Annotated in this window: 103 protein-coding genes and 1 other annotated feature (2 of these 104 running past the window's edge); of the genes, 56 read left to right on the top strand and 47 right to left on the bottom strand. The window is 71.8% G+C overall.

Annotated elements, in window-relative coordinates; translation table 11 throughout:
* A protein-coding gene (locus EU555_RS06325) for a D-2-hydroxyacid dehydrogenase family protein (protein ID WP_135413814.1) crosses the window boundary here: on the top strand, positions 1-933 show its 3' portion. Its footprint begins 36 nt before the window's first position; the window shows 933 of its 969 coding nt (coding positions 37-969); the start codon falls outside the window, past its left edge; the stop codon is at positions 931-933.
* Between the two features lie 52 nt (positions 934-985).
* Here the strand turns inward: EU555_RS06325 and EU555_RS06320 are convergent, their stop codons facing one another.
* Entirely contained in the window at positions 986-2155 is a 1170-nt protein-coding gene (locus EU555_RS06320; RefSeq protein WP_135413813.1) for a polysaccharide biosynthesis/export family protein, read from the bottom strand.
* 231 nt (positions 2156-2386) lie between these two features.
* Here EU555_RS06320 and EU555_RS06315 point away from each other — a divergent pair, with 231 nt between their 5' ends.
* Together EU555_RS06315 and EU555_RS06310 are read left to right on the top strand one after the other, a co-directional pair.
* Positions 2387-3649 (top strand): alpha/beta fold hydrolase, encoded by a 1263-nt coding sequence (locus EU555_RS06315; RefSeq protein WP_135413812.1) that lies wholly within the window; start codon positions 2387-2389, stop codon positions 3647-3649.
* A 12-nt stretch (positions 3650-3661) separates the two neighbouring features.
* On the top strand, positions 3662-4468 hold the full coding sequence (locus EU555_RS06310; protein ID WP_135413811.1) for a Cof-type HAD-IIB family hydrolase: 807 nt from the start codon (positions 3662-3664) through the stop codon (positions 4466-4468).
* 120 nt (positions 4469-4588) lie between these two features.
* Here the strand turns inward: EU555_RS06310 and EU555_RS06305 are convergent, their stop codons facing one another.
* The 5 genes from EU555_RS06305 to EU555_RS06285 all read right to left on the bottom strand — a co-directional run bounded on the left by EU555_RS06305 (position 4589) and on the right by EU555_RS06285 (position 8849).
* Positions 4589-5428 (bottom strand): ABC transporter substrate-binding protein, encoded by an 840-nt coding sequence (locus EU555_RS06305; protein ID WP_167858455.1) that lies wholly within the window; start codon positions 5426-5428, stop codon positions 4589-4591.
* A 75-nt stretch (positions 5429-5503) separates the two neighbouring features.
* Complete coding sequence (locus EU555_RS06300; RefSeq protein WP_135413810.1) at positions 5504-5767, bottom strand: hypothetical protein; 264 nt, start codon at positions 5765-5767, stop codon at positions 5504-5506.
* Positions 5757-6554, bottom strand: a complete 798-nt coding sequence (locus tag EU555_RS06295; RefSeq protein ID WP_135413809.1) for a Crp/Fnr family transcriptional regulator — start codon at positions 6552-6554, stop codon at positions 5757-5759. Before EU555_RS06295 ends, EU555_RS06300 begins: the two co-directional genes overlap by 11 nt.
* A 124-nt stretch (positions 6555-6678) precedes the next feature.
* Positions 6679-7395, bottom strand: coding sequence for a tRNA (guanosine(37)-N1)-methyltransferase TrmD (gene trmD / locus EU555_RS06290; RefSeq protein ID WP_205820811.1), 717 nt, complete (start codon positions 7393-7395; stop codon positions 6679-6681).
* A 65-nt stretch (positions 7396-7460) separates the two neighbouring features.
* A complete protein-coding gene (locus EU555_RS06285; protein WP_135413807.1) occupies positions 7461-8849 on the bottom strand; it encodes a deoxyribodipyrimidine photo-lyase in 1389 nt (462 codons plus the stop codon).
* Positions 8850-9228: 379 nt separating this feature from the next.
* On the opposite strand from EU555_RS06285, the gene EU555_RS06280 reads away from it, so the two are divergent.
* A complete protein-coding gene (locus EU555_RS06280) occupies positions 9229-9420 on the top strand; it encodes a hypothetical protein (protein ID WP_135413806.1) in 192 nt (63 codons plus the stop codon).
* 42 nt (positions 9421-9462) lie between these two features.
* Here EU555_RS06280 and EU555_RS06275 read toward each other — a convergent pair whose 3' ends face one another.
* Positions 9463-10560: a TRAP transporter substrate-binding protein gene (locus EU555_RS06275; protein ID WP_135413805.1), complete on the bottom strand. Its 1098-nt coding sequence runs from the start codon at positions 10558-10560 to the stop codon at positions 9463-9465.
* Positions 10561-10758: 198 nt separating this feature from the next.
* Here EU555_RS06275 and EU555_RS06270 point away from each other — a divergent pair, with 198 nt between their 5' ends.
* Positions 10759-11340 carry a tyrosine phosphatase family protein gene (locus EU555_RS06270; protein ID WP_135413804.1) on the top strand — a complete coding sequence of 194 codons (582 nt, stop codon included), beginning with the start codon at positions 10759-10761 and terminating at the stop codon, positions 11338-11340.
* A gap of 42 nt (positions 11341-11382) precedes the next feature.
* Here EU555_RS06270 and EU555_RS06265 read toward each other — a convergent pair whose 3' ends face one another.
* Entirely contained in the window at positions 11383-12087 is a 705-nt protein-coding gene (locus EU555_RS06265; RefSeq protein WP_135413803.1) for an ABC transporter permease, read from the bottom strand.
* Positions 12088-12262: 175 nt separating this feature from the next.
* Here EU555_RS06265 and EU555_RS06260 point away from each other — a divergent pair, with 175 nt between their 5' ends.
* The 3 genes from EU555_RS06260 to serA all read left to right on the top strand — a co-directional run bounded on the left by EU555_RS06260 (position 12263) and on the right by serA (position 15741).
* Positions 12263-12487, top strand: a complete 225-nt coding sequence (locus EU555_RS06260; protein ID WP_135413802.1) for a hypothetical protein — start codon at positions 12263-12265, stop codon at positions 12485-12487.
* Between the two features lie 83 nt (positions 12488-12570).
* Complete coding sequence (locus tag EU555_RS06255) at positions 12571-13740, top strand: phosphoserine transaminase (RefSeq protein WP_135413801.1); 1170 nt, start codon at positions 12571-12573, stop codon at positions 13738-13740.
* 396 nt (positions 13741-14136) lie between these two features.
* Positions 14137-15741, top strand: a complete 1605-nt coding sequence (serA, locus tag EU555_RS06245; RefSeq protein WP_135413800.1) for a phosphoglycerate dehydrogenase — start codon at positions 14137-14139, stop codon at positions 15739-15741.
* 249 nt (positions 15742-15990) lie between these two features.
* Here serA and EU555_RS06240 read toward each other — a convergent pair whose 3' ends face one another.
* The 3 genes from EU555_RS06240 to EU555_RS06230 are packed head-to-tail and all read right to left on the bottom strand — an operon-like array spanning position 15991 to position 19263.
* Positions 15991-16992, bottom strand: coding sequence for a hypothetical protein (locus tag EU555_RS06240; RefSeq protein ID WP_135413799.1), 1002 nt, complete (start codon positions 16990-16992; stop codon positions 15991-15993).
* Entirely contained in the window at positions 16989-18929 is a 1941-nt protein-coding gene (locus tag EU555_RS06235) for an AAA family ATPase (protein WP_135413798.1), read from the bottom strand. The genes EU555_RS06240 and EU555_RS06235 overlap by 4 nt, the downstream gene beginning before the upstream one ends.
* A 7-nt stretch (positions 18930-18936) precedes the next feature.
* Entirely contained in the window at positions 18937-19263 is a 327-nt protein-coding gene (locus tag EU555_RS06230) for a hypothetical protein (RefSeq protein WP_135413797.1), read from the bottom strand.
* Positions 19264-19484: 221 nt separating this feature from the next.
* Between EU555_RS06230 and EU555_RS06225 the strand changes: the two genes are divergently transcribed.
* From EU555_RS06225 to EU555_RS06210, 4 genes are all read left to right on the top strand, one after another.
* Positions 19485-19901 carry a hypothetical protein gene (locus tag EU555_RS06225; protein WP_135413796.1) on the top strand — a complete coding sequence of 139 codons (417 nt, stop codon included), beginning with the start codon at positions 19485-19487 and terminating at the stop codon, positions 19899-19901.
* Between the two features lie 72 nt (positions 19902-19973).
* On the top strand, positions 19974-20261 hold the full coding sequence (locus EU555_RS06220; RefSeq protein ID WP_135413795.1) for an acylphosphatase: 288 nt from the start codon (positions 19974-19976) through the stop codon (positions 20259-20261).
* 12 nt (positions 20262-20273) lie between these two features.
* On the top strand, positions 20274-20981 hold the full coding sequence (locus EU555_RS06215; protein WP_135413794.1) for a DUF599 domain-containing protein: 708 nt from the start codon (positions 20274-20276) through the stop codon (positions 20979-20981).
* Entirely contained in the window at positions 20971-21234 is a 264-nt protein-coding gene (locus EU555_RS06210) for a DUF3253 domain-containing protein (RefSeq protein WP_135413793.1), read from the top strand. The genes EU555_RS06215 and EU555_RS06210 overlap by 11 nt, the downstream gene beginning before the upstream one ends.
* A 1-nt stretch (position 21235) precedes the next feature.
* Here EU555_RS06210 and EU555_RS06205 read toward each other — a convergent pair whose 3' ends face one another.
* From EU555_RS06205 to epmA, 7 genes are all read right to left on the bottom strand, one after another.
* Positions 21236-21739 carry a GNAT family N-acetyltransferase gene (locus tag EU555_RS06205; protein WP_135413792.1) on the bottom strand — a complete coding sequence of 168 codons (504 nt, stop codon included), beginning with the start codon at positions 21737-21739 and terminating at the stop codon, positions 21236-21238.
* Entirely contained in the window at positions 21736-22032 is a 297-nt protein-coding gene (locus EU555_RS06200) for a type II toxin-antitoxin system TacA family antitoxin (protein WP_135413791.1), read from the bottom strand. The genes EU555_RS06205 and EU555_RS06200 overlap by 4 nt, the downstream gene beginning before the upstream one ends.
* Positions 22033-22095: 63 nt before the next feature.
* Positions 22096-22884, bottom strand: coding sequence for a YdcF family protein (locus tag EU555_RS06195; protein ID WP_135413790.1), 789 nt, complete (start codon positions 22882-22884; stop codon positions 22096-22098).
* Positions 22885-22911: 27 nt separating this feature from the next.
* The gene (locus tag EU555_RS06190; RefSeq protein WP_135413789.1) at positions 22912-23616 is read right to left on the bottom strand and encodes a ribonuclease activity regulator RraA; all 705 of its coding nucleotides are present in this window, start codon (positions 23614-23616) and stop codon (positions 22912-22914) included.
* Positions 23617-23724: 108 nt separating this feature from the next.
* Complete coding sequence (locus tag EU555_RS06185) at positions 23725-24342, bottom strand: glutathione S-transferase family protein (protein WP_135413788.1); 618 nt, start codon at positions 24340-24342, stop codon at positions 23725-23727.
* A 4-nt stretch (positions 24343-24346) separates the two neighbouring features.
* Entirely contained in the window at positions 24347-25390 is a 1044-nt protein-coding gene (locus EU555_RS06180; RefSeq protein WP_135413787.1) for a lysine-2,3-aminomutase-like protein, read from the bottom strand.
* Positions 25387-26439, bottom strand: coding sequence for an EF-P lysine aminoacylase EpmA (gene epmA, locus EU555_RS06175; RefSeq protein ID WP_135413786.1), 1053 nt, complete (start codon positions 26437-26439; stop codon positions 25387-25389). Before epmA ends, EU555_RS06180 begins: the two co-directional genes overlap by 4 nt.
* Before the next feature lie 166 nt (positions 26440-26605).
* Between epmA and efp the strand changes: the two genes are divergently transcribed.
* Together efp and EU555_RS06165 are read left to right on the top strand one after the other, a co-directional pair.
* Positions 26606-27175 carry an elongation factor P gene (gene efp / locus EU555_RS06170; RefSeq protein WP_135413785.1) on the top strand — a complete coding sequence of 190 codons (570 nt, stop codon included), beginning with the start codon at positions 26606-26608 and terminating at the stop codon, positions 27173-27175.
* Positions 27176-27805: 630 nt separating this feature from the next.
* Complete coding sequence (locus EU555_RS06165) at positions 27806-29059, top strand: DUF1615 family protein (RefSeq protein ID WP_135413784.1); 1254 nt, start codon at positions 27806-27808, stop codon at positions 29057-29059.
* Positions 29060-29092: 33 nt separating this feature from the next.
* Here EU555_RS06165 and EU555_RS06160 read toward each other — a convergent pair whose 3' ends face one another.
* Positions 29093-30109, bottom strand: coding sequence for an acetyltransferase domain-containing protein (locus tag EU555_RS06160; protein WP_135413783.1), 1017 nt, complete (start codon positions 30107-30109; stop codon positions 29093-29095).
* A 289-nt stretch (positions 30110-30398) separates the two neighbouring features.
* Here EU555_RS06160 and EU555_RS06155 point away from each other — a divergent pair, with 289 nt between their 5' ends.
* Entirely contained in the window at positions 30399-30992 is a 594-nt protein-coding gene (locus tag EU555_RS06155; RefSeq protein WP_425375089.1) for a cold-shock protein, read from the top strand.
* 94 nt (positions 30993-31086) lie between these two features.
* Positions 31087-31578, top strand: coding sequence for a DUF192 domain-containing protein (locus tag EU555_RS06150; RefSeq protein WP_135413781.1), 492 nt, complete (start codon positions 31087-31089; stop codon positions 31576-31578).
* A gap of 39 nt (positions 31579-31617) precedes the next feature.
* On the opposite strand, the gene EU555_RS06145 is transcribed toward EU555_RS06150, so the two are convergent.
* Positions 31618-31833, bottom strand: coding sequence for a hypothetical protein (locus EU555_RS06145; protein WP_135413780.1), 216 nt, complete (start codon positions 31831-31833; stop codon positions 31618-31620).
* A gap of 189 nt (positions 31834-32022) precedes the next feature.
* Here EU555_RS06145 and EU555_RS06140 point away from each other — a divergent pair, with 189 nt between their 5' ends.
* Both EU555_RS06140 and EU555_RS06135 read left to right on the top strand, forming a co-directional pair.
* On the top strand, positions 32023-32271 hold the full coding sequence (locus EU555_RS06140; protein WP_135413779.1) for a hypothetical protein: 249 nt from the start codon (positions 32023-32025) through the stop codon (positions 32269-32271).
* 9 nt (positions 32272-32280) lie between these two features.
* Positions 32281-32754 (top strand): AAC(3)-I family aminoglycoside N-acetyltransferase, encoded by a 474-nt coding sequence (locus EU555_RS06135; protein ID WP_135413778.1) that lies wholly within the window; start codon positions 32281-32283, stop codon positions 32752-32754.
* A gap of 15 nt (positions 32755-32769) precedes the next feature.
* On the opposite strand, the gene trhA is transcribed toward EU555_RS06135, so the two are convergent.
* The 3 genes from trhA to EU555_RS06120 form a co-directional block, all read right to left on the bottom strand.
* Positions 32770-33495, bottom strand: coding sequence for a PAQR family membrane homeostasis protein TrhA (gene trhA / locus EU555_RS06130; RefSeq protein WP_135413777.1), 726 nt, complete (start codon positions 33493-33495; stop codon positions 32770-32772).
* Positions 33496-33639: 144 nt separating this feature from the next.
* The gene (locus tag EU555_RS06125) at positions 33640-34713 is read right to left on the bottom strand and encodes a COX15/CtaA family protein (protein WP_135413776.1); all 1074 of its coding nucleotides are present in this window, start codon (positions 34711-34713) and stop codon (positions 33640-33642) included.
* A 59-nt stretch (positions 34714-34772) separates the two neighbouring features.
* Complete coding sequence (locus EU555_RS06120; protein ID WP_205820808.1) at positions 34773-35912, bottom strand: anhydro-N-acetylmuramic acid kinase; 1140 nt, start codon at positions 35910-35912, stop codon at positions 34773-34775.
* Positions 35913-36041: 129 nt separating this feature from the next.
* On the opposite strand from EU555_RS06120, the gene tyrS reads away from it, so the two are divergent.
* Positions 36042-37316, top strand: coding sequence for a tyrosine--tRNA ligase (tyrS, locus tag EU555_RS06115; protein ID WP_135413775.1), 1275 nt, complete (start codon positions 36042-36044; stop codon positions 37314-37316).
* 125 nt (positions 37317-37441) lie between these two features.
* Here the strand turns inward: tyrS and EU555_RS06110 are convergent, their stop codons facing one another.
* Positions 37442-38860, bottom strand: coding sequence for an amidase (locus EU555_RS06110; RefSeq protein ID WP_135413774.1), 1419 nt, complete (start codon positions 38858-38860; stop codon positions 37442-37444).
* A gap of 248 nt (positions 38861-39108) precedes the next feature.
* Between EU555_RS06110 and EU555_RS06105 the strand changes: the two genes are divergently transcribed.
* The gene (locus EU555_RS06105) at positions 39109-40026 is read left to right on the top strand and encodes a helix-turn-helix domain-containing protein (protein WP_167858453.1); all 918 of its coding nucleotides are present in this window, start codon (positions 39109-39111) and stop codon (positions 40024-40026) included.
* A gap of 7 nt (positions 40027-40033) precedes the next feature.
* On the opposite strand, the gene EU555_RS06100 is transcribed toward EU555_RS06105, so the two are convergent.
* Complete coding sequence (locus EU555_RS06100; RefSeq protein ID WP_135413772.1) at positions 40034-40357, bottom strand: YnfA family protein; 324 nt, start codon at positions 40355-40357, stop codon at positions 40034-40036.
* A 40-nt stretch (positions 40358-40397) separates the two neighbouring features.
* On the bottom strand, positions 40398-41396 hold the full coding sequence (locus EU555_RS06095) for an SDR family oxidoreductase (RefSeq protein WP_135413771.1): 999 nt from the start codon (positions 41394-41396) through the stop codon (positions 40398-40400).
* Positions 41397-41667: 271 nt separating this feature from the next.
* Between EU555_RS06095 and EU555_RS06090 the strand changes: the two genes are divergently transcribed.
* The 6 genes from EU555_RS06090 to EU555_RS06065 are packed head-to-tail and all read left to right on the top strand — an operon-like array spanning position 41668 to position 47086.
* Complete coding sequence (locus tag EU555_RS06090; protein WP_135413770.1) at positions 41668-43011, top strand: ABC transporter substrate-binding protein; 1344 nt, start codon at positions 41668-41670, stop codon at positions 43009-43011.
* A complete protein-coding gene (locus tag EU555_RS06085) occupies positions 43011-43943 on the top strand; it encodes a branched-chain amino acid ABC transporter permease (RefSeq protein ID WP_099905989.1) in 933 nt (310 codons plus the stop codon). Before EU555_RS06090 ends, EU555_RS06085 begins: the two co-directional genes overlap by 1 nt.
* A gap of 31 nt (positions 43944-43974) precedes the next feature.
* Positions 43975-44907: a branched-chain amino acid ABC transporter permease gene (locus EU555_RS06080; RefSeq protein ID WP_135413769.1), complete on the top strand. Its 933-nt coding sequence runs from the start codon at positions 43975-43977 to the stop codon at positions 44905-44907.
* A complete protein-coding gene (locus EU555_RS06075; RefSeq protein WP_135413768.1) occupies positions 44904-45674 on the top strand; it encodes an ABC transporter ATP-binding protein in 771 nt (256 codons plus the stop codon). The genes EU555_RS06080 and EU555_RS06075 overlap by 4 nt, the downstream gene beginning before the upstream one ends.
* Positions 45661-46317, top strand: coding sequence for an ABC transporter ATP-binding protein (locus EU555_RS06070; RefSeq protein ID WP_135413767.1), 657 nt, complete (start codon positions 45661-45663; stop codon positions 46315-46317). The genes EU555_RS06075 and EU555_RS06070 overlap by 14 nt, the downstream gene beginning before the upstream one ends.
* Before the next feature lie 19 nt (positions 46318-46336).
* On the top strand, positions 46337-47086 hold the full coding sequence (locus EU555_RS06065) for an SDR family oxidoreductase (protein ID WP_135413766.1): 750 nt from the start codon (positions 46337-46339) through the stop codon (positions 47084-47086).
* 51 nt (positions 47087-47137) lie between these two features.
* Here the strand turns inward: EU555_RS06065 and EU555_RS06060 are convergent, their stop codons facing one another.
* Entirely contained in the window at positions 47138-47734 is a 597-nt protein-coding gene (locus EU555_RS06060; protein ID WP_135413765.1) for a phasin family protein, read from the bottom strand.
* A 248-nt stretch (positions 47735-47982) separates the two neighbouring features.
* Positions 47983-48873 carry a bifunctional DNA-formamidopyrimidine glycosylase/DNA-(apurinic or apyrimidinic site) lyase gene (gene mutM / locus EU555_RS06055; protein ID WP_135413764.1) on the bottom strand — a complete coding sequence of 297 codons (891 nt, stop codon included), beginning with the start codon at positions 48871-48873 and terminating at the stop codon, positions 47983-47985.
* Between the two features lie 131 nt (positions 48874-49004).
* Between mutM and ubiE the strand changes: the two genes are divergently transcribed.
* The 3 genes from ubiE to EU555_RS06040 all read left to right on the top strand — a co-directional run bounded on the left by ubiE (position 49005) and on the right by EU555_RS06040 (position 52685).
* Positions 49005-49763 carry a bifunctional demethylmenaquinone methyltransferase/2-methoxy-6-polyprenyl-1,4-benzoquinol methylase UbiE gene (gene ubiE, locus EU555_RS06050; RefSeq protein WP_135413763.1) on the top strand — a complete coding sequence of 253 codons (759 nt, stop codon included), beginning with the start codon at positions 49005-49007 and terminating at the stop codon, positions 49761-49763.
* 61 nt (positions 49764-49824) lie between these two features.
* Complete coding sequence (gene ubiB, locus EU555_RS06045; protein ID WP_425375088.1) at positions 49825-51324, top strand: 2-polyprenylphenol 6-hydroxylase; 1500 nt, start codon at positions 49825-49827, stop codon at positions 51322-51324.
* A 113-nt stretch (positions 51325-51437) separates the two neighbouring features.
* Entirely contained in the window at positions 51438-52685 is a 1248-nt protein-coding gene (locus EU555_RS06040; RefSeq protein WP_135413761.1) for an ABC transporter substrate-binding protein, read from the top strand.
* A gap of 136 nt (positions 52686-52821) precedes the next feature.
* Here EU555_RS06040 and EU555_RS06035 read toward each other — a convergent pair whose 3' ends face one another.
* The gene (locus tag EU555_RS06035; RefSeq protein ID WP_205820805.1) at positions 52822-54588 is read right to left on the bottom strand and encodes a methyl-accepting chemotaxis protein; all 1767 of its coding nucleotides are present in this window, start codon (positions 54586-54588) and stop codon (positions 52822-52824) included.
* Positions 54589-55587: 999 nt separating this feature from the next.
* Here EU555_RS06035 and EU555_RS06030 point away from each other — a divergent pair.
* Positions 55588-57027: a methyl-accepting chemotaxis protein gene (locus EU555_RS06030; RefSeq protein ID WP_135413760.1), complete on the top strand. Its 1440-nt coding sequence runs from the start codon at positions 55588-55590 to the stop codon at positions 57025-57027.
* Positions 57028-57569: 542 nt separating this feature from the next.
* Here the strand turns inward: EU555_RS06030 and EU555_RS06025 are convergent.
* Entirely contained in the window at positions 57570-59774 is a 2205-nt protein-coding gene (locus EU555_RS06025; RefSeq protein ID WP_205820803.1) for a sensor domain-containing phosphodiesterase, read from the bottom strand.
* Between the two features lie 402 nt (positions 59775-60176).
* Here EU555_RS06025 and EU555_RS06020 point away from each other — a divergent pair, with 402 nt between their 5' ends.
* The 15 genes from EU555_RS06020 (at position 60177) to EU555_RS05955 (ending at position 80464) form a co-directional block, all read left to right on the top strand.
* Complete coding sequence (locus EU555_RS06020) at positions 60177-62114, top strand: sigma-54-dependent Fis family transcriptional regulator (RefSeq protein WP_135413758.1); 1938 nt, start codon at positions 60177-60179, stop codon at positions 62112-62114.
* A 407-nt stretch (positions 62115-62521) separates the two neighbouring features.
* Positions 62522-64330 (top strand): flavin-containing monooxygenase, encoded by a 1809-nt coding sequence (locus tag EU555_RS06015; RefSeq protein WP_135413956.1) that lies wholly within the window; start codon positions 62522-62524, stop codon positions 64328-64330.
* Between the two features lie 360 nt (positions 64331-64690).
* A complete protein-coding gene (locus EU555_RS06010) occupies positions 64691-65200 on the top strand; it encodes a sigma-70 family RNA polymerase sigma factor (protein WP_135413757.1) in 510 nt (169 codons plus the stop codon).
* Between the two features lie 96 nt (positions 65201-65296).
* On the top strand, positions 65297-66265 hold the full coding sequence (locus EU555_RS06005) for a FecR family protein (RefSeq protein WP_135413756.1): 969 nt from the start codon (positions 65297-65299) through the stop codon (positions 66263-66265).
* A 125-nt stretch (positions 66266-66390) separates the two neighbouring features.
* Complete coding sequence (locus EU555_RS06000; protein ID WP_205820801.1) at positions 66391-68934, top strand: TonB-dependent receptor; 2544 nt, start codon at positions 66391-66393, stop codon at positions 68932-68934.
* A gap of 513 nt (positions 68935-69447) precedes the next feature.
* Positions 69448-71223 carry an IucA/IucC family protein gene (locus tag EU555_RS05995; protein ID WP_135413954.1) on the top strand — a complete coding sequence of 592 codons (1776 nt, stop codon included), beginning with the start codon at positions 69448-69450 and terminating at the stop codon, positions 71221-71223.
* Entirely contained in the window at positions 71207-72982 is a 1776-nt protein-coding gene (locus EU555_RS36875) for an IucA/IucC family protein (protein ID WP_281041271.1), read from the top strand. Before EU555_RS05995 ends, EU555_RS36875 begins: the two co-directional genes overlap by 17 nt.
* Complete coding sequence (locus EU555_RS36870; protein ID WP_167858452.1) at positions 72979-74244, top strand: AMP-binding protein; 1266 nt, start codon at positions 72979-72981, stop codon at positions 74242-74244. The genes EU555_RS36875 and EU555_RS36870 overlap by 4 nt, the downstream gene beginning before the upstream one ends.
* A gap of 59 nt (positions 74245-74303) precedes the next feature.
* A complete protein-coding gene (locus tag EU555_RS05985; RefSeq protein WP_425375087.1) occupies positions 74304-75566 on the top strand; it encodes a DUF6005 family protein in 1263 nt (420 codons plus the stop codon).
* The gene (locus EU555_RS05980) at positions 75563-75841 is read left to right on the top strand and encodes a DUF2218 domain-containing protein (RefSeq protein WP_135413755.1); all 279 of its coding nucleotides are present in this window, start codon (positions 75563-75565) and stop codon (positions 75839-75841) included. Before EU555_RS05985 ends, EU555_RS05980 begins: the two co-directional genes overlap by 4 nt.
* Before the next feature lie 37 nt (positions 75842-75878).
* Complete coding sequence (locus EU555_RS05975; protein WP_135413754.1) at positions 75879-76379, top strand: GNAT family N-acetyltransferase; 501 nt, start codon at positions 75879-75881, stop codon at positions 76377-76379.
* Positions 76380-76841: 462 nt separating this feature from the next.
* Entirely contained in the window at positions 76842-77786 is a 945-nt protein-coding gene (locus tag EU555_RS05970) for a siderophore ABC transporter substrate-binding protein (protein WP_135413952.1), read from the top strand.
* 2 nt (positions 77787-77788) lie between these two features.
* Positions 77789-78739 (top strand): ABC transporter permease, encoded by a 951-nt coding sequence (locus tag EU555_RS05965; protein ID WP_135413753.1) that lies wholly within the window; start codon positions 77789-77791, stop codon positions 78737-78739.
* Positions 78732-79709 carry an iron chelate uptake ABC transporter family permease subunit gene (locus tag EU555_RS05960; RefSeq protein ID WP_425375086.1) on the top strand — a complete coding sequence of 326 codons (978 nt, stop codon included), beginning with the start codon at positions 78732-78734 and terminating at the stop codon, positions 79707-79709. Before EU555_RS05965 ends, EU555_RS05960 begins: the two co-directional genes overlap by 8 nt.
* The gene (locus tag EU555_RS05955; RefSeq protein ID WP_135413751.1) at positions 79706-80464 is read left to right on the top strand and encodes an iron ABC transporter ATP-binding protein; all 759 of its coding nucleotides are present in this window, start codon (positions 79706-79708) and stop codon (positions 80462-80464) included. Before EU555_RS05960 ends, EU555_RS05955 begins: the two co-directional genes overlap by 4 nt.
* Before the next feature lie 733 nt (positions 80465-81197).
* Here EU555_RS05955 and repB read toward each other — a convergent pair.
* From repB to EU555_RS05930, 5 genes are all read right to left on the bottom strand, one after another.
* Positions 81198-82211 carry a plasmid partitioning protein RepB gene (gene repB, locus EU555_RS05950; protein WP_135413750.1) on the bottom strand — a complete coding sequence of 338 codons (1014 nt, stop codon included), beginning with the start codon at positions 82209-82211 and terminating at the stop codon, positions 81198-81200.
* Entirely contained in the window at positions 82208-83431 is a 1224-nt protein-coding gene (gene repA / locus EU555_RS05945) for a plasmid partitioning protein RepA (protein WP_135413749.1), read from the bottom strand. Before repA ends, repB begins: the two co-directional genes overlap by 4 nt.
* Before the next feature lie 291 nt (positions 83432-83722).
* Entirely contained in the window at positions 83723-84145 is a 423-nt protein-coding gene (locus EU555_RS05940; RefSeq protein WP_135413748.1) for a hypothetical protein, read from the bottom strand.
* A 1-nt stretch (position 84146) separates the two neighbouring features.
* Complete coding sequence (locus EU555_RS05935; RefSeq protein ID WP_135413747.1) at positions 84147-84404, bottom strand: type II toxin-antitoxin system prevent-host-death family antitoxin; 258 nt, start codon at positions 84402-84404, stop codon at positions 84147-84149.
* A 400-nt stretch (positions 84405-84804) separates the two neighbouring features.
* Entirely contained in the window at positions 84805-85776 is a 972-nt protein-coding gene (locus EU555_RS05930; protein WP_135413746.1) for a LysR family transcriptional regulator, read from the bottom strand.
* 281 nt (positions 85777-86057) lie between these two features.
* On the opposite strand from EU555_RS05930, the gene EU555_RS05925 reads away from it, so the two are divergent.
* The 7 genes from EU555_RS05925 (at position 86058) to EU555_RS05895 (ending at position 93674) form a co-directional block, all read left to right on the top strand.
* Positions 86058-87689, top strand: a complete 1632-nt coding sequence (locus EU555_RS05925) for a flavin-containing monooxygenase (protein WP_135413745.1) — start codon at positions 86058-86060, stop codon at positions 87687-87689.
* 165 nt (positions 87690-87854) lie between these two features.
* On the top strand, positions 87855-89123 hold the full coding sequence (locus EU555_RS05920) for an ABC transporter substrate-binding protein (RefSeq protein ID WP_135413744.1): 1269 nt from the start codon (positions 87855-87857) through the stop codon (positions 89121-89123).
* Positions 89124-89167: 44 nt separating this feature from the next.
* On the top strand, positions 89168-90070 hold the full coding sequence (locus tag EU555_RS05915; protein ID WP_135413743.1) for a branched-chain amino acid ABC transporter permease: 903 nt from the start codon (positions 89168-89170) through the stop codon (positions 90068-90070).
* Position 90071: 1 nt separating this feature from the next.
* Positions 90072-91130 carry a branched-chain amino acid ABC transporter permease gene (locus tag EU555_RS05910; RefSeq protein WP_135413742.1) on the top strand — a complete coding sequence of 353 codons (1059 nt, stop codon included), beginning with the start codon at positions 90072-90074 and terminating at the stop codon, positions 91128-91130.
* Complete coding sequence (locus EU555_RS05905) at positions 91130-91897, top strand: ABC transporter ATP-binding protein (protein ID WP_135413741.1); 768 nt, start codon at positions 91130-91132, stop codon at positions 91895-91897. The genes EU555_RS05910 and EU555_RS05905 overlap by 1 nt, the downstream gene beginning before the upstream one ends.
* A 3-nt stretch (positions 91898-91900) precedes the next feature.
* Positions 91901-92614, top strand: coding sequence for an ABC transporter ATP-binding protein (locus EU555_RS05900; protein ID WP_135413740.1), 714 nt, complete (start codon positions 91901-91903; stop codon positions 92612-92614).
* 274 nt (positions 92615-92888) lie between these two features.
* A complete protein-coding gene (locus EU555_RS05895; protein ID WP_135413739.1) occupies positions 92889-93674 on the top strand; it encodes an SDR family NAD(P)-dependent oxidoreductase in 786 nt (261 codons plus the stop codon).
* A 127-nt stretch (positions 93675-93801) separates the two neighbouring features.
* On the opposite strand, the gene EU555_RS05890 is transcribed toward EU555_RS05895, so the two are convergent.
* The 3 genes from EU555_RS05890 to EU555_RS05880 all read right to left on the bottom strand — a co-directional run bounded on the left by EU555_RS05890 (position 93802) and on the right by EU555_RS05880 (position 97244).
* Entirely contained in the window at positions 93802-94890 is a 1089-nt protein-coding gene (locus EU555_RS05890) for a glycerol dehydrogenase (protein WP_135413738.1), read from the bottom strand.
* Between the two features lie 132 nt (positions 94891-95022).
* A complete protein-coding gene (locus EU555_RS05885; protein WP_135413737.1) occupies positions 95023-96276 on the bottom strand; it encodes an ABC transporter substrate-binding protein in 1254 nt (417 codons plus the stop codon).
* 68 nt (positions 96277-96344) lie between these two features.
* A complete protein-coding gene (locus tag EU555_RS05880) occupies positions 96345-97244 on the bottom strand; it encodes an NAD(P)-dependent oxidoreductase (protein WP_135413736.1) in 900 nt (299 codons plus the stop codon).
* A 263-nt stretch (positions 97245-97507) separates the two neighbouring features.
* Between EU555_RS05880 and EU555_RS05875 the strand changes: the two genes are divergently transcribed.
* Positions 97508-98062, top strand: coding sequence for a thiamine pyrophosphate-binding protein (locus EU555_RS05875; protein ID WP_135413735.1), 555 nt, complete (start codon positions 97508-97510; stop codon positions 98060-98062).
* Positions 98063-98079: 17 nt separating this feature from the next.
* On the top strand, positions 98080-98673 hold the full coding sequence (locus EU555_RS05870) for a thiamine pyrophosphate-dependent enzyme (protein ID WP_135413734.1): 594 nt from the start codon (positions 98080-98082) through the stop codon (positions 98671-98673).
* Between the two features lie 304 nt (positions 98674-98977).
* On the opposite strand, the gene EU555_RS05865 is transcribed toward EU555_RS05870, so the two are convergent.
* The 7 genes from EU555_RS05865 to EU555_RS05835 all read right to left on the bottom strand — a co-directional run bounded on the left by EU555_RS05865 (position 98978) and on the right by EU555_RS05835 (position 110337).
* The gene (locus EU555_RS05865) at positions 98978-99919 is read right to left on the bottom strand and encodes a LysR family transcriptional regulator (protein WP_135413733.1); all 942 of its coding nucleotides are present in this window, start codon (positions 99917-99919) and stop codon (positions 98978-98980) included.
* 91 nt (positions 99920-100010) lie between these two features.
* Positions 100011-101609: a gamma-glutamyltransferase gene (locus EU555_RS05860; protein ID WP_205820799.1), complete on the bottom strand. Its 1599-nt coding sequence runs from the start codon at positions 101607-101609 to the stop codon at positions 100011-100013.
* Positions 101610-101901: 292 nt separating this feature from the next.
* Positions 101902-103386: a SulP family inorganic anion transporter gene (locus EU555_RS05855; RefSeq protein ID WP_135413731.1), complete on the bottom strand. Its 1485-nt coding sequence runs from the start codon at positions 103384-103386 to the stop codon at positions 101902-101904.
* Between the two features lie 66 nt (positions 103387-103452).
* Positions 103453-103508, bottom strand: a sequence feature (sul1 is cis-regulatory element that is thought to sense ions involved in sulfur or methionine metabolism; They are found in Alphaproteobacteria).
* 207 nt (positions 103509-103715) lie between these two features.
* Positions 103716-106883: an efflux RND transporter permease subunit gene (locus tag EU555_RS05850; RefSeq protein ID WP_135413951.1), complete on the bottom strand. Its 3168-nt coding sequence runs from the start codon at positions 106881-106883 to the stop codon at positions 103716-103718.
* A gap of 15 nt (positions 106884-106898) precedes the next feature.
* Entirely contained in the window at positions 106899-107906 is a 1008-nt protein-coding gene (locus EU555_RS05845; RefSeq protein ID WP_135413730.1) for an efflux RND transporter periplasmic adaptor subunit, read from the bottom strand.
* A gap of 241 nt (positions 107907-108147) precedes the next feature.
* Positions 108148-109512, bottom strand: coding sequence for an LLM class flavin-dependent oxidoreductase (locus EU555_RS05840; protein WP_135413729.1), 1365 nt, complete (start codon positions 109510-109512; stop codon positions 108148-108150).
* A gap of 36 nt (positions 109513-109548) precedes the next feature.
* The gene (locus EU555_RS05835; RefSeq protein WP_135413728.1) at positions 109549-110337 is read right to left on the bottom strand and encodes a MetQ/NlpA family ABC transporter substrate-binding protein; all 789 of its coding nucleotides are present in this window, start codon (positions 110335-110337) and stop codon (positions 109549-109551) included.
* On the opposite strand from EU555_RS05835, the gene EU555_RS05830 reads away from it, so the two are divergent.
* Together EU555_RS05830 and EU555_RS05825 are read left to right on the top strand one after the other, a co-directional pair.
* Positions 110336-110527: a hypothetical protein gene (locus tag EU555_RS05830; protein ID WP_135413727.1), complete on the top strand. Its 192-nt coding sequence runs from the start codon at positions 110336-110338 to the stop codon at positions 110525-110527. The two genes, EU555_RS05835 and EU555_RS05830, sit on opposite strands and share 2 nt — an antisense overlap.
* 196 nt (positions 110528-110723) lie before the next feature.
* Positions 110724-111674: an aliphatic sulfonate ABC transporter substrate-binding protein gene (locus EU555_RS05825; protein WP_135413726.1), complete on the top strand. Its 951-nt coding sequence runs from the start codon at positions 110724-110726 to the stop codon at positions 111672-111674.
* 16 nt (positions 111675-111690) lie between these two features.
* Here the strand turns inward: EU555_RS05825 and EU555_RS05820 are convergent, their stop codons facing one another.
* Entirely contained in the window at positions 111691-112506 is an 816-nt protein-coding gene (locus EU555_RS05820) for an ABC transporter ATP-binding protein (RefSeq protein ID WP_135413725.1), read from the bottom strand.
* On the bottom strand, positions 112500-112992 hold the 3' portion of the coding sequence (locus EU555_RS05815) for an ABC transporter permease (RefSeq protein WP_135413724.1). It continues 503 nt past the right edge of the window; 493 of the gene's 996 nt are visible here — the last part of the coding sequence; its start codon lies off the right edge, out of view; its stop codon occupies positions 112500-112502. The genes EU555_RS05820 and EU555_RS05815 overlap by 7 nt, the downstream gene beginning before the upstream one ends.

The raw sequence follows: 112992 nt of genomic DNA, 5'->3' as shown, positions 1-112992 counted from the left end.
GACGATTACCAGGGCGTGGCCGCGGAGCTGGCCGACTGGGGCAGCCTCGGTGCGGGGGTCGCGGTGGACTTCTTCCGCGAGCCGGTGCCGCGGGCGCAGGCCGCGGCGCGGCTCGCGCCCTATTCCGTGCTCTGCCTGATGCGCGAGCGCATGCCCCTCGATGCCGCGCTGATCGCGGACCTGCCGGCCCTGCGCCTCGTCGTGTTCACCGGCGGGCGCAACCCCTCCGTCGACGTGGCGGCGCTGACGGCCCGCGGCATCACGGTGTGCAACACCCGCAACGGCGAGGGCGGCATCGCCACCGCCGAGCTGACGATCGCGCTGATGCTGGCCTGCGCCCGCAACCTGCCGCGGGAATTCGCCAACATGGCGGGCGGGCGCTGGCAGGAGAGCGTGGGCGAGGGCCTGGAAGGCCGCACCCTCGGGCTCCTCGGCCTCGGGCGCATCGGCGCCCGGGTGGCGGCGGTCGGCCGGGCGCTCGGGATGAGGCCGGTGGCCTGGAGCCCGAACCTCACGGCGGAGCGGGCCGAGGCCGGCGGCGCGGCGCTGGTGACCCGCGAGGCCTTGTTCTCGGAGAGCGACGTCGTCAGCCTGCACATGGTGCTGGCGCCCTCGACCCGCGGGATCGTGGGTGTGGCCGAGATCGCCCGGATGCGGCCGGGCGCGATCCTGATCAACACCTCCCGCGGGCCCCTCGTCGACGAGGCGGCCCTGGTCGCGGCCTTGAGCCAAGGCCGCATCCGGGCGGGTCTCGACGTGTTCGACCGGGAGCCCCTGCCCGCCGACCATCCCCTGCGCGGCCTACCCAACGCCGTGCTGACGCCGCATCTCGGCTACGTCACGCAAAGCACCTTCCGGATGTTCTACGAGGATACCGTCGAGGCGATCGCGGCCTGGCGCCGGGGGGCGCCGGTGCGGGTGGTGACGCCTTGAGGCGACGGGCGGGCGCCGCGGCGCCCGCCTGGGCGCCCTGCGCTGCCGAAGGTCAGCGCACGCCCGAATAGACCGAGGCGCCGGCCGAGACCGGCGCGGTGATGGTCGAGAACACGCCGAGCACCTTCTGGACCTCGGTGAACGGCGCGTTCGAGACGTAGACGAGGTCGCGGTTGCGCATCCGGAACGCCTGGGAGACGAACAGGCTGTTGGGATCGCGCATGTTGATGCGGTAGACCACCGGCACGAAGGTCGAGGAGAGGAGCGGGCTCGTCGGCCGCAGGCGGCGCACCACCGAGGCGGGCTCGAACCGGAACAGGAACACGCCGGCCGGGTCGGCCTGGAAGTCGGACAGGCCCCGGGCCTTGGCGAGCGCCTGGGCGAGCGTGATGCCCTCGGCCGAGAACGGGATCTCGGACTGCACGCCCAGCGCCCCGACGGCCAGGAAGGTCTGGGGGTCGCGCACCAGGGTGAGGGTGTCGCCCGGGCGCAGGAAGATGTTCTCGCGCGGGTTCGAGACGATTGCGGTGAGCGGCACCGTCGCGGTGGTCGAGCCGCGGGAGAGCCGCACGAAGGTCTCGGATACCGGTGCGCGCACGCCGCCGGCGGACGCGACCACGTCGAGCAGCCGGTCGCCCTTGGTGGAGAGCGGCAGGCGGGCGCCCGCCGTCACCTCGCCGGTCACCGTCACGGCTGTGCTGGTCGGCTGCACCACGGTGACGATCACCTGCGGCTCGATCGCCTTGCCGGCGAGTTCCTGCTCGATCTGCGCCTGCACGTCCTGGACGCGCTTGCCCGCCACCTGGATCCGGCCCGCATACGGCACCGTAATGGCGCCGTCGCGGGTGACGATCTGGGGCGGGATGGTGGCCGATTTCGAGCCGGAGGAGAACCGGTCGATCGACAGGGAGCCGGAGAACAGGCCGCCGGTGCTGGCCTCGTAGATGGTCACCGCCACGGTATCGCCGACGCCGATCACCGGCTCGACGGAGGGGCGGCGGTCGCCGAACGAGGCGAGCAGGCTGTCGAGGGGACGGCCGCGCAGGGCCTCCACCACGGCCGCATCCACGTCGACGATCTCGTAGCGGGCGAGCAGGCCCTGGTCGGTCGCCACGTCGGCGCCCTTCTCCACCGCGCTCGCCGTCGGACCGGCGGCAGGCAGGAAGCTGGAGCAGCCCGAGACCGCGAGCGCGGTGCAGAGGGCGATCGGGAGTGCGCGCATCAGGGAGATTGCTCGTCCTTCGCTTGAGAGTGGTCCGTAGCCGAGTCGGGGGCCCCTGTCCGTGGCCCTCGGGTCACAGTGGCTTCAGGAGCCCTCCCCCGGCGGCGCCTTCCCCGTTAGACACAGGGTCGGGCCTTCCTCGTGGTGCCGGCCAGAGGCACGACAAAGGTTACGAAATCGCGGCCTCAGGATGGCATGGCATGGTGGTGCGACGCGGATGACAGGGTGGAGATGACCAGACAGATCGGCTTCAACCCGCCCGACGGCGCGCCTCAGCCCCCCGGGCCGGTGCGGCGTCGCCACGTCGTCTACCTGCCGGGCTACGATCCGGAGGCCGGCAAGCGCTACCGGGCGCTCTTTTCCCGCGAGTTCACCCGCTATGCCAAGCGCTTCGATCTCGCCAAGCGGGCGATCACCCGGGCCGAGACCCGGCCCGACGGCCTGGTGCAGACCTGGACCGTCGAGACCGGCCGCGCCGGCACCGAGACCCACACCACCTACGAGGTGCTGCTCTGGGACGACCTGGTGCGGGCGGATTTCCGCCGGCCGCTGATCGCCTCGATGGCGCTCCTGACCGCCGGCATCCTGCACAGCGTCGCGACCGCCAAGATCTTCCGGCTCTACGGCCTCAACTGGAAGTACGGCAACGTCATCCTGTACCCGTTCGGCATGACGGTGATCCTGGGCGCGCTCGCGGCGCTGCTCGGAACCGGGGTCGCCCGGCTGCTGGCCGGATGGCTGCCGGGCCTCGCCGCCGGCGGCCTCGGGGCGCTCGCCGGGATCGGCCTGGTTCTGGCCGCCACCCCGCTCCTCGACCGCATCTTCCTGCGCCAGCTCATCAACGACTGGGTGTTCAACTGGCAGCACAGCAACGGCTGGCGCCCGGACTACGAGGCCCGCCTGGCGCTGTTCGCCGACCACGTCGCCGACCGGCTCGAGGCCGGCGGCGTCGACGAGGTGCTGATCGTCGGCCATTCCTCGGGCGGGCTCACCGCCGCCGAGGTCGCCGCGCGCGTGCTGGCCAAGGATCTGCCGGAGACGCCGTCGCTCTCGCTCCTGACCCTCGGGGCCGGGCTGCCGCTGGTCACCATCAACCCGCGGGCGCGCCGGGTGCGGGCGGACGTGATGCGCCTCGTCGCCAGCGACCGGCTGGTCTGGGCCGACTACCAGGCGCCCCAGGACTGGATGAACTTCCCGGGCTTCAACCCCGCCCTCGACCTCGGCGAAGCGCCGGCCGGCCCGGTGCGCAACCCGCTCATCCGCTCGACGCGGTTTCGCGAGATCATCGACCCGGACGTGTATCGCCGGATCTCGTTCCGGCCGTTCCGGATGCACTTCCAGTTCCTGATGGCCAACGACCTGCCTGGCGAGTACGACTTCTTCGCCCTGACGCTGGGGCCTCAACCCCTGCGCGAGCGGGTGCTCGCCCCCGCGATCGTCCCGCTGCGGCCGGAAACGCCGCCCGAGCCGGTGCCGGTGCACCGCGAGATCTGAGGAGCCCGCCCCTTGCCCATCGCCCTCGTGGTCACCGACGTCGACGGCACCCTGGTCACCGGCGACAAGCAGCTGACGAAGCGGGCGATCGGGGCCGTGGCGGGCTTGCGCGCCCGCGGCATCGCCTTCACGGTGGCCTCAAGCCGCCCGCCGATCGGGTTGCGGCCCCTGATCGAGCCCCTCGGTCTCACCCTGCCGATGGGCGCCTTCAACGGCTCGACCGTCGTCGCGCCAGACCTCTCGGTGATCGACGAGACCCTGATCCCCGAGGCGGCGGCCCGCATGGCCGCCGCGCGGTTCGCGCGAGCCGGCATCGACCTCTGGGTCTTCGCCGACGGCGCCTGGCTCCTCACCGACCCGGACGGCCCCTACACCGACCTCGAGCGCCGCACCCTCCAGGCCGACGCCCGGGTGGTGCCGGACCTCGCGCCTTATCTCGCCCGCGCCGCCAAGCTCGTCGGCGTCTCCCGCGACCATGCCCGGCTGGCCGATCTGGAGCCGCGCCTGGCCGAGGAGATCGGCGAGGGCGCCGCGGTCCACCGCTCCCAGGCCTACTACCTCGACGTCACCCCGCCCCACGTCGACAAGGGCCACTTCGTCGCCCGCATCGCCGGCGAGCGCGGCATCCCGCTCGGCGAGGTCGCGGTGCTCGGCGACATGGCCAACGACACCGCGATGTTCGCCCGCGCCGGCCTGTCGATCGCGATGGGCAATGCGGGCGACGCGGTGAAGCGGGCCGCCAGCGTCGTGACGGGGACCAACGAGGCGGACGGGTTCGCGGAGGCGATCGAGCGGTACGTGCTGGCTTCGGCGGTGTGAGGGGGCGTTGCGTCGACGCGCCGGTCCCTCCACCGGATCGGGACACCGGCCTGGAGGATGCCGCCGCCGCAAGGTCCCACCCTGTGACGACCGTCGCTCGATCGGCCGGACGAGATGCCGCTACTGGCTCGGCATCGTCCCGGTCGGGAAGAAGAGCTGCTCGCCGGCGACCTTGAACGAGGCGATCGCCGCCCGGCCGCGCTCGGAGGTCAGCCATTCGTGCCAGATCCTGGCGTCGGCGGCCCGGATCTGCGGGGTCTTGGCCGGGTTCACCAGGATCGAGCCGTAGGGGTTGAACAAAGCCGGATCGCCCTGGACCAGGATCGCGAGGGTCTGCCGGTTCTTGAAGCTCGCCCAGGTCGCCCGGTCGGTCAGCGTGTAGGCGTCCATCGCGGCCGCCGCGTTCAGCGTCGGGCCCATCCCCTGGCCGAGCTCGCGATAGCTCGCGCCGATGCCGCGGGCTTCGAGGCCGGCCTTCGTCCACAGCCGCAGCTCGGTGCGGTGGGTGCCGCTGTCGTCGCCGCGGCTGGCGAAGGGGGCCTGGGCGCGGGCGATGCGGGCGAACGCCGCGGCGGCGTCGCGCCCGCCCGCGATGCCGGCCGGGTCGGCGGCGGGGCCGACGATCACGAAGTCGTTCGCCATCACGTCGCGCCGGTCGAGGCCGTGGCCCTCGGCCACGAACCTGTCCTCGCCGGGCCGGTCGTGGACCAGGAGCGCGTCGGCATCGCCCTTGGCGCCGATGGCGAGCGCCTGGCCGGTGCCGACCGCGACGACCCGCACCGCGATGCCGGTCTCGCGCCGGAAGATCGGCAGCAGGTGGCCGAACAGGCCCGATTGCTCGGTCGAGGTGGTGGAGGCGAGCGTGATCGCCCGCTCCTGCGCGGCCGCCGGCCGGGAGAGGGCCGGCGCGAGGGCGAGCAGCGCCAGCAGGGCGAGGCGGCGCGGGAGCGGGAGGGGCACGGGCGAGGCTCCGGAAGAGGTCCGGGCGAGCGTTACCCCACCGCCCGGCCCCGGCGCCAGAGGGCGCCGGCCGCGTCACCCCCTCGCGGCGGGACCGGTCGCCGCGAGGCTGTTGGCGATGGTGGTCAGGAGGGCGACGGCCTCGCGGGCGATCTCGGGCTCGCGCCCGCCGGACGCCAGCTGGCGCTTGGTCTCGATCACGGCCTCGACGGCCTCGACCAGCTCGCCCGAGTCGATCACCCGGCGCTCGACGAGGCTCAGCATCAGGCTCTCGACCAGCATCAGGGCCGCCTGGCCGGCAGCGGCGTGGTACCGGTCCGGGCTGCCGTCAGAGGACATCGTCGTCGCTTCCTCGCGGGTTGCCGTTCTGAAGCCCGGCCTCCTTCGGCCCGACGAATTCCGACCGTCCGCGCTCCGCGCTGTCGAGGAGCGGCGTGGCGAGGCGCACCAGGGCGTCGAGGTCGCCGATCGTCACCCGCCGGCCGCGCATCGTCACGATGCCCTCCTCCCGCAGGGTCCGGAGCACCCGGTTGACGTGCACGTTCGAGATGCCGAGATGGTCGCCGATCTGCTCCTGGGTCATCGGCAGCTCGTACGCGAGGGCGTCGGGCGGGAGCGTGCCGGACAGGATCAGGCGGCCGCGGAAGTCGATCAGCAGCATCGCCAGGCGCTCGTCGGCGCTGCCGCGGCCGAGCCCGACCACCCAGTTGTGCAGGCGCCGCTCCTCCTCGATCACCTGCCACATGCAGCGGGTCGCGAGGTCCGCGTCCTGCTCGTAGGCTTCGCGCAGGGTGCGGTGGTCGACCTGCTCGACCAGGACCTCGGACAGGGCCTGCACGGCGTCCGGGCTGTGGGTGACGAACAGGCTCTTCACCGCGAAGAGGTCGCCCGGCAGGAAGATCAGGATGAACTGGCTGCGCCCGTCCTCCAGGGTGCGCAGGCGGCCGACCCAGCCCTTGCGCAGGCGGAAGATCTGGGTGTTGGGGCTGTCCGCCTCCACCAGCAGGCGGCCGGCCGGGTAGAGGCGGCCCGACCCGCCCATCACCCGGTCGAGGGCGGCCTCGCCCCGGCGCAGCGACTCCAGGATCTCGGGCCGGTGCAGCAGGTAGCGGGCGGAATCGGGCATGGCGGCGGGGATCGTCCGGAGGAGACGTCGGGAAGGACGGCACGAGGGCCCTAGGCTGGGCCGTTCCTCGCGGCATTCACCTGTGATGACTTCGCTGCATACTGCACCGGGGTTTCTCCGCCAATCACGGAATCCGGCCCGGCCCGGCCAGGTCCGGACGGCGCTCGCGGGTGATGCGGTCGGATTCCGCCGCGCGCCAGCGGGCGATCGCGGCGTGGTTGCCGCCGGTGAGTACCTCCGGGATCTCCCGCCCCTCCCAGGCCCGCGGCCGCGTGTAGTGCGGGTATTCGAGGGTGCCGCCCTCGAAGCTCTCCTCGACCCCGGAGGCGTGCTTGCCCATCGTGCCGGGCAGGAGGCGCACGCAGGCATCGAGCACCACCAGGGCGGCGGGCTCGCCGCCCGACAGCACGTAGTCGCCGATCGAGACCTCCTCGAGACCGCGGCCGGCGATCACCCGCTCGTCGACGCCCTCGAACCGGCCGCAGACCACGATCACGCCGGGGCCTTCGGCGAGGGCGCGGACGCGCCCCTGCGTCAGCGGCCGGCCCCGCGGGCTCATCAGCAGGCGAGGGCGCGGATCGCCGGGGAGCGCGGCGGCGTCGATCGCCGCGGCGAGCACGTCGCAGCGCAGCACCATCCCGGCGCCCCCGCCGGCCGGCGTGTCGTCCACCGCCCGGTGCCGGCCGATCCCGTGGTCGCGGATGTTGCGCGCCTCCAGGCTCCAGGCCCCGCGGGCGAGCGCATCGCCCGCGAGCGAGAGCCCGAGATGGCCGGGGAACATCTCGGGATAGAGCGTCAGGACCGTGGCGCGCCAGGGGGCGGGAGAGGCAGGGGAGGTCATGCGCGGGGTGATGGCGCCGGAGAGCCGCGGCGGTCAACCGCGGGGAACCCTCGCTGGCCGGTCCCTCACCCCTCCTCCGCGCGGCACAGGTCGTCGACCGCCTTCAGGTAGGCCTTGGCGTCGAACTTCCTGAGGGTGTTCTGCCCGAGGTAGCGCACGGTGCCAAAGACCTTGCGCCGCCCCCAGGGGCGGTCGTGCAGGCCGAACAGCCAGGCGACGTTGGTGAAGGAGTTCGGGTCGCGCCCGTCGAGGAAGTAGCGGTTGTTGAGACGGAGCGTCACCGCGAAGGCCTCTTGCGGCGAGGGCGACCATTCGAGGATCTTCTTGCCCCAGTACATGCGCAGGTGATTGTGCATGTAGCCGGTCTCGCGCATCTCCCGCATCGCGGCATTCCAGTACGCGTCGTGGGTGCGCCCTTGCGCCAGCGCGTCCTCGTCGTAGAGATGCGGACGCGGATCGTCCGCATGCTCGGCGAGCGCCTTGCGGGCCCAGTCCGGGATCGCCTGCTCGTAGGCGGCGTAGCCCGGATTGGTGTGGACGTGGTTCATCGCCAGCTCGCGCCGGACGATCAGCTCCTCCAGGAACGCCGCCCGGTCCTCGGGGCCGCCGGTCTTCGCGGCCTGCACCTCGAGGGCGGCCGCCACCGGCGAGATCTGGCCGAAATGCAGGTAGGGGCTGAGGTGCGAGGCCGCCCCCGCCTCCGGCCGGTTGCGCACCGTGCCGTAATCGGTGAAGGGGCCGGCAAGGTAGGCGTCGAGCCGGCGCCAGGCCTCGGTCTCGCCGCCGCGGAAGCGCCGCACCGGCGCGATCGCGCGGTCGAGGGTCATCGCCGCGAGCGCCGCGTCGGGGTCGGAGACGTCGAGGTCGCTGTCGAGGCCGAGATCCCCGGCCGGGTGCTCGACGCGCCGCGCGCGCAACGGCGCGAGGTAGGGCTCCCACGTCTTGTGCAGCTTCGGCCGGAGCGTGCGGGCGGCGAATTCGTGCTTGTTCGAGGCAACCTCGACCGGCACCACCACGTCGCCCTCGACCTGGACCAGCCGGCCGTCGAAGCCTGCCTCGATCTCGGCATACCAGGCCTTCTGGATCGTCAGGTAGCCGCGGTCGAGGACCATGAGCGCGGCGCGCTTGCCCAGGGACAGGGCGGCCTGCGCCGGGGTCGCCCGGCGCAGCACGAAGGCGATGCCGCGGCGCTCCAGTCCCGCCTTGGCGTCGGCGAGGCCCTGGAGCAGGAAGGCGTAGTGCCGTGCATTGGCCTCGGGAAAGTGCGCGCCCCCGTCGAGGAGGCCGAAGCCTGCCACCACCGGAAGCCCGAGGCGGTTGCCCTCCTCCACCGCGACCTCGAGGGCCGGGTTGTCGCGGCTGCGCATGCCCTGCTGCATCAGGTAGAGCACGTAGGCGCCCTCCCGCGGCGCCACGTCCTTCAGAACCCGGATCCGCCCCGCCTGAATCGCCATCCCGCCGCCCCCGTCAGGCCGGGGAAACTAGGCCGTGGTGAAGCCAGGACCAGCGCGGCGCGCCGACGCTGCATCCAAAAGCGGCAGCGCTGCCAACAATCGCGCCTTGCCTTCCGGCAGCGCACACCTATGTTATTGCAGTGCGGCAACGCGATGGCGTCGCGCTGCTGCTGCCCTCCTTGGGCGTTTCCTCCCTAGACTTCGGGCCGCTCGCGAGAGCGGCCTTTTTTCTTTGGCTCATCCAGCCTTGCCGCATGGCCTCCCCGCCTCTCCTCTCTGCGGGGGAGCGAATGGCCGCGCTCCGCGTTGCCCCACCGGTGCTGGCCCGCCTCGTGCATCGCGGGGTGATCGGAGCCGAGCGTGAAGGAGCGGTCGAGCGATGCGGCAATTCACCCTGCGGGTCGAGGAGAGCGGAGAAGGCCTCGTCTGCATCACCAGCCCGGAGCTCAAGAGCCTGTTCGTGGCCGACGAGACCCTGGCGGGCGCGCTGGAGGCGGTGCCCAGCCTGGTGCGCGCGCTGATGCGCGAGGAGGGCCGCGGCGCCCTGCCGGGCGAGGAGGCCGCCGAGTAGGCGGGCCTCCGGCGCCGCGGGCCGGCGCGCCCGCCCGTCTTGTCAGCCCCTCGCCCGGGCCCGGATCATGAAGTTGTCGTAGGTATACTCGGCGACCTGGAACCAGAGGTATTCCTCGTTGCGAAACGTTTTCAGCGCGTCGTAGACGCGCTTGAAGTCCGGGTTCCTGGCGCCGAGATCGGCGTAGATCTCGTTCGCCGCCTTGAGGGCGGCCTCCATCACCTCCTGCGGGAACGGGCGCAGCTGTGCGCCACCGCCGACGAGGCGGCGCAGGGCGGCGGGGTTGCGGGCGTCGTACTTCGCCTGCAGGTCGCCGTTGACGCTCGCCGCGGCGGCTTGCGCGATCGCCCGGTAGGCCTTCGGCAGCTCGGCCCACTTCTGGGCGTTGAACCAGAAGTGCAGCATCGAGCCGCCCTCCCAGAAGCCCGGATAGTAGTAGAACGGCGCCACCTTGTTGAGGCCGAGCTTCTCGTCGTCGTAGGGGCCGATCCACTCGGCGGCGTCGAGGGTCTTGCCCTCCAGCGCCGCGTAGAGGTCGGCGCCCGGCAGGGTCTGGGTCGCCACGCCGAGCTTGGCCAGCACCTGGGCGCCGAGGCCGGCGATGCGGAAGCGCAGGCCCTGGAGGTCGGCGACCGTCTTCACCTCGCGCCGGAACCAGCCGCCCATCTGGGTGCCGGTGTTGCCGCCCGGCAGGGCGTAGAGCTTGTTCCTGGCGAAGATCTCGTTGAACAGGTCGAGGGCCCCGCCCTGCAGCATCCAGGCATTCTGCTGGCGGGCGTTGAGGCCGAAGGGGACCGCGGTGGCGAGGGCGTAGGTCGGGTCGCGGCCGACCTCGTAATAGGCGGCCGAATAGGCCATCTCGACGCTGCCTGTCCCGACCGCATCGAGGAGCGCACCGGAATCGCCCGCCGGCGCGGCCGCGACCTCGATCTGGAACCGGTTGTCGGTCGCCTCGGCGACGAGGCGGGAGAACAGCTCGGCGGCGCCGTAGAGCGCATCGAGGGTGCGCGGGAACGCCGAATGCAGGCGCCAGCGCAGCTCGGGCGCGCCGCTGGTCGTCGTCTGGGCCACGGCGGGGGCCGCCAGGGCGGCGCTGCCGGCGAGGCCGAGGCCGGCCGTCAGGATGTCGCGACGCTTCATGCTCTCCCCATGTGAAGATCGGTCCGAAGATCGGCCCCGACTGAGGATCGGTCTTGAACCGGACAGACAGGTAGCGCGCTTTGCGGCAAAGCGCACCGGGGCCGCACGGCCGGCAGGGCTACCCGGGGGCAAGGCCCTCGTGCGCCATCGGGCCCTGTGCTAAGCGACGCCGGACAATCCCCGGAGACCGCCCCGCCCGTGAAGCCCGAACCGATCTCCCTGCACACGGTCTGCGGCCTCGAGGAGCTGGGCCATCACTCGACCCGCGGCGTCACGCACGTGCTGTCGATCCTCGACCCGGCCTGGCCCGAGCCCGAGGCCTTCGGCACCTACGATTCCCACCACCGCACCACGCTGCGCTTCCACGACATCATCGATCCGACCGAGGGCCAGGTGCTGCCCGAGCGCCGGGACGTCGACGCGATCCTGCGCTTCGGCGAGGACCTGGCGGCCGAGACCGCGCGGCGCAAGACGCATCTCCTGATCCACTGCCACGCCGGCATCTCGCGCTCGACGGCGGCGATGACGATGCTGCTCGGCCAGGCCCACCCGGACCTGGACGCGGAGTCGGTGGTCGCCAAGGTCCACGCCCTGCGCGAGAAGGCCTGGCCCAACGCCCGGATGATCGGCTTCGCGGACGAGGCGCTCGGCTATGACGGCAGCCTGAACGAGGCGGTGCGCCGCCTGCACGCCGAACAGCTGCGGGTGCGGCCCCACCTCGCCGAGCTGATGCGGGGCCTGGGCCGCGGGCGCGAGGTGGACGCGGCCCTGGCGGGCTAGGGCATTCCGGCCAGTCCGGAGCCGGCCGGCCACACCTCGGTGCTACGCCCTGGGCAGGGCCGCCACCCGGTTGAGCCCGAAGGCGGCGGCGCTCACCAGCAGCGTCAGGCTGACGAGGACGAGGCCGAGGCCGAGCGCGAGCGCCAGGTCGCCGCGGCTGGTCTCCAGCGCGATGCTGGTCGTCATGGTGCGGGTGTAGCCCCGGATGTTGCCGCCCACCATCAGGATGGCGCCGACCTCGGCGATCGCCCGCCCGAACGCCGCCAGGAAGGCGGTGACGAGGGGCGCGGGCGCCATCGCGAGCAGGATCAGGATCGCGCGGCCCGTCCCCACCCCGTCGACCCGCAGGGCGTCGCCGTACTCCGCCCACAGCGCCTCGCCGGTGCGGTGGGAGAGCGCCGCCACGATCGGCAGGGCGAGCGCGCCCTGCGCGATCACCATCGCGCCGGGCGTGAACAGCAGGCCCAGGGATCCGAGCGGGCCGGAGCGGGAGACCAGCAGGTAGAGCACGAGCCCCACCACCACCGGCGGCAGGCCGAGGAGCGCGTTGACGAGGACCAGCAGCGCGCCGCGGCCGGGAAACCGCGTCGCGGCGAGCAGCGCCCCGAGCGGCGCCCCGAGGACGAAGCCGAGGGCGGCGGCGGTCAGGCTGACGCGCAGCGACAGGCCCACGATGGCGACGAGGTCGGCATCCGCCCGCAGGATCATCGCGACCGCCAGCCCCAGCGCGCGCCCGAACTCGTCCATGTCACCTCCGCGTCGCCGAGAGCCCTCGCGCTCGTCCTATCTGGGCCGACCCGGCCGTGCCATAGTGTCCCGCATCGCACCGATTCCGGCGCGGGTTCCGCCGGCCCCCGGCCGTGTCCCGGCCGCGGCCGGCGCAGGCCCGGCGCCGCAGGGCTCGGCTCAGGAGGGCTCCGCCATGGTTCCGGCCGGGTCGCACCGCGAGACAGACCTCGAGATGGCCCTGCGCCACGTTGTCGAGGCGGAGCGCCGCATCCTGCGTCAGCACGCCCTGATCGCGCGCCTCGGCCCCGGCGGCGGGCAGACGAAGGAGCTGGCCGAGCGGCTGCTCGTCGACTTCCAGACGACGCTCGCGGCGCACCGCGCCCACCTCGCGCGGCTGATGCCGCGGCGACAGGCTTGACGCCGGGTCCGGGCTGGCGCATGCCCGCCGGCGGGACACCTCTCCCCACCGAGAGGCGCCCATCTGGAAGGATGGACACCAGCATGACGACCCGCCCCGCGGCGCGCCCGCGCGCGCCCTTCTTCTCGTCCGGACCTTGCGCCAAGCGCCCCGGATGGACGCCCGAGGCCCTCTCCGACGCGGCGCTCGGCCGCTCGCACCGGGCGAAGCTCGGCAAGGCCAAGCTCAAGGAAGCCATCGACCTCACCCGCACGGTGCTGCAGGTGCCGGCCGATTACCGCATCGGCATCGTGCCGGCGTCGGATACCGGCGCCGTCGAGATGGCGATGTGGTCGCTGCTCGGCCCGCGCCCGGTCGACATGCTGGCCTGGGAATCCTTCGGCGAGACCTGGGTGACCGACGCCGTCAAGCAGCTCAAGCTCGACGCCCGCGTGATCAAGGCGCCCTATGGCCGCCTGCCCGACCTCTCGACCGTCGACACCCGCACCCGCGACGTGGTGTTCACCTGGAACGGCACCACCTCCGGCGTGCGCGTGCCGGACGCCGGCTGGATCGCCGCCGACCGCGAGGGGCTGACGATCTGCGACGCCACCTCGGCGGCCTTCGCGCAGGACCTCGACTGGGGCAAGCTCGATGTCGTGACCTTCTCCTGGCAGAAGGTGCTCGGCGGCGAGGCGGCCCACGGCATGCTGGTGCTCTCGCCCCGCGCCGTCGCCCGGCTCGAGAGCCACGTGCCGGCCTGGCCGATGCCGAAGATCTTCCGCATGACCAAGGGCGGAAAGCTGATCGAGGGCATCTTCCAGGGCGAGACCATCAACACGCCCTCGATGCTGGCGGTCGAGGACTACATCGATGCGCTTCGGTGGGCGGAGTCGCTGGGCGGCCTGCCGGCCCTGCGGGCCCGCGCCGACCGCAATGCCGGCGTGATCGCCGCCTGGGCCGCCCGCACGCCCTGGATCGCCAACCTCGCCGAAGATCCGAAGACGGCCTCGAACACCAGCGTCTGCCTGGTGGTGAGCGATCCCGACGTGGTCGGGCGGGGCCCAGAGGCGGTGGCGGCGGTCGCCAAGGGCATCGCCACCACGCTGGAGCGCGAGGGCGTCGCCCACGACATCGGCGCCTACCGCGACGCCCCTCCCGGCCTGCGGATCTGGTGCGGCGCCACCGTCGAGGCCTCCGATCTCGAGGCCCTGACGCCGTGGCTCGACTGGGCCTTCGCCCAGGAGAAGGCCCGCCTGACCCAGGCGGCCTGAGACCCAACCATCGCTGCATCAAGCGCCGGAGCCCCGCGGGAGCGGGAGCCGGTGTCGGCCGCGAATGGCCCCGCGAAGCGCACACATCGCCGAACGAGGCGCGGGATCTCTCCTCTCCCCGCGGGCGGGGAGAGGGTCACAGCCCCCTTGTCGGGGCTGTGACGAGCGCAGGCGAAAGCCGGAGCGAGGGTGAGGGGGTCTCGACGAGAGAGACTCATCCGGAGACACCCCCTCACCCTCGGCTGCCGCCTCGCTGTGTTCCCTAGACGGGAACACAGCCCTCTCCCCGCCCGCGGGGAGAGGAGACATGCGCTGGACCCACTGCGACTTCGCGGGTCCCGGCCGACCCGCTCTCTCCCCGCGAGGCGATGGCGCACCCCCCGTTTCGAGGCCGCCATGCCCACCAGCACCACCCCGAAAAAAGTCCTGATCTCCGACACCCTCTCCCCGGCCGCCGTCGCGATCTTCCGCGAGCGCGGGATCCAGGCCGATCTCCGCCCGGAGCTCGGCAAGGACAAGGAGGCGCTCGCCGCCGCGATCGGCGACTATGACGGCCTCGCCGTCCGCTCGACCACCCGGGTCACCGCCGCCCTGCTGGAGCGCGCCCGCAACCTCACGGTGATCGGCCGGGCCGGCATCGGCGTCGACACGATCGACGTGCCGGCGGCGACCGGCCGCGGCGTGATCGTGATGAACACGCCGCACGGCAACGCCGTGACGACCGCCGAGCACGCCATCGCGCTGATGCTGTCGCTCGCCCGCCAGATCCCCCAGGCCGATGCCTCGACGCAGGCCGGCCGGTGGGAGAAGAACCGCTTCCTCGGCATCGAGCTGACGGGCAAGACCCTCGGGGTGATCGGCTGCGGCAATATTGGCGCCATCGTGGCCGATCGCGGCATCGGCCTGCGGATGCGGGTCATCGCCTACGATCCGTTCCTGACGCCCGAGCGCGCCGTGGCGCTCGGGGTCGAGAAGGTCGAGCTCGACGACTTGCTGCGCCGGGCCGACGTCATCACCCTGCACGTGCCGCTCACCGAGAAGACCCGCAACATCCTCTCGGCCGAGGCGCTGGCGCGCACCAAGCGCGGCGTGCGGATCGTCAACTGCGCCCGCGGCGGCCTCGTCGACGAGGTGGGTTTACGCGCCGCGCTCGATTCCGGCCACGCCGCGGGCGCCGCCTTCGACGTGTTCACGGAGGAGCCGGCGACGCAGAACGTGCTGTTCGGCCATCCCAACATGGTCTGCACGCCGCATCTCGGCGCCTCGACCTCCGAGGCGCAGGAGAACGTGGCGCTCCAGGTGGCCGAGCAGATGGCCGACTACCTGCTGCACGGGGCGATCCGCAACGCGGTCAACTTCCCGTCGATCTCCGCCGAGGAGGCGCCGCGCCTGCGGCCCTACGTGACGCTCGCCGAGCAGCTAGGCTCGTTCCTCGGCCAGCTCACCGAGGCGCCGATCCGCGGCATCCGGATCGTCTACGAGGGCGAGGCGGCGGGCCTGAACACCCGGGCGCTCACGGCGGCGGCGGTAACCGGGGCGCTGCGGCCGTTCCTCGAGGGCGTCAACATGGTCTCGGCGATCGAGGTGGCGCGCTCCCGCGGCATCCAGGTCGAGACCGCCACCCGCACCGCCGTGGAAGGGCCCTACGCCTCGCGCCTCCACCTGACGATCGAGGCCGAGGACATGCCGCGCGACGCCGCCGGCACGGTGTTCGGCGACGGCCGCCCGCGCTTCGTCGAGATCCGCGGCATCGCGCTGGAAGCCGCGGTGGCGCCGCACATGCTCTATATCCGCAACGCCGACCAGCCGGGCTTCATCGGCCGCTTCGGCATGCTGACCGGGGAGGCCGGCGTCAACGTCGCGACCTTCCATCTCGGCCGCGACCGCCCCGGCGGCGACGCGATCTGCTTTGCCGCCGTCGACGAGCCGGTCTCGCCCGACCTCCTGCGGGCGATCGAGGCGATCCCGCAGGTGAAGCGCGCCCGGGCGGTCCGGTTCTGACCGGGGCGGGGCGGCTGACGCTGCCCCTTACCGAGCCGGAGGAAGCAAATAATGAATTCCATCCCATCCTCGACCTCATCCTGAGGTGCCCACGTCAGTGGGCCTCGAAGGAGGGCTCCAGAAGTCTTCGCGATTCCTGGAGCCCTCCTTCGAGGCCCAGCGATCTTCGATCGCCGGGCACCTCAGGATGAGGTCGAGAATGGGAGAAATGACCTTCTGCCGCTTTGTATTTGGGAGGCAGGCAGTCTCTCACCCACCCCGCCGCGCCACTGCGGCCTCGACCAGGGAGCGGATCGCCGCCCGCACGGGCTCGGGCGTCTCGTCGCGCAGGAACTTCGCCTCGATCTCCTCGCGGATCAGGGCGCCGTCGTCGCTGCGGGCGAGATCGGTGGTGGTCTCGGCGCGCAGCAGCGACACGAAGGCGCTCTCGACCCGGCCCTCCGTCTCCGGCGCGGGATCGGCGGCGACCTGGCGGCCGGTGAGATCGAACACGTCGGGGGCGAAGGGCAGGCGCTCCTCGCTCAAGGCAAGGTCGCCCGCGAGCACGAAGACGGCCGGCACGTGGGCGATCAGGTCGACCGAGGCGCGGGTGATGTTGCCGGGGTTGAACCACAGCGTGTCGCCGACCCGCAACGGCGCGTGGCGCTTGTGGACGTGGCCGTTCACCGCGAGCGCGCAGCCGCGGATCGCCTCCGGCGGCACCGCGCCCGGATAGCCGGCCCCGAAGGCGAGGTCGTGATGGGTGAGCCAGACCGCGTGGTCGGCCCCCGGAAACAGCCCGCTCGCATTGGTCGGGATCGCCTGTCCGAAGGGCGTCGCGCCGAGGCCGAGGAGGCGTCCGTCCGCCCGGTAATGCGCCGCCGGTCCGGATTCCGGCACGACGTCGAGGACGTCGCTCACCGCCAGCATCGCCAGGCTGTCGCCGTCCGACAGGCGGGTGTGGCGGATGTCGTGGTTGCCGACATTGGCGAGCGGCCGGTGCCGGAAGCCCTTGAGGATCCGGATCAGGCGCGACTTCAGGCTCTCGTCGGGCTCGACCGGCCGCTCGAACAGGTCGCCGAGGAGGACCGGCGCGAGGTCGCGGTCGTTCGCCAGCGCGACGCAATGCTCGAGCTTGGCCAGGACCGGCGCCGGCCAGTCGGGATCCTTGCGCCGGCCGGGCCGGCGCGACGAGACGTGGGGGTCGCCGATGATCAGGAGGCCGGCGCAGGCGACCGGCGCGGCGTCGAGCCGCTCGCGTCCGAGGATCAAGCCGCCTCTCCCGCGCCATGGCGGTGACCGGCGAGCAGGGCGGCGGGCGCCGTCGGCGTGCCGCAGGCCGGGCAGCGCCCGCCGGTCCGCGCCAGCACCTCCGCCATCTCGGCCTCGGTCCGGGCCAGGCCGTCGCGGGCCGCCGCCTCCCGGGCCCGCGCCTCGGCGAGGCGGCGGCCGATCTGGCTCAAGCGCTGCGCCATGTCGGTGGCATCCGGCCGGAGCACCGGCTGCGGCGCCGTGTCCGGCAGGTCGCGCAAAGCCGCCACCCGTCCCGCTGCTGCGGCCAAGCCGGCGCGAAGGCGGCGCAGCCGGGCGGCGTGGGACGCGGCCTGCGCGGTGTCCCGCGGCAGCGGCGCTTCCGGCGGCAGGCCGGAAAGGGCCGCTGCCCTCGCCTGGGCGCCCGCGAGGGTGTCGGCGGCGGCGAGCACGCGGCGGCCGATGACGGCGCGGTGGCGCGCCTCGGCGAGGCGGCGCCCGAGATCGGCCCCGACCTCCGGGCCCGGCAGGTCCGCGAGCACCCGGGCCCGGTCGGTGGCCCCGGTCGCGAGGCGGCCGGCCCGGGCGAGGCGGTCGGCCAGGGCTTCAAGCCCGCGCAGGCGCGCCGCGGCCTCGGCGAGGTCGCCCGCCTGCCCCTCGAGCCCCCGCAGCGCCTCCGCCAGGGCGTCGAGCCCGTCGAGACCGCCAAGACTCTCGCGCAGGCGGGTGATCTCGCGCTCGCCCTCGCGCACGGTACGCTGGTCCTCGGTGACGCGGTCGCGCTGGAGCGCCTGCATGTCGCGGATCAGGCCGGCCTCGCGGCCGATCGACAGCACCGCCGAGCGGCGGGCCGGCTTCTCGCCGAGGAGGAAGACCGGGAACTTCTGGTGCGCCACGTGCACGTCGAGATCCTCGACCCGGGTGATGCCGAACAGCCGCTCGACCCAAGGAGGCACGTCGCGGCCCCCGGTCTCGAGCACCGTGCCGTTCTCCTGCACCAGGGCGCCGTCGGCCTCGTGCAGCGACCACAGGTTGACGGGCGTGCGCTTCGGCTGGCGGACGTAGCGGAGCACGCGCCCGTCCGCGACGCCGATCTCGACCCGCGCGGCGCTGGCGCCCGCCCGCACCAGGCTGTCGCGCACCTCGCCGTAGAACACCGCCCGCAGGGCGCGGATTACCGTCGACTTGCCGTGGTTGTTCGGCCCCACGAGGGCGTTGACGCCGGGGCCGAGCGGCAGGGTCGCGTCGGCGAATCCCTGCACGTCGATCAGGCGCACGAAGCGGAAGCCCGGCGTCTCGGGTTCCCAGGCGGCGGCGCAGGCCGCCGACGGCCCGTCGATCGCCACCCCGGTCTCGGGCCGGCCGGCGATGCGGCTGACCGTCAGGCCGGCGTCGAAGCCCGCAACGTCGTGATGGGAGATCGCCAGGCACTGCACGCCGAGCCGGGCGGCACCGTCGTCGAGCACCCGGTAGAAGGCCGGCACCCGCTCGGGCGCGATCCAGCAATCGGCCTCGTCGAGGGCGAGGAAGCGGCCGACCCCGGCCTTGACCACCGCGATCAGGCGCAAAGCCATGCCGACCACGTTGGTCATGGCGCCGCCATTGTCCTCCAGCACGTCCTCGCGGCCGCCATCCGGGCGCTCGACCCCGATGTCGAGGGCCGGCAGGCCGCGCTCGGTGGTCAAATCCAGGCGCACCGGCTTCTCGCCGGGCAGGACCTCCTGGACGAGCGCGGTGAGCAGCGTCTCGAAGGTCGCGACGCTGCGCCGGTTGGCGTCCTGCTGCAACTCGCGCAGGTAGGTGTCGATCGCGTCGCGCTGGGCAAGCCGGCCCTTGGCGGCGGCCACCGCGCGAGTGCGCTCCGCGAGGGCGTCGCGGTCGCGGTCGCGGGTCGCCTCCAGGCGGGCGAGCAGGCGGCCGGCGCGGGCGAGCGCGTCCTGGATGTCGCTCTGGGTCACGGCTCTCTCAGCGCGCGCCGTCGAGGGCATCGAGGCGGTCCTGCACCGCCCGCAGGGCCTGCGCGAAGGCCTCGACCCGGAGGGCATTGTCCGCCCGGGCCTCCTCGATCATCCGGCGGATCTCGGCCTCGTCGTCGGTGCCGAGTTCCTCCCGGGCCTGGGCCCGGGCGGCGGCGAGTTCCGCGGTCAGTCGCTCGACATCGCTCTCGGCCCGGATCCGGTCGGCGCGCAGGCGCTCGTAGGCCGGCTGCAACGCCTCCAGGCGGCGCAGGGCCTCGACGTCCGGGCCCTGCTCCCGCGGCCCCGTCTCCTGCCCCTTGCGGCTGCGCTCCATCTCGTTCCTCGTCCTCACCCGCCCGGTCGGCCCCGCGCCGGATTCCCTCACCGTGAGGTGGCGTCCGGCCGGGGCTTTGGCAACGCCGCGGGCGTTCGAGAAATGTTCGTCCGGCCCTGTTGACGGCTTGTGCAAATCAGCCCAGTGTTCCGGTAATGTTCCACGCGATGAGCCGGTCCGGGAGGCGGCGCGGCGTCGCGGCTGACACCCGGGAGACCCGCATGGAGACCATCCGCCTGGACGACGCGGCCGCGGCGGCCCCGCTGTTCGAGAACCGGGACTGGTGCCTCCACGCGGACGGCCTGGAGCACCGGGAGACCGGCTACTTCATCGAGCGCGACGCCCTCGGCGCCCGGCGGCCGGACGGCTACTGGGAATGGCCGCTCCACCTCTCGGAGAAGAGCTGGTGCGGCGTGCGCAGCTTCCGCGAGGCGTTCTCCGCGGCGCTCGGCGCCTTCGGCATCGTGCCCGACCGCAAGCTCACCCTCTCCTTCGCCCTCGGCTTCGGCACCCGGGTCGGCGGCGCCGCGCCGGATGCCTTCGTGCCGCTCGCCGACCTGGTGCGCCCGCGGGCGCCCCGCGCCGACACGGCGTTCCGCCCCCTCGTGGCGCCCACCGTCCTGGCGGCGAGCGCCTGACGCCCTCCCCTCGCGCACGGAAATGCTCTAGAGCCCGCCCGAGCATCGGGCCGAGCGGGGAGCGGGTGAATCGTGAGCGGGCACCGCAGCGTGGAGATCATCGTCCGGGGCCGGGTCCAGGGCGTCGGCTACCGGGCCTGGACCAAGGGCGTCGCGGAGGCGCGGGGCCTGTCGGGCAGCGTGCGCAACCGGCGCGACGGCAGCGTCGAGGCCCGCCTCGCCGGACCGGCGGAGGCCGTCGCGGCGATGATCGAGGCCTGCCGCCAGGGCCCGCCCGGCGCGCGGGTCGAGGATGTCGCAGTCGCCGAGCGCCCGGACGATTCCGGCGCGCCCGGCGTGCAGATCCTGCCGACCGCCTGACGGGGCGCCGGCATGCCCCCGGATCTCGGCCTGAGCAGCTTCTCGCTCGTCGATGGCGTCGCCCTCGCCTGCTTCCTTGCGGCCTGGTTCGGCTATTCCTACGCGGTCGAGCACCTCTCCGGGGGCAAGCGCAGCCTCAACGGCATGATGAACCGCTACCGTCACGCCTGGGCCGACCAGCAGATCGTGCGCGAGAACCGGGTGGTCGACACCACCATCAACGCCTCGCTGCAGAACGGCACCGCCTTCTTCGCCTCGACCTCGCTGATCGCCTTAGGCAGCGCGCTGACCCTGTCGCGCTCCGCCGACGACGCGCTCACGCTGTTCTCGACCCTGCCGTTCGGGGCGCCGATGACCCGGGCGGTGTGGGAGATCAAGGTGGCGGGCCTCGCCCTGATCTTCGTCTACGCCTTCTTCAAGTTCGCCTGGGCCTACCGGCTGTTCAACTACGGCGCCATCCTGATCGGCGCGGTGCCGCCCCGCGGCGGCGACCCGGTGGCGATCGAGCGGGCGGCGCGCCGCGCCGCCGCCATGAACGTGGTGGCGGGCGGCCACTTCAACCGTGGCCAGCGCGCCTTCTTCTTCGCTCTGGCCTATCTCGGCTGGTTCGTCAGTGCTTACGTGCTGCTCGTCGCCACCGCGATGGTGCTCACCGTGATGTGGCAGCGCCAGTTCGCCTCCGACGCCCGCCGCGCCCTGCAGGACCACGATGATCCCTGACGATTACGAACTCGAACTCACGATGCTGCGCCTCGTCGCCGATCGCGGGGCCGACAAGACCGTCTGCCCCTCCGAGGTCGCCCGGGCGCTCGGCGGTCCCCATCCGGACGGCTGGGGCCCGCTGATGCAGCCGATCCGCCGCCAGGCGGTGCGGCTGATGAAGGAGGGCCGCATCGCGATCCTGCGCAAGGGCAAGGTCGTGCCCGACCCGGACGATTTTCGCGGGGTCTACCGGCTGTCGCTGCCGCGGTAGGTCAGGCTTTGCTGCGTGCAGTCCTGATGTCTTTGACGAGCAGGAAGAGGTGGTGCGGATCGGTCGGAGATGGGATGAAGCCGAAATGTCGGTAGAACGACGCAGCCGTTTCGTCCTTCGCGTAGACCGCGAGCGCCCGTGCGCCGATCAGGTCGGTCACCTGCAGCGTGCGGTGGAGAGCATCGCGCAGTAGACCTGCGCCGAGGCCGCGGCCCTGCATGCGGATATGGACCGCGAGCCGGGCCAGGATCAGCAACGGGATCGGGTGGCGTGGCATTCCCTTGATGACCCGTTCCGGCGCCTGCGCGTGCTGTACCTCGCCGGCAACCAGGGTGTGAAAGCCGACCACTTCCGCCCCGTCCAGGGCGACGTAGGTACGCGCCGAATTCGCGGATTGAGCCTGAAGGGCGTGTCGGGCCAGGAATCGGTCGAGAGCCGGATGGCCACAGGTGAAGCCCTCGACGGCGTGGGTACGCCGAAGTGGCTCGATCTGAAGGCTCGTCACGGCTCGTCGTCGGTGCTGCGATCGAAGATGTCGGGCTCGCGAAACAGCCGTTCCAGCCTCTCAAGGGCGCGCGGTGGTGCGTCGAGAGCGGCGACGAAGCGGTCCCAGTCGGCATCATCGAGGGTGAAGACGCGGCGACAGGCCAGCCGCTCCTCCGCCTCTCGCAACGCCGAATCCAGCACGAACTCGCTGACGCTCTTGTGCGTCGCCTCAGCCGCGGCCTGCAGCGTCTGCTTCGCCGAAGGTGTCAGACGAAGATCGAGCTTCTCGCTGCGGGTGGCTCTCTGCGGCATCGCGGACTCCTCAGGGAGGATTATGCTGCAATGCCCGACATTGTCACGACATTTTGCGCCGGCTCACGGCCCCGGGAACACCGTCTCGGTGTAGCCCGACGCCCGGTAGGCCACGAGGCCGAGCCATTCGCGCGAGGCGATGTCGAAGTCGAACAGGCCGTCCCCCACCGTCGCATGGAAGGCGAGGAGGCGGGGCGCGGTGCGGTAATCGACCGGGTAGGCCGTGACCGTGAAGCCCGCCTGCCGGAAGCAGCCGATCGCCCGCGGCATGTGCCAGGCCGAGGTGACGAGGAGCCAGCGCTCGCCGGGCTTGGGCTTCACCAGCGCGGCGCTGAAGGCGGCGTTCTCCCGGGTGTTGCGGGACCTGTCCTCGTAGGTGATCCGCTCCGGCGCGACGCCGAGTGAGGCGGCGTGGCGGCGCAGGACGGCCGCCTCCGAGACGGCGCCGTCGCCGGTGAGCCGGCCCGAGCCGCCGGCGAACACCAGAGTGGCCTGCGGATAGCGGCGCGCGAGGTCGCCGAGCGCCACCATCCGCTCGCCGGCATCGTTGAGGACGAGCTGGCCGCGGGCGGCCGACAGCCCGGTCTCGACGCCGCCGCCCAGCACCACGATGCCGGCGACCGGGGTGCCGTCGTCGCGGAAGCGCGGGAAGCGGTTCTCGAGCGGCGCGAACAGGAGGCCGGCGAGCGGCGAGATCCCGCCGACGAGGAGGACGAAGGCGCCGGCGGCGCAGAGCCCGAGGCCGAGGCGCTGCCAGCGAAGGCCGAGCCCCGCCCCGGCGAGGACCAGGAGCAGGAGCAGGTTCGAGGGTGCGGTGAGGAACCACAGCACCTTCGAGAGCACGAAGAACACCGGGCCCGGCCCCCGGTCAGGCGCTGGTCAGGCCTTGCCGGTCTCCGCCTCGTAGCGGGCCTTGGTCTCGGCGTTCGGCGGGTAGAGGCCCGGCAGGGGCAGCCCCTTGTCGACCTCGCGCATGATCCAGAGCTCGAGGCGCTCCTGCTCGACGGCGGCGAGCGCCACCTCCTCGGCGAGGGCCGCCGGGATCAGCACCGCGCCGTCGCCGTCCGCCACCACGATGTCGTCGGGATAGACCGCGACGCCGCCGCAGCCGATCGGCTCGCCCCAGCCGACGAAGGTCAGCCCCGCCACCGAGGCCGGGGCCGCGACGCCGGAGCACCAGACCGGCAGGCCGGTGCCCTCGACGCCCTCGCCGTCGCGCACGACGCCGTCGGTGATCAGCGCCGCGACGCCGCGCTTCTTCATCCGGGCGCACAGGATGTCGCCGAAGATGCCGGCCTCCGGCACCCCCATCGCGTCGACGACCGCGATGCAGCCCTCGGGCATCGCCTCGATCGCCGCGCGGGTCGAGGTCGGGCTCGACCAGGATTCCGGCGTCGCCAGGTCCTCGCGAGCCGGCACGAAGCGCAAGGTGAAGGCCGGGCCGACGACCCGCTGCCCGGCGGCGAAGCGCGGCATCGGCCCGCGCATCCAGCAGCGGCGGATGCCCTTCTTCAGGAGCACGGTGGTGAGGGTCGCGGTGGTGACGGCCTGCAGGGCGTCGAGGAGCGTCTTGTCGAGCGGCATCGGGCCTTCGGGGGCGTTGAGGATCAGGGGAGGCCAGACCTAGCCGATCCCGCGGCGGACGGCCACGCCGTCAGCGCATGGCCCGGCGCGGCGGGACGAGCCGGCAGCTCAGCTCAGCGGCGGCAGGGCGACGGATGACGCGGGCCGCGCCGCGAGGCGCTCGTACCAGGATCGCAGGGTCGGCCGCTCGATGCGGGGCACGTCGAGGTGGAGCCAGCGATGGGCGGCGGCCCCCACCGCGATGTCGGCGGCGGTGAAGCGCTCGCCGACGAGGTAGGCGCGCCCCATCAGGTGCGCGTCGAGGAGCGCCGCGCACTCCTCCGAGGCGGCGACCGAGCGGTCGATCACCGCCTGGTCGCGGTTCTCCGGTGGGGTGCGGACGGTCTGCCAGAACGCGTCCCGGGTCGAGGGCGTGAAGCGGGTCGCCTGCCAGTCGAGCCACTGGTCGACGAGCGCCGCCTCCCGGGGATTTTCTGGCCACAACAGGCCGTCGCCGTGGCCGCGGGCGAGGTAGCGCAGGATCGCGTTCGATTCCCAGAGGACGAAATCGTCCTCCTCCATCACCGGCACCAGGCTGTTGGGGTTGAGCGCGACGTAGTCGGGGTCGCGCACCCGCCCGAAGGCGCCGCCGGCCTCGACCCGCTCGTAAGGCAGCCCCAGCTCCTCCAGGCCCCAAACCGCCTTCTGCACGTTGACGGAGCTCAGCCGTCCCCAGAGCCTGCGCATGCCCTCACTCCTCCCGGTTCGGCGGGTAGGCGTGCGTCCCGCCCTTCGGATCGGTGACGCGCCAGCCCGCGGGGCTCGCCGCCAGGTAGCCCGGCCCCACCGGAACCTTGCCGTATCCGCCCGGGATGTCGAGGACGTAGGTCGGCTGCGCCAGGCCCGAGACCCGGCCGCGTAGAGCGCGCATCAAGGCCTGGCCGTGGTCGAGCGTGGTGCGCAGGTGGCCGGTGCCGGGTGCGAGGTCGCCGTGATGCAGGTAGTAGGGCTTGATCCGGTTCTCGACGAAGACGCGCATGAGGGCCGCGAGCGTGTCGGGATCGTCGTTGACCCCGCGGAGCAGCACCGACTGGCTCACCATCGGGATCCCGGCCTCGACGAGGCGGGCGATGGCCGCGCGCGCCGCGTCCGTGAATTCCCGCGGATGGTTGGCGTGGAGCGCCACGAACACCGCGCCGCCGAAGCCTCTGAGCGCCGCGATCAGGTCCTGGTCGATCCGGGCCGGATCGACCACCGGCACGCGGGTGTGGAGGCGCAGCACCCGCACGTGCGGAATGTCCTTGAGAGCCGCGGCGATGCGGCCGAGGCGCCGGGGCGAGAGCACCAGGGGGTCGCCGCCGGTGACCACCACCTCCCAGATCTCCGGATGCGCGGCGATGTAGGCGAGCGCGGCGTCGAGCTCGGCCTCGGTCAGGCTCCCCTGCCCCTCCGGCCCCACCACCTCGCGGCGGAAGCAGAAGCGGCAATAGACCGGGCAGACATGGAGCGGCTTGAGGAGCACCCGGTCGGGATAGCGGTGGACGATGCCGGGCAGAGGCGCATGGACGTCGTCGCCGATCGGATCGGCCCGCTCCTCGGGCGCGGTGACCAGCTCCTCGGCCCGCGGCACGAACTGACGGCCGATCGCATCGTCCGGATCGGCGATCAGCTCGGCCATCGCGGGGGTGATCGACACGGCGTAGCGCGCCGCCACCCGCTCCAGGGCCGGCAGGCGCTCGGCCGGCACGAGGCCGCCCGCCGCCAGCGATGCCGCGCTGCGCAACGGCGCGCTCACCGCGGGGCCTCGGCGACGGGGGTCCAGATCACGTCCTCGATCCGGCGCGCCCCGGTCGCCAGCATCACCAGCCGGTCGAAGCCGAGCGCGAGGCCGCTCGCCTCCGGCATCTGCGCGAGGGCGCTCAGGAAATCCTCGTCGATCGGATAGCGCTCGCCGTAGATCCGCGCCCTCTCGTCCATCTCGGCGGCGAATCGCCGGCGCTGCTCGGCCGGGTCGGTCAATTCCCCGAAGGCGTTGGCGAGCTCGACGCCGCAGCAATAGAGCTCGAAGCGCTCCGCCACCCGCGGGTCGGCCGGGCTCGGCCGGGCGAGCGCCGCTTCGGGAATCGGGTACTCGCACAGGATCGTCGCCCGGCCCCGGCCGAGCCGGGGCTCGACCCGCTCGACCATCACCCGGCTGACGCAGTCGGCCCAGGTGTCGTCCGGGGCGGTACGGATGCCGGCGCGTGCGAGCGCCGCGGCGAGCGCCGGCCCGTCCGTGCTGCCGTCAGGCCCGACCGTCGCCAGGAGGTCGATGCCGGCGTAGGCCGCGAAGGCCTCCGCGACGGTGAGCCGTTCCGGCTCGGCGAAGGGATCGGCCTCGACCCCCCGCCACGCGAAGGTCGTCGCGCCGGCGGTCTCGGCGGCCAAGCCCAGGAGGTCGGCGCAGTCGCGCATCAGGGCGTCGTAGGTCTCCCCCGCCCGGTACCATTCGAGCATGGTGAAGGCCGGGTGGTGCAGCGCCCCGCGCTCGCGGTTGCGGTAGACGGGCCCGAGACTGAACAGCCGCCTCTCGCCCGCCGCGAGCAGCTTCTTGCAGGCGAATTCCGGCGAGGTGTGCAGGTAGAGCGGGTGCTCCGTGCCGTCCGGACCGATCGCCGTGGTGGCGAAGGCCGCGAGATGCGCCTCGTTGCCGGGCGAGACCTGGAGGGCGGCGGCCTCGACCTCGACGAAGTCGCGGGCCGCGAACCAGGCGCGCAGCGACGCGGCGATGCGGTTGCGCGCGAGCAGCCGCGGCCGGCGGTCGGCGTGGACGTGGGGAGCCCACCAGGGCGAGGCGGAGGTCATCTGTGAGCGGTCGGGCGAGAGATCATGATCGGGGCGGGCGACTGGCGGTCGCGCCTGAGATGCGATAGGGCGGGCCGAAGGCTCCTCTGCCGGCGCGGCCGCCATGGCCCGCGGCTTGGCGGACGCCGCCGCTCTCTGTCAACGCTCTCAGACCAGGATTCGCCCCGTGCCGAAGGTGATCGCCAGCTCTCTCCGCAAAGGCAATGTCGTCGACAAGGACGGCAAGCTCTACGTGATCCTCTCCGCCGAGAACATCCACCCCGGCAAGGGCACCCCGGTGACCCAGCTCGACATGCGCCGGATCACCGACGGGGTGAAGATCTCGGAGCGGTACCGCACCACCGAGCAGGTCGAGCGCGCCTATGTCGAGGACCGGGAGCACACCTTCCTGTACAGCGACGGCGAGGGGTTCCACTTCATGAACCCGGAATCCTACGAGCAGCTCGCGGTGCCGGAGGACGTGATCGGCGACCAGGCCGCCTACCTGCAGGAGGGCATGCCGGTCATGCTCTCGACCCATAACGGCGTGCCGCTGGCGATCGAGCTGCCCCAGCGCGTGACCCTCGAGGTGACGGACACCGAGCCGGTCACCAAGGGCCAGACCGCGTCCTCGTCCTACAAGCCCGCCACGCTCTCGAACGGCGTGCGGACCCTGGTGCCGCCCCATATCGGGGCCGGCACCCGCATCGTCGTCATGACGGCCGACGGCTCCTACGTCGAGCGCGCCAAGGACTGATCCCGACGGGCCGGCCGCGGCGGCCGGTCGCCCGCCCCGGAGCGGCCCCCAGGTGGCGCTCCGGGAACGATACGAGGCGCCCGCCCTGCGGATCGCGGCTGCGGTGCCGCTTCGCTGCGGTGGCGCGGCGGGGCCTCCCGGTCGTCGGGCCAGGCGCATCGCCGATCGGCCCGCGCCCGGCTTCGCCCGCGCCCTCCCGTCGTCGCGGGCGTGCCGGCGCCCTGCCGCATATCAGCCCGGCAGTCGTTCCCCAAATCATTGATGAAGAGTTAACGTCGCCCGGACGCATGGTGGTCTTCCGGCTGCGAGCGAGATCGTTCGCGGCGGATCGCGAGCGTCGGGAAGAATCTACCGCAGACGACCGTTGCCACATACTATATTGATAAATACAGATCGCAGATCCCAGTTTCGTACATCATTCCTGAAATAAAGCTGAACGTTCGAGTCCCTCGCGCAGCTAGGCTTCCGCCGCCTGCTCATCGGTCCACTTTACAAAATCGGGTCCGAAACCTTATTTCTCGCAGCGCGAGTGTCTGACATCGTCGGTTTTCCACGGCTCCCGGGCAGCGCCCTGCCCGGGAGCCGTGGTGGGGCCGGCGATGGCGCGACGGCTCGCGGAGGGAACCCGTCATGCTGCGCGCGTGCCTCGACCGAGCCCGGTCCGCCATCCGGATCGCGGCGGCCGTCGTGTTCTCCTGGTGCCTGCCGTCGGCCCCGGCATCGGCGCAGGACGGGGAGGTGTCCGTCGCCCCGCTCGCGCGCTTCATCGACACGGCCTACGGCAAGCGCAGGGAGGCCGAGGGCTGGGCCGAGGATCTCCTGCGCGCGCTGCGGGAGCTGCGCTTCGAGCGATCGGCCGAGAACGTCTGCGCCGCCGCGGCGGTCATCGGCCAGGAATCGCACTTCTCCGCCGATCCCGCGGTCCCGGATCTCGGGAAGCTGTCGGCCGCGGCCGCAATCAAGAAGATCGACGAATCGGTCAAGTACAAGGCGTTCTTCTCGCTTCATCCCGGCATGAAAGCCGAATTCATCGCGCGGATCCGCGTGGCGAGGACGGAGCGCGACCTCGACCATGCCTATCGGTGGCTCACCGGGCGGTTGCTGAACACGGTCGGCATCCCGTTCCTCATCTCGGCCACCTCCGGCAGCGCCAGCCTCGCCGAGTATTTCGAGAACAACAACGAGGTCGACACCCTGGGCTCGATGCAGGTCTCGGCCAAGTTCGCCATCCGCGAGAAGACCGGCAAGGATCTTTCGCAGCTCGACCTTCAGGAGATCTATCGCATCAGGGACTCGCTCTACCGCCGATATGACGGCATGTATTTCGGAATCAAGCAGCTCCTCGGGTACAGGGCCGATTACGACAACAAGACGTCGCTCTTCGCCGATTACAACGCCGGCCGCTACAGCAGCCGGAACGCCGCGATCCAGTGGATGGCCGCCAGGATCTCGGGCGAGCCGCTCGCGCTCGACGGCGACCTGCTGTCTTACGGCACGACGCTGCTGGCAGCGCCGGACAGCATGACGGAGAAGACGCTGCGTCGGATCTTCAGCGCCAGCAACGATCCGGCCGAGGCGTCGCTCCATGCCGACCTGATGCTCGAGAAGACGCAGTCCTTCAACCGGACCGAGACGTTCAAGGCCGTCCGGCGCATCTACAAGGCCCGCTTCAACAAGGAGCCGCCCTACGAGGTCATGCCGCAGATCGTGCTCAAGACCATGAAGATCAAGCGGCTGATGACGACGGAGATCTTCGCCAACGCGGTCAACCGACGCTACACGGCCTGCCTCGCCGCGCTCGCGCCGGCCCGCGCCGTGCCCCTCGTCTCGTCGCGGCGGCCGCCGGCCCGGATCGGGAGCGGTGCGGGCCGCCGCAGCACGTGAGGCACGGGCCCACGTCGCCTTGCGCGCTCGGCCTCAGCCGGAATTCCGCGCGAGGCAGGCCTGCGCGATGGACGTGGCGATGGCGCGCTCCTCCGCGGTGAGGGGGCGGTCCGCGATGGCCCACAATCCCGTCTCCCGCAGCCGGACGAGGACGCAGCGGGCCGTCGCGCGGCAGATCGCCTCGGAGCTGCCGGCCGCCGCGCAAGTGGCCCCGTACTCGCGCAGGAACTGCGCCTCGCCGGCCCGCGGATGCGGCCCGGTGAGCGCCGCGACCCCGTAGAGCAGCCCGAGCAGCAGCGGCTGGTGCACGAGGTAGATTGCGAGGCTGTGGCGCCCCGCCCTTGCCGCGAGCCGCCCGGCCCGGCCGCGCGGTGCCCAGGCGCCGAGCCGCGAGGCGGCGAGCCGCGGCCCGATCATGCGGCCGAGCCCCACGCCCGCCAGCACGAAGCCGAACCAGGGGAAGAGCGGCACGTAGTCGTTCGTCGTCGGGACCACGGCGCCGAGCCCGAGAAAGAGCAGACCCGGCGCGTCGAGGAGCGGCGGCCCGCCCGCCAGGGCCGCGAGCGTCGGCCCGGCGAGCACGAGGGCGGCGGCGAGCCAGACGACCGGCAGCGGCGCCGCGAGCGCCGGCAGCGCCAGGACGCTCGAGACGGCGATGCAGTGCAGGATGCCGAAGAAGATCCAGGACTCCGGAAACAGCCAGGAGGTGGCGAGGGAGATCGCCGCCGCCGCCGCACCGATGCGCCCGATCCGCGCGAGGAAGGACCGCCATCCGGCCGTCCGATCGCGGGAGAGGACGAGGCTCACCCCGACGAGCAGCAGGAAGCTTCCCGCGATGCCGTGCGCCGCCGCCCGGCCCAGGGGCGACAGGGCGGCGTTCTCGGGCGTCAGCCGCAGGAAGCCGAGGTCCCAGGTCAGATGGTAGAGGGCCATCGCCAGGAGCGCGACGCCCCGCGCCACATCGACGAGGGCGAGGCGCCGGGCCGGCATGGCGGAGGCAGGCGGGGTCTGAATCGCGGCTCTCCGGGACAGCGTCACGGGCGCCGTCATAGCCGAGCCGGACGGCCGTGCCGCTGCCTGCGGCGAAAACGCGCAGGATCACGGGCGAGCTGGCGGATGCGGCTGCAACGCGCGAGCGATGGCGTGGAAACTTGCCTCCCCGGATTGCAGAATGCGCGGCAGCGAGGCGACACCGGCGAGGACATCGCCGCGCCGGTGTCTCATCTCGGCGGATTCGGGCTTCCCCGAAGTCATGACTTTGTTAATCTGCCGGTGAAGCGCGCGACGCGATTCGAGTGGGTTGCTTACGATGTCGGACGAGTTCGGTTCAGGCCCCGCCATGGAGCGGCCGGTAGGCGCGTTCGGAGAGGGCGCGCGCGAGAGCCGGCCCGGGCTCGAGGCCGCGGCGGAACGGCCGCTCGAACTCGTCGAGGTCAGCGGCCGCATCAAGTGGTTCGACGTCGCCAAGGGCTTCGGCTTCATCGTTCCGGACAGCGGCGCCCCCGACGTTCTGCTCCACGTCACCTGCCTGCGCCGCGACGGCCACCAGAGCGCCAGCGAGGGGGCCCGGATCGTGGTCGAGGCGGTCCAGCGCCCGCGCGGCTGGCAGGCCTTCCGGGTCGTCTCCCTCGACCAATCGACCGCGACCCATCCGGCCGAGCTGCCGATGCCGCGCACCCACGTCACCGTGGTGCCGACGAGCGGGCTCGAGAGCGCGGTCGTGAAGTGGTTCAACCGCCTGCGCGGCTTCGGCTTCCTGAGCCGCGGCGACGGCACGCCGGACATCTTCGTCCACATGGAGACCCTGCGGCGCTACGGCATCGCCGAGCTCAAGCCCGGCGAGCACGTCATGGTCCGCTACGGCGACGGCTCGAAGGGCCTGATGGCGGCCGAGGTGCGCCTGGCCGAAGGCGGACCGCCCTCCTCGCACTGAGCCGGGGGCCCACCCGCACCGGATTTTCGCGTCCCGCGCGTTTCCGGCGCCGCGCTCCCATCCCCTTCGCCGAACGGCGCTCTAGCTCAGCCTCATGTCGCTTCGCCTCGTACGGCCCCGGGCCGCCTCGCCGCGCCGGCTCCTCGCCGCGCTCGTCCTCCTGATCCTGCCGGCCCTGGCGCCGTCCTCCGTCCTCGCCGACGGTCCGTTCGAGCCGCTGACGATCGTCTCCCGCTCCGGCCGCCACACCTTCCAGGTCGAGGTGATGCGCGACGATGCCGGGCGGGCGCAGGGCCTGATGTTCCGCCGCGCCATGGCGCCGGACCGCGGCATGCTGTTCGACTTCGAGCGCACCGCCCCGGTGGCGATGTGGATGAAGAACACCTACCTGCCGCTCGACATGCTGTTCATCCGCGCCAACGGCACGGTGGCGCGGATCGCCACGGACACCGAGCCGCTCTCGACCCGCACCATCGAATCGGGCGAGCCGGTGCTCGGGGTGCTCGAGCTCAATGCCGGCACCGCCGCCCGCCTCGGCCTGCACGCGGGCGACAAGGTCGAGCACCCGCTGTTTCGCGGGCGCTGACCGTCGAGCCCGGCGGCGTCTGCCGCCGGGGGCACGGCATCAGAAACCGCGATTCGAGATGCTCGGCATCGAGGGCTGGGTGAAGACCCGGTTCACGTCGGGCCGGCGCTGCGTCCCGTTGGTGTCGTTCGAGCGCACGTAGTTCTTGGTGTCGAAGGTCTCGGCGAGGCCGCTGCCGCGTGGATCGCCGGCGCTGGTGCAGGCGGCGGCGAGGCCCGCGAGGGAGAGCGCCGCGGCGACTCGGAGGAAACGCATGGATGAGGTCCCGGCTCTGACAGTCTGAGCCGGGGTGCCCCGGCGCGAGACCGCCCGTCAAGGCGCGCGCGGTCCCGGCGGCCGTGAAACCCCTCCCCTGTGCCTCCCGCGCCGCGCCCGGCGGAATGTGTGGAGGGCTACGATTCTCCGGCTGGCGGAGTCCGCGCCTTTGCGCGAGAGTCCCGGCCGATGAGCAACGTCGTTCCCCTGCTGCGCCCGCGCCCGGCGCCCGATGCCGCCGCCCGCGCCACCGCGGCGGTCGTCTCCGACCTGGTGACGATCGCCGAGCAGCTGCACGACATCGGCGCCCGGGCCGCCGCCCTCGGCCGTCCGCGCCCGGAGGCCGAGCGCACGGTGCAGATGGTGCTCGACGCCGTGACGTCGATCGAGCGCGCCCTCGACACCATCACGGATGGCGGGGACTACACGCCGTTCTGAGGAGGCGGGATGGTCGCGACGCCGCCGCTCACGATCCGCCGTCTGGGGCCGGCCGACATCGCGCTGATGCGCGACCTCAACGCCCTGTTCGGCGAGGTCTTCGACGATCCCGTGACCTATGGCGACGCGAAGCCCGACGATGCCTACCTCGCCGCGTTGCTCGGCCGAGAGCACGTTGCCGTGCTGGTGGCACTGGCCGGCGGAACCGTGGTGGGCGGCCTCACGGCCTATGCCCTCGACAAGGCCGAGCGGGCGCGGCGGGAGATCTACCTCTACGACCTCGCGGTCGCGGCGGACCACCGCCGGCGGGGCATCGCCACGTCGTTGATCGCGCATCTGCGCGCCGTCGCAGCTGAGAGCGGCACCTGGGTGATCTTCGTCCAGGCCGATCCGGACGACGCGCCCGCCCTCGCGCTCTACGGCAAGCTCGGCCTGCGCGAGGACGTGCACCATTTCGACATCCCGGTGCCGCCGCGGGGCTGATCGCGGCGGCGCCCCTCACGCCCCCGCATCGAGCACGCTGCGGAACACCGCGCCGTAATGGCAGGCCGCCGCGGCCAGCACGAAGCCGTGCCAGATCGCGTTCTGGAACGGCAATTGCCGCCAGACGTGGAAGATGACCCCGAGGGAGTAGAGCAGGCCGCCGGCGGCGAGCAGCCACAGGGCGCCCGGCGACAGGGCGGCGATGACCGATTCGTAGGCCATCAGCCCGCTCCAGCCGAGGGCGAGGTAGAGGGCGATCGCCAGCCGGTCGAAGCGGCCCGGGAGCGTCAGCTTCACGGCGGCGCCCGCCACCGCCACGAGCCAGATCCCGGCGAGCAGCCCGAAGGCGAACGTGTCGGTGCCGACGAGGGTGACGAGCGGCGTGTAGGTGCCGGCGATCATCAGGAAGATGGTGGCGTGGTCGGCCCGGCGCAGGCGCCATTTCAGCCGGCCGACCGGCCACATGTTGTAGGCCGCCGAGACGCCCAGCATCGCCACGAGGCCGGCGGCGTAGACGGCCACCGCCACCTTCTCGGAGGAGTTGAGATTCGAGAGGGCGGCGCTGACGATCAGCGTCAGGGCGCCCACCACCCCGAGGCTCACGCCGACCACGTGGACGACGCCGTCGGCGAGCAGTTCCCGCGGCGTGTAGGTCCAGGCGAGGTTCAGGGGCCGGCCGTCCGGCGCGAACCGCGCCGTCAGGGCCGCGGACGCGTCCAGGGTTTGCTCCTGCGCAGACATCGAACCTCCGCTCCCAGGACCGGGTGTCGCCTCCCGGTTGACCAAAGTTAAAGCGGAAGCATGAACGCCGGACGAACGTTCCCGGGTGCGCTCACGCGGCGCGGATTACGGCGCCCCTGGGCGCGCGGCACAGTCGCGATGATTTTATGGATGAGCCCGGCAGAGCCGGGCGTGGACGCTCGCCATGCCGAGCACCAGCATCGCGAAGACCTGATGGGCGAGGCCGGCCCAGAGCGGCACGACCAGGAGCAGGGTGACGATGCCGAGGCAGGCTTGCGCGACGACGAGGCCGAGGAGCGCCGTCGCCCGCCGCGCGGCGCCCGTGCCGGGCAGCGCGCGGCGGGTGTCGAAGGCGTGGAACGCCGCGACGACCAGAAGCGCGTAGGCGGTCAGGCGATGGTTGAACTGCACCAGGGTGACGTTGTCGACGAAGTTCTCGATCCAGGGCGTGCCGGACAGAAGGCCCGCGGGGACGAGGCTGCCATCCATCAGCGGCCAGGTGTTGTAGGTGAGCCCCGCCTTCGAGCCGGCGACGAGGCCGCCGAGCGCGATCTGCACGAGCACCAGGACCATCAGGGCGAGCGCCGTGCCGGAGAGCCGCGCCGGCACCGCCTCGTCGCGCGTCCGGTCGAGGCCGGCGGCGAGCCAGACGAGGCCGGCATAGATCGCGCTCGCCAGCGTCAGGTGCAGGGCGAGCTTGACCGGCGCCACCGCGGTCATGCCCGGCTGCAGGCCGGACGCCACCATGATCCAGCCGACGGCGCCTTGCAGGCCGCCGAGCACGCCGAGGCCGAGCAGGCTGAACGACAGGCGCCGGTCGAGCTGGCCGCGCCACCAGAAGGCCAGGAGCGGCAGGAAGAACACGAGGCCGATCAGGCGGCCGAGCAGCCGGTGGCCCCATTCCCAGCCGTAGATGAACTGGAACTCGGACAGGGTCATGCCCTGGTTGAGCAACGTGTATTGCGGCGTCGCCTGGTACTTGGCGAATTCCTGCGCCCAGGCCTCGGCGGAGAGCGGCGGGATCGCGCCGGTCACCGGCTTCCACTCGGTGATCGACAGGCCCGAGCCGGTGAGCCGCGTCGCGCCGCCCACCGCCACCATCGCCACGACCAGGGCGGCCATGACGAAGAGCCAGGTCCGTACGGCGCGGCGGGACCGGGGCACCGCGGTGGCGGGTGCCGCGGCCGGGGCGATGCTGATCGTGGAGGTGCTGCTCATGCGGCCCGCTTAGCGGCGGGGACGGGGCCCGCGCAACGTCCTGCGGTGCCGCACCGGAGTCACCCCTCCGGCCGCGCCAGCACCCCGCCGGTGATCGCCTGGCTCACCCCCGTCGTCGACGGAAAGGTGATCGGCAGGCCTTCCAGCGAGCGCACCGCGAGGTAGGCGAAGGCCTGCGCCTCCAGGAAGGCGGAGGACCAGCCGATGGCGTCGGCGGTCGTGATCTCGGCGCGCAGGTGGTAGTTGAGCTGGCGCAGCAATTCGCCGTTGCGGGCCCCGCCGCCGGAGACGATCCAGCGGGTCGGCGGGTCGCTGGCGTGATCGAGCGCCCGGGCGACCGCGCGGGCGGTGAAGGCGGTGAGCGTCGCGGCGCCGTCCTCGGTCGAGAGCTGGCCCGCGAGCTTGTGCGAGAACCAGTTCCGGTCGAGGGACTTCGGCGGCCGGCGCGAGAAGAACGGGTGGATCAGCAGCCAGGCGAGCAGCGGCTCGTCGGGCCGGCCGCGGGCGGCGGTGCGGCCGTTGTCGTCGAGGGCGTGGCCGGTGCGCTCGCGCATCCAGTCGTCGATCAGCGCGTTGCCCGGGCCGGTGTCGAAGGCGAGGATCCTGCCGTCCCGGGCGATCAGGGTGGCGTTGGCGACGCCCCCGATATTGAGGATGCCGAGGCTGTCGGTGAAGCCGGAGGCCTGGGCGAGGGCCCGGTGGAAGACCGGCACCAGCGGCGCCCCCTGCCCGCCCGCCTCGATGTCGGCGTTGCGCAGATCCGACACCACCTTGATGCCGAGACGACGGCTCAAGGCGCCCCCGTCGCCGATCTGCACGCTCATCTTCTGGTCGGGCCGGTGCACCACGGTCTGGCCGTGGAAACCGACGACGTCGATGTCGGCGGGCGTCAGGCCGTTCTCGGCGAGGAAGTTCTCGACCGCCTCGGCGTGGAGGCGCGTCACCAGCTCCTCGGCCTGGGACAGGCAGCCCGGGCGCTCGCTGCGCTCGGTCACGCCTTCCGCGTCGACGAGGGCCTGGCGCAGGAGCGCCCGGTCGTCGTCCGAGTAGGCGCGGTAGCCCGTCGGCCCCAGGGGCTCGAGATAGCCGTTGTGGCTGCGCTCGACCCGGACCGTCTCCCCGTCGGTCTCGATCAACGCGACGTCGACGCCGTCGAGGGAGGTGCCGCTCATCAGCCCGATCGCCCGCCGCATCGTCATCCCGACTCGTCCCCCGTGCCTTTCGGGGCCGGCGCTGCTATGAGCCGACCCGTTCCGAATCCGACGGAGCTAGCATGGCGGCGCCGCGCTGTCGCGCCGCCGCCCCTCACGAGACCGATCGAGAGTTCCATGGCCGCGCCCACCGACTTCGCGCCGCGTTCCGACTTCCTCCGCGTCCTGATGGAGCGCGGCTACGTCCACCAGTGCTCCGATTTCCCGGGCGTGGACGAGGCCGCCCGCGAGGGCCGGCTGACGGCCTATGTCGGCTACGACTGCACGGCGCCGTCGCTCCATATCGGCCACCTGCTCTCGATCATGATGCTGCACTGGCTCCAGGCGACCGGCGGCAAGCCGGTGGCGCTGATGGGCGGCGGCACCACCCGCGTCGGCGACCCGTCCGGCCGCGACGAGAGCCGCAAGATCCTCACCCTGGACCAGATCGAGGACAACAAGACCGAGATCAAGAAGACCTTCTCGCGCTTCCTCGACTTCGGCGCCGGCGCCAACGCCGCCGTGATGGCCGACAACGCCGAGTGGCTGACCACGCTCAATTACATCGAGATGCTGCGCGAGATCGGCCGGCACTTCTCGGTCAACCGGATGCTGTCGATGGACAGCGTGCGGCTGCGGCTCGAGCGCGACCAGGAGCTGTCGTTCCTGGAATTCAACTACATGATCCTGCAGGCCTACGACTTCGTCGAGCTGAACCGCCGCCACGGCGTGACGCTGCAGATGGGCGGCTCGGACCAGTGGGGCAACATCGTCACCGGCATCGATCTCGGCCGGCGCCTCGGCACGCCGCAGCTCCACGCCCTGACCTGCCCGCTGATGACCACGGCCTCGGGCGCCAAGATGGGCAAGACGGCGTCGGGCGCGGTCTGGCTCAACCCGGACCTGCTCAGCCCCTACGATTACTGGCAGTTCTGGCGCAACACCGAGGACGCCGATGTCGGCCGCTTCCTGCGCCTGTTCACCCTGATGCCCCTCGACGAGGTGGCAAAGCTCGAGGCCCTGGGCGGCCAGGAGATCAACGAGGCCAAGAAGGTGCTCGCCACCGAGGCCACCGCCCTGCTCCACGGCCGCGAGGCGGCGGAGGCCGCCGCCGAGACGGCGCGGCGCACCTTCGAGGAGGGCGCGCTGGCCCAGAGCCTGCCCACCGTCGAGGTGCCGCGCGCGCTCATCGAGGCAGGCCTCGGCGTGCTCTCGGCCTTCGGGCCGGATCATGCGGGCCTCGTGCCCTCGACCAGCGAGGCGCGCCGGCAGGTGAAGAGCGGCGGTCTCAAGGTCAACGACGCGCCCGTCAGCGACGAGCGCGCGGTGATCGGCGCCGGCGACGTCACCCCGGAGGGCGTGGTGAAGCTGTCCTTCGGCCGCAAGAAGCACGTGCTGCTGCGGGTGGTGTGACCCGCTCTTCGCTTGATTTGTTCCTGTAGAAGTAAGTCGCGGGATCCCCTCTCCCGTGTGGGAGAGGGGAGACGCGCTCTACTTTATTTGGAAGCATCAGGTGGACATCGTAACAGAGCTTCCGCTCACGCGAGCCCCGGCGGCCGGCGCGCGTGCCAGTCGGTGACCTGCTGGATGGCGTGGCCGGCGCGGCAGAGCAGCGCCTCCGACAGGTGAGGCCCGACGAGCTGGACGCTTAAGGGAAGGCCGGCGGCGTCGATCCCAGCCGGCAGGGTGATGGTCGGGCTGCCCGAGAAGTTGAACGGCGCGGTGAAGCGCAGGATCCGCAGCAGCACCTCCGGGTCCTGGCCGTACTCGCCCATCCGGGCGCGGCTCGGGACCGGCACCGGCATGGTCGGCACGAGGAGGAGGTCGACCTCCTGAAACAGGTCGGCGAGCGCGCCCGAGAAGGCGAGCCGCTCGTGGTAGACCGCGCCGAGGTCGAGGCCGGTGACCGCGCGGCCCTGGTCGATCAGGCCGGCGAGGTCGGGCCCGTAGGACGCGGCCCGCGCCGGATAGGTCTCCCGATGGGCGAGCGCCGTCTCGACCGAGCAGAACGGGATCCAGCCGCGCACCAGGTCCGCGGTGGGCGGCATCGTGATCTCGCGGATGCGCGCGCCGAGGTCGCGCAACACCGCCTCCGTCGCCTCGAGGGCCGCGACCACCTCCGGGTCGATCCCCTCGGTCGTGAAGCCCCGGTCGATGCCGATGGTGAGGCCGCGGATCGGCCGGCCGATTCCGCCGAGATAGTCGTCGACGGGCGCCGCCAGGGCGGTCGGGTCGCGCGGGTCGGCGCCCGCGATGACGCCGAGGATCGCGGCCGCGTCGGCGGCGCTGCGGGCCATCGGCCCGACATGGTCGAGGGAGGCCGCGAGGGGAAACACGCCGTGGCGGCTCACCCGGCCCCAGGTCGGCTTGATCCCGGTGAGCCCGCAGGTCGCGGAGGGGAAGCGGATCGAGCCGCCGGTGTCGGAGCCGAGCGAGCCGTAGCACAGCCGCGCCGCGGTGGCCGCACCCGAACCGGTCGAGGACGAGCCGAGCCAGTGGCCCCGGCCCCAGGGGTTGACCGGGCCCGGATTCTCCGGGTGGTGGCTGGTATAGGCCCCCTCGGTCATCGCGAGCTTGCCGAGGATCACCGCCCCGCCCTGCTCCAGCCGCGCGACCACGGTGGCGTCCGTGCTCGGCACGTGATCGCGATGGATCAGCGTGCCGGCGCCGGTGGGGGCGAAGCGCGTGTCGCACAGGTCCTTGATGCCGAGCGGCACGCCGTGCAGCGGGCCGCGGCTGATGCCGAGGGCGGTCTCCCGGTCCGCCCGGGCGGCGGCCGCCAGCGCGTGCTCGGCGGTCACGGTGGTGTAGCTGCGGATCTCGCCGTCGAGGGCGTCGATGCGCGCGAGCATCGCGGTCGCGACCTCGACCGCGCTCACCTGCCGCAGGCGGATCGCCTCGGCGATGAAGACCAGGGTCTCGAAGATCAGGGTCTCGTCTTGCAGGCTCGCGGCCATCGTCGCTCTCCCTGTTGCAGGCCGCATCCTTCCCGCCGATCCTGGCCTCGTCTTGTCCCCAAAGGCCACGCGCCTTGGCCCGGAGCCGTCAGGGCTGGCATCCGCATTGCTTGAGGCAGCGCGGACGAAAAGCCGGAGGGTCAGTCATGAGACCGCTCAACGCCTCTCCCCCGTCGCCCCGTTCCCCGTCGCCTCCTTCCTCATCGGCATCGTGCCTGCCTGCGCCGATCACGACCTTCGACACCAACGTGCTCGCGGAAAAGTACCGGTTCTCGTACTGGCGCGACGCGATCTGCGCCCATCTGAGCCCGTCGGAGACGATGCGGAAGATCGCCGACGAGCCCTTCGCGGCCCGGCTGCGCAAGGTCTCCCTCGGCAAGGTCAATGTCTGCGACATCCGGTTCTCGCCGATGGAGAACCGCCGCGACGCCGCCTGCCTGCGGCGGATGCCGGACGACGACGTGTTCGTGGCGCTGATGAAGACCGGCACCGGCCGGCTGGTGCAGGACGACCGCTGCGCCCTCCCGGCCGTCGGCGACCTCGTGATCTACGATTCGGCCCGGCCCTTCCTGTGGGAGTTCGAGCAGGACACGAGGATGATCATCGCCCGCCTCGCCCGCCGGCAGATCGCGGCGCGGCTGCCCGACTTCGAGCACCTGGCGGCCCGGATCATCGGGCCCGACCAGCCCCTCGCCTCGACCATCGCCCACACGATGACCGACATCGTCGAGCTCGAGACGCCCCTGAGCGAGAGCTGCTCGCAGCGGCTCGGCAACTCGTTCCTCGAATTGCTGACCGCCTCCCTGGAGGCGAGCCTGACGGCGCCGGGGCGCAGCCTTTCCGACGCGGACCTGGTGCGCCAGGCCAAGACCTACCTGCTCGCCCATATCGAGGACCCGGACCTCGACCTCGCCCGGGTGGCGAACAGCCTCGGCGTGTCGCTGCGCACCCTCTGCCGCGCCTTCGCGGCCGACGGCACCACGGCGATCCGCTGGCTGTGGCAGCAGCGGCTGGCCCTCGCCTTCCGGCTGCTCGAGGAGGGCCAGGCCCGCAATGTCGGGCAGGTGGTGATGCAGTGCGGCTTCAGCGACTTCTCGCATTTCAGCCGCGCCTTCAAGAAGGCCTACGGGGTGATGCCGAAATCGGTGCTGCGGGCGGCGGGCTGAGTCCGCCTCACCCCCGCGGCGCCAGCACGATCACCGCCGCCCCGGCAAGGCAGAGGGCGGCGCCCGCGCAGTCGAACCGGTCCGGCCGCTGGCCCTCCGCGCCCCAGAGCCACAGGAGCGAGGCCGCGATGTAGACCCCGCCATAGGCCGCGAAGGCGCGGCCGGCGGCGTCCGACTCGGTCAGCGCCAGCAGGAACGCGAAGGCGCCGAGGCAGGCGACCCCCGGCACCAGCCATAAGGGCGAGGCGCCGAGCCGCCACCAGGCCCAGACCGAGAAGCAGCCCGCGATCTCGGCGAGCGCGGCGGCGGCGTAGAGGAGGAAGGTCGGCATGGCCGCGCTTCTCCCCCGCCGTGCCCCGCTTCGTGAAGCGTCAGGCCCGCCGCTTGATCAGCGCTGCCGCGGCGAGGCCGACGCCCGCCATCACGGCGCCGGTGGTGAGCGGATGCAGCTTCGCCCGCGTGTAGGTGCTGGTGTGGCGCACCATCCCCGGATGGTCGCCGCGCACGTGGCCGTCCCGGGTCGGCTGGTGGAGGGCGCCGTTCGGGTCCCGCGGCGGCTCCGCGCGGAGCTGCTGGCCCGCCATCACGCCGCCGAGGCGGTCGAAGGTGCCGGGGGCGAGCTTCTTGAGGCCGGTCATCGCCCGGCCTGCGCCGCCGACGATGATCTCGCGCTGCGGATAGACCGCGGCGTGCAGGATGGCGTGGGCGACCTCGTCCGGGTGGTAGGCCGGCGGCGGCAGCTTCGGCTCGCGGTCGAGGTAGTTGCGGGCATGCTGCGGGAACGGCGTGTCGATCGCCGCCGGCTTGATCAGCGTCACCGAGACGGGAGCCCGGTCGACATCGAGCTCGGCCCGGAGCGCGTCGGTGAAGCCGCGGATCGCGTGCTTGCTCGCCGAGTACATGCCCTGGAGCGGGATCGCCAGGTCGGAGGCGATGCTGCCGAGGTTGATGATCGCGCCGCCGCGCCGCCGCAGATGCGGAGCCGCCACCAGCGAGCCGTAGACCACGCCCCAGAAGTTGGTCTGGAACAGCCGGTCGTGGTCCTCGTCCGAGACCTCCTCCAGGCGGCCGTAGATCGAGATGCCGGCGTCGTTGACCCAGGTGTCGAAGCCGCCGAAGCGCTGCACCGCCTTGTCGGCGATCGCCTGCACCTCCTCGCGCCGGCCGACATCGGCGACGACGTGGGTCGCCTCGCCGCCCGCCGCCTCGATCTCCTCCTGGATCGCCGCCAGCGCCTCGCCGTTGCGCGAGGCGAGCACCACCCGGGCCCCCGCCCGTGCCGCCCTGCGGGCCGTGGCGAGCCCGATGCCGCTCGAGCCGCCGGTGATGACGATCACCTGCTGGTCGAGGGGCTTGTGCGCGTGGCTCATGGAATCCTCCGTACAGGATGGGGGTATCCAGGCGCTAACGATGGGAGGCGTGCATCGTTCATTCGGAGCGCGGACGCCGTGTTCATTCGGAGCGCGGGCGCCGTTCACGCGCGCCGCCGCCGCGCCGGCCTCCCATATCCCGAACCTCTGGCACGAGCCCGAACAAGCTATTGGACAGCGGCGGGTCCCACCCCCATGATCCCGGCCGCGGCGAGGCCCCCGACGCCAGTTCCAGAGGGGCCCGCCCGGCGTAAGGTCAGGGAGGAAGCCTATGGCAGGGACGGGTCGTGCCGGTGTCGTCACGCGGCGCGAGGCGCTGATCGGAGCGGGAGCGGCGGCGGGCAGCCTGCTGCTGCCGGGCGGCGCGGCTTGGGCGCAGGCCGCGGGCAAGCCCGCCGAGCTGAAGGTCGGCATCGCCACCTACCTGTCGGGCCCGGCGAGCGTCTTCGGGGTGCCCGGCCGCCAGACCGCCGAGATGCTGTTCGACGAGATCAACGCCGCGGGCGGGATCAGTGGGGTCAAGGTGCGGCCGATCTTCGTCGACGAGGGGCCGGGCGTCGACCACGTCGTCGGCGAGTACCGCCGGCTGGTGCAGTCGGAGGGCGTGCACCTGGTCTTCGCGGCGATCTCGTCGGCCGACTGCATCGCCTGCGCGCCGCTCGCCGACGAATTGAAGCGCCCGACGCTTCTGTGGGATTGCGGCACCCAGCGCATCTTCGAGGATAACCGCTACACCTACGCCTTCCGCACCCAGGCCAACGCCACGCCGGAGATCCTGGCAGCGCTGCTCTACCTCCTGAAGGTCAAGCCAGACTTCAAGTCGATCGCGGTGATCAACCAGGACTATGCCTGGGGCCGCGATTCCTGGGACATCTTCCGCACCGGCATGAACACCCTGAAGCCCGGGGTGAAGATCGCGGCCGAGCTGTTCCCCCGCTTCGGCGCCACCGACTTCTCGACCGAGATCACCCGCGTGCTGGCCCTGCGGCCCGACGTGGTGCTGTCGACCTCCTGGGGCGGCGACCTCGACGCGCTGATCCGCCAGGCCTCGGACCGCAAGCTGTTCGAGCGCTCGACCTTCGTGATGCCGCTCGCCGAATCCTCGCTCCAGCGGGTCGGCAAGGCGCTGCCGGCCGGCCACATCGTGGGCGCGCGCGGCGACCACTGGTTCCTGCACCCCTCCCCGGCCGATCCGGAGCGGCTCAAGCGCTTCAGCGACTCGTACCGCGCCAAGTACAATGCCTGGCCGATCTATCCCTGCTTCCACATGGCCCAGGCCGTCTCGGCGATGAAGGCCGGCATCGAGAAGGCGGTGGCGGCGAAAAACGGCGGCTGGCCCTCCGACGCCGAACTGGCCACGGCCTTCAAGGGCCTCGAATTCCCCTCGCCCACCGCCAGCGTGCGCATCCGCGAGGACGGCCAGGGCCTCGAGAACCAGCTCATCGGCACCACGCTGCACACCGAGAAATACCCCTTCCCGGTGCTCACCGACATGATCGTCTTCCCGGCCGAGACCGTGACGACGCCGGTCGGGCAGAAGAGCGCCGACTGGCTCAAGACGCTGACCCCCGAGATGGTGGCCAAGCTCCCGCAGGCGCAGGCCTTCAAGAGCTGATGGCCTGGCTGTCGGAGAACGGGATCCTCGTCGGGCTCGCCCTGCTCGACGGGCTGTCCTATGCCGCCGCCGTGTTCATGGTGGCGGTGGGGCTGAACCTGGTGTTCGGCGTGCTGCGGGTGCTCAACGTCGCCCATGGCAGCCTCTACGCCATCGGCGGCTACGCCGCGGCCTCGCTCGGGCTGTTCGCGGCGTCGCTCGGCGCTCCGCCCTGGCTCGGCCTGCCGATCCTGCTCGCGGCGTCCGTGCTCGTCGGTGCCCTGCTCGGGCCGGTGATCGAGCGGCTGCTCTTACGCCGGATGCAGGACCGCGAGCCGGTGCTGCAGCTCCTCGTCACCTTCGCGCTGTTCATGATCCTCGAAGACCTGCAGAAGCTGGTCTGGGGCGTGCAGCCTGTGGTGTTCGACGCGCCGCTGAAGTGGCTCGGCACCGTCGACGTGCCCTTCGGGACCGATGTCATCCCGTTCACCGCCTACCAGCTCTACGTGCTGCCGGGGGTGGCGCTCGCCACCCTCGCGATCCTCGCCTATGTGCTCCGCTACACGCTCACCGGCCGGATGGTCGTCGCGGTCACGGTCGACCGGGAGGCGGCCCGCGCCATGGGCATCGACGCCGCCAAGGTGACGATGCTCACCTTCACGGTCGGCGCGGCGCTCGCGGCGCTCGGCGGGGCGCTTGCCGCCCCCACCGTCTCGCTGGTGCCGGGCGTCGGCGCCTCGACCATCGTGCTCTCCTTCGCGGTGGTGGCGACGGCGGGCCTCGGCCAGATCGAGGGGGCGGCGGTGGCCGCCCTCCTCATCGGCCTCGGCCGCTCCTTCGCGGTCTACGTCGCCCCCGAATTCGAGGTGGTGGTGCCCTACGCCATCATGGTGGCGGTGCTGCTGTTCCGGCCGCAAGGGCTGTTCGGCGTGGCGGAGACCCGGCGGATATGACCTGCGCTCTCGATCAAGGAGGGCTGGCGCCGTGACCCGCCGCTCCGAAACCCTTCTCGCGCTCGCCGGCGCCGTGCTGGTGGCTGTGCTCGCCTATGCAGTGCCGTGGCTGCGCTTCGTCCTCACCATCGCGCTCGCCAAGGGCCTCGCCGTGCTCGGCATCCTGCTGCTGCTGCGGGCCGGCCAGGTCAGCTTCGGCCACGCGCTCTATCTGGCGCTCGCCGCCTACACGGTGGCGTTCGGTGCCATGGCGGTGCCGGAGGCGCTGCTGCTCCTGCCCATCGCGGCGCTCCTCGCCGGCCTCCTCGGCCTGCTGATCGGGCTCTTCGTGGTGCGCTACCGCGAGATCTTCTTCGGCATGCTGAATCTGGCGCTCAGCATGGTGTTCTACTCGGTGCTGGAAAAGTTCTACGCGCTGACCCACGGCGCCGACGGCATCCGGCTCCCGCCCGTGACTTTCCTCGGCCGGCCGCTCGCCGGCGAGGCGGGCGAGTGGACGGTGTTGGGGCTAGCCCTCGTGCTGGCGCTCGCCTGCGGCGCGCTGGTGCGGGTGGCTTTGGCCTCGCCCCTCGGCGAGGCGCTCGCCGGCATCAAGACCCGCGAGACGCGGCTCGACTTCATGGGCGTGTCGCCCAAGCGCGTGCTCCTCGCCGCCTACGTCGCCTCCGCGGTGATGGCGGGCTTGGCAGGGGCGATCATCGCCCTCACCACCCGCCACGTGACGCCGGCGCTGAGCTACTGGACCACCTCCGGCGAGCTCGTCTTCATCGCGATCCTGGGCGGGGCCGGCAGCGTGGTCGGGCCGTTCCTGGGGGCCGCGGCCTACGAGCTGACCCGGGTCTACGCGGCGGCGACCGTCGCCAATGCCTGGCAGATGGTGCTCGGCCTCGTGCTGCTCGGGGTCATCGTGTTCGCGCCGGGCGGCATCTGGGGCATGATCGCGAGCCGCAGGAGGGCCGCATGACCCCCCTGCTCCAGGCCAAGGGTCTGCGCCTCGCCTTCGGGGGCCTGAAGGCCGCCGACGGAATCGACCTCGACGTGGAGGCCGGCGAGTTCCTGGCGATCATCGGCCCGAACGGCGCCGGCAAGACCACCTTCATCAACATGACCACCGGCTACCTGAAGCCGCAAGGCGGCTCGATCGCCTTCGAGGGCAAGCCGATCCTCGGCCTGTCGCCGCGGCGCATCGTCGGGCTCGGCGTCGCCCGCAGCTTCCAGCTGCCGCAGCTCTTCACCGAGCACACGGTCTTGCAGAACGTGGCGCTCGCGGTCGCCGCCCGCGAAGGCGTGTGGTCGGTGCTCAACCCGCTCCTGCGCCCGCGCTTTCGCGACGAGGCGGAGGAGCTGATTTCGCGCTTCGGCCTCGCCCGCATCACCGATGTGCGGGCCGACGCCCTCAACGAGGGCGCCCGCAAGCTCGTCGACATCGCCATGGCGGTGGCTTTGCGCCCCCGCCTCCTGCTGATGGACGAGCCGACGAGCGGCGTCGCGGCGGCCGAGAAGATGGGCATCGTCGAGACCCTGGTCCGCGTCCTGCGCGAGGCCGGCGTCACGGCGGTGTTCGTGGAGCACGACATGGAGGTGGTCGGGCGCTTCGCCGACCGGGTCGCGGTCTGGGGCCAGGGGCGCATCGCCGCGCTCGGACCGCCGGCCCGGATCCTCAACGATCCGGAGGTGCAGCGCACGGTGATCGGCACGCTACCTCCGGGAGGCACCCATGCTGCGGCTTGAGGGAGCGGCGGTCGAGATCGCCGGCGCGCCGGTGCTGCGCGGCGTCTCGCTCCAGGTGCCGCCGGGCGGGCGCGTGGCGCTGATCGGCCGCAACGGCGCCGGCAAGACCACCACGCTCCGCGCCCTGATGGGGCTTCTGCCCCTGCGCGCCGGCACGATCGTGCTCGACGGGCAGGAGGCCGGCTCCGTGCCGGCCCATCACCGGGCGCGGCTGGGCATCGGCTACGCCCCGGAGGAGCGCAAGCTCTTCGGCAGCTTCACGGTGCAGGACAACCTGCTGCTGCCGGCCCAGGTGCTCGGGCTCCCGAAGGCCGAGGTCTCGCGCCGGCTCGATGCCGTCTACGCGCTCCTGCCGGAGCTGAAGGACTTCGCCCCCCGCAAGGCGGCGGGCCTGTCGGGCGGCCAGGGCAAGATGGTGGCGCTCGGCCGCGCCCTCATGGTCGGCACCCGCGCGGTGCTCCTCGACGAGCCGTTCCAGGGCCTCGCCCCGGCGCTGGCGCTCCGCTACGCCGAGGCCCTCGCCCGCCTGCGGGCCGCCCTGCCGGACGTCGCGATCCTGATCACCGAGAGCAGCCCGGACCTGCTGCGGGCGCTGGTCGACACCACCATCCAGATCGAGCGCGGCGAGATCGCCGCGGCTTGAGACGTCAGGGAGTACGCAGATGAGGCTGGACGGCAAGGTCGCGATCGTCACCGGCGCCGGCGGCGGCTTCGGCGAGGGCATCGCCAGGCGCTACGCCGAGGAAGGCGCCAAGGTCGCGGTGCTCGACCTGCGCGGCGACGCCGCCGAGCGGGTGGCGAAGGACATCGGCGCGTCGGCGATCGCCATCGCGGCCGATGTCGGCAGCGAGGCCGACGTGCAGGCGGCGGTCCGCCGCACCACCGAGGCCTTCGGCACGCCCCACATCCTCGTCAACAACGCCGGCACCACCCACCGCAACCAGCCGCTGATGGAGGTCGACGAGGAGACCTTCGACCGCGTCTTCCGGGTCAACGTGAAGTCGATCTTCCACTTCGTCCGCGCCCTGGCGCCGGCGATGCGCGACAATGGCGGCGGCGTGATCCTCAATGTCGGCTCGACCGCCGGCATCCGGCCCCGTCCCGGCCTGACCTGGTACAACGCCTCGAAGGGGGCGGTGAACCTGATGTCGAAATCGCTCGCGGTCGAGCTGGCGCCGTGGAAGATCCGCGTCAACGCGCTCTGCCCGGTGATGGGCGAGACCGGCCTCCTCGAGGCCTTCATGGGCGTGCCGGACACGCCGGAGAACCGGGCGAAGTTCGTCGCCACGATCCCGCTCGGCCGGATGTCGCGAGCCTCGGACATCGCCAACGTGGCGCTCTTCCTCGCCTCCGACGAGGCCGAGTTCATCACCGGTGTCGAGATGCCGATCGACGGCGGCCGCACGGTCTGATCGAGGACGGTAAGCCCGCGTCCCCCGGTCCGGGGACGCGGGCCCCCTGCCTCAGCGGGCCGCCGGAAGCGGCTTCACGCTGGCGCAGATCTGGCCCACCTCCTCGAAGGTGCGCAGGGACTTCTCGGCGAGGATGCGGGCGTCCTCCACCAGGCTCTGCACGCTCTCGCGCATCATCTCGCTCTGCAGCATCGAGAATTCCTGCACCGAGCGCGCGCCGGCAAGACGCTTCAGGCCCTCGAGGTTGCGCTGCCAGCGCTTCTGGCCGAGCTCGACGGAGCTGCGCCACGCATCCTGCGCCGCGTGGGTCATCACCGTGCCGCAGCGGCTGACCGCGTCGGTGTTCTGCCGGGCCTGCGCGGCGAACCGCTCGCCGTCCTCGCTGCCGACGCCCATCGTGCGCGCCAGTTGCTCGTTGAACTCCCGCGCCGTCCGCGAGACCGTCTCCACGCTCATCTGCATGATCTGCTGCGCGTTGTCGGCGGTCTTGCCCTGCAGCGAGCCGGCTTTGTCGATGCTGTCCTTGGCAAGCTCGGCCATCCTGGACGCCTGGGCGGCGCCGTTCTCGATTCCGTTGGTGGCTCCGTCCGACGCGGCCTTCAAGGGTTCGATCTTCTTGGCGTGTTCGGAATGCTGGGTCGCAGCCATTTCGCTTCTCCTGGTCTCTGCCGATCGATGCGCCTCAGCCCTTTCCTCCCAGGACACAGATTATCTCGTCGTCTTGCGCCTATCCGGGCTGATCTTGCGTCGTGTTCTTTGGCGCCAATCGATGCAATGCTTATAGATTATAACCGGAACGCGGGTGCGATAACATACGATACGATCGAAAATTTCGATGCGGCGCAGGATTATGGATCTGTGGTGGGTGCCGTATCGCCGAAGATCGGGACGAAGCCTCACCCCGGCTGACACATCTCGCAGAAGAACGTCGACCGCCCCGACTGCACCAGCCGCCGCACCACGCCCCGGCACCCGCGCGCCGTGCAGGCCAGCCCCTCCCGGTCGTAGACCCGGAAGGCGTGCTGGAACGCGCCCTCGCTGCCGTCGGTGTGGACGTAGTCGCGCAAGGTGGAGCCGCCCGCCGCCACCGCCTCGGTAAGGACGTCGCGGATCACGACAGCGAGGCGCTTGGCCTTCTGGGTCGGGCGGCCGGCGGCGTCGGCAAGGCTGCCGGCGGGGGCTTCCGGGTGGAGCTTCGCCCGGTGCAGCGCCTCGCAGACATAGATGTTGCCGAGGCCCGCGATCAGCCGCTGGTCGAGGAGCGCGGCCTTGAGCGGCGTGCGCTTGCCCGCAAACAGCTGCGCGATCGTCTCGCCCGATAGTTCGTTGCCGAGGGGCTCGATCCCCATCCCGGCGAAGTGGCGGCAGGTCGAGAGGTCGGCGGAGGGCACCAGGTCCATGAAGCCGAAGCGGCGGGCGTCGTTGTAGACGACCCGGGCGCCGTTCGAGAGCGCGAACCGGACGTGGTCGTGCTTGGACTGCCCCTGCGCCCCTTCGAGGTAGAAGTCGCCGGGCGAGACGTGCCGGCCGTCGGGGAGCTGCACGTCGAAGCGCCCGCTCATGCCGAGATGCATGATCAGCGCCTCGCCGGAGGACAATTCGGCCACCAGGTACTTGGCGCGCCGCGACAGGGCGGTGACCTCCTGGCCCTTCACCCGCGCGGCGAAGCGCGGCGGGAAGGGAAAGCGCAGGTTCGGCCGGTTCAGCACGACCTCGGTGAAGCGGGCGCCGACCATCGCGGGCGCGAGGCCCCGGCGCACGGTCTCGACTTCGGGCAGTTCGGGCATTGGTCTCCCATGGAGAGGGGCAACGGTGCGACCGCGGGCGCGACGAAGCGCACCGCTCAGGACTGCAGGCCAAGATGGTGATTTGCCATCGGCTTCGCTATGCAGGCCGCCACGACAGGGGACCAGACCGCATGGCCGGCGACGAGACCAGCACCGATTTCGGCTTCGAGCGCGTCCGGCTCGAGGAGAAGCAGGACCGCGTCAACGAGGTCTTCCGCTCGGTGGCCAAGCGCTACGACCTGATGAACGACCTGATGTCGGGGGGCCTGCACCGGGCGTGGAAGAGCGCCTTCGTGTCGGCCTTGCGCCCCTCGCGCACCCGGCCGTTCCGGCTGCTCGACGTCGCCGGGGGCACCGGCGACATCGCGTTCCGCACGCTTCAGGCCGGCGGGCCCGACACCACGGTCACGGTGCTCGACATCAACGAGGCGATGCTCGGCGTCGGCCGCGAGCGGGCCGGCCACCGGTACGGCTCGCGCATCGACTTCGTGGCCGGCAACGCCGAGGCGCTGCCGATGCCGCCCGAGACCTTCGACGCCTACACGATCGCCTTCGGCATCAGGAACGTGCCGCGGATCGAGCTGGCTCTCAAGGAGGCGCACCGGGTGCTCAAGGTCGGCGGGCGCTTCCTGTGCCTCGAATTCTCCCATGTCGACGTGCCGGGGCTCGACAAGATCTACGAGGCCTACTCGTTCAAGGTCATCCCCCGCCTCGGCTCGCTGGTCGCCGGCGACAAGGAATCCTACCAGTACCTCGTCGAGTCGATCCGCCGCTTCCCGACCCCGGGCAGCTTTGCCCGGATGATCGAGGAGGCGGGCTTCGGCCACGTCACCCACCGGCCGCTCTCGGGCGGGATCTGCGCCATCCATTCCGGCTGGAAGCTCGCGTGAGTCGCCGCCGGTGCTGAGCGTCGTCGCCCACCTCGCGCGGGGCATCCAAGTCGGCTGGGTGATGGCCCGCGAGGGCGCGCTCGCCTTCGTGGACGCCGCCGAGCTGCCGCCCCACCTGCGCCTCGTCCTGCGCTTCGGCCGCAAGCTGGAGCGGCCGGGCCTGGGTCCCGGCCGCCTGCCCGCGGCGCTCACGCGGCTCGGCCCCTCCTACGTCAAGGTCGGGCAGTTCCTGGCAACAAGGCCCGACATCGTCGGCATGGCGGCGGCCCGCGACCTCGAGCGGCTGCAGGACCGGGTGCCGCCCTTCCCGCAGGCGGTGGCGGTCGCGACCCTCGAGGCCTCGCTGGGCAAGCCGCTCGCCGAGGTCTTCACCGCGTTCAGCGAGCCGATCGCGGCGGCTTCCATCGCCCAGGTCCACAAGGCGCATTACCGCGACCGCGACGGCGCCGAGCGGGTGGTCGCGGTCAAGATCATGCGGCCCGGGGTGCGCGAGCGCTTCGCCCGCGACATCCAGGCGATGCGCTTCATGGCGCGGGTGGTCGAGGTCCTGCGGCCCGAGGCCGAGCGCCTGCGCCCGCGCGAGGTGGTGGAGACGCTGGCCCGCTCCGTCGCCATGGAGATGGACCTCCGGCTCGAGGCCGCCGCCCTCTCGGAATTCGCCGAGAACATCAAGGACGATCCCGAGTTCCGGGTGCCGCAGCCGGTCTGGGAGCTGACCGCCCGCGACGTGCTGGCGAGCGAGTGGATCGACGGCATCCGCCTCAACGACCGCGCCGCCATCGTGGCGGCCGGCCACGACGCGGCGGCCCTCGGCCAGACCGTGATCCAGTCCTTCCTGCGCCACGCGATCCGGGACGGCTTCTTCCATGCCGACATGCATCCCGGCAACCTGTTCGTCGATCCGGCCGGACGCCTCGTCGCGGTCGATTTCGGGATCATGGGCCGGCTCGGGGCCAAGGAGCGCCGGTTCCTCGCCGAGATCCTGCTCGGGTTCATCCTGCGCGACTACCGCCGGGTGGCGGAGGTGCATTTCGAGGCCGGCTACGTCCCCTCGCACCACTCCGTCGACGATTTCGCGCAGGCCATCCGGGCGATCGGCGAGCCGATCCACCAGCGCCGGGCCGACGAGATCTCGATGGCCAAGGTGCTGACGCTGCTCTTCGACGTCACGGCGCTGTTCGACATGAGCACCCGCACCGAGCTGGTCATGCTCCAGAAGACCATGGTGGTGGTCGAGGGCGTCGCCCGCTCCCTCGATCCGCGCCTCGACATGTGGACCTCGGCCGAGCCGGTGGTGCGCTCCTGGCTCGCCCGCAACCTCGGGCCGATCGGCCGCGCCGACCAGGCGCGCCGCGCGGTGCTGACGCTGGCCGACGTGGTTGCGGACGTGCCCGACCTCGCCCAGCGCGCCAAGCGCGTGCTGGTGCGCCTCGACGAGGAGGGCCCGCGCGACGTGGCCCGCGTCGAGCGCCGCATCCGCGTCGAGACCAAGCGGATGGTGTGGTCGACCCTGGCGCTCTGGGTGATCGCCGGCTCGATGCTGGTGATGGCGCTGCGCTGAGTGGTCTCCCGGGTCCGTTAGGGCTTGTCCCGGCGCGCCGGGGCCCATTTGATGGGCAGAGCGCGCGAGAACCCCGTCCGGGAAGAGGCGGGCGCGCCGGGAGAACGCCCACGATGCCGAGATTTGTCACCCGCGCCCATCCGCTCCGGGCCGCCCTCCTCGCCGCCGCGGCGCTCTGCGCCCTCGCCGCTCCGGCCCGCGCCGCCGAGCCGCGGCTCAGCGACGGCAAGCTGAAGCTCGCGGTGCTCAACGACATGTCGAGCGTCTACGCCGATTCCACCGGCCGCGGCTCGGTGATCGCCGCCGAGATGGCAGTGAAGGATTTCGGCGGCACCCTCGACGGCAAGCCGATCGAGGTCGTCTTCGCCGATCATCAGAACAAGCCGGATGTGGGCTCCAACATCGCCCGGCAATGGTACGACCGCGAGGGCGTCGACGTGATCCTCGACGTGCCGACCTCCTCGGTGGCGCTCGCGGTGCAGCAGGTCGCCAAGGAGAAGGGCAAGCTCCTGATCGTGTCGGGCGGCGGCACCTCGGACCTCACCGGTCCGCAATGCTCGCCCACCGGCATCCAGTGGACCTACGACACCTACGCGCTCTCGCACGTCTCCGGGAACGCCGCGGTGAAGAAGGGGCTCGACACCTGGGCCTTCGTCACCGCCGACTACGCCTTCGGCCACGCCCTCGAGCGCGACGCCATCGCGGAGGTGAAGCGCTCCGGCGGCAAGGTGGTCTCCACCGTCCGCGCGCCCTTCGCCACCGCCGATTTCTCGTCCTTCCTGCTGCAGGCGCAAGGGTCGGGTGCCAAGCTCATCGCCTTCGCCAATGCGGGCGGCGACACCGTCAACGCGATCAAGCAGGCGCACGAGTTCGGCCTCGTCCAGGGCGGCCAGACCCTGCTGGCGCTGCTCATCAACATCGACGACGTGCACAGCCTCGGCATCGAGGTGGCGCAGAACCTCCTCCTCACCACCGCCTTCTACTGGGACCGCACGCCCGAGACCCGCGCCTTCGGCACCCGCTTCAAGGAGAAGGCCGGGCTGATGCCGACGATGCACCAGGCCGGCGTCTATTCCTCGGTGCTGCACTACCTCAAGGCCGTGCAGGCCGCCGGCACCGACGACGCCAGGACCGTGATCGCCAAGATGCGCGAGATGCCGGTCAACGACATGTTCGCGACGAACGGCCGGATCCGCGAGGACGGCCGCATGGTCCACGACATGTACCTGATGCAGGTGAAGACCCCGAAGGAATCGACGGGCGAGTGGGACCTCTACAAGCTCGTCGCCACCGTGCCGGGCGACGAGGCCTTTCGCCCGCTCGCCGAGGGCGGCTGCCCGCTGGTGACGGCGGCCAAGTAGGGCGGGCGCGGCAGCGCCGCACGCAGGCGCCGGCCGCGACTGTCAGAGGCGACCGGCAGGCCTGGCCTCGGCCGAGCTGCCGGCGCCGGTACTCCTGCGCCGGGCCGGCCCGGGCGACCACGCTTGCGACGGCCGCTCAGGCCGCACGAAGCGTTCCGAGGAAGTGCGCGACTTCCTGCGTCAGGTGCGCGGACTGGCTCGAGAGATCGGAGGCCGAGGCGAGCACCTGGGCGGCGGCGGCGCCCGTGACCTCGACGGCACCCGCAACCCCGGTCATGGTCGTCGTCACGTCGCCGGCGCCCTGCGCCGCCTGGGCCACGTTGCGCACGATCTCGCTCGTCGCCGCCCCCTGCTCCTCCACCGCGGTCGCGAGGCTGGTCGCGACGGAGGCGATCTCGCGGATCCGCGCCGCGATCCCGCCGATCGCCGCCACGGCCCTTCCGGTGGAGCCCTGGATGCGGCCGATCTGGCCGGTGATCTGCTCGGTCGCCCGCGCGGTCTGGTTGGCGAGATCCTTGACCTCGGCCGCCACGACCGCGAAGCCGCGCCCCGCCTCGCCCGCCCGCGCCGCCTCGATGGTGGCGTTGAGGGCGAGCAGGTTCGTCTGCCCGGCGATGGTCGAGATCAGCCCGACGACGTCGCCGATCCGGGACACGGCCTCCGACAGTTCCTGGACGAGGGCGCCGGTCTGGTCGGCATCCGCCACCGCGGTCTGCGCCAGCGAGGCGGAACCCGCGACCTGCCGGGCGATCTCCTGCACGGAGGCGCCGAGCTCCTCGGCCGCCGCCGCGACGGTGTTGACGTTGAGGGCCGCCTCCTTGGCGGCCGCGGCCGCGTCGGTGGACAGGCCGGCCGTCTGGTCGGCCGTGGCGGTCATCGTCCGGGCGGTGGCCTGCAGCTCCGTCGCCGCCCCCGACACCGTGCCGACGATGCCGCCGATCGCGGCCTCGAAGCTCCTGGCGATCTCCGCCATCGCGCGGCGGCGCTGCGCCTCGCTGTCCTGGCGCGCCGCCGCGTCGCGCGCATGCTCCTCCAGGGCCCGCGAGCGCAAGCCGTCGCGGAGGGCGACGACCGCCGAGGCGATCTGGCCGATCTCGTCCCGGCGCGCCGTGCCGACGACCTCGGCATCGAGGTCGCCGTTCGCGAGCCGCTGCATCGACTGCGTGAGCCCTCCGAGCGGCCTGGCGACGCTGCGCCCGATCCAGACCGCCAGGAGCACGAAGAGCGACGCGATCGGGGCGAGCGTCAGGCTGAGGTGCTGCACCTGCACCCACAGGGCGGCGTCGACGTCGTACACGTGCAAGCCCGACCCGACCAGGATCTGCCATTCGGGGATCGCGATGGTGTGGGTCACCTTCAGGGTTTCCGTCGCATCGCCTGGCTTGGTCCAGTAGTATTCCGTCGAGCTTTCACCCTTGGTTCTGGCGAGATCGACGATCTCGCGCATCATGAATTTGCCGTTCTTGTCCTTGAGGCCGAGCGCGTTCTTGCCTTCGAGGTCCTTCCGGATCGGGTGCATGACGGTATTGCCGTCGAAATCATAGATGTAGAAGTAGTTTCCGCCATCGAAGCGCGCGCCCCGGATGGCGTTCGCGGCACGCTGGCGTGCATCGGCATCGGTCAGTTCGCCGGTCTTCGCGCGCGCGACGTAGCTTCGAACGATCGTTGCGGCCACCTCGACACTGTGGCGGATTTCCTGGCGCTTCTGATCCAGCATGGCGTCCCGGATCTGCACGAGAGCAAGGCTGATCGAGCCGACCGCCAGCGCGAGGCCGAGAATGGCGAGGGCCGCGAAGCGGTGTGTAATGCGAACACGCAGGAGCATCATGGATTCCAATATTGGCGCTCGAGGGCTTCTAAATACTGTTTGTTGACTGCTCGTTAAAATCGCCCTGCCGAACATTTGAACAAGTGCCATCAAGTGAGATTTTGTCCACCGTGATAGAGGCGCGAGAGCCAGTTTTTTGATCGGCGATCAGCTCAACAAGACGGATCGTGATCTTGGTTCTTGCGCACTCGCCCGAAAGACCAGCACGCCGGCATTCACTTGGCGGCGCCAGGCATTGCAATGCAGGGGCCGATCAGGATGAACGCGTCGCCACCGTCGAGTGTCGAACCGGCCCGGCCCGGCTGCTCCTGCCTGATGATCTCACGGCAGCAACCGCCCCGCCCCTGCTGCCGCATCCGCCTCGTTTGGGACAATCGGTTTCGGACGGGACGCGGCCCGGTCCTGATCCGGAATGTATTCCTTCAATGCTCGGGCGATCCCTGAACGATGGCGCCGGCCGAGAGGAAGTGATGCTGGGTCATGGGCAGCTCGCACCGGCCGCGCGGCCGGCAGGCGACCAGTGTCCGCCGGCGCCGGGCCCCCACTCTGACCGCCACTGTCGACGGGGACCGACCCGGCACGCCGTCGCGACGCGCCTCGAGATCCACCCGCAACCGACGATCCTCAATGAAGCTCGCGACCACGACCGGCAGCGATCGGTCTCCTTCGCCTCGCCCGGCGGGATCCTCTTCGCGATATCGAATCGATAAGCTGTTCCATGAGGGGTCTTGCTGCGAACTCGGTTCGCAGGCGGTCTCGCGACGGTGCCTTGCGGGCGGGCGGGCAGGCGGCGCGGGCGCCGATCGACCCGATGACGGGAGTTCCCCGGCCCGCCGCGCCTCCGCCGGGCGCAGGCCCGGTGCGAGACGCCTGCCGACCTCACGGATCGGTGCGGTCCCGCGTCGTGATCGATCTCGGTGCGTCCCGCTGCCACACCTTAAGCTTTAATCTAACGGTTAGAGCGAGCGTCTTTTCTAATCTCGTAAACTCCAATTTAAGTCGATTCTTCGTAGGAGGGACGGCACCGTCGGAGGTTCGACTTTGCCGCTTTTCCGCTCGGGGCTGCGTGCCCTCATGGATGCCATCAATCTCTCTCGCAGCCGCATCGAGTTCGGCCTCGATGGGACGATCCGGGACGTCAACGACAACTTTCTGGCGCTGGTCGGCTATGAGCGCGGCGAGTTGATCGGGCAGCATCACAGCATGCTCGTCTCGCCCGAGGAGCGCGGCAGTGCGGCCTACGGTGCGTTCTGGGACGAGCTGCGGGCCGGCAAACCGCAGACCCGCGAGTTCAAGCGGCTGGCCAAGGGCGGGCGGGAGATCTGGATGCTCGCCTCCTACAACCCGGTCCTCGGCCGGAACGGCAAGCCGGCGCGGATCGTCAAGCTCGCGTCCGACATCACCGCCCAGAAAGCCCACAGCATCGATACGAACGGCCAGATCGCGGCGCTGCATCGCTCGCAGGCGGTGATCGCGTTCACGCCGGACGGCACCGTTCTGGAGGCCAATTCCAACTTCCTCTCCGTCATCGGCTATGCCCTGAGCGAGATCCAGGGCCAGCATCATCGGATCTTCGTCGACCCCGTCGAGCGCGACGGCACGGCCTACCGCGACTTCTGGGCCGCGCTCGGCCGTGGCGAGTACCAGACCGGCGAGTACCGGCGCATCGCCAAGGGCGGCCGCGAGGTGTTCATCCACGCCACCTACAACCCGATCGCCGACGCGGACGGGCGCGTGGTCAAGGTGGTCAAGTTCGCCACCGACGTGACCGACCAGGTGCACGAACGCCGGCGCCGCGCCGAGAAGGCCCGGGCGATCAACGCGGACCTGAACGCGATCAGCGACGCCGTCCATGGGGTGACGACGCAGACGGTGGCGGCCGCCCGCACGGTCCACCAGGTGTCCGGCGACATCCAGGCCGTGGCCTCGGGCGCGGAGGAACTGTCCGCGTCGGTGTCCGAGATCAGCCAGCAGGTGCAGCATGCCTCGCAGATCGCCGGGCAGGCCGTCACCCAGGCGCAGGAGACCGGCGCGATCGTGGCGGGCCTGAGCGAGCAGGCCTCGCGCATCGGCGAGGTGGTGGCCCTCATCCAGGCGATCGCGAGCCAGACCAACCTGCTGGCGCTGAACGCCACCATCGAGGCGGCGCGCGCGGGCGAAGCCGGGCGCGGCTTCGCGGTGGTGGCGCAGGAGGTCAAGCAGCTCGCCGAGCAGACCAGCAAGGCGACCGAGCAGATCCGCCAGCAGATCGGCGCGACGCAAGGGGCGACCCAGCAGGCGGTGGGCGCGATCGGCGCGATCCAGGGCACGATCCGCACCCTCGATCAGGTGGCAAGCGCGATCGCCGCCGCGGTCGAGGAGCAATCGGCCGTGACGCACGAGATGTCGGCGTCGATGCAGACCGCCTCGCGCGGCGCCAACAGCCTGGCCGGCAGCATGGAGGCGATCGCCCAGGCGGCCGAGCAGGTCGACCGTTCGACGACCAAGGTGCGCGAGGCCTCGGCCGTCGCCTGATGTGCCGGGGCGATGGTGCGTGGCCCGGATTCCCGGGCCATGGGGGGTCGCGCACCTGCGCCCAAGCCCGTGATACGACTTCCGCCTGATCTGTTCGTAGTCAGAATTGAGCGCGCCTCCCCTCTCCCGTGCGGGCTAACGCATTCACCGATCTCGGTCTGATGGTTCCCGCGCTTTGAAGGGAGCGCGCCTCCCCTCCCCCTTGTGGGGAGGGGTCAGGGGCGGGGGTGGTTCCGGATAAATCGCCGCGCCATACGCGGCACCACCCCCACGCGGGATCTTCGATCCCCATAGCCCCTCCCCACACCGTGCAGCGATACCGGGCAAGCCCGGCATCGCCTGGAGAGGTGGGATCCCGCGCCTGATTGATATCGGAACAGATCAAGCGGACGGCGTGTAGCATCCGGCCTTCCGCGTCGCGCTGCCTGAGCGGACGCGCGTCACGGTCGACGACAGCGGAGCTCCGCTCGGAGCCCCGGCCTCCTCCCGCCAGCCATGTCAGGGGACGCGCGTGGGCCGCAGGACCGACCGCGCGTCCGGCCCTACGACGCCGCCTTCCGCTCATGCGCCCGGCAGGCTCCGTCATCGGCGCGATGTCGGACCGCCTTCAACAATTCGCCGAAGTTCCTGGCGGTCATCGGCCGCCCGAAGAAGTAGCCCTGCCCTTCCGCGCAGTGCCGGCGCATCAGCTCGGCCTGCTCGCGCGTCTCGATCCCCTCGGCGATGACGTCGAGGCTGAAGCCCCGCGCCAGGTTCGCGATCGCCTCGACGATGGTCTGGTCCTTCCGGCTGCGCTCGACGCCGCTGACGAAGGAGCGGTCGATCTTCAGCCGCGTGACCGGGTAGTCCTTCAGCATGGTCAGCGAGGCGTAGCCGGTGCCGTAATCGTCGAAGGCGATGCCGACCCCGAGGGCCCGCAGCTCCCTCAGGTCCGCGTTGATCCGGGCGTCGCTGCGCAGGATGATGTTCTCGGTGATCTCGAGCTCGAGGGCGTCCCCCGGCAGGCCGTGGTCGGTGAGGATCTCCCCGACCACGCGGGGCAGGTCACCGGTCCTGAACTGGGCGGCGAAGAGGTTCACCCCGACGCGGAAGCGGGCGAAGCCGAGCCTGCGCCACTGGGCCGCCTGCTGGCACGCGGTGCGCAGGATCCACTCGGAGACCGGAACCGCGAGCAGGCTCGCCTCGAGGACCGGCAGGAAGGCGGCGGGGCTGACGAGACCCCGATCCGGGTGGTTCCAGCGGATCAGGGCTTCCGCCCCGGTGATGGCGCCGGTGTCGAGGAGGACCTGGGGCTGGTAGTACATCTCGAACTCGCCCCGCTCCCACGCCTCGCGCATGCCGGAACTCACGGAGGTGCGCGTCCGCGCGACCGCGCGCAGATCCGGGGTGAACAAAGCCACCCGGCTCCGGCCCTCGGCCTTGGCGCGGTAGAGGGCGAGGTCGGTGTCGCCGAGAAGCGCGCCGGACTCCCATCCGGCCGCATCGGCGACCGCGATCCCGACGCTGGCACCGACATAGATGCAGCGCTCGTCGATCTCGATCGGGCGCTCGACGGCAGCGATCAGGCGGCGGCCCAGATCCGCGCCCGCGACCGGATCGGCGGCGCCCTTCAGGAAGACCGCGAATTCGTCTCCCCCGAGGCGGGACACCAGCGCGTCGCGCCCGGCCTCGGCCGAGAGGCGGGCGGCGACCGTCGTGAGCACCGCGTCGCCCGCGGCGTGACCCAGGCTGTCGTTGACGTCCTTGAAGCCGTCGAGATCGATCAGGAGGAGGGTGGCGGCCGCGCCGTCGCGGCCGGCCTCCTCCATCCGGTCCGACAGCACCTTCCGGTTCGCGATGCCGGTCAGGTGATCGAGCTCCGCCTCGCGCTTGAGGCGCTCCTCGGCCCGGACCCGCTCGGTGACGTCGCGGACGATCGCGCCGAACCGGTGCTCGCCGCCTTCCGTCCAGTGCGAGAGCGAGAGCTCGATCGGAAACTCCTCGCCGCCGCGGCGGCAGGCCGGCACGGTGACGACCGCGCCGACGAGCGTGGTCGGATGGCCGGCGGCGGCGCGGGCCAGGCCGGCCTCGTGCTTCGCCCGGAAGGCGGACGGCACGATCAGGGTCAGCGGCTGGCCGAGCGCCTCCGCGGCCGCGTAGCCGAAGATCGTCTCGGCGGCCTTGTTCCAGAACACGATCCGGTTCGCGCCGTCGGCGCAGATGATGGCGTCGGGCGAGACCGCGGCGATCGACTCGAACTGCTTGCGGCTGTCGCGCCCGGCGAGCCTCAGCCTCCGGGCTTCCAGCCGCTCCATGACGAGACGGCCGAGGTCTTCCAGCGTCCGGCGCTGGTCGTCGGAGAAGTCGGTGCGTGGGACCTCGTCCTTGATGCAGACGCTGCCGACGACGAAGCCGTCCGGCGTGACGAGGGGCGCGCCGGCATAGAACCGGACGTGAGGCCTGCCGGTGACGAGGGGCGAGGCGGCGAAGCGCGCATCCGCCCGCGCATCGGGAACGACCATGACCTCGTGGCCGAGGATGGCGTGCGTGCAGAACGAGCCCGCGCGGTCGGTCTGGCACAGGTCCAGGCCGATGCGGGCCTTGAAGAACTGGCGGTCGGCGGCGACGAACGACACCAGGGCGATCGGAACCGCGAAGATGCGCCGCGCCATCCGGACGATGTCGTCGAACTCCCGCTCGGGCGCCGTGTCGAGGATGGCGTAGCCGTCGAGGGCGGCCAGACGCGCGCCCTCATCGTCCGGCGTCACGTCAGATCCTGATGAGGGCATCGCAGTCATCCGCAAGACTCAGAGTTGGGCGCCTCGCATGTGTGCGGTGGCCGATCGAAAGCTTGACTGGTGCTGCGACGGGTGTCGCGGATGCTCACGCCCATAACCCTGACGGGGTATGCGAAGAGTCTTGCCAATCTCCTACGGGGCCCGGCGGAGTCACTGTTAGGTGATGAATCCGGCCGCCGGAGACGGCGGACGACCCTCACCGGAGACGATGCCCCGCAGGGACCGTGCTGTCGGCGCCGGCCGGCTTCGGAGGGCGCGAGGGACAGGGCCGGTTCGCCGGCGGCAGGGACCGCCGCGGCCGCGCCGGTCGCCGCCTCGGCTTTTCCTGCCCGGCGAACGCGCGCAGTATGGAGTCAAATCGGGGAGGAAGCGATGCGGCCTGCCGTGATGGCCCACATCGACGAGCTCGTGCGCGCCGCGAGCGGCGCCGCGAACGGCGGCGGCGCGCGCGACCCGCTGATCAGCCAGTCGTGGCGGCGCTGCCTGGCCGAGTACCGGCTCGACCCCGCCGCGCCCCGGCGCGCCTACATCCACACCCAGGCGCGCCTGCGCGAGCACCGCGACGCCCTCGACGACCTGATCCGGGTGGCGCGCTTCGGCGTCGAGGCGCTGTACCGGCAGGTCTCGGGCCTCGGCTACGTGCTGATCCTGGCGGATGCCCGCGGCGTCGCCGTCGACTTCATCGGCGATCCGAGCCGCGACGGCGACCTGCGCCGCGCCGGGCTCTACCGCGGCTCGGACTGGAACGAGCACCTCGCCGGCACCTGCGCGGTGGGGACCTGCATCGCCACCGGCCAGGCGCTGTCGGTCCATCTCGACGACCACTTCGCCGGCGACCATATCGGGCTCACCTGCACGGCCGCCCCCGTCTACGCCGCCGACGGGACGCTCGCCGCCGTGCTCGACATCTCGGCGCTGCAATCGCCCGCGCCGAAGGCGAGCCAGCACCTCGCCCTCCAGCTCGTCACCTCCTTCGCCCACCGCATCGAGACCGCGAGCCTGCACAACGGCTTCCGGCGCGAGTGGATCCTGCACCTGTCGCGCTCGCCCGAATTCGCCGACATCGAGCCCGAGCTCGCCCTGGCGGTGGATGCGGGCGGGCGCATCCTCGGCTTCAACAGCCGCGCGCGGGCGCTGATCGACCGCGCCCTGCGCCGCCCGCGCGGGGCGGCCGAGGCCGGCGGGGCGGCCGATGGCCGCCATGCCGGCCTCGGCCTGCGCCTCGACGCGCTGTTCGAGGTCTCGGTCGACGACCTGCCGCGTTTCACCCGGGCCGTGCCGGTCGAGCGGCGCGTGCTGCGCCTGCGCGGCGGCGAACGCTTCTACGCCCTGGCGCTGGAGCCCGCCGCCCCGCCCCCGGTGCGGAGCGGCCGGCCTGCAGCGGCCCCCTTGCCGGATTTCGCCGGCGGCGATCCCCGCCTGGCGCTCATGGCCCGGCAGGCGTCGCGCCTGTTCGAGGCGGGCGTGAGCCTGCTCGTCGGCGGCGAGACCGGCACCGGCAAGGAGTTCTTCGCACGGACCCTGCACCGCGCCTCGCGGCGCGCCGGCAAGCCGTTCGTCGCGGTCAACTGCGCGGCCCTGCCCGAGACCCTGATCGAGTCCGAGCTGTTCGGCCACGCGCCGGGGGCGTTCACGGGCGCGGCGGCGCGGGGGCGGCAGGGCCTGGTGCAGCAGGCCGATGGCGGCACCCTCTTCCTCGACGAGATCGGCGACATGCCGCTCTCCGCGCAGACGCGGCTCCTGCGCGTGCTCGCCGAGCGCGAGGTGATGGCGGTCGGCGGGACGAAGCCGCAGGCGGTCGACCTGCGGGTGATCGCCGCGACGCACCGGGATCTCGCCGCCCTGGTGCGGGAGGGCCGCTTCCGCGAGGATCTGCTCTACCGGCTGGCCGGCGCCCGCTTCGTCCTGCCCCCGTTGCGCGAGCGCGCCGACCGCGCCGCCCTGGTCGAGCGGCTGCTGGCCGCCCGGCCCGGGAGCCGCCGCCTCTCGGCCGAGGCCGCTGCGGCCCTCGCCCGCCACGCCTGGCCCGGCAACGTCCGCGAACTCGTCGCCGCCCTCGACTACGCCTGCGCGCTCGCCGAGGCGCCGGAGATCGGCCTGGCCGACCTGCCCCCCACGGTGACGACGGCGCCCCGATCCGACCTGCCCCCGCCCGATGCGGCCTTGCCGGACGGCGCCGCCCTCGCGGCGGCCCTGCGGCGGCGCGCCTGGAACGTCTCGGCGGTCGCGCGCGATCTCGGGCTCGACCGCTCCACCGTGCACCGGCGCATGCGCCGCCTCGGCCTCGTCTCGCCCAACCACGCAGTGTGAGGCGCCACACCTGTGGCGGGGCCGCAGGTGTGGCGCCTCAGGTGGGGCACCTGATCCAGAACCATTCAGGGGCCTGTCCCTGCGCGCAAGGCATCGAGCCAAGCCAATAAAGATTATTTCGGTTACTTCCAGGTCACACATCTCCCATCCACAACCTCATCCTGAGGTGTCGGTCGACCTTAGATCGACTGACCTCGAAGGAGACCTCAAGAAGCCTCGATGATCTCTGGAGCCCTCCTTCGAGGCTGCTGCAAGCAGCAGCACCTCAGGATGAGGTCGAGGGCAGGAAGGAGTGTTGCGTCTCTTCGAAGACCTGTCGAAGCAACCAGCGCATCGGCTCGTCCGGCCCTGGCACACCGCTTGCGCAACCCTCTTCGCACAACAATGGGAGGAACCCCATGGACGCCATGGTTCGTGACGTCGCGCGCCTGTCGCCCGCCGACGAGCGGGTGATCGCCTGGCTCGACCGCTTCGACGCCGCCCTGCGGGCGCGCGACGCGGCGGCGGCGGCGGAGCTGTTCGCCGAGACCTGCTTCTGGCGCGACCTCGTCGCCTTCACCTGGAACATCACCACGCTGGAGGGCCGCGGGGCGATCCGCGCCATGCTGGAGGCGCAGCTCGGCGCGGTGTCGCCCGGGAGCTTCACGCTGGAGGAGCCGGCGAGCGAGGCGGACGGGGTCACCGAGGCCTGGATCGCCTTCGAGACCGCGTCCTTGCGTGGGCGCGGCTACCTGCGGCTCAAGGGCAACGAAGCCTGGACGCTGCTCACCGCGGCGCGCGAGCTGAAGGGGTTCGAGGAGCCGGGCGGGCCGCGGCGCGAGAAGGGCGTCCGCCACGGCGTCGAGCCCGGGCGGCGCTCCTGGGCGGAGCGGCGGCAGGACGAGGAGGCCGCGCTCGGCCGCACGCGACAGCCCTACGTGCTGGTGGTCGGCGGCGGCCAGGGCGGCATCGCGCTCGGCGCCCGGCTCAAGCGCCTCGGCGTGCCGGCGCTCATCGTCGACCGGCACGACCGGCCCGGCGACCAGTGGCGCAAGCGCTACAAGTCGCTGCACCTGCACGACCCGGTCTGGTACGACCACCTGCCCTACCTGCCCTTCCCCGATCACTGGCCGGTCTTCGCCGCCAAGGACAAGATCGGCGACTGGCTGGAGATGTACACCAAGGTCATGGAGCTGAACTACTGGCCGAAGACCGAGGTGAGTGCGGCGCGCTACGACGAGGATTCCGGCGAGTGGGTGGTCGACCTCACCCGCGACGGCGAGCGGCTGACGGTGCGGCCCAGGCAGCTCGTGCTCGCCACCGGCATGTCGGGCGTGCCGAACCTGCCGTCCTATCCGGGCATGGCGCGCTTCAAGGGCGAGAGCCACCATTCGAGCCGGCACCCGGGCGGCGAGGCCTATCGCGGCAAGCGCGCGGTCGTGATCGGCTCCAACAACTCGGCCCACGACATCTGCGCCGACTTCTACGAGAACGGCGCCGACGTCACCATGGTGCAGCGCTCCTCGACCCACATCGTCAAGTCCGAGACGCTGATGGAGCTGGCGCTCGGCGGCCTCTACTCGGAGGAGGCGCTGGCCAAGGGCATCACCACCGAGAAGGCCGACATGCTGTTCGCCTCGGTGCCCTACCGCATCATGCACGAGTTCCACGTCCCGGTGTACGAGGAGGCGAGGCGCCGCGACGCCGACTTCTATGCCAGGCTCGAGAAGGCCGGCTTCCGGCTCGATTTCGGCGATGACGGCTCGGGCCTGTTCATGAAGTACCTGCGCCGCGGCTCCGGCTACTACATCGACGTCGGCGCCTCCGACCTGATCGCCGACGGCAAGATCAAGCTCGCCCACGGCACGGTGCGGGAGATCACCGAGGACGCGGTGGTGCTGGAGGACGGCACGCGGCTTCCCGCCGACGTGATCGTCTACGCCACCGGCTACGGCTCGATGAACGGCTGGGCCGCCAGGCTCATCAGCCAGGAGGTCGCCGACCGGGTCGGCAAGTGCTGGGGCCTGGGCTCCGACACCACCAAGGATCCCGGGCCCTGGGAGGGCGAGTTGCGCAACATGTGGAAGCCGACCCGGCAGGAGGCGCTGTGGTTCCACGGCGGCAACCTGCACCAGTCGCGCCACTACTCGCTCTACCTCGCCCTGCAGCTCAAGGCCCGCATGGAGGGACTGCCCACGCCGGTCTACGCGCTGGCCGAGACGCACCACGCGTCCTGAGGACCGACCGGCCCGCCCGGACGATCGCCCAAGGCGGCGCGGCTGCGACCGCGCCACCCCTCGGGACCCTGATGACCGGCGGCACCGCGGCGGGAACCGGGCCGCCCGCCCGCGCCGGGCGCTGCAATTCTGCAACATCACGATCATTTCATGATCCGCTCGGCGCACAGCCGAGCGGCGGAGCGGCGCGCCCACGGATTATTTCCGACAGAAACACAACGGCTTGCGCTGGGACACATCGTCCAGTTTTGAACGAGACGAAATAAGATCAAGATTCGGCTGCACTTCGTTCGCTTGTGCCATCGTATCCAAGATGATTGATTGGTTTTCCAATCGTTTTGATCGGTTCGGATTCAGGGCATGCAGCCAATCTCGATCGACGCGCTGCATCGCGGCGAGGGCGTGAAGCTTCGGCATTTCCTGGCGCGCCGGCTCGGCAACCCGGCCGATGCCGCGGACGCGCATCAGGAGACCTACCTCCTGATGCTCGCGGCGCTCGCCCGGACGCGCGTCGAGCACCCCTCCGCCTTCCTGTTCCAGATCGCCAGCAACGTCGCGCGCCGCATGCGCAACCGGCAGCGGCTGGAAGGCACGATCTTCGCGCCGGTGAGCGACGCCGAGTGGGCCGGCCTTGCCGACAGCCAGGCCCTCCCGGAGCGGCAGGCGATGGCGCGCCAGGACCTCAGGCGCCTCGCGGCCGCCATCGACGAATTGCCGCCGCGGTGCCGGGAGGCGTTCCTGCTCGCCCGCATCGAGGGGCTGCCGAACGGCGAGGTGGCGGCGCGGCTGGCCATCAGCCGGAACATGGTCGAGAAGCACCTGATCAAGGCGCTCCTGCATTGCCGCCGGCGGTGCGGCGACCTTTTCTGACGGGCCGGCATCAGGATTCCGGCGGCTCGTTGATCTCCAGGGAAGGGCTGCACCCTCGGACCGTCCGGGCGCAGGTGGGACCCGGAGGGACTGGCGGTGGCCATCAGCGAGGGGACGGACGCACCGGACGGACCTGACGCCGAGGATCCGGTCGACGAGGCGGCGGCCGGCTGGGTCGTGCGCCTCGCCTCGTCGGACGCGACCGAGGCCGACCGCGCCGCCTTCGACGCCTGGCTCGCGGCCGATCCGGTCCACGCCGCGTCCTATGCCGAGATGGAGGCGTTGTGGCGCCGGCTCGGCCACCTCCCTGAACCCTTGCCCGGGCCCTCGCCCGAGGCGCGGACGCGCCGGATCCCGAAGGGGCCGGCCGGCCTCGCCGCGATCCTCGTGCTGGGGGCCACGCTGGCCGACCAGTCGGGCCTCGCCGATCGGTGGCGCGCGGATCTCTGGAGCCGAACGGGCGAGGTCGCGCACGCGACCCTGGCCGACGGCAGCCGCGTCGACCTGAACACCGGGACGGCGCTCGCCCTGCGCTTCACCGGGACGGAGCGGCGGGTGCAGCTCCTGCGCGGCGAGGCCGTCTTCGACGTCGCCCGCGAGCCGGGCCGGCCCTTCATCGTGGAAGGCGGCGGGCTGGAGGTCCGGGCTCTGGGCACGGTCTTCGTCGTCCGCGCCGACGGCGCCGGCCGGCCGGTCGGCGTCGCGGAGGGGCGCGTCGAGGTCACGGCCGCGGGCCGGCAGCTTCGCGTCTCCGCCGGCGAGGCGATCGCCCGTGAGGACGGGGCCGTCCCGACCATCGTCAAGGCGGATGTCGGGCGGGCGACGGCCTGGCGCGACGGACGCCTGGTCGTCTCCGGCGAGCGCCTGTCCGACGTTCTGGCCGAGTTCGCTCGCTATCGCCGCGGCCGCATCGTCCTCCTCGACGCGCGGGCCGGCGAGCGGCGCGTCACCGGGGCGTTCGATCTGCGCAACACCGACGACGCCCTCGCGGCGGTCGCGTCGGCCCTGGGCCTGCGCGTCACGCATGTGACCCCTCTCCTCGTCCTTGTCGGCTCGCCGCTCTGAAAAAAGTTCCGGGAAATCCGCCGATGCGACGTCAGGAGATCGGCTCCCCGTTGATCTCAGGTCTGTGAGGGCAAGAGCGCGCGTGAACGCGCCGGCCCTCCGGGCAGACGGACAGGGTGGTCGGAATGGCGTCGCGGGAGCGTGGAGTTGCGGGTGGGCGGCTGGCCGGGGTGGCCCTGGCCGGCGTGTCGCTGCTGGTGCTGATGCCGGCCGCGTTGACGCCGCGCGCGCAGGCCGAGGGGCGTGCCGCACTCCCTGCCGCGCCCGACGCGGCCGGCGAGACCGTGTCCCTGTCGATTCCGGTCGGGCCGCTGGAGCCGGCGCTGGTCAGCTTCACCGAGCAGGCCAAGGTCAAGCTGGTCTACGCGACCGACCTGACGCGCGCCCTGACCACGACCGGCGTCACCGGCGAGTTCCGGCCCCTCGAGGCCCTGGGCCGGCTCCTCGAGGGCACCGGCCTGAGCTATCGCCGGGTGAGCCCTTCCACCGTCACCCTGGTCAACCCGCGCTACGCCCAGCTCGGCGCGACGCCCGAGGAGACGGTGCGCCTCGACGAGATCGTGGTCGAGGGCCAGCCCGCCGGCCGGGCGGCCGCGGCCGGCCTGCCGCCGCCGACCGGGACGGTCGGGCAGCCCCCCGTACCCTACGCGGGCGGCCAGGTCGCCACGGGCGCCCGCCTCGGCTTCCTCGGCAACCGCTCGGTCCTGACGACGCCGTTCAACGTGACGGGCTACACCGAGACGCTGATCGCCGACCAGCAGGCGCGCTCGCTCGCCGACGTGGTGCTGAACGACCCCTCCGTCCGCAACGACGCGCCGGCCTTCAGCGAGCGCGATTCGTTCTTCATCCGCGGCTTCTCGGTCACCAACCTCGACACGGCCTTCGACGGCCTGTTCTACCTCGCCAACCCGCGGCGCGTGTTCGTGGAGGGCATCGAGCGGGTCGAGATCCTGAAAGGGCCGACGGCGCTGCTCAGCGGCGGCACCGGCCGCGTCGGCGGCACAATCAACCTGATCCCCAAGCGCGCCTACGACGAGCCGCTGACGCGGCTCACCACGACCTATCTGAGCGACGCGCAGGTCTGGACCCACGCCGATCTCGGCCGCCGCTTCGGCCCGTCGAAGGAGTGGGGTGTGCGCGCCAACGCCTCCTACCGCAACGGCGACACGCCCCTCGACAAGAACGCCATCGAGGTCGGCGTCGCGACGCTCGGCCTCGACTACCGCGGCGAGCGCCTGCGCGCCTCGCTCGACCTCGTCCACAACACCCAGAACATCACGGCGCCGACCTCACTGTTCAACGCGGTTGCCCCCACCATTCCGGTCCCGCGGGCACCGAACAACCGCCTGAACACGGCAAGCTCCCTCGAATATATCGACACCCGCTACAACATGGCGGCGGGTCGGGCCGAGTACGACATCCTGCCCGATACGACGCTCTACGCCGCCGGCGGGGTCAGCCGCTACAACGAGGACTTTCTCACCTCGTCCTACCGGGTCACGAGCCTGACCGGACAGGCGACCAACACGCTCGCCATCCAGCCGCAGGAGATCCAGGGGCTCACCGGCGAGGTCGGCCTGCGCACGAAGTTCCGGACCGGCTTCCTCGGCCACTTCGTCACCGTCTCGGCGGTCGAGGCGAACAACCGGAACTACCGCGGCGGCTTCGTCGCGCCGGTCCTGCCGGTCTTCCAGACCAACATCTACGATCCGGTCCACCTGGCCCGCGGCTCGGTCAATACCGCATTGCTGCCGCGCTCCGACAACCGGCCGCTCTTCACGGAACTCAGCGCCCGCAGCGTCGGCCTCGCCGACACCCTGTCGCTCGGCGAGGACCGGTTCCTCCTGACCCTCGGCGGGCGGTTCCAGGAGATCGACCAGCAGAGCTACGTCACCGCCCCCGGGGCGACGCTCGGCAACCTGGCGTCGAACTACCAGCGCGGCCGGTTCAGCCCGGCGCTCGCGGCGGTCTTTCGCCCGACCGACACCCTCTCGTTCTACGGCAACTACATCGAGGCGCTCGAGCCCACGGCCCTCGCGCCGGTCACGGCGATCAACGCCAACGAGGTGTTTCCCCCCGCCGTGAGCCGGCAGAAGGAGTTCGGCGCCAAGTACGATTTCGGCACCGTCGCGGTCACCGCCTCGCTGTTCGAGATCGAGCAGCCCAACGCCTTCACGGATCCCGCCACGCGGCGTTTCTCGGTCAGCGGCCTGCAGCGCAACCGCGGCCTCGAACTGTCGGTGTTCGGCGAGCCGGTCCCGGGGGTGCGGCTGCTCGGCGGCGTCACATTCCTGGACGGGCGGCTGGTCAACACCGCCGGCCGCCAGTTCGACGGCAACGTCGCCCCCGGCGTCCCGGACGTGGCGCTCAACCTCTACGGCGAGGTCGACCTGCCGCCCTGGCTTGCGCCCGGCCTGACGCTGACCGGCCGGGCCATCTACACCAGCGGCCAGTTCTACAACCAGGCCAACACGCAGTCGGTCCCCGACTGGACGCGCTTCGATGCGGGCCTGCGCTACACCTTCGAGGGCGCCTCGGGGAAGCCGGTGACGATCCGGGCCGTCGTCGAGAACGTGTTCGACAACTCCTACTGGGCCTCGGCCGCCCGCGGCTTCCTGGCGGTCGGCGCGCCGCGCACGGTCATCGTGTCCGCGACGATGGATTTCTGAGGGATGGATTGGTCAGGAGAGCGGCCTCGCCCCGAGCCGTCCACCGTCCTGGACGAGAATGGCACGGGTTCTCTCCTCTCCCCGCGGGCGGGGAGAGGAGGAAGCCCGAACCTTCGCCTCGCACGTTCCTGCAGGTCATTCGCGGTCTGGGTCGCCTCGCTGCCACCGCAATCGCAGAGAATGAGCATGCCATTTCATCAAAAAGTGATTGTACGCGAAAAAAACTCCAACGACGTGCGCTCAATTTCCTGAGATTTTGCTTTCATAATAATTCCAATATACACAAAGAAGCCAAATTATCAAGTGTTTTTGCTTGACTCATCCGCGAAACGCGAGCGATAGACAGCGCCACGGCGCGCAACCGACATCGAGCCGCGTGGGTCTGGCGACGCTCCGTCCCCGTACCCGGACCGGAGGCCGCCGACGAGACACCGGTGCCCGCGCCTCGCCGCAGGCCCGGGATGCCCCCACGGGAGGCCAGAACAGGGTTTGGTCGTCATGCCACCATCGCCTCTGCCTGAATCGTCCCAGCGCGTCGCCGAGGCGGCGGCCTTCCGCAGCTTCGCCAACGGCTACCTGCGCGAGATCGACCCCGGTATCCGGGTGCGCCATGCCCTGGCGGACGGGGCCCCGGCGACGTGCGTGGAGTGGAGCCTGCGCAGCCGGCACGTCGCGATCCGGGCCGAGATCGTCTCGCCCTCGCTCTGCGGCGCGCAACGGTTCGGCCGGCTCTGGACCCGCCATCGGCACGAGCCGCGCTGGCGCCTCGTCGCGCCGATGCGGGCGCTTCAGGACCTGCTCGACGAGGCCTCCGCGCGCTGCGACGAGGGCGTCCCCGAGACCGCGCGGACCCGCGAGCTGGAGCTGCTCGGGCGGGTGCTCGACAGCTATCGCGAGACCGCCCGCCAGCTCGAGCTGCCGGATCCGGAGGACGAGGCGAGCTTCATCGACGCGGAGCGCTCCCTCGTCTTCGGCCACTGGCTGCACCCGACGCCGAAGAGCCGGCAGGGCCTGACGCCGTGGCAGGCGCGGGCCTACGCGCCCGAGGAGGGCGGACGATTCCGGCTCGCGGTCTTCGCCGCGGATGCCGCCCTCGTGCGGCACGATTCGGCGGTCGGCCGCTCAGGCCCGGAGATCGCCCTCGACCTCCTCGGCGCGGATGCCGCGCGCCTGGCCCTGCGCCCCGGCGAGATCGCCCTGCCGATGCACCCGCTGCAGGCCGAGGCGCTGATGCTGGAGCCCCCCATCGCCGAGATGCTGGCGGCGGGCGCCCTGCGGCCCCTCGGCGCCTTCGGCCCGCTCTTCACCGCGACCTCCTCGCTGCGGACCGTCTACGCGCCGGAGAGCGCCTGGATGGCGAAGTTCTCGCTTCCCGTCACCCTGACGAACTCCCTGCGGGTGAACCGGATGGCCGAGCTCGAGGCCGGGGTCGCCGTGGCGCGCCTGCTCGCGCGCAGCGGCGGGGCGGAGCACCCGGCCTTCCGGATCCTCGCCGATCCGGCCTACCTCACGCTGCACTGTCCCGGCCTCCGGGAGAGCGGCTTCGAGACGGTGCTGCGCGAGAACCCGTTCCGGGGCGGCGCGGAGCGCGGCATCGCCACCGTGGCGGCGCTGACCGCCGAGCCCCGGCCGGGGCGTCCCTCGCGGCTCGCCGCGCTCGTGCGCCGCGTCGGCTCCGGCGGGGCCGCCGACCTCGCCCATGCCGCCAGGACCTGGTTCAGCCTCTACCTCGACTGCATGCTGGAGCCGGTGATCGCGCTCTACGACCGGCACGGCATCGCGCTCGAGGCGCACCAGCAGAACGCGCTCCTCGACATCGCCGAGGGCTGGCCGCGGCGGGGCTTCTACCGCGACAACCAGGGCTTCTACCTGTCGGACTCCGCCCGCCCCCGGCTCGAGCGCCTGGTGCCGGAGACCGGCGCCATCGCGTCGCTCTACTTCGACGATGCCGAGATCCGCCGGCGTCTCGCCTATTACCTCGTGGTGAACCAGGTCTTCTCCGTCATCGCCCGCATGGGGCATGACGGGCTGGTCCGGGAAGAGGTCCTCCTCGACGACCTCGCCCGCCGGCTGGAGGCGGTCGCGCGGCGCATGGCCGGGGAAGGCCATGCGTTTGCCCGCGCGCTCCTCGACGGGCCGACACTCTGCACCAAGGCCAACCTGCGGGTGCGCCTGGCCGACCGCGACGAGCTGGCCGCCGGCGACGCCGCCGGCACCTACATCGACATGCCGAATCCGCTCAAGGCGCGGGCCGCCAGGACGACATCCGGCCGTGTCCTCGCATCCTGAGGCGGCCGGGCGGCCGCGGGACCGCATCATCGAAGGCCGTGCCGTCGAGGACCGGGTTCTGCGCCAGCTCGCGGAGGCGGTCCTGTTCGAGGGCCTGGCCGCGCGCGACGCCGCGCCCGGCGACGGGCGGCTGCACTGGCGGCTCGGCCCGCGCCGTTTTCGCGCTCGCGGCAGCGTCGGCCCGTTCGGCCGCCCGCGCCTCGTGCCCGGGACGGTCGAGATGGCGGGAGTGGAGGGCGGCTGGCAGGACGCCCCGCTCGCCGCCCTGGTGGAGGCCCTGCCGGCATCCGTGGAGCACCGGGAGCGCCTGCTGGCGGAGCTCCGGCAGACGGTCGCGCTCTGCCGCTGGAACGCCGGGGCCCTGCCGGTCCCGGAGCGCCGCGCGCTCCCCTTCGCGGCCCTCGACGCGGCGTTGTGGGAGGGCCATCCCTACCATCCCGGCTTCAAGGCCCGGACCGGCTTCACCCTCGACGACCACGCCCGCTACGGGCCGGAAGCGGCGCGGCCGTTCCGGCTCGACTGGCTCGCCCTGCCCCGGAGCAGGGTCGCCCTCTCGCTGCCGGGCGGGGAGGAGGCGTTCTGGCGCGGCGTGCTCGGATCGGACCGGGACCGGCTGCTGCGCCGCCTGCACGAGGCCGGCCACTCCCCCGGCACGCATGCCGTGCTGCCGGTCCATCCCTGGCAGATGCGCCACCTCGCGCAAGGGGAGCCGCTGCGCGCCCGGCTGGCGGAGGGCAGCGCCGTCCCGCTCGGGCCCGCCGGGCCGCGCTACCGCGCGAGCCAGTCCCTGCGCACGCTGCACGCCTGCGACGACCCGCGCGCCCCGAGCGTGAAGCTGGCCTTGAGCGTCGTCAGCACGTCGAGCCTGCGGATCCTCGATCCGCATTGCGTCCTGACCGCGCCGGCCCTCTCCGACTGGCTGGCGGGGATCGTCGCCGGCGATCCCCGCCTCGCCCGGATGTCAATCCTGCGCGAGCACGCCGCGGTGATCGCCGACCGCGACGGTCCCCTCGCGGGCCGGCTCGCGGCGATCTGGCGCGAGAGCCCGGACCTCGAGCCCGGCGAGGCGGCCATCCCGTTCAACGCGCTCTGTTGCTGCGAGCCGGACGGCACCGCCTTCGCGGCGCCCTGGCTCGAGCGCTACGGCCTTGCCGCCTGGCTCGACCGGCTCGTGGAGGTCGCGGTGCTGCCGGTCTGGCACCTCCTGGCGGCCCACGGCGTGGCGCTGGAGGCGCACGGCCAGAACATGATCCTGGTCCATCGCGACGGCTGGCCCGAGCGGGTGATCCTGCGCGACTTCCACGAGAGCGCCGAATACGCGCCGGACTTCCTGGCCGGCGTGCCCCCGGTGCCGGATCTCGGCGCCATCGACCCAGCCCATGCCGGCCCGGCGGATGACCGCTTCCACGCCATGAGGGCGGCCGACACCCTCGCCGAGTTGGTGACCGACAGCCTGTTCGTCTTCTCGTTGAGCGAGGTCACCCATCTCCTCGCGCGGATGCACGGGCTCGACGAGGCCGGGTTCTGGACCGGCCTCGGCCGGCGCCTGCGCCGCCACGCGGCGGAGCACGGGATCGAGGACCGGTTCGCCCGTCTGAGCGTGAAGGCCTCCGGCGTGGACGCGCCCCGCCTGCGGGTCGAGGCGCTGCTGGCGCGCAAGCTCGGCCTGGAGGAGGCGCGCTGCAGCCACCTCGTCCCGAACGCCCTCGCCCCCAACGCCCTGCCCTCCCCTCTCACCCTCCTGCGGACAGGCTCATGATCGAGATCGACGGACGCATCCTGGCGGCGGACGAGATGGAAGCCCTCGTCGCGCAGGTCGCCGGGAAGGCCCGCCTGCAGGGCGGCAGCGGGGAGCGGGTCGCGGCGCGCTTTCGCGACACCGCCGGGAGCCTCGCCTTCATCCTGGCCGCCCGCCGGGTCGGCGCGACGCTGCTGCCGCTCCATCCGGCCCTGCCCGACGACGGTGCGCGGCGGCTTGCCGCCCGCGCCGGCTGCCACCGGGTCTTCCTCGACGACCTCGACGGCGAGGGCCTGGACGGGGCACCACCCTCGTCTCCCGGCGAGGGCCATCTGCTCCAGATGAGCTCCGGCACGACCGGCGCGCCGAAATGCATCGCCCGGCCCTGGAGCGCCGTGGAGCGCGAGATCGAGAGCTACGTCGCGGCCTTCCCGGCGCCGGACGGGATGAATCCGGTGATCGCCTGTCCGATCACCCATTCCTACGGGCTGATCTGCGGCGTCCTCGTCGGGCTGCGGCGCGGCCGGGCGCCCATCCTGCTCGACACCGCCAATCCGAAGTACCTCCTGCGCCGCCTGCGCGAGAGCGAGCGCCCGCTGCTTTACACCGCGCCGGCCATGCTGCACACGCTCGCCCGCCTGATGCCGGAGGGCGAGGGCCTGCACGCGGCGATGACCTCCGGCACGCTGCTGCCGGCGCCGTGGTTCGCGGCAATCCGCGCCCGGGTCACCCACCTGTTCCAGCAATACGGCTGCTCCGAGACCGGGTGCATCGCGGTGAACCCGGACCTTCGCCAGGCCAACGCGATCGGCTACCCCCTGCCCCATCACCGCGTCCGGGCGGGGACCAGTGCCGAGGCGCCCGCGGAGATCGTCGTCGAGGGCGAGGGCGGCACGGTGCGGACCGGCGATCTCGGCTACCGGCGGCCCGACGGCATGCTGGTCTTCGTGGCGCGGGCGAGCGACACGATCAACGTCTCGGGCCTCAACGTCTATCCGGGCGAGGTCGAGGACGTGGTGATGGCGATGCCGGGCATCACCGACGCTGTCGCCTTCGCGAGGGCCGACGCCTTCGCGGGCGAGCGGGTGATGCTGCTGTTCAGCGCGGAGGCGCCGGTGCCGCCCCGCGCCCTCCAGGACTGGTGCCGCCGCTGGCTCGCCGGCCACCAGGTGCCGGTCGAGACGGTGCAGGTCCCGGCGATCCCGCGCCAGGCCAACGGCAAGATCTCCCGCCGGGAGGCCGCCGAGCGCTACCGCAGCGGCTGCCTGGAGGCCACCGCGTGACCCGGCGATTGACCCGGGACGACGCCGTCGCGGCCATCGGCACCGTCCTGCGCGAGGAGATGCACCATCCCCATCTCGACCGGTTCGGGCCGTGGGCGCGGCTCAACGAGGATCTCTACCTCGATTCGGTGCAGGTGCTGCAGCTCGTCCTGTCCCTGGAGATGAGCCTCGGGCTGTCGATCCCCGAGGAGGCGGTCGCCGCCCGCGACCTCGCCACCGTCGCCGACCTCGCCGGGCTGCTCCTGCGCGAGCCGGCCGCGGCGGAGGGGCCGACCGCTCCGGCGCCGCCGTCCGAGGGCGTGCACGGCGACCTGCCCTACGACCTCAAGATCCACTGCTTCGTCAGCTGCGTCTGCGACGGGCTGAAGGCGCGCCGCATCGATCATCGCCCGTTCTACATCCTCATCTGGGACGCCGAATTCGCGATCACCGACGAGGCCCGCCTCGCCTACCACGCGGACGCGATGGACCACGAGGTGTTCCGCTACTGGTTTACGCGGCTCTACGGCGTGCCGCTCATGTCCTGGTACGACCCTTCGCGCACCAAGGACGAGAACGTCGCGACCCTGCTCGACCTCCTGGCGCGCCGCGCGCCGGAGGAGCGCGTGATGGTGATGGTCGACCTGTTCCACCTGCCGGAGCGGGAGAACAAGTTCAACCAGAACCCCTTCCCGCACTACCTGCTGGTGAGCCTCACGGAGGATCCCGACCTCTGGCAGGTGCGCGATCCCGATTTCCGCTGGGAGGGCGTGATCGCCCGCGACCGTATGCTGAACGCGATCCGCCAGCCGAGCGTCGCGGGCGGCTACCACTTCGATCCCTCCCGCGCCCGGCCGCCGGCCGACGCCGACCTCGCGGCCTTCTTCGAGGCCTGCTTCATCCCCGAGGCCAATCCGCTGATCGACGCGGTCCGGGCCATCGTGGCGGCCCATGCCGAGGGGCGCGGCGGGCTGACGCTCGCGGGGCTCGGCGAGGCGCTGCGGGAATTGCCGGTGATCACCATCCGCAAATGGGCCTACGAGCACGGCTTCGCCTTCTTCTGGCGCGCCCTCCGCTGGCCCGACGCGGCGTTCCAGCGGATCTGCGATGACATCGAGGCCCTGGTGAACGGCCTCACCGCCCTGCACTACGCCGTGCTCAGGCTCGCCCGCACGCAGGATCCCGCCCAGGTCGCCGCGGTGATGAGCCGGCTCGACGACCTCGACGCCCGCGAATTCGCGCTCAAGCGCCGGCTCGCCGAGGCCTACCGGGCCTGGCGTGCGACGCATCCGGGGCCGGCCCCCGCTCTCCACCACCCCACCCAGGAAGGATGCCCGACATGATTCAGTCCCGCGCCGTCGTCGGCACGGCCCATGCGAGCCGCTACCTGCAGCAGCTCGCCAAGCACTGGTCGCACAAATTCGAGACCGAGTTCGACGCGGCGAGCGCCCGGATCGCCCTGCCCCTCGGCGAGGCGCGGCTCGCCGCCGACCCTGCGGCCCTGACGATCGACCTCAGCGTCGACGATCCCGCCACGCTGCCGGACTTCCACGCCGTGATCGTGCGCCACATCGAGCGGTTCGCGTTCCGCGAGACGCTGCGCTTCGACTGGACGTGACCCCCTCGTGCCCCCCACCAGCGACCCGGAGACCGGCATGGATGTGAGCGTGCGCGCCATGCGCGAGGCGGACGCGGCCGACCTGTTCGAGATGTACAACCAGCCCGCCTTCCGCTTCGGGACGCTGGCGCTTCCCTACGAATCGTTCGAGGCGGTCAAGGCCTGGGCGACGCCGCGCTCGCCGCGGGACCTGCACCTGGTGGCGGAGGCCGAGGGCCGGGCGATCGGCGCCGCGGCCCTGCGCCCCTTCTATGGCCGGCGCGCCCACGCGGCCGAGTTCTGGCTCGGCGTGCACGAGGGTTTCACGGGCCGCGGCATCGGCTCGCGGCTCCTCGCGGCGATCATCGACACGGCCGACAACTGGCTCAACGTCACCCGGATCGAGATGACGGTGTTCGTCGACAACGCGCGGGCGATCGACCTCTACCGGCGGTTCGGGTTCGCGATCGAGGGCACCCACCGGGCCGCGAGCTTCCGGAACGGCGCCTTCGTGGACGTGCACTGCATGGCGCGGCTGCGGCCCGGGGACGTGCGGTGAGCCGATTTCCGCCTGATCCGGTCGAATCAAGAAGAAGCGCGTCTCCCCTCTCCCGTGTGGGAGAGGGGCCGGGGGATCGAAGATCCCGCGTGAGGGTGGAGACGGTTCCGGATGAATCACTGAGCGTTGAGCTGCCAGCACGACGTTGAGTGCTTTACTCATAGCCGTAGCACCCTCGCGCGATCTGCGATCGCCCTACCCCTCTCCCACACCTTGCAGCGATACCGGGCGAGCCCGGCATCGCCTGGAGAGGGGATCCCGTGCCAAATCTTTGTTAGAAATAATCAGGCGGCAACCTTATGAAAGGCTCCCGCAGTCTTTCCGCAGGCATCGACAGTCCGGACATCCTCTACGTCATTCCGGGCTTCTCTACGCGGCCCCGGAATGACCCGGACCGTGACAATTCCGGACGCCGAACCGACCACCCTCCGGAGAGGAGACCCCACAGTGCCGTCGTTCACGATGACCCGGCGCCGGCCCCCGCCGGCCCTCGCCCGGCGGCCGGGCCGGGTCGCGGCCGCCCTCGGCCTGGCGCTCATGCTGTGGGCCTCGCCCGCCGCGGCCGAGATCGCGGTCGAGCACGCGCGCGGCCGGACCGTCCTGCCCGCCGCGCCCCGGAAGGTCGTGGTGTTCGATCTCGCCGCGCTCGACACCCTCGACGCCCTCGGCGTGCCGGTCTTCGGCGTGCCGGGCGGGGCGAAGCCCCCTTCCCTCGCCCATTACGACGAGGCCCGGTACCGCCGGATGGGCACGCTGTGGGAGCCCGATGATGAGGCGATCAACGCGGAAGAGCCCGACCTGGTCGTCGTCGGCGGCCGCTCGGGGCCGCGCTACGACGCGCTGGCCAAGCTGGCGCCGACCATCGATCTCTCGAGCGATCCGGCCGATCCCCTCGGCAGCGAGCTGCGCAACATCCGCACGCTCGCCCGCCTGTTCGGCAAGGAGACGGAGGCGCAGGAGCGGATCGCCCGGATCCAGGCCGGCATCGCCTCGGTCCACGCCAGGGCCGGGCAGGCCGGCACGGCCCTGTTCGTCCTCTCGACCGGGGGGCGCCTGAGCGCCTTCGGCCCGGGCTCCCGCTTCGGCCTCCTCCACGGCCCCCTCGGCTTCCGGCCGGCGGCGCCGGACCTCAAGGCCGGCATCCACGGCCAGCCGATCTCGTTCGAGTTCATCGCCAGGACCGATCCCGACTGGTTGTTCGTGCTCGACCGGGACGCCGCGATCGGCGCGCGGGGCCAGCCGGCGCGCCAGCTCCTGGACAACCCGCTGGTGCGGCAGAGCACGGCCTGGCGCAAGGGGCAGGTCGTCTACGTCGATGCCGCCGCCTGGTACCTCGCCGCCGGGGGCCTGAGGGCGCTCCAGACGAGCGTCGACCAGATCGCGGCCGCCCTCGACGGCGCCCGCTGACGATGCGCCGACCCTCCGCCCGGGGCGCCGGCTATGCCCTCTTGGCCCTCCTGGCCCTCTCCGCCCTCGCCGCGGCGAGCCTCCTCGTCGGCGTCGGCGACCTTCGCGACGCCGAGATCCTCGCCGTGAGCCGGGTCCCGCGCACCCTCGCGCTGATCCTCGCCGGCGCCGGCATGGCGGTGGCGGGCGTCATCATGCAGCTCGTCGCGCAGAACCGCTTCGTCGAGCCCTCGACCGCCGGCACGGCGGATTCGGCGACCCTCGGCATGCTGCTCGTCACGCTGCTCGCCCCCGATGCGCCGGTCGTCGTGAAGATGCTGGCCGCCGCCGCCACGGCGCTCGCCGGGACCGCCCTGTTCCTGCGGGTCCTGCGCGCCATGCCGCTGCGGGAGCGCCTCACGGTGCCGCTCGTCGGGATCATGCTGGGGGGCGTCGTCGGCGCGGCCTCGACCTTCATCGCCTACCGCACCGACATGCTGCAATTCCTCGGCACCTGGCAGGCGGGCGACGTCTCGACGGTGCTGCGCGGGCGATACGAGCTGCTCTGGCTCTCGGCGGTGCTCACCTTCCTCGCCTACGCGATGGCGGACCGCATCACCATCGCGGGCCTCGGCCGCGACGCCTCGGTCAATCTCGGGCTCGACTATCGCCGCGTCGTCGCGCTGGCCATCGCCCTCGTGGCGTCGATCACCGCCGTGACCATCGCGACGGCCGGCACGATCCCGTTCGTCGGCCTCGTGGTGCCGAACCTCGTCTCGCTCGTCGCGGGCGACACCCTGCGCCGGTCCCTGCCCCTGGTGGCGGGTGCGGGCGCCGGGCTGCTGCTCCTCTGCGACGTGCTCGGGCGGCTGATCCGCTACCCCTTCGAGATCCCGGTCGGCACCGTGATGGGCGTCGTCGGCGGCGGCCTCTTCCTCGTCCTTCTGCTGCGCCGGGATGCCGGCCGTGCATGAGGCCCCTGCCCTCTCGCGACTCGGCTCGAGACTCGGCCCCGGCTGGGTGCTGGCGCTCCTCGCCCTCGCGGCGGCGGGGGTCGTGGTCGCCTTCATGACGATCGGGGCCAACGGCCGCTGGGGCTTCGTGCTGCCGTTCCGCGGCACCAAGGTCGCCTCGCTGCTGCTCGTCGCCGGCGCCGTCGCGACCGCGACCGTGCTGTTCCAGACGGTGTCCGGCAACCGGATCCTGACGCCGGCGATCATGGGCTTCGACGCGCTCTACCGCCTGATTCAGACCGGGTTCGTCGTCGTGGTCGGGGCCGGGGGGTTCGGCGATCCGCGGCTGCGCTTCCTCGTCGAGACCGGCGCGATGATGCTGTTCGCGCTCCTCCTCTATCGCTGGCTCCTCGACCGGAGCGGGCGCGGCCTGCACGTCCTGCTGCTCGTCGGGGTGATCTGCGGCGTGCTGTTCCGCAGCCTGTCGCAGGTCCTGCAGCGGATGCTCGATCCGAACCAGTTCGTCGTGCTGCAGACGAGCTTCTTCGCCAACTTCAACGCCGTCCGCCCGGACCTGCTGGGGCTCGCCGCCCTCGTCCTGCTCGCCGCCGGTATCGGGGTCTGGCGGCTGCTCCCGCGGCTCGACGTCCTGCTGCTCGGCCGGGAGACCGCGATCGCCCTCGGGGTCGATCACCGCCGGACGCTGAGCCGGGTGCTGGTCCTCGTCGCCGTGCTGGTCTCGGTCTCGACGGCGCTGGTCGGGCCGGTGACGTTCCTCGGCCTCCTCGTCGCCCACCTCGCCTACCGGGTGATGCCCACCTACCGCCACGCCGTCGTGCTGCCGGCGGCGGCCCTGATCGCCGCGATCGCGCTCGTCGGCGGCCAGCTCGTGCTGGAGCGGGTCTTCGCGATGAACGCCGCCCTGTCGATCGTGATCGAGTTCCTGGGCGGCCTCACCCTCCTGGTCCTCCTCGCCGGACGCGCCCGATGATCGAGACGCAAGACCTTACGCGCCGCTACGGCGACACCGTGGTGGTGGACGGCGTGTCGCTGCGCCTGCCGGCGCGCAGCTTCGTCTCGATCATCGGGGCGAACGGCGCCGGCAAGTCGAGCCTCCTGTCGATGGTCAGCCGGCTCCTGCCGGCGAGCGCCGGCCGGGCCTTCGTCGACGGCCTCGACGTGGCCGCGACCCCGGGCGACGTGCTGGCGCGCCGCCTCGGCATCCTGCGCCAGGAGAACGGCATCGCTGCGCGGGTGACGATCCGCGACCTCGTCGCCTTCGGGCGCTACCCGCACGCGAAGGGCCGGCTGACCGCGGCCGACCGCGCCCACGTGGCGGACGCCCTGGCGTTCCTCGACCTCGAACCCCTGGCCGACCGCTTCCTCGACGAGGTCTCGGGCGGGCAGCGCCAGCGCGCCCATATCGCCATGGTGCTCGCCCAGGACACCGACTGCATCCTGCTCGACGAGCCCCTGAACAACCTCGACATGCGCCACGCCGCCGGCATGATGGGCCTGCTGCGCCGGGCCGTGGACGAGCGCGGCCGCACGATCGTGGCCGTGCTCCACGACATCAACTTCGCCTCCTGCTACTCGGACCGGATCGTGGCGATGCGCGACGGGAAGGTCGTGGCGGTCGGGCCGCCCGAGGAGATCGTGACCGAAGCGGTCCTGCGCGAGGTCTACGGGATCGAGGTCGAGGTGGTGCTGGTCAGGGGATACCGGACCGTGTTCTTCTACCGCTGAGATCGGTCGGGCGCTTTCCCATCGCGCGAGGCCGGTTCGGCGACGACCCGAGCGGACGGCGCCTCCCGAGGCGGACGTCGGAGCCCCGGGCACGCGCCTGGGCAGCCGCTCGCGGTCGAGACGAAGGCCCTGCTCGTCCGGGCCCGGATCGCCCTGGACCCCGCCGAGACCGGGGGATCGTCCTTCCCGACCCTGCGACAGCGGCTCTTCGGCACGCCGATCCGTTCGGCCATCGTCGGCGCCGTGACGTTTGCACCTCCGGCGCGCGAGCGGCACGTCGGTGCCGAGCTTGGCCGGCGCCCGCGGCACCGCCGGCGGCAGGATCTGGAGGGCGGTCGGTCCCGCGCGACGATCCGATCCGGGACGCCGCGAACCGTCTCTGAGGTCGCATCAAGGCAACGCTCAGTGCAGGCTGCCGGGCCCTGACGCTGCCCGGCCAAGGCCCTTGAATGAGCGGCGTGCGACCGCCGCGCCCGGACGGGCCCGCGCGGAAAGGCGCCAGGCGCCGATGCGACCGCGCGAGGGATGAGTTCGCACCAATCGGTGAAAGCGCCCTCCCCTGCCCCAGTGGTCGTGGTGGCGATCAGGCTCGACCCCGCCCCCACTGGCCGGGCCGTCCCGGTCAGGACGGTCGCGCGGGCATCGACCAGGGCCACGCTGGCGGCCGGGACGCCGAGCCCCGCGCGCCTGTCGCGGTGCCGTCGTCTCCTTCCTGTTCGAGGAGCGCGTCGGGTCAGCCCTTGCTCTGCCGGTAGGCGGCCAGGATCTCCGGAAGGCGCTCCGCGAGGTAGTCGGCGAAGCCCGGCTCCGCCTTCTCGTCCAGCGTCACGCGCATGCCGTCGGAACTCCGCTCGACGCGCGCGAACTTCACGCCCCGGGCGTCCTTGACGGTCTCGGCCCGGGGCTTCGCCCTGCGCGGCGGCGGCGGCGCGAGGGCGTTCAGAATCATGGTAAACCGCTCGTCCGAGGTCTTGCCGACGAGACCCGGCGCTGCGAGGGCGATGTCGACCTGGCCCGGGGCTGCGGCCTTGATCCGGTCGGCGAGGGTGAGCCAGCGCGGGCGCCCGACCTTGGGGGCCGGCCCGATCGCGGCGAGCACCGGGGCGGGGATCGCCTCGGCCACCGCCAGGTAGTTGGCGAGGTCCGGGCGATGCACGCCCATCGCCCGGAGGATCACCTCCCGGGCGATCCCGGCCCGCTCCATGTTCCGGGCGAAGTGCGCCCGCTCGATGTAGGACAGGTCCTCCCGCGCCAGGTTCTCGGAGCCCTGCGCCACCACGAGTTCGGCATCGCTCAGGTCGCGCACGACGGCGCGAACGGGCTTGCCGAGAGCCTTGGCGGCCCGCGTCCGGCGGCGCCCATAGGCGATCTCGTACTGGCCGTCGCGCCGGGGATGCCGTCGCACCAGGATCGGGGTATGCTGACCTTCCTCACGGATCTGGGCGACGAAGGCGTCGAACGCCTCGTCGGTGACGTCGGGAACCCGGTCGGCGATGGCCGAGGGCAGGCAGAGATCGGGGTCGAGGTCGACCACCGCGCCGTCGACCTCCGCCGGAGCGGGCCGGGAGGCCGCCCACATCGCCGCCATCGAGCGCGCCGCCGCCGGGCGCTTCTCCGGGGCCGGGGAGGGTGCCGTAGCACCTGCTACAGGGGCGTAACCCATTGACGCGTCAGGCGATGCCTGGTGCGGGGCATCGGCCTGGACCGGCGCGCCCATGATGGCGCTGAGGCGCTTCTTCTGGTTCATGCGCGGCCCCAGGCGCGGGTGATGAGACCTTCGATCTCCCCGTTGACGGCGTCGAGGGCGTCGAGCGCGCGCCGGTAGGTCGAGCCCGTGACCTCGTCGCGCCGGAGCGGTGTCTCGTAGACGGTCTGCCCGCGAAGGCCGGAATTCGAGATCGCCGCCGATTGCAGCATGGCCTTGGTCAGGACGCGCTCGCCGAACAGGCCGCGCAGCATCGCGACCACCTCGGTCTGCGGCGTGTCCTGCGGCTCGAAGCGGGTGACGAGGTAGCGGAACCAGTCGTGCGACGGGGCGGCGCCCTGCTCGCGCACGGGCTCCATGATCTCGTCCATCATGGTCAGGAACTGGCGCATGCTCGACACGTCGAGCATCTGCGGATGGATCGTGATGAGGAGCGCGGTCGCCGTGCAGAGCGCCGCGATCGTCAGGTAGCCGAGCCGCGGGGGACAGTCGATCACCACGACGTCGTAGCGGTCCGCCACCTCGTTCAGGGCGAGGCCCATCCGCGCGAAGAACGGCGGCTCCGGATCGTTGGGCTTGCGCCGCGCCGACTGCATCGGCGCCTCGAACTCGAAGACCTCCAGCTCCAGGTCGGCCGCGACCAGATCCAGGCCGGTGAAGTAGGTCTGCCGGATCACCGCGTCGAAGGGGCGCCGCTGATCGCCGTAGCGGATCGCATCGTAGATGGTCGGGTAGGGCTCCGGCTCGTTCTCGGGCCTGACCCCCAGAAGGGTCGAGAGGCTGGCCTGCGGATCGAGATCGATGGCGAGCACGCGGTACCCGCGCAGGACCAGGGACTGGGCGAGGTGCGCCGAGGTCGTCGTCTTGCCGGAGCCGCCCTTGAAGTTCACGCAGGCGATGACCTGGAGGTGCTCGCCCTTGGCGGGATCCCGGTGCGGGAGATAGCGTCGGCCGACCCGGTCGATCTCGTCGAGATGGGCGCGCAGCGCGTGGATGTCCGCCAGGGTGAAGAGCCGGCGTCCGCCCGGGGCGACTTCGGGCGGCGAGACGAGCAGGCTGGGGGGCAGCTGCCGGATCCGGCTGTCGGTCACCCCGAGGATCCGGGCGACCTCGCCCGACGTGTACCGGCGCAGGGTCTTCGCCTGAGACGGCGAGAAGACGACGGACGCGATCTCGCGCAGCTTCGCACCCAGGATCTGGGCATCGCGGCCCGCGATCTGGTTGGGCGACACCGGCCCGCTCGGCTGGACGTGGTGATTCATCGACCTGTCTCGTTCACGGTGAAACGGCAGATTCGACCATAACACCGCAAGCGAGAGGAGAGGACTGCGTCGAGGCAGGGAGTCGCGCCCGCCGCAAGCCCCGCACAAGCTAAGCATCCGCGGCGCACACCATCGCGCGTGAAGCGATGCGCGAGAGCCGAGAAGGAGAGGGCGGCCGTATTCCGATCCGCGTCGCGACGGTTCCGGGCGACGCATCGATCTCCGGTCACGCGCCCGCGCCCCGCAGCGTCGATGACATCGTTTCACCCCGCAACGAGAAAGGCGATGCGGTCAGCGGGTTCGATCGATCCGGCCTTGGGCGGCGGCGAAGAGCGGGCGGATCGCGTCGCGGATCCGGTTCATGAAGCCGGGGCCGAACGAACCGCGTGCCTTCTGGTTCGGGTCGAAGTGGAAGGATCTCTCGACAACGTCGTAATTATACTCGCTGACCGTGACCCAACCGCGCTTGAGCGTCGACAGGCCGGCCCGGCGCAATTCGAGTGCCGGAATCTCGAGGGCAGCCTGTTCCTCGGTCGGCGGCGTCCCGGAGATGGCCAGCAGGACGAGGTGGGTCAGGCCCTGGGTTCGGTCGGGGACTGCGATGGCCAAGCAAGTGGGACGATCCTTGGGCGCATCGGCGCGCCCTTCCTCGTGCTGCCAGCGCCACAGGTAAGGATAGGTGATGACCGAACCCGACGGGAACGGGTTGGCCATCCTATTCGTCCCGGTGCTCGGCGGATTGCCGGTCGAGTTCGGCCAGGATGAGGTGCGCCAGATCTGGTGGCGTCTCGCCTGCGGCATAGGCCCGACGGGGGTCGGCCTGGGCTGTCAGTTGCTGGTAGGCGTCGATCGAGAGCACGACCAGAGACGGCCGGCCGTGCTTGGTCAGGGTGAGCGGCGCCAGCCGCGCCTCGTCGTGGTAGCGGCCGAAGTGACGGAGAAACTCGGCGGTCGTGACGGTTCTGTCCGGCATTCCGTACGTCCTCTGAATTATCGCGATTATACATATAATCCGAACAAGCACCAACCTGGTTGCCCGCCGCTGCCGCCGGTCGCAGTTCGAGGTCCTGGACGAAGCGCGCAGGCCGGCGCCAGCTCCTCGGTAATCGGCAGGGGAGGGGACTTGTCCATGAGGATGAGCGGCGATCGCCTGGAGGGTGGCGGCAATCGCGAGGTCACGCGGGAAGAGGCCGGCCCTCATGCGACCCGCCGCATCGAGGCCGGCCGAGCGAGGCGGCGCGAGCGTATCACTTGCGAGAGAAGGCCGCGCGGGCGTGCGACGGCGGGTCGAGTGCGGCGGTCGACATCGCGCTCGCAGCGGCAGCCCCACCAACTCCCGGTCCCGCTCAAGGGACGCGCCGTCACCGGATCTGTCAGCGATGCGGGACCTCCGTCAGGAGCACCTCGTGAGGCCGTCCCCGCACGCGCTCGTCCAGGGATCTCTCCCAGGACGGCGGCTGCTGGGAGAACGACATCTCCAGGAAGTCCAGGAAGACGCGGATCCGCGGGCTGAGGTGCCGCCGGCCGTTATAGAGGGCGTAGATCGGATCCTCGGCGCCGCTGTGGCGCTCCGGGAAGAGCTCGACCAGCCGGCCGGCGCGCAGGTCGTGGATGATGTGGAACTCGGCCAGCCGCACGATCCCGGCCCCGGCGCGGGCCATGGCGAGCAGCATCTGGCCGGTATTCGCCGCCACGCTCCCGGCCGGCTTGAGCCGCCGGGTCGTCCCGGCCTCGTCGCGCAGGCTCCAGGTGCTCCAGGGCGCGGTGGAGGGAAAGTTCAGGCATTCGTGGGCCGCCAGATCCTCCGGGCACCGCGGTGTTCCCCGGGCCGCGAGATAGGCCGGCGCGGCGCAGATGATCCAGCGGGTGCTGGCGAACCGCCGGGCCACCAGGGACGAATCGGCGAGCTCGCCGACATGGATCGCCACGTCGATCCCGCCGTCGAGCAGGTTGCCGGGCTCCATGCTGAGGACGAAGTCGAGCCGCATGCCCGGATGCAGGCGCCGGAAGACCGGGATCAGGGGGGCGAGCTGATGGGTCGCGAAGGTCGGCATCGAGCGGACGCGCAGCGTGCCCTGCGCCGCCCTGCCGCCCAGCACCGAGGCCTCGGCGTCCTCGACCGCCTCGATCGCCCGCAGGGCCGCGGTGTAGAACGCCTCTCCTTCCGCCGTCAGCGTGACGGTGCGGGCGGCCCGGTTGAACAACGCCACGCCGAGCCGGCTCTCCAGGCGGCCGATCAGCTTGCTCACCGCCGAGGGCGTCATCGTCAGGCTGCGGCCAGCGGCCGAGAAGCCGCCATCCTCCACCGCCCGCACGAAGACCAGCATCTCCCCGAAGCGGTTCATGACCGGTGCGCCTCCCTGACGGACTTGTGAAGATTTTTCACATGTGGTTCGCAGACTAGGAAATGGATGCCCCTTCCGCAACGCGCTAGCGTCGAGGCTCATCGGCGCCGGGCGATCGGGACCGCGATTCTTGGCGCCGGGCCGCTGCGGCCACGCCATGGCCTGCAGTTCAAGGATCGAGAGGCACGACCTCGTCGCAACGGCGGATCGGCCTCGCCACACGAACGAGACGGACCGCGCCCGGGGTTTTTCCGGCGACGCGTCCGGCCAGGGAGGACGCCATGGGGAATCCGCGTGCGGAGACCATCGGGGCCGAGCCGCGCCGCTACGACGCGATCATCGTCGGGGCCGGGTTCTCGGGCCTGTACCAGCTGCACCTCTTGCGCGACCGGCTCGGCCTGTCGGTGCGGGTGCTGGAGGCGGCGGACGGCATCGGCGGCACCTGGTACTGGAACCGCTATCCGGGCGCGCGCTGCGATTCCGAGAGCTACTACTATTCCTACTCGTTCTCGCGCGAGCTCGAGGACGAGTGGGAATGGACCGAGCGCTACCCCGAGCACGGCGAGATCCGCCGCTACCTCGACCACGTCGCCGACCGCTTCGACCTGCGGCGCGACATCCAGCTCGAAACCCGGGTCTCCGGGGCCGCCTATGACGAGGCGCGAAACCGCTGGAGCGTGACGACGGACGACGGCGAGCGGTTCGAGGCGCAGTTCCTGATCGCCGCGGTCGGCTGCCTGTCGAGCGCCAACGTGCCGGCGATCCCCGGCCTCGAGACGTTCGCGGGCGCCTGGTACCATACCGGCCGCTGGCCGCACGAGGGCGTCGACTTCTCCGGCAAGCGGGTCGGGCTGATCGGCACCGGCTCGACCGGCATCCAGGCGACGCCCGTGATCGCCGCGGAGGCGGCGCATCTCACGGTCTTCCAGCGCACCGCCAATTACAGCGTGCCGGCCCGCAACGGCCCGATGGACGACGCGTTCAAGGCCTGGGTGCGGGAGAACTCTTCGGAGCTGCGCGCCAAGGCCCGCGCGGCGCCGAACGGCCACCCGTTCGACTTCCACGACCGCTCGGCCTTCGACGTCTCGCCGCAGGAGCGCCAGGCGATCTACGAGGCGGCCTGGGAGCGGGGAGGCCTGCGCTTCCGCGCCGTCTTCCGCGACATCATGCTCGACCGGGACGCCAACGAGACCGCGTCGGAGTTCATCCGGGAAAAGATCCGCAGCATCGTCAAGGATCCGGCTCTGGCCGAGACGCTGACGCCGCGCGACCACCTGTTCGCGACGAAGCGCCCGCCGATCGACACGAACTACTTCGAGACCTTCAACCGCGACAACGTCACGCTCGTCGACCTGAAGAGGACGCCGATCGACGCGATCGTCCCGGAGGGGGTGCGCACCGCGGACGCGACCTACCCGCTCGACGTGATCGTGTTCGCCACCGGCTTCGACGCCCTGACCGGCCCGCTGCTCAAGCTCGACATCCGGGGCCGCGACGGGCTCGCCCTCAAGGAGGTGTGGGCGGCGGGCCCGAAGAGCTATCTCGGGCTGCAGGTGCCGGGCTTCCCGAACCTGTTCACGGTGACCGGGCCGGGCAGCCCCTCCGTGCTCACCAACATGCCGGTGGCGATCGAGCAGCACGCCGAGTGGATCGCCGACTGCATCGCCCATCTGCGCGCGCGCGGGCTCGACCGGATCGAGGCGACGGCGGAGGCGGCGGAGACCTGGGGGGCGGAGGTCAACCGGGCGGCCTCCGCGACCCTGCTGCCGATGGCGAGCAGCTCGTGGTACCTGGGCGCCAACGTGCCGGGCAAGCCGCGGGTGTTCATGCCCTATGCGGGCGGCATGGCGCATTACCGCGGCATCTGCGAGCGCGTCGCCGCCGAGGGCTACCGGGGCTTCTCCCTGCGGTGACGGATCGTCGGCCGGCGAGCCGACGAACGTCTCGGTTGCCTATCGATTGACTCGCCTCCGGCCTTGCCGGAGGATCGACGCACCAAGCACAAGACAACACAACAAGACGCCAGCACAGGCCTAGGGCGAAAACGCTCGGGTTGCACGATCAGGGACGGGAACCAGATGGGCACGAACACGGTCAGCGGCCGCGCGCCTTCGCGCCGGCAGGTGTTGGGCGGGCTGGCGGCGGGCGCCGCGGTCACCGGGTTCCCGCACATCGCGGGCGCCCAGGCGAAGGCGATCCGGGTCGGGATGCCGACGATCCTGTCGGGGCGCGTCGCGATCCTCGGCACGTCGAGCCGGGCCGCCGCGCAGCTCGCCTTCCGGCAGATCAACGAGGCCGGCGGCATCAACGGGCGCACGCTCGAGCTGATCGACCGCGATTCCAAGGGCCGGCCCGACGAGGCCGCCAAGGTGACCCGCGACCTCATCAACAACGACGGCTGCGAGATCATCATCGACGGCGAGGCCTCGTCCGGGGCCTTCGCGGTGCACGAGGTGATCCGCGACCTGCCGGTCCTGTGCCTGCACACCTGCTCGGAGACCTCCTCGCTCTCCGCCGACCCGAAGCTGCACGTCAAGACCGCCTTCCGCTGCGCCCGCCAGGGCATCCACGACGCGGTCGCGGGCGGCACCTACGCGGCGCGGATCGCCAAGCAGAAGGGGCTCAAGCGCTGGATGACCTGCTCGCCCGACTATGCCTACGGCCGCGACAACACCGCCGAGTTCCTCGAATTCGCCAAGGTGTTCGAGCCCTCGATCGAGACCGTCGACCAGGTCTGGCCGAAGCTCTTCGCCCCCGACTACACCGAGAGCATCACCAAGATCCTGCAGACGAAGCCGCAGGCCGTGTACTCGGCGCTGTGGGGCGGCGACCTCGTGGCCTTCATCGAGCAGAGCAACCTCTACCGGCTGTTCAACTCCATCACGATGTTCTCGGGCGGCCTCGGCGACCCGCCGGTGCTGACGGCGATCAAGCAGCTGCCGCCGGGGCTCAACACCGCCTACCGCTACAACCGCAACTATCCGGCCAAGCCCGCCAACGCCGCCTTCGCGGACGCCTTCGCGAAGATCGCCGGCCACGAGCCGACCAACTGGGCCTGGCAGACCTATCTTGCCTGCCAGTTCATGGCCGAGGCGCTCAAGCGCACGGGCGGCCGCACCGAGGGCACCGCGCTCGCCGGCGCCCTCAAGGGCATGACGCTGCCCGCGCCCTTCGCGGTCGGCGACGCGATCACCATGCGCGACACCGACCACACGATCATCGGCTACCCCGTCGCCTGGGGCCGCACCGTGCCGAAGGCGCCCTTCGTCGAGGATTTTTCCGACGTCGACTGGAGCAAGATCGTCGAGCTCGAGGCGCAGTGGAAGAAGAGCAAGGGCTACGCCTGAACCGCGCCGTCACATCCCCCTCCTGACCCCCGGGGAGAAAAGCCTTGAACCTCGAGGCCCTGGCCGACTGCCTGTCGTCGGCATCCTGCGCGGTCACCCAGGTCTCGACCGGGCTGATCGTCGGGATGCTCATGTTCCTCGTCACCTCGGGCCTGTCCCTGATCTTCGGGGTACTCGGCATCATCAACTTCACCCACGGCGCCTTCTACATGATGGGCGCTTATTGCGCCTTCACCGCCTACGCCCTGACCGGGAGCTTCCTGGCCGCGCTGGCGGCCGGGGCGCTCGGGGTCGGGCTGTTCGGGATGGCGTTCGAGCGGCTGGTGATGAGCCGGGTCTACGGGCGGGACATCCTGATGCAGCTCCTCGTCTGCTACGCGATGATCCTGATCCTCGACGACGGCGTGAAGCTCCTCTACGGCGGCGAGTACCGCATGATGGGCATGCCCGACGCCTTCGCGCTGCCGCCCGTGGAGATCGCCGGCGGCTTCGTGCCGGGCTACTACCTGTTCATGGTCGGGGTCGCCCTCGCGGCGGGCCTCGTCCTCTGGCTCGGCATCAACCGGACGCGGCTCGGCAAGATCGTGCGGGCGCTCGCCATCAACCCGCAGATGGTGGGCGCGCTCGGCATCAACACGACGCTGCTCTATGCCGGCGTGTTCGGTCTCGGCAGCCTGCTCGCCGGCCTCGCCGGGGCGCTGGCGGCGCCGATCCGCACCCTCACCCCCGGCATGGGCGTCTCGATCCTGATCGAGAGCTTCATCGTCACGGTGATCGGCGGCATGGGGTCGATCGCCGGCGCGTTCCTGGCCGCCCTGCTCATCGGCTTCACCCGCGCCTTCGGGGCGATCGGCTTCCCGCTCTTCGTCGACGGGCTGATGTTCGCCCTGATGGCCCTGGTGCTCGTCGTCAAGCCGAGCGGCCTGCTCGGCCGGGAGGCCGCCTGACATGCGCCCCGGTCTCTCGCCCGCCGGTCTCCGGCGCCCGGGTCTCGCCCGCGACGTCGCCATCGCCCTTACGGGCCTCGCCCTGCTCCTCGCCCTGCCGATGGCCTTCCCGGCCCCGGCCTTGCGCGACTTCCTGATCTACTTCTTCGCCTACGGGCTCCTGGCGATGTCGCTGAACCTGCTCGTCGGGCTCACCGGCCTCGTGTCGTTCGGCCACGCCGCCTATTTCGCCACCGGCGCCTACGTGTTCGGGCTCCTGATGCAGACCGGCCGGGTCTCGATTCCGGTGGGCGTGCTGGCGGCGGTCGGCGGCACGGCGCTCGTCGCCCTCGTCATCGGGGCGATCTGCGTGCGGCTCAAGGAGATCTACTTCTCCTTCATCACGCTCGCCTTCCAGATGTTCATCCACAGCGTGATCGTGACCTGGGTGAGCCTGACCGGCGGCGACCAGGGCCTGCGCGGCGGCATCCCGCGCCCGCCTGTCCTCGGCCTCGACCTCAACGACGCCAGGACGCTCTACGGCGCCTGCGCGGTGGTGTTCGTGCTCTGCATCCTGGCGATGCGCCAGGTGTCGCAATCGCCCTTCGGCTACACGCTGCGGATGATCCGCGACAACCCGGCGCGGGCGAACTTCCTGGGCGTCGACGTCACCGCGATGAAGCTCGGCATCTTCGTCTTCGCGGCCGCGATGGCGAGCGTCGGCGGGCTGATCCTCGCCCTGTTCGTCTCCGGCGCCTACCCGGAATTCGCCTTCTGGACGACGTCGGGCGAGGCGATCTTCATGATCATGCTGGGGGGCATCAAGATCTTCCTCGGCCCGCTCGTCGGCACGCTGCTGCTCCAGACCCTCAACCACTTCGTGACGATCTACACCGAGCATCACGGCCTGGTGCTCGGCACGGTCATCCTCGTCATCGTGCTGGGCCTGCGCCGCGGCCTCGCCGACGTCCTGTTCGACTGGCTCCAGGCCCGCCGCGCGCCCCGGGCCGCGGGACCGGCTCCCGGCAGCCTCGAGGCCGAGCCGATCGGCGACGGCGCCCTCAAGGGCAGGACCGTGTGATGCTGCGCGTCGAGCACCTCTCGAAGTCGTTCGGCGGCGTGCGCGCCACCCGGGACGTCTCGATCGACTTCCCCGCCGGCTCGCTGACGGCGATCATCGGCCCGAACGGCGCCGGCAAGACCACGTTCTTCAACCTGATCTCCGGCCATGTCCGGCCGGACGAGGGCCGGGTGCTGTTCGACGGCACCGACATCGTCGGGCTCTCGAGCCTCGAGGTGGTGCGGCGCGGCATGGCGCGGGCGTTCCAGGTCGCCTCGCTGTTTCCGAGCCTCACGGTCCGGGAGGCGCTGACCGCCGCCGTGGTCTCGCACCAGCGCGGCTCGCGGCGGGTCTTCTCGCGCTTTCCCGTCGCGGCGGCCGGCCGGCGGGCGGACGAGATCATGGACCTCCTCGGCCTCGCGCCGAAGGCGGACGTCCTCTCGGCCAACCTCTCGCACGGCGACCAGAAGCTCCTCGATATCGGGCTCGCCCTGGCGATGGACCCGAAGGTGCTCCTCCTCGACGAGCCCACCGCCGGCATGGGGCCGGAAGAGCGCTGGCGCATGATCGGCAAGGTCCATCGCCTGTGGGAGGTCACCGGCATGACCATGCTGTTCATCGAGCACGACATGGACATCGTCTTCAAGATCGCCCAGACGATCCACGTCCTGAAGTACGGCGCGGTCCTGGCGCAGGGGAGTCCGGACGAGATCCGGCGCAACCAGGACGTGATCGACGCTTATCTCGGCACCGATCACCGCCTGTCCGAGACGGTCGGGGAGGCCTGACGCATGAGCAACCCGATGCTCGAGGTCCGCGGCGCCGACGTCTATTACGGCGCCAGCCAGATCCTGTTCGGCCTCGACCTCGTGGTCGAGAAGGGCCAGACCATGGCGCTGCTCGGCCGCAACGGCGCCGGCAAGAGCACGACCTTCAAGGCGATCGCCGGCCTCGTCCCGGCCCGACGCGGCGAGGTGGTGCTCTCCGGCGAGACCGTCTCGGGGCGCGCGCCCTACCGCATCGCGCGGGCCGGCATCGGCTACGTGCCGGAGGACCGGCAGGTCTTCCCCGAGCACAGCGTCGAGGACAACCTGATCGTCGCCGCCAAGCGCGGGCGGCGGGGCGAAGCGTACTGGACCCTGACGCGGATCTACGAGGTCTTCCCGATCCTCGCCGGCATGCGCACCCGCACCGCCGGGCGCCTCTCGGGCGGCGAGCAGCAGATGCTCACCATCGCCCGCGCCCTGATGGGCAATCCCGACGTGCTGCTCCTCGACGAGCCGAGCGAGGGTCTGGCGCCGATCATCGTCCAGGCGATCGGCGGGCTGATCCGCACGCTGCGCGGCATGGGCGTCACGATCCTGCTCGCCGAGCAGAACATGCATTTCTGCCTCGACATCGCCACCCACGCGACCGTCGTCGACAAGGGGCAGGTCGTCTACCGCGCGCCGGTGGCGGAGTTGCGCGGCAACGCGGCGATCACGCAGCGCTACCTGGCTGTGTGAGCAACCGATTGATTTGGCTTGCGAATCCTCCTGCTCGCGACCTCATCCTGAGGTGTCAGGCCATCGCAGATGGACTGACCTCGAAGGAGGCCTCCAGGGATCGCACAGCCTTCTGGAGCCCTCCTTCGAGGCCGCTGCGCGCAGCGATCTCCGATCGCCGGTCACCTCAGGATGAGGTCGCGGGTAGGATGGAACAGACGCTGACGACGCCATTTCGGCGCGTGCACCGGGCTCTGAGCCGCGCGGGACGCGATCGAACGAACGGGAGAACGACATGGAGCGCAACGAGGGACGTGGCCGGGTCGCCCTGGTGACCGGTGGTGCGAGCGGGATCGGGCTTGCCGTGGCGGGGGTGCTGGCGGAGCGCGGCTGGCGCACGGTCATCTCCGACATCGACGCCGAGCGCGCCCGCGCCGTGGCCGGATCGATCGGGGCCGAGGCGGTGCCCTTCGACGTGGTGGACGAGGGGGCGACGGAGGCGGCCTTCGCGGAGATCGAGGGGCGGCTCGGCCCCGTCGAGGCGCTCGTCGCCAATGCCGGGCTGATCCAGCCCGGGGGCCGGCCGGAGGATCTGCCGCTCTCCGAGTTCGACCGCATCATCGCGGTCAACCTGCGCGGGGTCTACGTGTCGTGCCTGACGGCCGGGACCCGGATGGCCAAGCGCGGCCGCGGCGGCATCGTGATCACCGGCTCGGTCACCGCGTGGCGCACGGCCCCGCTCCACGCCTACGCGCCCTCGAAGGCGGCGGTGGTCCACATGGCGGCCTGCCTCGCCGCCGAGTGGGGACGCTCGGGGGTGCGGGTGAACGCCGTCTCGCCGGGCTACGTCGCCACGCCGCCGCTCCAGGCCGCGATCGACCGCGGCCAGCGCGACCCGCGCCTGCTCACCGAGGCAGCAGCCCTCGGCCGCCTGGTCGAGCCCGCCGAGATCGGCCGCGGCGTGGCCTTCCTGCTCTCGGACGACGCCGCCGCCATCACCGGCATTAACCTGCCGGTGGATGCGGGCTGGCTCGCGGGCTCGCACCTCACGACCTATGGCGGCCTGCGCGCGGCTCGCTGAGGCGAGCCGGCCCGCAACGGCAGGGGAGGGGCGCATCGTCCTGTGCGGCGCGGTCGCCGGCTACGCCCCAGGGGCGAGCTTCGACCTCAACGGCGGGACGCGTTTCTGCTGATGGCGGGGCAGGGCCTCATCGCGACGCCGCCAGGTCCTCGACCCGCCGCATGCCGGCGGCGATGTCGTCCGCCGTGACCCGGAACGGCAGGTTGGCGATGTGGGGCGCCGTCATCGTCAGGCGAGCGATGTCCTCGATCTCCTCGGGCGTCGCTCCCTCCATCCCGAGATCGGCGAGGCGGACCGGCAGGCCGATCCCGCGCAGGAAGCCCGTCAGGTCGAGGACCCCGGCCTCGGGATGACGCTCGACGGCGCACTGGACCACCACCGCGTAGGCGACCTGCTCGCCATGCGGCGCGTCCCGCGCGCCCCGGGCCTTGACGAGGCCCCGGGTCATCGCGTGGGCGAGCGACAGCCCGCCATTCTCGAAGCCGAGGCCGCTCATCAGGATGCAGGCCTCGATCGTGGCCTCCACGTCCTCCGTGACCTCGTTCCGTTCGACCGCCTCGAGCGCCGCCGCCCCATGGGCGCGCAGGGTCGCGTAAGCGGCGTCCGCGATGGCCGCGCCGGTCAGGAGCGGCCGCGTGCCGAAGGGCGTCACCCCGGTCCCGGCGCGGCAGCCCCTCGCCTCGAACGCCTTGGTGACCGCGTCGCCGATGCCGGCGCGCAGGAACCGGGCCGGCGCCCGGGCGATCAGCGCCGTGTCGACCACGACCGCGTCGGGGTTGCGGCCCATCCGGTCGACCGCCGCCACGGCGTGGTTCTCGTCGTAGACCACGAAGATGGCGCTCGTCGGCGCGTCGTTCGACGCGATGGTCGGGACCGTGACGACCGGCACGCCCAGGCGCACGGCCACGCCCTTGCCGACGTCGAGGGCCTTGCCGCCGCCCGCCGCGACGACGAGGCCCGGGGCGTCGGCGCGGACCGCCGCGACGAGCCTGTCGATCGCCGCGTAGGTGATCTCGCCCGAGAACGGCACGAGGCGTGCCGCCACGCCGGCCTCGCGCAGGCTCGCGGCGATCGGCTCGGCCACGACCGCGCGCACGCCCTCGTCGACGACGACGCAGGCCGAGGCGGACAGGGAGCGGGCGATCCCGCCGATGTCCCGGATCGCCCCCGGTCCCTGGTGGTAGCGCGGCGGCGCCCCGAAGATCCTCACGGTCATGGATGCTCTCCCTCACCCCTCGGAGGATCTATGCATCATTCGCCGAAGCGGTCATCCGTACGGCGATCGAAGCCGAGACTCCCCGACCGGACAGGTCCAGCCGGTCCTACGCCGTCCCGGATCCGGGACGTCTCACGTCCTGACGAGCGGGCATCCGCCCTGGGCGAGGGGCTTGGCGGCGTCCGGCCCGGAGATCTCGGTCACCACCTTGCAGTAATCCCACCGCGCCCGGCTCTCCTCGGGCTTCTTCACCTGGAGGAGGAAGGCCGGGACCAGGGCGCGGCCGTCCTGGCGCACCACGGTGCGGCCGAAGGCGTCGTCGTCGGCCGGCATCGCCTTCATCTTTGCCACGGCCGCGGCGCCGCTCGCCTTGGCGGCCGCGACGCCGAGGGCGGCGACCGCCTTGAGATAGTGGAGCGTCCCGGCATAGCAGCCGGCATGGACCATGCCCGGATAGGCGCCCTGCATCCGCGGCAGCACGCGCTGCGTGAAGGCGCGCGTGCGGTCACTGGCGTCCCAGTAGAAGCTGTTGGTGTGCAGCAATCCCTGCGTCAGGGGGAGGCCGAGCGCGTTGATGTCGTTGAGGAACATCACCGGCGCGGCGACCCGCATGCGGTCGCGCAGGCCGAACTCGCTCGCCTGCTTGAGGCAGTTCACCATGTCGGTGCCGCCGAGCGCCAGGCCGAGGACATCGGCCCCGCTCCCCTGCGCGGCGATCAGGAAGGACGAGTAGTCGGTCGCGCCGATCGGGTAGCGGGAATTGCCCACCACCGTGCCGCCGGCCTGCTGCACGAAGCCCGCCGTCTCGCCCTGGATCGCGTTGCCGAAGGCGTTGTCGGTGGTGATGAAGTACCATTTGCGCCCGCCGGCCTTGACGGTCTCGGTGCCGAGCGCCTTGGCCAGCATGTAGGCGTCGTAGGTCCAGTTGATGGTGTTCGGCGTGCATTGCGCGCCGGTGAAGTCCATCGAGGTGACCGCGGTGCCGATGCAGGCCTTGTTGCGCTCGGCCGTCACGAAGGCGAGCGCGAGCGCGACCGACGAGTTGGGCAGGCCGATCACCATGTCGACGCCCTCGGCGTCGTACCACCGCCGGGCGATGGCCGATCCGACATCCGGCTTGTTCTGGTGGTCGGCGAACACGACCTCGACGGAGAAGCCGTGCTGCTCGGGGCCGAAATCCGCCACCGCCTGCTGCACGCAGGCGACGCCGCCCGGCCCGAGCAGGTCGGTGTAGATGCCGGAGAAGTCCGACAGCACGCCGATCTTGATCCTCTGACCCGGAGCCCCGCCGGTCTGGGGCCGGCTTCCTTGGGCGCGAACGCCGCCGCTCCATGCGGCCGCGAGCGCGGTGGCGCCGCCCATCAGGGCCCGCCGCGAGATCTCCATGGCGTTCTCCTCCCGGATCGACCGTGCGGCGTCGAGGCCGCCGGCGTCCCTCCTCGTGTCGCCTCGGCTCAGCGGCGCAGGCGCGGCTTCTCGATGCCCGCGAGGTCGCACAAGGCGTCGACCATCGCGGAGAAATCCTTCGTCCCGAAGCCGCGGGCCCGGGCGGTCGAGAACGCCTCGCGGGCGGCGGCCAGGATCGGCATCGGCACCCGCGCGGCGTGGGCGGCCTCGCTGACGAGCGTCAGGTCCTTGTGGGCGAGGTCGATGGTGAAGCCCGGCTCGACGTCGCCGGCCAGCACCTTGCTCGGCCAGGCGATCTTCAGCTGCCCGTTGACCGCCGTGGTGCCGTACAGGACCTCCAGCGTGCGCTCGAGGTCGAGGCCGAGCCGCTGCGACAGCGCCAGCGCCTCGGCGTTGAGCTGGCAGGAGGTCACCGCCAGGTAGTTGTTGACGAGCTTCGTGCGCGTCCCGGACCCGACCGGGCCGCAATGGAAGATCGTCGACCCCATGCCGTCGAGGAGCGGCTTGACCCGGGCGAAGTCGTCCTCCGAGGCGCCGACCATGAACAGCGACTCAGCCTTGTCGGCGTGGCTCGCGAGACGCCCGACCGGCGCGTCGACGAAGCCGATGCCGCGGGCTCGGGCGAGCGCGGCGAGCTCGTCCGTGGTCTCGGGCGAGACCGTGCTCATGTCCATGACGAGCGATCCCGGCCTGGCGTGGGCCAGGATGCCGTCGGGCCCGGCCACCACCTCGCGCACCACCGCCGAGTTCGGCAGCATCGTGACGACGATCCCGGCCTGTCCCGCCACCTCGGCCGCGCTCGCCGCCCCGCGCGCCTGCAGGCTCTCGAGCTCCTGCACGGCGGCCGGGTTCACGTCGTTCACGACGAGCCGGAAGCCCTTGCGGCACAGGTTGGACGCCATGGGCCGGCCCATGCGGCCGAGCCCGACGAACCCCACCATCTCCATGCCTGTCCTCCCGTCCAGAACGACGCCTGGTAGAGCGACGCCTGGTCTTGCCGCTTCTTCTCGGCGCTTCTTCTCGATCGCGATCTTAGGCCGCCGCGGCCCGCAGCGAATTCGAATTCCGTGAGACCGGATATGCCGAGAATGAAAGTGCGCCGGCCACGGCCGCGCGCGCACATCTCGGCGGAGCCACATTCCCCTGGACCGGGAGAAGCGCCGGACGCCCGGCCGGATCCGCGCGGGACTTTGGCCGGCCGGAGATGACGATGACCGTTTCCTCAACCGATGCCGCCGGCGAGGCCGGCACGGACTGGCCGCTCGCGGTCTACCGCGCCCTGCGCGAGGCCGGCGTGACGCAGGCCTCCTACGTGCCGGATGCCGGCCACGCGCGGCTGATCCGCGCCCTGCACGACGACGCGCAAGTCCGCACCACCGTCCTGACGACGGAGGAGGAGGGGATCGCGCTCGCGGCAGGCGCCTGGCTCGGCGGTGCCCGCGCGGTCCTGCTGATGCAGTCGAGCGGGGTCGGCAACTGCATCAACATGCTGTCGCTGCCGGCGACGTGCCGGTTCCCGCTCCTGACCCTCGTGACGATGCGCGGCGAGTGGGCCGAGTTCAACCCGTGGCAGATCCCGATGGGCCGGGGCACGCCCGCCGCCCTCGAGACGATGGGCGTCACGCTCCTGCGCCTCGAGCGGCCGGAGGAGGCCGCCGAGGTGGTCACGGCGGCGGCGAACCTCGCCTTCGACGGCGACCAGCAGGTCGCCGTGCTGATCGCGCAGCGCATGCTCGGGCGCAAGAAGTGGGTCGAGGGCCAATGAGGCCGGGAGATCAGGTCATGTCGGAATCTGTCGGGACGCTCGATCGCCGCCGGGCCGTCAGGGTCCTCCTCGCCGAGCGCGGCGACCTCCTGGTCGTGACCGGCCTCGGCTCGCCGTCCTACGACGTCTTCGACGCGGGCGATCACGACGCCAACTTCTATCTCTGGGGCGCGATGGGCGGGGCCGCCCTCGTCGGCCTCGGGCTCGCGCTGGCGCAGCCGACGCGGCCGGTCGCGGTCGTGACCGGCGACGGCGAGCAGATCATGGGGGCCGGGGGGCTGATGACGGTCGCGGTGGCCCGTCCCGCCAACCTCACGATCGTCGTCCTCGACAACGGCCATTACGGCGAGACCGGCATGCAGCGGAGCCATTCGGGCCTCGGGGTCCGGCTGGACCGGGTCGCGCAGGCAAGCGGGATCGAGGACGCGGTCGAGATCGCCGACGAGGCCGGGCTCGCGGCCTACCGGCCGAGGCTGCGCGCGACCTCCGGAGGACCGCGCTTCGTGCGGGTCAGGATCGCCTCCGGGCACGTCGAGCGGGCGCTGCCGCCGCGGGACGGCGTCTTCCTCAAGCACCGGATGCGCGGGCATCTCGGCTTGACGGTGTCGTAGGGGCCGGCCTCGGCAGACTCGCGTTGGAACGCCAACACCGTACACGGCAATGGCAGCTTGATCGCAGCACCGGTCCTTCCCACCCACAAACCTCATCCTGAGGTGACCGGCGATCTTCGATCGCTGGGCCTCGAAGGAGGCCTCCAGAGATCTCGGTGGTGTCTGGAGGCCTCCTTCGAGGCCCACGATGTGGGCACCTCAGGATGAGGGCTCGGATGGGAAAGGCCAACGCTTCGTCCGCTCAAATCCTCGTTTCGCCGCAGCTGTTTGTCGCAAGACCGGCGGCCGCTTTCGCGAACCCTGCTCAGCGCGGCCCGGCCTCGAACGCGGTCACGAGCCGCCAGCGCCCCTCGCGCACGAGGGCGGCGATCTCCGTCCGCACGAGGTCGGCCACGGCCGCGCTCGCGATCGAGGCGGGCTTGGCGGTCGCGGAGGCGAGCACGACCTCGCGGGCGATGCCCGGGGGCGCGAAGGCCGCGATCTCGAGGCGATCCTGCTGCAGCTCGGCGTGGATCGCCGAGGGCGGCAGGATGGTGTAGCCGATCCCCTCCTCGACGATGTTGGTCAGGACCCGGAAGGAATCGGCCTCGACCACGACGTCGACCGGGAGCTTCTTGCGCGACGCCGCCTTCTCCACGAGGCGGCGCAGGCCGTGCGAGTGGCTCGGCAGCGCGAGCCGCTGACCGATGAGCCAGGCAAGGTCGACGGGCGCGCGCTCGGCGAGGCCCGACCCCTTCGGGCCGACCGCCACCAGCTCGTCGCGCCCGAGCGTCTCGACGTCGAGATGGAGGTCGACCGCCGGACCGTAGAGGATCGACAGGTCGATCCGGCCGCGGTGCAGCCACTCGACCAGGTGGCCGCCGTAGCTCTCGACGATCCGGAGCGCGACCTGGGGCAGCTCGGCGACGGCGCGGCGCGCCACCCGCGCCGACAGGACCGCGCTCACCGTCGGAACGACGCCCAGCACGACGCTGCCCGAGGGCATCCGGTCGAGCGACTGCATGTCGTCGCGGACCTGCTCGATCTGGCGCACCAGGCTCAGGCTGCGCGCGAGGAGCAGCTGGCCGGCGCTCGTCAGCACCATCCCGCGGCCGTTGCGCACGAACAGCTCGGCCTTCAGCTCGTGCTCGAGCAGCTTCATCTGCCGGCTCAGCGCCGGCTGGCCGATGCGCAGCAGGTCCGCCGCCTTGCTGAGGCTTCCGAGTTCGGCGATCGCGTGGAACGTCCTGAGCGCGCGAAAGTCCATGATCGTCGCCGTTCTTTATCCCGGCCGGGAGGCGTTCCCCGGCCGATCCCTTGTCCGGAACGGTAGCACACGACGTCCGGACGGGCGTCCGTCAGGCGGGCGGCGCGGCCGCCACGGCGGCGGACCACGGCGAGGCGACGTCGCTGCACCCCGTGGCGGCGCCGTTCTCCACCCGCACGACGTTCGGGCAGGCGAAGTTGACCGGCAGGACGCCGTGCTCCACCACCGCGAGCGGCCCCTCGGCGGCGAGCGCGTCCAGCACCTCCGGGGCGAGCCGGGCATCGGCGCTCGCGCCGTCCGGTCCCGAGACGTCGATGCGGGGCGCATGGGCGGCGGCCTGCGGGTCCATGCCGAAATCGATCAGGAAGGCGAGGAGCTGGTACACGCTCGCCAGGATGCGCCGGCCGCCGGACGCGCCGGCGGCGAGCCGCGGGCCCTCGCCACTCCGCGGCGTGACGATCACCGGGCACATGTTGCAGAGCGGGCGCACCCCGGGGGCGATCGGGTTGGCGCTGTCGGGGCGCGGATCGAACCACATCACGCCGTTGTTCATCAGCACGCCGGTCCCGGGCAGCACGACCCGGCTGCCCATCGAGGAGAGCAGCGTCGTCGTCATCGACACCAGCATCCCGTCCCGGTCGACGACGGTGAGGTGGGACGTACAGGTGTCGCCCGGCTCCAGGCCGGCCGCGCCGAGGCCGGCGAGGCGCTCGGCATAGGCCTGCCGCATGACGCGCGAGAGCGCGGAGAACCAGGCGGCGTCCGGGCCGGCGGAGGGCCGCGGCACCGGCGCCATGCCGGCGACGACCGCGGCGAGCGTCGGCGCGGCGGTGAGGCCGCCGGCGGCGTGGAGGGTCCAGTCGTCGCGCCAGGCGATCGTCGGGGCGTCGCGGACCAGGGCCCGGCAGCCGGCCAGGTCCTGCCCGTCGACGACCCCGCCGAGGCGCGCGATGTCGGCGACGAGGTCGCGGGCGACGCCGCCGTCGTAGAAGTCCCGCAGGCCGGCCTCCGCCAGCCGCTCCAGGGTCTCGGGCAGGCGACCGAGCGGCAGGAAGCCGGGCGCGCCCTGGTCGGGCGGCACCGGCGGCAGGCCGTCCGGCAGGTAGAGGCGCGCGCTCTCCGGGTAGCGCCGCAGCAGGGGCGCCGCGGCGGCGATCTTCAGGGTGGTGAACCAGTCCCGGGCCAGGCCGCGGTGCGCGAGCGCCAGCGCGGGCGCGAGCAGGTCGGCGGCGGGGCGGCCGGTCCCGAACGCCTCGTGCAGCGTCGCGTAGCCGGCGACCGCGGAGGGGATGCAGAACGAGAGCGGCCCGTGGATGTTGCGGTCGTCCGCGACCTCCGGCCAGGGAAACAGGTCGCGCGTCTCCCGGCCGGTGAGCGGGTAGTCGGCGGCCCGGGTGTTGCGGCTCGAGACCGGTCCGAAATCCACGACCTTGGCGCGGGTCGCACCGGCCGGCAGCACCAGCGCGAAGCCGATGCCGCCGAGCCCGCTGTTCCAGGGCTCCACCGCCGCGAGGGCGAAGGCGGTTGCGACCGCCGCGTCGGCGGCGTTGCCCCCCGCCGCCAGGATCGCCGCCCCGGCCTCGGCCGCCTCGCGGTTCTGGGCCACGACGATGCCGTCCCGCCCCGCCGCGGCGGGCTTCGTCAGCGTCCAGTTCTGCGTGCGATAGGGCGAGTTCCGATGGGCCGGCATCCATCCTCCAGGCATCCGCGCCCGGCGAGGATGCCCCGCCGGGGTAGCCTCGACAATTGCGCCGCGTGCAACCGGCGCGCCTCGCGCGCGCATCCGGCCGGTCGCCGCCGGGCTCGACGCAGGGTGTCTTGCCCAAGTGCCAGGACTGGGGTCAAAATCCAACCAGTTCGACCATGCGAGGGGCTGCTTTCGACCCCTACCGACGCTGGATCGTGCTGCCTCCAACGTCTGGAGCGACCTGAAAGCAGACCTCATAGCCTCCAGGCCGGATGCTCGGAAGGGAGGCACGACGTCAGTGGATTGCTTGAGCCGTATTCGCTTCAGGCTTGTCATGGACCGCGAAGCGCTCGACCATCGTGGCGCTCGCCTCGTTGAGACCGACAACCTCGACGGCTCGTCCCTGGCGTCGAGCGCGCAGTACAGTGCGATCGAGAGCACCGACGGCCGAGATATCCCAGAAGTGGGCGGCGTGAACGTCGATGACGAGCCGCTCCACCGGTTCCAGCACGTCGATGGCCTCGGCGAAGGCTCCGGCTGACGCAAAGAACACCTGACCCGTAACCCGGTAGGTGCGAGTGCGCCCGTCCGCCGACAGTTCCGACGTGACTTGGCTCAATCGCGACACCTTACCCGCAAAGAACACGCCGGACAGCAGCACCCCGATGAGGACGCCAATCGCAAGATTTCCTGTCGCCACGACCGCGACGACGGTGGCAAGCATCACGCCCGACGAGGCAAGCGGGTTCGTGCGCAATTGCGCGAGCGACCGCCACGAGAAGGTGTTGATCGAGACCATGATCATCACGGCCGTGAGCGCCGCAACCGGGACAAGGGCGAGCAAGCCCTGGAGTGCCACGAGGAGCACGAGGAGAAAGACCCCCGCAACGAGTGTCGAGAGCCGTCCGCGCGCGCCCGACGAGACATTGATCACGGATTGGCCGATCATCGCACATCCGCCCATGCCACCGAACACGGCGGACGCCATGTTGGCGACGCCCTGGCCGATGCACTCGCGGCTCTTTCCGCTCGGCGTGTCGGTCATGTCGTCCACGATCTGCGCGGTAAGCAGGCTTTCGAGCAGGCCGACCGCCGCAAGGGCCGCTGCGTAGGGCAGGAGAATGCGCAACGTCTCAAAGGAGAGAGGCACCTGGGGCAATGCGAAGTGCGGCAGGGTCGAGGGTAGCGCACCAAGATCAGCGACCCGGCGGACATCAAGGCCGAGAGTGGCGGTTAGCGCAGTGAGCACGATGATCGCCACCAGCGGCGAGGGTATGGCGCGGGTGAACCGCGGCAGGCCATAGATGATGGCGAGCCCGAGCGCGATGAGCCCGTAAGTGGTAGGTGGCACGCCGTGCAATTCAGGAAGCTGCGCCAGGAAGATCAGGATCGCGAGCGCGTTGACGAAACCTGTCATCACCGAGCGCGAGACGAAGCGCATGAGACGCCCGAGCTTGAGGAGCCCGGCGATGACCTGGATCACACCCATCAGGATCGTGGCGGCGAACAGATACTGCACGCCGTGCTCGCGCACGAGATCGACCATCACCACCGCGGTTGCGGCGGTAGCAGCGGAGATCATCGCCGGGCGACCGCCTGTGAAGGCGATGACGCAAGCGATGACCACGGAGGCGTAAAGGCCGACTTTCGGATCGACACCTGCGATCACGGAGAAGCCGATCGCTTCCGGGATGAGCGCGAGCGCGACGACGATGCCAGAAAGGATGTCTGCGCGTGGGTTTGCGAACCAGCCGCGCCGAGACGAGGTGAGAGCGTACATGATTGTTTTCCGCAAAGGGACGCACGCCGACCGCTTGGGCGACGATGAGGAGCGTCAGGTCGTTTGCGTTGTCCGGCGGATTGGCGGCCGGAAGAGCCACCCGGGCTTGCACCGGGTCCATGCGAGTGCCCCATCCTACCGGACGCACATGCTGCAAAGCAACAAGCGCTGAACATCGGCGGCATCGTTGGGGCTGCTTCACCCGCAAAGCGGACCTGATCCGATCCACGATCGAAAGCCCGCAATCCTCCCTCAGCAGCCCTTCGCGCCGTCAAGCGAATCGGGATCGACCCTGGGCCTGCCCTTTCAAACGCGACCGCCTTCGCCGACTACGCATCGTTCCGATCGCCGAACCGCGCGAAGCGCTGCGCCAGCACCGGCAGGACGGCGAGGTTCAGGATCGTCGAGCTGGCGAGGCCGCCCAGGATCACGATCGCCATCGGCCCCTCGATCTCGCGGCCGGGCTCGCCGGCGCCCAGCGCCAGCGGCAGGAGGCCGAGGCCCGTGACCAGGGAGGTCATCAGGATCGGCACCAGGCGGTCGGCGGCGCCCTCGATGGCCGTGGCGGCGTTCCACGGCCGCCCCTCCACGAGCACGAGATGCTCGTAGTGGGCGATCATCATGATCGTGTTGCGCAGCGAGATGCCGAACAGCGTCACGAAGCCGACGATGCCGCCGAGGGAGACGATGCCGCCGCTCGCGGCCACGGCCAGCACGCCGCCGACGAACGCGAAGGGCATGTTGACGAGGACCAGCAGGAGGTTGGCGGGTGACCCGGTGACGACGGCCAGCAGGAGCACGATCCCGAGCCCGGCGAGCCCGGCATGGAGCGCCAGATCGCGGCGGGCCCGGCCCTGCGCCTCCGCCGCACCGCCGATGCCGACATAGACGCCCGGCGGCAGCGTCACCTCGCGGGCGATCTTGCGCCTCACGGCCTCGGTGAACGAGGCGATGTCCCGGCCCTCGACATTCGCCGTCACCACCCGCACCCGCTGCGCCCCGTGATGCGCGACGGCGTAGCGCCCGACGGTCTCGTAGACGTCCGCGACCTGCGACAGGCGGATGTAGCTGCCGCCCGGCGTGCGCAGGGGCAGGTCGCCGAGGCTCGACAGCCGCGCGCGGGCGGAGGGATCGAGGACGACCACGACATTGAAGACCGCATTGCCCTCGTAGGACTGGCCGACCGTGTCGCCCTGGAAGGCCGTGCGGGCGAGGTCCAGCACCTCGATCGCGTCGAGGCCCCAGTGGCGCAGGTCGCTGGGGCGCAACGCGACGTTGATCTGCGGCAGGCCCGCCGGCGACCGGAGCTGGATGTCGGCGGCGCCCCGGACCTCGGCGATCTCCCGGGCCACGTCCCGGGCGGCCGCCTCGATCCGGTCGAGATCCGCCCCGTAGACGCTGACCACGACCGGGGCGGTGAAGCCCGACACCACCTCCTCGATGCGCTCCGTCAGGAAGGTCTTCAGCGAGAAGGTCGCCCCGGGCGTGGCCGCCATCAGGGCGCGGATCGCGGCCTCGGCCCGGTCCTGGGCCGCGCCGTCGAGGTTCGGCGCGAGGTCGATGTGGATCTCGCTCTCGTGCGTCCCGCCGAGATCGTAGCCCGCCTCGGCCCGCCCGACCTGCTGGGCGACGGCCCGCACCTCGGGGATCGCCTTGAGGCCCGCCGTGACGTGGCCCCCGAGCCGCAGGGTCTCCTGCAGGGAGGTCCCGGGCGCCGTGGCCATGTGCAGGATGAAGTGCCCCTCCTTGAGATCGGGCAGGAACGCGCCGCCGAGGGACGGCACCGGGACCGCGCCCGCCAGGACAGCGACGAGGCCCGCGGCGGCCACCAGGACGGGACGGCGCGCCAGGGCCTCCAGGATCCGGACGTAGACGCCGCGCACCGCCCGGGTGACCGGCGGCTCCCCGGCCGGCCGTGTCTTGCGTCCGGTCAGCAGCAGGCGCGCGAGGGCCGGCGTGACCGTGAGCGCCACGACCAGGGAGGCCAGGACCGCCAGGATGTAGGCGAGCGCCAGGGGGCCGAACAGCCGGCCGGGCACGCCGGAGAGGGCCAGCACCGGCAGGAAGACCAGCAGGACCGCGAAGGTCGCGTAGGCGACCGAGACCCGGACCTCCAGGATGGCGGACAGCACCACCCGGGCCTCCGGCAGGGGCACCGCGCGGTGCCGGTTCTCCCGCAGGCGGCGCACCGCGTTCTCGACGCCGATCACGGCGTCGTCGACGACCTCGCCGATGGCGATGGCGAGCCCGCCGAGCGTCATGGTGTTGAGGCTCAGGCCCAAGGCCCCGAGCACCAGGACCGCGCCGATGAGCGAGAGCGGGATCGCCGCGGCGCTGATCAGCGCCGTGCGCCAGTCGAACAGGAAGACCAGCAGGACCGCCACGACGAGGATCCCGCCGAGCGCCAGGGCCTGCAGGACGTGGCCGGTGGCCTGCGCGACGAAGCCGGCCGGCCGGAAGAGGTCGGTGCGCAGGGTGATGCCGTCGCCGTCGAGGCCCGGCCGCAGCTCGGCGAGCGCCGCCTCGACCCCGGCCGCGACCTCGACGGTGTTGGCGCCGTACTGCGCGCCGACCATCATCAGGACGCCCGGCTGCCCGTCGACGAGCGCCGCGCTGATCGCCGGCTCCGGGCCGGCGACCACGTCGGCGACGTCGCCCAGCACCACGCTCGCGCCGCCCTCGTTGATCAGCACCGTGCGGGCGACCGCCGCCGGGGTCACCGCCTGCCCCTCGGTCTGCAGGGTGATGCGCTGGTTGACCGTGTCGATGAAGCCGGCCCCGCGCACGCCCGTCGCCCTGCGGCCGGCGGCGAGCACGTCGTTGAGGCCGATGCGGAAGCGGATGAGGTCCTGCGGCCGCACCTGGATGCGGATCGAGCGGACGTCGCCGCCATAGACCAGCACCTCGCCCACCCCCGGGGCGGCGAGCAGGCGCAGGCGCACCCGCCAGTCCGCCACCCTGCGCAGGTCCATGAGCGAGCGCGTCCGCGCGGTCAGGCCGACGAGCAGGATCGCGCTCGTCGAGGAGGTCAGGGCCGTCATCGTGGGGGCGGCCACGCCCTGGGGCAGCCGGCCCGCGACCCCGGCCAGCCGCTCGCCGACGAGCTGGCGCGCCCGGAAGATGTCGCTGCCGGCCCGGAAGGTCGCGGTCACCACCGAGACCCCCTGGATCGAGTTCGAGCGCAGGGTCGCGAGGCCCGGCAGGCCGTTGACGGCGCCCTCGACGGCCTGCGTGACCAGGACCTCGACCTGCTCCGGGTTGAGGCCGGGCGCCTCGGTCTGCACCGTCACGGCGGGCGGGGCGAATTCCGGGAAGACGTCGTACCTGGCCGTGCCGAGGGCGGTCAGGCCGTAGAGCACGAGCGCCAGCGCGAGGGCGACGACGATCCCGGGCCGGCGCACGGCGAGGCTCACCAGGGCTGCCTGCAGACCCGTCGGGGAGGCTGTCGCGGGCGCTCCGGCCCGGCTCTCCCCGCCGGCCGGCCGCGGATCCGTCATGGTCACGCGCGGCGCTCAGTCGTCATCCGGGTCGGCGGAGGCCGGGCTCCGGCCCTTCAGCTCCTCGGTGAGCACCGCCTGCGGCCCGGTCACGACGATGTCCGTCTCCCCGCCGAGGTCGTCGATCACGTAACGGTCCGCCGAGACGGCCGCCTCCGGCTTGAGGAGGTGCCGGGTGAAGGCATCGGCACCGAGGCCGTGATAGATCCAGGCGCTGCCCTGCCAGTGGATCACGGCGCTCTCCGGGACGGCGATCCCCACGGCCTCCTGCGGCGAGGTCAGGAAGGCCTGCACGCTCATACCCGGCAGGAGGCCGCTGTCGCCGGCCACGAGGTAGTAGTGGCTGACGCCCTGGATCCGCTGCTCCGTCCGCGTCGCCGGCGAGACGAGGCGCATGGTCACCCGCTCGCTCTGCGGCGGCACCTCCGCGAAGGCCGTGGCCGGGGGAACCTTCAGGGCCTCGCCGGCGGGCAGGGTCACCTGCACCAGGAGGTCCGCCCGCTCGATCAGGCGGGTGACGAGGGGGGCCCGCTCGACGATCGCCCGGCCGAGCACCGGCCCCCATTCCTGCTGCGCGGTGGCGGCGAGGGTGCGCACCTGCGATTCGGCGGCCGCCAGCGTCGCCTCGTCGGTGGCGGCGCTGCCCTCGACCGTCTCGAGCTGGGCGCCGGCGACGACCGTGGGGCCGAGGCTCCTGGCCCGGCGCAGGGCGCTGGCGGAGACCTCCGCCCGGGTCTTCGCGGTCCGCAGGGCGGCGACCGCCCCCGCGTAGCTGTTGGTCAGGTCGGTGATGCGGGCGGGATCGAGGACGCTGCCATAGGCCAGGATCTCGATCCGGTGCGGCTGCGGCACGAGGCGGGCCGTCACGACGCCGATCCGGGCCCGCTCCTCGGCGGTCAGCCGCACGGCGACGCGGCCGCCCTCCGGCAGCACGCGGACCCGCCCCTGGCTCCGCGCCGGCCCGACCGGGCCTCCGCACGCGCACAGGGCCACCACCGCGGACAGCACCGCCCGCCGCATCATCGAGCTTCCTCCCGGCATCCCTACCCCGTGCGCGTGCCGTCGTTTCTGCCCGGCTTTGCCCGGCCGGTCCACCCGACGGCCGAGCTTCCGAACACGCGGTCACGGTCCGCGACGATGGGGGTGCGTTCCGCAGCGGCTTCCAACGTCCTCCTTCGAGGCTCACGCCGGCGCGATCGTCCGGTCGCCGGCACCCTGCGACCGCGGTCGGGTGGAGAGGAGCGGCGCTCCGACGGACCCGCCCTCACGCCATCGCCGGGGCGTGCCGGTGGCGCGCCGCCGGATGGGCCGCATCGACCCGGTCGCGCCCGAAGAGCTTCCGGCGCAGCGGGCCGTCGCGATACGCCGTCGGGTAGCGCCCGCGCCGCTGCAGCTCGGGCACCACGAGCTCGACGACGTCCGCGAAGGTCTCGTGCGCCACCACGTAGGCGAGGTTGAACCCGTCGATCCCGGTCGCCGCCACGAAGGCCTCGAGCGCGTCGCAGACGGTGGCGGGCGAGCCGCAGAAGACCGGCCCGATCCCGCCGATCCCGACATGCTCGGCCACCTCCCGCACCGTCCAGACCCGGCCCGGATCGGCCCGCGTGACGTTGTCCATCGCGGTGCGCCCGGCATCGTTCTCGACGTGCCGCACCTGCGCGTCGAGGTCGAGCCCCGAGAAGTCGACCCCGGTCCAGCCCGACATCAGGGCGAGCGCCCCTTCGTGGCTGACATACTGGCGGTACTCGGCGAGCTTGGCCTGTGCGAGCGCGTCGGTCTCCGCGACCACGAGGGTGGCCAGCGCGTAGATCAGGAGGTCGCCCGGCGCCCGGCCCGCCTCCGCGACCGCCTGCCGGAGCGCCGCGACCCGGGGCGCGATCACCTGCGGCGAGGGGCCGGAAATGAACACGCATTCGGCGTGGCGGGCCGCGAAGCCGCGGCCCTTCGGCGAGGTCCCGGCCTGGTAGATCACGGGGGTGCGCTGCGGCGAGGGCTCCCCGAGATGCACGCCCTCGACGCGGAAATGCGGGCCCTCGTGCCGGATCGCCCGGACGGAGGCCGGATCGGTGAACACGCCCGCCGCCCGGTCGCGCCGCACCGCGCCGTCGTCCCAGCTGCCCTCCCAGAGGGCGTAGACGACCGCCATGTACTCCTCGGCGAGGTCGTAGCGGTCGTCGTGGGCGCGCTGGCGGTCGAGGCCCATCGCGCGGGCCGCCGAGTCGAGGTAGCCCGTGACCACGTTCCATCCGATGCGGCCCGCCGTCAGGTGGTCGAGCGTCGTGAAGCGGCGCGCGAGCAGGTAGGGCGCCTCGTAGGACAAATTCACGGTGACGCCGAAGCCGAGATGCTCCGTCACCGCCGCCATCGCCGGCACGACGAGGAGCGGATCGTTCACCGGCACCTGCGTGGCGTTGCGCAGGGCGGCGGCGGGCGAGCCGCCATGGACGTCGTAGAGCCCGACCACGTCGGCGAGGAACACCCCGTCGAAGCGGCCGCGCTCGAGCAGCCGGGCGAGGTCGGTCCAGTAGGCGAGGGTGGTGTAGTCGCCCGAGCGGTCCCGGGGATGGCGCCACAGGCCGGGCGACTGGTGCCCGACGCAGTTCATCTCGAAGGCGTTGAAACGGATCATGGCTCGATCAAATCGGAGGGCAGGGGATCACCCAGGCTACCACGTCGGCACGTAGGCGCCCTTGAAGCGGGCAAGGATGAAGTCCTTCACCGGCTGCGAGCGGTAGGCCTCGACGAGAATGCGCACCCACGGCTTGTCGCGGTCGGCCTCGCGCACCGCGATGATGTTGACCCACGGCCCCTCCACCGGTTCCCGGATCAGCGGGTCGGTCACCGGCGAGAGGCCGGCCTGGATGGCGTAGTTGTTGTTGATCGAGGCGGCATCGACGTCGTCGAGCGCGCGGGCGAGCTGGGCGGCGTCGAGCTCGACGAAGCGGAAGCGTTTCGGGTTGCCGGCGATGTCGGCGATGGTGGCGGTGATGCTGGCCGGGTCCTTGAGCGTGATCACGCCGTTGGCGTGCAGGATCTGCAGGGAGCGGGCGCCGTTCGACGGGTCGTTCTGGATCGCGATCGTGGCGCCCGCGGGCAGGTCCTCGATGCGCTTGAAGCGCTTGGAGTAGATGCCCTGCGGCGAGGCGGTGGTGGTCGCGACCTTGACGACCCTCCAGCCGGTCTTGGCGACCTGGTTGCGCAGGTAGGGCTCGTGCTGGAACGCGTTGGCGTCGAGGTCACCCGCCGCCAGCGCCTGGTTGGGGATCACGTAGTCGGTGAACTCGACGACGGCGACGTCGAGCCCGCGGGAGGCCGCGACCTTGCGGACGACGTCGAGCACCTCGGCATGCGGTCCCGCGGTGACCCCGACCCGGATGGTCTGCGCCGGCGCGGCGGCGGCCGAGGCGAGGACGAGCGCCGCGGCGAGGAGCGCGCGCCGGGACGAGGTGAGCATGATCGAGATCCCCGAATCGTGGTGGAGCGGGACGGCCCGGGCGGCGGATCGCTCCGCGCGAGACCGGAGCGATGAGGGGCGGGCGTCGGACGCCGCACCGATACTGGGCCAGCCTGCAAGGCTGCGCCATTCCAAAGCCGAGGCTTCGAATAAAAAATTCTTTCCTGATTTTACGAGAGAAGAGAAATAGCTTCTTGAGCTGACGGAAGGCGTGTCCCCCGCGTCGTTGCGGCCACGACATCTCGCCACTACTATCGGAGAGACGGCGCAATCCCTGTTATGATTGCTTGCCGGCCGGACTCTTCGTGCTTTATGGGTATCGGCACACCAGCCTTGCGGCGCGGGCCCGTCCGCGTCGCCGCATAATCCTCCGAGGATCCGACCCGATGCCGACCACCCGCCGAACCCTGCTCGCGGGCCTCGCCGCCTCGGCCGTGCTGAGCCGCCCCGCGCGCGCCGCCGCGACGCTCCGCATCGGCTACCAGCGCTCCTCGACGCTCGTCGCGCTGCTGCGCCAGGACGGGAGCCTGGAACAGGCCCTGTCGGCGCAGGGCGTCGGCCTGTCCTGGCACGAGTTCACCAGCGGCCTGCCGATCATGGAGGCGCTGAATGCCGGGTCGATCGACGTCTCGGCCGACGTCGCCGACACGGTGCCGGTCTTCGCGCAGGCGGCCGGCGCGCGCATCACCTACCTCGCGCAGGAAGCGGCCTCGCCGGAGGCGCAGGCGATCCTGGTGCCGAAGGACTCGAGCCTCCGCTCGGTCGCCGACCTGAAGGGCAAGCGGATCGCCGTCACCAAGGGGGCGGGCAACCACTTCCTGGTCCTCGCCGCCCTCAAGGAGGCCGGCTTGTCCTTCAAGAGCATCACGCCGGCCTATCTGAGCCCGGCCGATGGGCGGGCCGCGCTGGAGAGCGGGGGCGTCGAGGCCTGGGCCGCCTGGGATCCGTTCCTGACCGCGGCGCAGAAGCAGGCGGGCGCGCGCATCCTGCGCGACGGGACCGGGCTGTCGCTCTACAAGCGCTACTACCTCGCCGCCGATTCCTATGCGGCGGCGAACGGGGCGGTGCTCGGAATCCTCTTCGCGAAGCTCGCGCAGACCGGGGCCTGGGTGAAGGCGAACCCGGACGAGGCGGCCGCGCGGCTCGCGACGCTCTGGAAGCTCGAGCCCGACATCGTCCTCGCGGCGAACGCCCATCGCAGCTACCGGGTCGAGCCCGTCACCCGGGAGGGCCTCTCCGAGCAGCAGACCATCGCCGACGCCTTCCGGGCCGAGGGGCTGCTGCCGCGCGCCGTCGACACCGGCGCCCTCGGGATCTGGGCGCCGCCCGTGCGCTGACAGGTCCGGCCCCGCCTCAGGCGGTGCCGAGGAGGTCCAGGATGGCCCGGCGATCGGCGACGACGCCCGGATCCTCGCGGTGGCGCGGATAGGGCCGGTCGCACGGGATGTCGGCCCGGATCCGGGCCGGGCGGTCCGAGAAGACGAGGATGCGCTGGGCCAGCATCAGGGCCTCCTCGACGTCGTGGGTCACCAGGAGGGCGGTGAAGCCCTTGTCCTGCCACAGCCGCACCAGCTCGGCCTGCATCGCCAGGCGGGTGAGCGAGTCGAGCTTGCCGAGCGGCTCGTCGAGGAGCAGCAGCGGCGGCGCGTTGACGAGGGCCCGGGCGAGCGCCACCCGCTGCGCCATGCCGCCCGAGAGCTGGTGCGGGAAGGCGTCGGCGAAGCCGGACAGCCCGACGAGGGCCAAGGCCTCCTCGACGCGGCCACGCTCCGCCCTGGCGCGCCCGCGGGCCTCCGGCCCGACCGCGACGTTGCCGATGACGCTGCGCCAGGGATAGAGCGTCGGGTCCTGGAACACGAGGCCGCGGGACGGGTGGGGACCGCGCAAGGGCACGCCGTCGACGGCGATCCGGCCCTCGTTCGGCGGCTCGAGCCCGGCGGCCAGACGCAGCAGCGTCGACTTCCCGCAGCCCGAGGGCCCGAGCAGGGCCACGAAGGCGCCGGGCGCGACGTCGAACGAGACGCCGTCGAGGACCGGGAGCGGCGCCTTCTTCAGCGCGAAGGCGTGGCGCACGTCGCGCAGCGACAGGGCGGCGCCGCGGGCGGGCGCGGGACCACCTGCCAGGATCGGGGCAGGCGCGTGGGACGGGGCGATCAGGCCGGCTACCATTGGACGAGGCCCTTCTGCCAGGACAGGAGACGGTCGCGCAGCCGGAACAGCAGGGTGATCAGGCCCGAGCAGGCCAAAGCCATCACGGCGAGCGCCGCGTACATGTTGGCGTAGGCCGCCCACCCTTGCGCCCATTGCAGGTACCAGCCGAGGCCGGCCTTCACGCCCAGCATCTCGGCCACCACCAGCACCGCGAAGGCGCTGCCGAGCCCCATGAACAGGCCGACGAAGACGTGCGGCAGGGCCGCCGGGATCGCCACCCGGAGGATCAGGAAGCCCTCGCGGGCGCCGAGCGTGCGGGCGACGTCGTAATAGGCCTTGTTGACCCCGGCGATGCCCGACCAGGTCAGCACCGTGACCGGAAAGCCGGTGGCGAGCGCGACGAGGAAGGTCGAGGCGGCGCCGCTCGACGGGAAGACGAAGAAGGCGAGCGGCAGCCAGGCGGTGGCCGGCAACGGGCCGACGAAGCGCAGGACCGGGTGCACC

This window comes from Methylobacterium nonmethylotrophicum (assembly GCF_004745635.1).
In the GTDB taxonomy this organism is placed as follows: Bacteria; Pseudomonadota; Alphaproteobacteria; order Rhizobiales; family Beijerinckiaceae; genus Methylobacterium; species Methylobacterium nonmethylotrophicum.
The sequence above is the reverse complement of the archived record's forward strand: the minus strand, read 5'-3'. Positions and strand labels throughout refer to the sequence as shown.

Coding starts and splice junctions, on each gene's coding strand:
- EU555_RS06320 (WP_135413813.1), bottom strand. CDS start 2,155: ATGCGCGCACTCCCGATCGCCCTCTGCACCGCGCTCGCGGTCTCGGGC.
- EU555_RS06315 (WP_135413812.1), top strand. CDS start 2,387: ATGACCAGACAGATCGGCTTCAACCCGCCCGACGGCGCGCCTCAGCCC.
- EU555_RS06300 (WP_135413810.1), bottom strand. CDS start 5,767: ATGTCCTCTGACGGCAGCCCGGACCGGTACCACGCCGCTGCCGGCCAG.
- EU555_RS06295 (WP_135413809.1), bottom strand. CDS start 6,554: ATGCCCGATTCCGCCCGCTACCTGCTGCACCGGCCCGAGATCCTGGAG.
- trmD (WP_205820811.1), bottom strand. CDS start 7,395: ATGACCTCCCCTGCCTCTCCCGCCCCCTGGCGCGCCACGGTCCTGACG.
- EU555_RS06285 (WP_135413807.1), bottom strand. CDS start 8,849: ATGGCGATTCAGGCGGGGCGGATCCGGGTTCTGAAGGACGTGGCGCCG.
- EU555_RS06280 (WP_135413806.1), top strand. CDS start 9,229: ATGCGGCAATTCACCCTGCGGGTCGAGGAGAGCGGAGAAGGCCTCGTC.
- EU555_RS06275 (WP_135413805.1), bottom strand. CDS start 10,560: ATGAAGCGTCGCGACATCCTGACGGCCGGCCTCGGCCTCGCCGGCAGC.
- EU555_RS06265 (WP_135413803.1), bottom strand. CDS start 12,087: ATGGACGAGTTCGGGCGCGCGCTGGGGCTGGCGGTCGCGATGATCCTG.
- EU555_RS06260 (WP_135413802.1), top strand. CDS start 12,263: ATGGTTCCGGCCGGGTCGCACCGCGAGACAGACCTCGAGATGGCCCTG.
- EU555_RS06255 (WP_135413801.1), top strand. CDS start 12,571: ATGACGACCCGCCCCGCGGCGCGCCCGCGCGCGCCCTTCTTCTCGTCC.
- serA (WP_135413800.1), top strand. CDS start 14,137: ATGCCCACCAGCACCACCCCGAAAAAAGTCCTGATCTCCGACACCCTC.
- EU555_RS06230 (WP_135413797.1), bottom strand. CDS start 19,263: ATGGAGCGCAGCCGCAAGGGGCAGGAGACGGGGCCGCGGGAGCAGGGC.
- EU555_RS06225 (WP_135413796.1), top strand. CDS start 19,485: ATGGAGACCATCCGCCTGGACGACGCGGCCGCGGCGGCCCCGCTGTTC.
- EU555_RS06215 (WP_135413794.1), top strand. CDS start 20,274: ATGCCCCCGGATCTCGGCCTGAGCAGCTTCTCGCTCGTCGATGGCGTC.
- EU555_RS06210 (WP_135413793.1), top strand. CDS start 20,971: ATGATCCCTGACGATTACGAACTCGAACTCACGATGCTGCGCCTCGTC.
- EU555_RS06200 (WP_135413791.1), bottom strand. CDS start 22,032: ATGCCGCAGAGAGCCACCCGCAGCGAGAAGCTCGATCTTCGTCTGACA.
- EU555_RS06190 (WP_135413789.1), bottom strand. CDS start 23,616: ATGCCGCTCGACAAGACGCTCCTCGACGCCCTGCAGGCCGTCACCACC.
- EU555_RS06185 (WP_135413788.1), bottom strand. CDS start 24,342: ATGCGCAGGCTCTGGGGACGGCTGAGCTCCGTCAACGTGCAGAAGGCG.
- epmA (WP_135413786.1), bottom strand. CDS start 26,439: ATGACCTCCGCCTCGCCCTGGTGGGCTCCCCACGTCCACGCCGACCGC.
- EU555_RS06165 (WP_135413784.1), top strand. CDS start 27,806: ATGCTGCGCGCGTGCCTCGACCGAGCCCGGTCCGCCATCCGGATCGCG.
- EU555_RS06160 (WP_135413783.1), bottom strand. CDS start 30,109: ATGACGGCGCCCGTGACGCTGTCCCGGAGAGCCGCGATTCAGACCCCG.
- EU555_RS06155 (WP_425375089.1), top strand. CDS start 30,399: ATGGAGCGGCCGGTAGGCGCGTTCGGAGAGGGCGCGCGCGAGAGCCGG.
- EU555_RS06150 (WP_135413781.1), top strand. CDS start 31,087: ATGTCGCTTCGCCTCGTACGGCCCCGGGCCGCCTCGCCGCGCCGGCTC.
- EU555_RS06145 (WP_135413780.1), bottom strand. CDS start 31,833: ATGCGTTTCCTCCGAGTCGCCGCGGCGCTCTCCCTCGCGGGCCTCGCC.
- EU555_RS06140 (WP_135413779.1), top strand. CDS start 32,023: ATGAGCAACGTCGTTCCCCTGCTGCGCCCGCGCCCGGCGCCCGATGCC.
- EU555_RS06135 (WP_135413778.1), top strand. CDS start 32,281: ATGGTCGCGACGCCGCCGCTCACGATCCGCCGTCTGGGGCCGGCCGAC.
- trhA (WP_135413777.1), bottom strand. CDS start 33,495: ATGTCTGCGCAGGAGCAAACCCTGGACGCGTCCGCGGCCCTGACGGCG.
- EU555_RS06125 (WP_135413776.1), bottom strand. CDS start 34,713: ATGAGCAGCACCTCCACGATCAGCATCGCCCCGGCCGCGGCACCCGCC.
- EU555_RS06120 (WP_205820808.1), bottom strand. CDS start 35,912: ATGACGATGCGGCGGGCGATCGGGCTGATGAGCGGCACCTCCCTCGAC.
- tyrS (WP_135413775.1), top strand. CDS start 36,042: ATGGCCGCGCCCACCGACTTCGCGCCGCGTTCCGACTTCCTCCGCGTC.
- EU555_RS06110 (WP_135413774.1), bottom strand. CDS start 38,860: ATGGCCGCGAGCCTGCAAGACGAGACCCTGATCTTCGAGACCCTGGTC.
- EU555_RS06100 (WP_135413772.1), bottom strand. CDS start 40,357: ATGCCGACCTTCCTCCTCTACGCCGCCGCCGCGCTCGCCGAGATCGCG.
- EU555_RS06095 (WP_135413771.1), bottom strand. CDS start 41,396: ATGAGCCACGCGCACAAGCCCCTCGACCAGCAGGTGATCGTCATCACC.
- EU555_RS06090 (WP_135413770.1), top strand. CDS start 41,668: ATGGCAGGGACGGGTCGTGCCGGTGTCGTCACGCGGCGCGAGGCGCTG.
- EU555_RS06085 (WP_099905989.1), top strand. CDS start 43,011: ATGGCCTGGCTGTCGGAGAACGGGATCCTCGTCGGGCTCGCCCTGCTC.
- EU555_RS06075 (WP_135413768.1), top strand. CDS start 44,904: ATGACCCCCCTGCTCCAGGCCAAGGGTCTGCGCCTCGCCTTCGGGGGC.
- EU555_RS06070 (WP_135413767.1), top strand. CDS start 45,661: ATGCTGCGGCTTGAGGGAGCGGCGGTCGAGATCGCCGGCGCGCCGGTG.
- EU555_RS06065 (WP_135413766.1), top strand. CDS start 46,337: ATGAGGCTGGACGGCAAGGTCGCGATCGTCACCGGCGCCGGCGGCGGC.
- EU555_RS06060 (WP_135413765.1), bottom strand. CDS start 47,734: ATGGCTGCGACCCAGCATTCCGAACACGCCAAGAAGATCGAACCCTTG.
- mutM (WP_135413764.1), bottom strand. CDS start 48,873: ATGCCCGAACTGCCCGAAGTCGAGACCGTGCGCCGGGGCCTCGCGCCC.
- ubiE (WP_135413763.1), top strand. CDS start 49,005: ATGGCCGGCGACGAGACCAGCACCGATTTCGGCTTCGAGCGCGTCCGG.
- ubiB (WP_425375088.1), top strand. CDS start 49,825: ATGGCCCGCGAGGGCGCGCTCGCCTTCGTGGACGCCGCCGAGCTGCCG.
- EU555_RS06040 (WP_135413761.1), top strand. CDS start 51,438: ATGCCGAGATTTGTCACCCGCGCCCATCCGCTCCGGGCCGCCCTCCTC.
- EU555_RS06035 (WP_205820805.1), bottom strand. CDS start 54,588: ATGTTCGGCAGGGCGATTTTAACGAGCAGTCAACAAACAGTATTTAGA.
- EU555_RS06030 (WP_135413760.1), top strand. CDS start 55,588: ATGGATGCCATCAATCTCTCTCGCAGCCGCATCGAGTTCGGCCTCGAT.
- EU555_RS06020 (WP_135413758.1), top strand. CDS start 60,177: ATGCGGCCTGCCGTGATGGCCCACATCGACGAGCTCGTGCGCGCCGCG.
- EU555_RS06015 (WP_135413956.1), top strand. CDS start 62,522: ATGGTTCGTGACGTCGCGCGCCTGTCGCCCGCCGACGAGCGGGTGATC.
- EU555_RS06010 (WP_135413757.1), top strand. CDS start 64,691: ATGCAGCCAATCTCGATCGACGCGCTGCATCGCGGCGAGGGCGTGAAG.
- EU555_RS06000 (WP_205820801.1), top strand. CDS start 66,391: ATGGCGTCGCGGGAGCGTGGAGTTGCGGGTGGGCGGCTGGCCGGGGTG.
- EU555_RS36870 (WP_167858452.1), top strand. CDS start 72,979: ATGATCGAGATCGACGGACGCATCCTGGCGGCGGACGAGATGGAAGCC.
- EU555_RS05985 (WP_425375087.1), top strand. CDS start 74,304: ATGCACCATCCCCATCTCGACCGGTTCGGGCCGTGGGCGCGGCTCAAC.
- EU555_RS05980 (WP_135413755.1), top strand. CDS start 75,563: ATGATTCAGTCCCGCGCCGTCGTCGGCACGGCCCATGCGAGCCGCTAC.
- EU555_RS05975 (WP_135413754.1), top strand. CDS start 75,879: ATGGATGTGAGCGTGCGCGCCATGCGCGAGGCGGACGCGGCCGACCTG.
- EU555_RS05970 (WP_135413952.1), top strand. CDS start 76,842: ATGACCCGGCGCCGGCCCCCGCCGGCCCTCGCCCGGCGGCCGGGCCGG.
- EU555_RS05965 (WP_135413753.1), top strand. CDS start 77,789: ATGCGCCGACCCTCCGCCCGGGGCGCCGGCTATGCCCTCTTGGCCCTC.
- EU555_RS05955 (WP_135413751.1), top strand. CDS start 79,706: ATGATCGAGACGCAAGACCTTACGCGCCGCTACGGCGACACCGTGGTG.
- repB (WP_135413750.1), bottom strand. CDS start 82,211: ATGAACCAGAAGAAGCGCCTCAGCGCCATCATGGGCGCGCCGGTCCAG.
- repA (WP_135413749.1), bottom strand. CDS start 83,431: ATGAATCACCACGTCCAGCCGAGCGGGCCGGTGTCGCCCAACCAGATC.
- EU555_RS05940 (WP_135413748.1), bottom strand. CDS start 84,145: ATGGCCAACCCGTTCCCGTCGGGTTCGGTCATCACCTATCCTTACCTG.
- EU555_RS05935 (WP_135413747.1), bottom strand. CDS start 84,404: ATGCCGGACAGAACCGTCACGACCGCCGAGTTTCTCCGTCACTTCGGC.
- EU555_RS05930 (WP_135413746.1), bottom strand. CDS start 85,776: ATGAACCGCTTCGGGGAGATGCTGGTCTTCGTGCGGGCGGTGGAGGAT.
- EU555_RS05925 (WP_135413745.1), top strand. CDS start 86,058: ATGGGGAATCCGCGTGCGGAGACCATCGGGGCCGAGCCGCGCCGCTAC.
- EU555_RS05920 (WP_135413744.1), top strand. CDS start 87,855: ATGGGCACGAACACGGTCAGCGGCCGCGCGCCTTCGCGCCGGCAGGTG.
- EU555_RS05910 (WP_135413742.1), top strand. CDS start 90,072: ATGCGCCCCGGTCTCTCGCCCGCCGGTCTCCGGCGCCCGGGTCTCGCC.
- EU555_RS05905 (WP_135413741.1), top strand. CDS start 91,130: ATGCTGCGCGTCGAGCACCTCTCGAAGTCGTTCGGCGGCGTGCGCGCC.
- EU555_RS05900 (WP_135413740.1), top strand. CDS start 91,901: ATGAGCAACCCGATGCTCGAGGTCCGCGGCGCCGACGTCTATTACGGC.
- EU555_RS05895 (WP_135413739.1), top strand. CDS start 92,889: ATGGAGCGCAACGAGGGACGTGGCCGGGTCGCCCTGGTGACCGGTGGT.
- EU555_RS05890 (WP_135413738.1), bottom strand. CDS start 94,890: ATGACCGTGAGGATCTTCGGGGCGCCGCCGCGCTACCACCAGGGACCG.
- EU555_RS05885 (WP_135413737.1), bottom strand. CDS start 96,276: ATGGAGATCTCGCGGCGGGCCCTGATGGGCGGCGCCACCGCGCTCGCG.
- EU555_RS05880 (WP_135413736.1), bottom strand. CDS start 97,244: ATGGAGATGGTGGGGTTCGTCGGGCTCGGCCGCATGGGCCGGCCCATG.
- EU555_RS05875 (WP_135413735.1), top strand. CDS start 97,508: ATGACCGTTTCCTCAACCGATGCCGCCGGCGAGGCCGGCACGGACTGG.
- EU555_RS05870 (WP_135413734.1), top strand. CDS start 98,080: ATGTCGGAATCTGTCGGGACGCTCGATCGCCGCCGGGCCGTCAGGGTC.
- EU555_RS05865 (WP_135413733.1), bottom strand. CDS start 99,919: ATGGACTTTCGCGCGCTCAGGACGTTCCACGCGATCGCCGAACTCGGA.
- EU555_RS05860 (WP_205820799.1), bottom strand. CDS start 101,609: ATGCCGGCCCATCGGAACTCGCCCTATCGCACGCAGAACTGGACGCTG.
- EU555_RS05855 (WP_135413731.1), bottom strand. CDS start 103,386: ATGTACGCTCTCACCTCGTCTCGGCGCGGCTGGTTCGCAAACCCACGC.
- EU555_RS05850 (WP_135413951.1), bottom strand. CDS start 106,883: ATGACGGATCCGCGGCCGGCCGGCGGGGAGAGCCGGGCCGGAGCGCCC.
- EU555_RS05845 (WP_135413730.1), bottom strand. CDS start 107,906: ATGATGCGGCGGGCGGTGCTGTCCGCGGTGGTGGCCCTGTGCGCGTGC.
- EU555_RS05840 (WP_135413729.1), bottom strand. CDS start 109,512: ATGATCCGTTTCAACGCCTTCGAGATGAACTGCGTCGGGCACCAGTCG.
- EU555_RS05830 (WP_135413727.1), top strand. CDS start 110,336: ATGATCGAGATCCCCGAATCGTGGTGGAGCGGGACGGCCCGGGCGGCG.
- EU555_RS05835 (WP_135413728.1), bottom strand. CDS start 110,337: ATGCTCACCTCGTCCCGGCGCGCGCTCCTCGCCGCGGCGCTCGTCCTC.
- EU555_RS05825 (WP_135413726.1), top strand. CDS start 110,724: ATGCCGACCACCCGCCGAACCCTGCTCGCGGGCCTCGCCGCCTCGGCC.
- EU555_RS05820 (WP_135413725.1), bottom strand. CDS start 112,506: ATGGTAGCCGGCCTGATCGCCCCGTCCCACGCGCCTGCCCCGATCCTG.